This window comes from Mucilaginibacter sp. (assembly GCF_025362475.1).
Classification (GTDB): Bacteria; Bacteroidota; Bacteroidia; order Sphingobacteriales; family Sphingobacteriaceae; genus Mucilaginibacter.
This window is the reverse complement of sequence record NZ_JANYGH010000049.1, coordinates 1-83,758: the sequence shown is the minus strand read 5'-3', so window position 1 is coordinate 83,758 and position 83,758 is coordinate 1. Positions and strand designations below refer to the sequence as shown.

Genomic DNA, 83,758 nt, shown 5'->3' with positions numbered 1-83,758 from the left:
CCATATAAAATATTGCAAGCCAGCTGGTTAAGAATCGTGTTCGATTCCCCTACGGGCTACGAAGCCGCTTTACGAAAGTAGAGCGGCTTTTTGCTTGTATAATAAAACATTAGCGAATCAGCAGAGATAAATTATTACTTTATTTCCGTCCATTGTATTGAGTGTGGGCACTCAATACATCGTTCGGTCAAGCGAGAACCTATGGCCGGGCGGGAGCAAAAAAAAGATATAAGCCACTTAGGGTTATCCGCAACAAGATGAATATTGCACTTTATAGGAGATTTGCAAATATTGGCCAACTTGATTATTTAAGATGATTGTTTCTATTGATTTGATATTCACCATATTGGATCTATGTCTAAAATTTACTTGCTTTTTTTCGTGAGTTTTTTTCTGGAATTTTACCTAACATAATAATTTACAGATTGTATGTCCTATATCCTTTTTTTTTTGAAAAGAAGTATTCGGTTTATCTCAATTCTAGTACCGTTTACGGAGCAAAGCCCACCACAAACGTGGCACTTTAATTTTATTGTGATTTATATTAAAATGATGGGAATACAACCGCCACAGTCGGAATTAAATGACCGGGGCTTCCTGCAATCCTTACAGGATATTCAGTACTACCGAATAATAGCAAGCCATCCCGAAAAAACTGATTGTTCATTTTTAGGGTCAATAATATAATAGTACGTACCTGAAGATAATGCTGTTCCTTTATAGGTGCCATCCCACGGGATGGGATATCCTACGGATGAAAATACCTTTTCCCCCCAGCGGTTAAATATTATAACGGTGGCTTTAGGATAGTAGTCAAGGTATTTTACATCCCACGTATCATTAATTCCATCGCCATTTGGGGTAAATGTATTTGGGATGGATAGTAATGACAAGGATGGTTCGATGGTTAAAATGCCTGGAAGATAAGTAAAAGTATAATTGGGAGAAACTGCATCACTAGCCAGAATAGGATATTGAGCGATTGGTGACTGGGTGGTGGCGGTGGTGGTAATAGTAGGCTGCGAGCTAAGTTGTCCTGGCCCATCGTTGTTTACAAAGCCGAGATAAGTTACTGTTAAAGCCGGATTAACTGCACCATAAGGCTTTGTTTGATTATTCGCAGTAATTGTTAGGGGGGCCGGGCTTACCCTACTGATAGGGATTAATACATTTACGCTGGTTGTATTATTAGTGCTTACTGCAATATTGCCGCTGTAATTGCCTACCGGTGTAGTTGCTGCCAACCTTACATATACGGGCGCCGATGAAATACTTCCATTACCGTTTATAGTGGTTTGGGTATTAAAGGCTGTTCCATTGCTGCTTACCTCAAAACCGGTGGTCGGGGTTACTAAGATTCCGCCGGAGATATTTGTGCCGGAAACACCAAAGCTTTCGGCGGTTGATGGCGTGCCGTAGATGGTTGCTAAAGGAGTTAGATTGGCGGTTGTTGTTAAGGTGGCTGGTATAGGTTTTGGGCTTACTGTAATGGTAAATAAAATAGGCGTGCCATTACAATTGGTACTATTTAAAGGCGTTACCATAATTGTTGCAATTATTGGGTTGGCCGTATTATTTACACTGGCAAATGAAGGAATATTTCCCGTACCGTTTGAGGCCAGTCCTACACCGGGCGTATCATTAACCCAATTATATGTAGTTGCTGTTCCGCTAAAATTAACTGGGGAAGTTGGCGCGCCGCTTGTTAGGATTTGACTTATTACTGCGTTTACCGTCGGTATCGCTTTAATAATACCGCTTACAACAACTGGCTGGATTGTGGCGCCTGTTGATGTTAGGTGAACGTTGCTGGAGATGCTGCCGGCAGGGGCTATGGCTGATGATCTGACATAAATAATGGTATTGCTTACCGTGCCGCTGGTTTGTGTTAATGTAAGGCTGCTGCTATAACCGGTTGTTGCATTAAGCGATATTTCAAAGTTTAAAGGCGCAGTTGCTGTGATGTTCGCCGTTAACCGGCTACCCGAAACTGTAAATTGCTGAATGTTTGGAGAAACTAATCCCTCGCAACCAATAATATTGCCCGTTACTGTGCTTGCTGTTATGGATGGTGTTGATAATGGATTTACGGTGATGGTAAAGGTTGTTGGAGTGCCAACACAACCAAACCCAGCTGAAATAAATTTACCTATGGAAGCAGGTGCGTTACCCACAGGTATGGTATTTATTACTGCATTATCTTGAGTATTGATAACCGAAACTGTATTTGAAGTTTGATTGGCCGTATATAACCTACTGCCATCGGGAGTTAATGAAATACCTTCCGGTTGGTATCCTACAGGGATTGACGTTATTAAATCATAAGTGGCAGTATCATATACTAAAATCTCATTATTGCCGATATCAGATATATAGATTTTACTGCCATCGGGACTTATACATATTGCCTGTAAATTGGTGCCAACATGTATGGTTTTTATCAATGTGTTATTTACAGTATTTATCACCGATATATCTGTTGATCCGGCACTTATGACATATACTCTGCTGCCATCCGGGCTGATTACTAAATCCATGGGAATTACTCCCACAGGTATAGTAGCTATTAAAGCATTAGTGGCGGTATTTATTACATATACATTACTCGTAAGCGCACTTGCTGCATATAGATAGGTTCCGTCGGCACTAAGGCGGATCCCGTTAGGATTTGCACCCACTAAAAAAGTGTTAATTACTGTACCTGTGGCAATATTTATTTCGGATATGGTATTCCCACCTGGATTTGACACGTAAAGCTTGCTATCGTCAGGGCTTAATATAGCCTGGTAAGGACCCTGGCCAACATTTATAGTTGAAGTAACCGTATTGGAGCTTGCACTTATAACAGAAATATTATTAGAACCCAAATTTGTTACATATACCGTTTGTCCATCCTTGCTAATGGCTACACCTATGGGTTGTTTCCCGACTGGAATAGTTGAAACTATTTTGTAAGTAGTAGTATTAATAACAGATACTGTGTTATCGTTAAGATTGGTTATGTAAGCAAAACCTCTAGGTATAGGAGTAACAGTAATATTAGCTGTAACTGGCGTACTGCCAGTGTTTACCGCTGTAAAAGGACTAATATTGCCTGTTCCCGAAGCCGCTAAACCTATTCCCGGCGTATTATTGGTCCAAGTGAAGGTACTTCCTGTACCTGTAAAATCAACTGCTTTAGTTAATGCTCCGTTATTTACCGTTTGATTGGGCACGATGTTAACTGTTGGCAATGCGTTTACAACTCCGGCAACGGCCACGCTTTGATTTGCGGCTCCGGCCGAACTCAATATTACACTACCCGAAATGTCACCGGTATTATCTGCCGCAGCCGATCGTACATATATTGTTTTCTTTAAACTGCCACCCGATGGGGCAAGGGTTAAGCTACTGCTGTAGCCATTACCGGGCGAGAGCGAAACCTCGAATCCTTTAGGTGCAGCGACGGTAACAGCAGCGGCTAACTTACTGCATGTAGCGGTAAATTGTTGTATGTAGGGCAAGGCTGATGGCGAACCTGCGCAGGTTGAGATTTCCCCGCTTACAGGACCGGCTGTAATAAGCGGAACAGCCGCTGTTGGCTTCACGGTTATGGTAAAAGTAACCGGAGAACTGCTACAGCCAGGGCCGGCCGAAACGAAGTTTCCGTATGAAAGTGCGCCTGTCACAGTGGTAATGGAATTAGTTACACTATTATTGGCTGTATTGATAACGCTGATCACACCATTTTGATTTACGGCGTAAGCCTTGGTGCCATCCGGGCTTAGGTATATACTAAATGGCGATTGACCGCCCGGCAGATCGATGGTTGCAATTACTGTTTTTGTTTGATTATCAATCACGGACACAGAGCGCAAATCCTCATTCACCACATATACTTTTTTATCGTCGGATGATATGGTCATAGCTATCGGGCCTAAGCCAACACCAATAGTTTTGATGAGTTGGTTCGTTGCTGTGCTAATTACAGAAACGGAAGCGCCACCTCCAGTTATATATAATTGGCTGCCATCATGTGTAATTGCGAGTGAGGAGACACCTTGATCCAGTGGGATTTTGCCAATTGCCACGCCGGTATTAGCATTTATAACCGATATGAAGTTTGAGCCTTGATTTGCAACATATAACTTACTGCCGTCAGGACTCAGGACTATACCTAGTGGGCTTTCTCCAACGGCAATGGTTGCAGTAATATTATGTGTTGCTGTGTTGATTATATCAACTGTACCGTGACCAAGAATGTCAAAGGGGTGTTCATTTGTAACATATATATTATTTCCGTCGGGGCTTATGGTAATGCCGCGCGGGGCAGAATTGTTGCCGGTAGGTGTGTAACCCTCAATAGCGTATGTAGTTGCGTTGAGTGTTATGACAGCGTTATTAGATGGGTCTGTTACATATATAAATTTTCCGTCCGGGCTTATGGTTTCGCCAAATGCATGAAATGTGGTTGTTGTGTTATTTATGATTTGGTTGGTTGACAGATCAATTACAGTCAACTGCCCGATGGTACTAAAAATATAGGCAAATCCAGCAGTAGTTGGCGTAGCGGTAATTGTAGCAGTGACGGGAACATTTCCTGAATTTATTGCGGTAAACGCCTGTATGTTGCCACTGCCGCTTGCGGGCAGCCCGATAAATGGATTGTTGTTTACCCATGTATAATTACAGCCCGCCCCTGGAAAATTTGCAGCTGCTGTTATATCTCCATTGGTTACTGTTTGGTTTGATTGCGCAGATGTTTGCGAGAGGAAAGAGAAAAAAAATGTTGTAAGCGCCACAACATATATAAGCCTCGTCATTAAATAAGGTATAGGTTCAGATACATTTCAATTCTATAATATGTCAAATTTATAATTATTTACCACAATTAATAAACAAGATCAGGAAATGATTTTTTTGCTTCGATTGTCTAAAAAATAAATCCCCTACGGGCTACAAAGCCGTTTTACGAAAGTAGAGCGGCTTTTTGCTTGGTATACTTATTCGCAACAATACAGCAAACATAGGATTAAGCAGAATAAACATATATATCATCGCATAATTTTGTATATGTCAATATGTTGTAAATTTGGAACAGCCTTTGGGCTATTTGAATTACTTGAATCCTGATATATTCCATATTAACCTGTATCATGTGGCCGCCATGGCAACCCTGTTTTCGGGGTTTACACTCGCGCTGCTTTTAGCATTTGCAAAAAGGGAAGGCCAGGCAGCCAACCTGTTTTTAAGTGCCGCTTTAACTGTAATTGTATTGAAGACTGGCGGGCTTTCACCGATTTTTTTACCGGCGCTGGGGCCGCTATTGTATTTTTATGTGCGGCGGATGACGTCACCAAACCTACAATTTGGCCGAAAGGATGTTCTGCATTTTTGCCCTTTGCTGGTTGCGTATTGGATGCCGGGCTGGTTGGTGCTAATTTCGGTTGTCATTTATTTATACCTGTCGCACCGGATGATACAGCATTTTTACAACAGCTTGGAGCCGGTGCTAATGGATAGGCCGCGCTTTGCTTTCCGCCGGTTGGATAAGGCCTTGCGCCTGCTCGCCTTGCTTTGCATGTTATGGCTGTTTAATGATGTCTTGAGTTTTACCGTTGCTTTTGTGCTTATTGGCGTGGCTGCCGAAGTGATGCTAAAATTGGATAGCAGCACACAACTTGCTACGCCGATAACAGATAGATATGATGCAAAAGAAAAAAGCCGTAGGCTAAAGGAAGCCGTAGCCGCAAATGGTTTTTACGAGGATGCCGAACTGACGTTGACCTCCCTGGCAGTGAAGCTGAATATCCATCCGCACGATTTATCGCGAATTATTAATGTGGGGATGGAAAAGAACTTCAGCGACTTTATTAATGAGTTCAGGGTTCGTGAAACTGCCCGGAAGATGCAGGACCCGGCCTACGACCGGCTTACACTGCTGGGTATCGCCTATGAGTCGGGGTTTAATTCCAAAACAACTTTCAACCGGGTTTTTAAAGAGATGACCGGCAAAACCCCGGTGGAATATAAGAATAGCTTGAAAGAAGAGGTACCAATTGATAAGTTGGCACCCCGGTTACGAATACCGGCGGTAATATTGCGTTCAGGAAGCCCGCCAGGTTGGGCTCCTGTAAAATTAAACCGCAATTATATGATTAGAAATTATTTCAAAATTGCCTGGCGCAACCTTATTAATAACAAGGTATTGTCGCTCATTAATATAGGTGGCCTTGCAGTGGGCATGGCAGTAGTAACGCTGATTAGTTTGTGGATTTTGGATGAAGTATCATTTGATAGGTATCACAATAATTACCACCGTATAGCCCAGGTAATGCAAAATGTAACCATTAATGGCGAAGTGAAAACCTCATTTCATGAACCGTACCCTTTGGCAGCCGAGCTACGCAAAAATTATGGCGGCGATTTTAAATCTGTAGCAATGTCGACCTTGCCGAGAGATTATATACTGGCTTTAAACGATAAAAAACTGAACAAGCAAGGTACCTTTATGGAAGCTGGCGGACCGGACCTGTTTACATTAAATATGCTCAAGGGCAGGCGCGATGCTATAAAGGACCCATCATCTATACTAATATCCGCGTCGACAGCTAAGGCATTTTTCGGGAATGAGGATCCCATGGCTAAAGTATTAAAGCTGAATAATCTGGATAACCTGAAAGTAGCCGGCGTTTATGCAGATTTGCCTGAAAATACCACGCTTGCCGGTCTGGCTTTTATTGGTTGCTGGGACCGCCATGCAACAGATTACAGATTGAGCGGAATGAAGGAGCCATGGGACCCAGGCATTGTTAATTTATATGTTCAATTGGCTGACAATGCCGACCTCGGGAAAGTGTCGTTAAAAATAAGAGATGAAAAGCTGCGGCATTTAAAACCGCTTTCTGCTAAAACAAAACCGGCGCTGTTCCTGCAGCCAATGAGTAAATGGCATTTGTATAGAGAGTTTAAGGACGGAAAAAACATCGGCGGCGAAATACAATATGTGTGGCTTTTTGGCATTGTAGGTGTGTTTGTACTGCTGCTGGCCTGTATTAATTTTATGAACTTAAGTACAGCCAGATCTGAGAAACGCGCGCGCGAGGTAGGTATCCGCAAGGCAATAGGTTCATCCCGCAGCCAGTTGATTCAACAGTTTTACGGTGAATCGTTACTTTGTGTATTACTGGCATTATTAGCCGCCTTACTACTGGCACGATTAAGTCTCCCCGCGTTCAATCAACTGGCCGGTAAACAGATAGTTATTCCATGGAACAGCCCGGCGTTTTGGCTCGCCGGCATTGGCCTTAGTTTGGTCACCGCTATTATCACCGGCAGTTATCCGGCGCTCTACCTGTCGTCATTTAAGCCAGTAAAGGTATTGAAGGGGGCGTTCCGGGTTGGGCGGCTGGCTTCAGCCCCGCGTAAAGTACTGGTGGTACTTCAGTTTACAGTTTCTATTGTGCTCATCATCGGCACCATTGTAGTTATCCGGCAGATAATTTTTGCCAAAGACCGCCCTGTAGGCTACAGCCGGGACAGATTGGTGGCCATCCCCCTCCGAACTATTGAACTCCACCAACATTTTGATGCGATAAAACAGGCCCTTGCAAGTAACGGCACAATTACTGAAATGGCCGAAGCAGATGCTCCGCCTAACAACGTTGCTGGTACTACCAGCGGCGTGGGATGGCCTGGAGAAGATACTAATCTGGATATCAATTTTGGCCAGGAGGATATTTCATATGATTATGGCAAAACCATTGGTTGGGAATTTAGCGGAGGCCGTGATTTCTCGCGGTCATTCCTTTCCGATTCAGCAGCGGTAATCATCAACCAGGCGGCAGCTGATTTTATGTCCATGAAAAAACCGACTGAAAATTACATAACCTTTTATGGCCAACAGTTTAAGATCATAGGCGTAACTAAAGATATCATTAACCGTTCACCTTATGAACAGGTGCAACCTATGGTTTATTTTTTGGCGAAATGGGCAGGAGGTTGTTTACTGCTAAAGATAAACCCGAAAATGAGTGCAGGTAAAGCTATTAGCAACATCGCTTCGGTGTTAAAAATTGAGAATCCCCAACAGCCATTTGAATACCACTTCGTTGACCAGGAATACGCCAAAGAATTCGGTAATGAAGAACGCATAGGTAAGCTGGCTACTGTCTTCGCCGGCCTTGCTATATTTATCAGTTGTCTCGGGCTGTTTGGCATGGCATCATTCATGGCCGAACAGCGCGTTAAAGAAATAGGTGTTCGCAAGGTGCTTGGCGCTTCAGTGTTCGCCCTGTGGCAATTGTTATCGAAAGATTTTGCCATACTGGTGTTTATTTCAATAATTATAGCCTCGCCTGTGGCTTATTATTTTATGCACAACTGGCTGCATAACTATCAGTATCACACCGATGTAGCATGGTGGATATTTATCGTTACAGCTATTGGCGCTATACTAATCACATTAATAACGGTAAGCTTCCAGGCTATAAAAGCCGCATTGGCAAACCCGATAAAAAGTTTGAAGACAGAATAACAAGCTCTGTATGCCGCCTTTTTATTTACCAATTAAAGCAAGCCTTTTATTAAAATCATGACAAACATGATAGATTTTTGTTAAATAAAAACAAGCCTCTGCGATTGGAAGAGTGTTTTTAAAACACTATAAATTAATATTTTATATTTATCAACACGTGGCTAACAATCTTAAATCTGTTAAAAAGAGGTTCGAACCGGTTATTGGGCGATTTGAAGTGATTGGCCAGTTAAAAATTGTTCACTTGTAATTTACCCAACGTTAAGACAAGGCATTAAAAAAGGAAACGAAGATTTTGAGACCGAACAAGCGAACAATTAAAAAAAAAAGCATTTCAGCCCCAACTTAACTTATTAAAGAACTGCCCATCTTTTCTAATATTTTTCTATTTCGGATTAAATGAAATGCCCTTTTCCTCGCGAATAAGCTGAAAAAGGTGATCAGGGCGAACTATTACATAATCTTCAGTAAGCGAACTAGCCACGTTTTTAAAACTTGTTGGCGATATATTCGTCCAGGGCTGCGCCTGTATGATTATGAAACGTGGTGAGGTTTTGTTCCAGCCAGCGGCAGCTCTGGCGATATGATCTTTCATCGCCTGTTCAGTAGTACAATAGTTACAGGAAAGTGCCATTCCCGGTAAGCTGTCATTATAAATAGTAAGCCCGCCTCCTGTGTTCTGGGCTGTTACACCAAGCAACAATTTTGCCTGACTGGCATAGATCTTCCCAACATTTAAGTTAATACCGCCAACGATAGTGTTCCAGATGGTAATTACCCGTAAACCAGCACGATGATTATATTCCTCAGTTTTAGAAACGAACTGTTTTAGCAAATTTTCATCAGACCAGGTATTAGGATAAGTGTAACCATAGCCAGACGGTCCGGAAATCAGATTATCATTGCTGGTGGACGTTTGCCAATAATAGTTAAATGCACCAGGCATTGCATCCAGCATAGCAGGTGACACAGTCCATCCCATTGGAACAGCACCCCGGTCTGGATTATTCCAAAGTTTACGCATCAAATGCTCCGTAAATTGTAAATTGTCTCCGTCACTCAATATAAATGCAACATAGATCTTGTTTTTGAGTGCTGGTTTAGGGGGGATTGGTTTTATTTTTACAATTCTGGAAGTACCACTGTGTACCGTTAGGTTAGAACACCAATCACTTGCTACGGTTGCAATACCATACCTTGAAGCCCTCTCTACCCCTGGCCCTTCCTGTGGCCACCAGCCCATAAAGATTGACCCGGGAGACATTGAAGATAGAAATTTGTTTAGCAATTCACTTTCACCCGGAACTTCAGGATCGAGCCATATTACTGCAGAGCCCAATGCTACTGCATATTCACGAAGGGCCGCTTTATGCGCATTAGGATTTAATCCGATTAATAAACGGTGATCAAGATGGGGCCAATATATATCATATAGCGATTGATAAACTTCCAGCTTACTACTAAATTTCCCCTGCAAATCAAGTAAGACGGGCAAATTATAAGGGGGAGCAGTTAGTTTGGACAACAATAAAGGTGAGGCAATTAGTGCACCTTTGCTTTTTGCAAGTGCCGTGGCCAGGTTAATTGTATGTTCCTGGGCGGGATCATAAACGATCAAACCTGAAATTTCACTCCGGTATTTAATAATCAAGTCCCATTTGTCTGCAGGTTCAGACCAACTCAAACCCAATGACTGCAGCCATGTGTGCGGCCCTTCAGCGAAAGCATCACCTTCATATGAGAATATACGTGGTTTAGTTCTGTTTACGACACCCTTTAACGAAGCAAACAGGTACATTTCTGCTGAAGAGTAAGGAGAGTTTTGACGGAGTGTAATTAAATCCTGAACCCGCGCAGGCGCTGGGAAAGATGGAAGCAGCTGACCATGCGGCCATTTGATCTGGCCCATGCATGGCGTGACAAACAAATAGAACAAAAGAAAGCATACAGCTTTAATTCCAAGCATATTGGTCAGTTTTCTCATCTGCTAAATATAAAGTTAACATACATCAATTTTGCCTAAATCGGAATTTATTAAAAGTTGCAACTAATGTTTCCCTGGATATTTTTCATTAGGCCCGGAAAAAAACGTAGTCCAAGTTTGTAAGTGTAAGTTAGTTTTAATAGATCCGTGATAGGTGTAATTGAAAGCATAAAAAGACAGTTTACAATTTGCTGATACTATTTTCGGCAATGCTTATACAACAGCAGGTTATTGAAACGCCAAAATAATTCTTGCAACAAATATTAAATGTTGCAAGAATTATTTCCTGAATCTCTATTGTTGTTCTTGTGCTTGGCTATTGGCCTATTTTAGTTAACAATATCGCCACGGAATCTGGTTTTACCAGGAATGATGAGTGGCCGGTATTCAATTGATATACCGTTTTTACGTTGGATGCTGCAATCATTCTGGTCTGAAGAGCCGGAGAAACCACGTGATCCTGTAAAGTTTTGATATAAACCTTCTCAACAGAGCCGAAATTTGCGGCTGTGAGCGTTACCGGAGTATTGAATGGGATTAGAGGCTCAATGCGATAATTTTGTAATACAAGATTTTGAGCCTGAGTTGAACCATCCTGGATAAAAACGTTCACAATTTGGTTGTGTAGCACATCGAGAGTTCCATTAACAGTATCTATGTTAAGTATTGGTGTTCCATTAATTTTACCTCCAAGCGCTGACCCGGCATCAGTGCTGGCAAGGGCAAATAACGATTGACCAGAGGTTGGCAAATAAGCAGATAGATAAACTAACTTCTCGATTTTTGTTGGTATTTGTTCAGCAACAGACGAAATAACCATACCAGCCAGGCTGTGACCAACCAGGATAACTTTACCGTTAATTTGGGAGATAGCATTAAGTACGGTAGTGGTGTAAAGGTTTAATGTAATTGCTGATAGAGCAGTTTGATCACTCCCGTGGCCCGGTAGTTCTACAACGGTCACATGGTTGCCTTCATTGATCAGGGCGGTCTTTACCGCGTCCCATACGTAGGGAGCCTGCCACGCACCATGAACAAGGACATAGTTTTTGGAAATTGGTTTTACATCATTCTTTTTTGAGCAAGATGAAAACAAAAGCGTAGCCGTAGCTATAGAAAGTAAGATTAATAAGAGTTTTTTCATGATTTGAGATGCCTAATTGTTTAGGACGCCACAAACATCGGGTTTGCCATCCCGGATAATATTAACCGAGGTTAAAATCGGAAAATGATAAAGAAAATAACTTGTAATAGCGTTGAAGAATATAGAATTTGCTTTAATTTATTCAAGCATGTTCCCGTTTGATATCAAGTCTTTTCATTTTCGAATAAAGGGTGCCGGCCGGTACGCCGAGTATTTGGGCGGCCCCGCCCTCACCAGATAATTTACCGCCACAATATTTCAATATTTTTAAGATATGATCCCGTTCGTTTTCATCTATTGTCTTTAAAGAAACTTCATCTGCACCGGTAGTTTGCGCTATTTGCCTGCTTGAAGGAAGATGGACCTGTTTAATTGTATCTCCGGACGAAAGCAGTACACTTCGTTCAATCAGATGTTCCAACTCACGGATATTACCCGGCCAATTGTAGGAAACCATATCCTGTAAAGCGCGGTTACTGAGGGTCGTGATTTGCCTCCCCGCTTTTTTCGCAAACCGGCGAATAAAATAGCCTGCCAAAAGAGGAATATCCTCCCTGCGATCACGTAATGCAGGCAAGGAAATTGGAAATATATTTAATCGGTAATAAAGGTCGCTTCTAAATCTTCCCTCAGCAACTTCTTTTTCAAGGTCCCGGTTTGTGGCTGCTACGATCCTTACATCAACCTTTATCGTTTTTCTTCCCCCAACGCGCTCAATTTCTTTTTCCTGCCAAGCCCTAAGCAGCTTTACTTGCAAATCAAGCGGCATCTCGCCAATTTCATCTAAAAAAAGCGTGCTGTTATTGGCGAGCTCAAATTTCCCCAGGCGCTGTTCTGTAGCTCCTGTAAAACTACCGCGTTCGTGCCCAAATAGCTCACTTTCTATCAGGTTAGGCGGGAGGGCCGCGCAATTCACTTTAACCATCAGTTTGTTTTTTCTAGGGGAGTCGTTGTGAATAGCTCTGGCAATGAGTTCTTTACCAGTACCGGTTTCACCCAGTATCAATACTGTACTGTCTGACGGGGCAACCTGGGAAACTAATTTGAATATTTTTTTTATTAACGGACTTTCTCCGATGATGTCACCATAATTTTGAGTTGTTTCAATTTCTTCTTTAAGGTATATTTTTTCCTCCTCCAGTTGTTGTTTATACTGTTTGATTTCACCAAGCTGTTTATTTATTTTTTCATTTGCTGAAAGATTCGATACAGTTATGGCTATCTGAGAACAAATACTTGTAAGAAGGTTGAGCTGATCGGAAAGTTTAGTAAACGTATCTGAAAGATCAATAAACAGTATGCCAATCAATTCGTTTCCCAATCTTACCGGTAAGCTCATAATTTCTGTCAACCCAATTTCTTTCCAAAAATGAACATACTTCGGCGCATTTTTCATTTCGCTGAGTTTCAAGATATTGTGCATCATCGGCTTGTTGGCTCTGATCATTACATCCATCACATTATCATTGATAGCATATTTTCCACTAACCAGTGCATTGAAATTTGGGAAATTGGTCCACTCGGCGCTGGAATCATATAAGTATGGCGTATGGGTTACTTTATCATCGTTAATAATGTGCATACTATAACCCTTGATAATACCCCATTCTGTGAACTGAGCATTAATAATTGTAGAAACTTCCCGTGTGGTTTTCACCGAGGCAATAGCATTACTGAAAGCTAATAATCTTGATTTTTCGTCTTCCCGCCTTGAAATCTCACTATTAGCGATAATGTTGGAAATTGCAACTGATATTTGATGTGATAAACCCTTGATCAAATTTTGCTTGCCTGCATCCAATACAATATCATGATCGTAGAGAAGGATCCAGAATCCGAAAGCCCGATCACCTTTTGAAAATCGAATAACAACTGCATTCTTTAAACCAGATTCATAGTTAATTTTCAGGTACAAAGGCAAATCGCCATTGGCAGAGCTCATCAGCTCTTTAAGGTTGAAAAGCAGTGGTTCCGGGGTTTGTATGCATTTATCTAAAATATTATCCTGGATCGGATACCTCATTTGGCCAGCCTTAATATATTGGGGGTGAGAGGTAGATTTTGCTTCCGGGTCCCGGAGAAACCCGCTTACCGTAGAATCTTCGTTAATGGTTACCACTGCCGTATGAGAAAAATTTAACAGGTATTTTAAGCGTTGGCTTATCACTTTAAGTAATCCGTTATTGCTGCGCACTGAAGCAATATCAACACTTAACGACAAGAGTAAATCCCTTTCTTTTTCCTTTTTTAGGATTTCTTCGTTTGCCAGAATATTTGATACGGCTGTTGATAATTGATAGGAAACACCTTTAACAATATCTAAATCACGGTCTGGATAGTCGGTATTAGTTTCCAGATTTATATAGAGTACGCCAATGTTGCAATTATCGTCTCTTAATGCAATGCCTATTCGCTTTCTAATTCCCGAATTATATAGGTACTGCAGACAGGCAGGCTCCTTTGTAAGGTCGGCAACTTTATTCAAATTAAAGTGCACAATCCCATCCGCCTCCATAACTTTGTTGAAATACCCGTCGCTATATTCGAATCGAACAGGCCCATTGCTATATTGCGCTAAATTTTCTCTGGTAAAAGCTAAATCTGTTGATAGGAATATATCGTGAGTTTGATCATCATTGTTCAATACCATGATGACGATATTCTGAAATTTAAATAGTTTTTTAAGATTGATTTGTATAACCTGAAGAAGGCCCTTTTTATCCTTTATTGAAGTTATATCGTAGCTCAATTTCAATAGTAACTCCTGTTCATTTTGCCTGGCCTGAATCGTTTCATTGGCTATAATGTTACCTACAGCTATTGAAAACTGATTAGCGATATCCTTGACAATATTTATATAGCTATGGTCTACTTCATCATGCTCACCCAGGCATAATGCCCAAACGCCTATAAACTGGCCAGCTATTTCCAAACTTTGCATAACAACCTTTCGGATACCGCTTTCGTAGTTTATTTGCAAGTATTCCGGGATGGTCCCGCGTGCAATAAGTTGTTCCAGGTCAAAAATTTGAGGTTCTCTGGCCAGTATTACTTTATTAAAAATCTGGTCAGAAATAGTGTATTTAGCATAAGTAACATTCTTGTATTTGGGGTGAAACTTTGTTTTAGACTCCGTATCCTGCATGAACGTGCTCATCGTAAGTTCATCTTCATTCACAGTAGCCACCCAATGGTGGCGAAAGTTGAAAAGGCTTTTGAGTTTGTAATGTATAATTCTAAGCAGGTCTTTTTTCTCCCTGATCGTGGCAAAATCGATATTAAGGGACTGTACAATTTCTCTTTCGCGGTTACGCGCATCAATCTCCTCATAGGCTTTTACGGAAAGAACGGCGAATGTTAATTGGGCGGCGACCTGGTCGCAAAGCGGGGGCATTAAAAAATGTCCATCCCCTTCTTTTTTCAATAGGATGATCCAAACACCAATAACCGCAGTTCCTTCATATAAATGAAAGGTGCAGGCGTCAAAGTTTTCAGCAATCCCTGCGCCTGTGAGGTAAGGTTCAATGTTCCCGCTTAGAACAAGTTCATCGAAATCAATGATTTGTTGACGAGCCTCTACCTGGAGGTTATTAATCCTATGATCGAAAGGTATCTTGCCGGTGAAAATTTTCTCTGAGAAGTGATTGCTGTTTTCTGTATCGCCAAAGCCTTTTAAAAAATTGGTTATCTCCCTTCCATCATTCCCAAGTACAAAAACAGTGGCGTATTGATATCCAATGGCTTCCTTTAATGAGCTACTGATCAGGCTGTTTAACTGATCTCTGTTTCTTATCAATGCGATTTCCCGGCTTAACTCCAGGATAAGCTGCTGCTGATTGTCAAAATCCCCTAATGTCAGTGGTGTCGTCATAACTTAAAAACAGGAGTGAAAAACATAATTCCAACACTTATTCGTGATGGTGTATGTAAATTTCATGCCAGGTAATTAAACTATTTGTTATCAATGGATTAGGTAATTTGCTGTCGGAGTAAGCCGTGGCATATCCCCGTTCTGACCGATGGCCGCGATATATCACGGTCATCGGTCAGAACGGGGATTATCCTGCAATTGGCATTTCTATACGGTAAACGGGTATTGATTTAAGATTTTTTCTTATCCTGCTGAGTGAGGGTGGCTCGATCCCAATATAAGATGCCAGGTACTTGTCAGGAAACATTTGTAATAGATGCGGTTCATTCCTCAACAACTTATTGTACCGGTCGCTCGCCGAGAGGGTCAGCAGGTTGAAAACCCTGTCATAAGCTGCAATGAAGGCGTATTCATGGAGCTTTCGTAAACACTGCTCAAAAATAGGGTTAGGTTCAAATTTAGCATCAATTTCGCGGTGCCCGATCCTTATCGCCCGGATATCTGTCAGCGCCTCTATATACATCGTTGCCGGTGTTTGGGTAAGAAAGCTTTTGTAATCTACAATGAAGAGATTTTTGAAATCACTTTGCGCTTCATTAAAATGAAAGGACCAGGTAATGGTTTTCCCTGCAAAGTCGGTATAATAGGACCGTGCCTTACCGGATACGATAAAATAAACGTACTGCGTGCGCTTTCTCTCGTTAAATATCGTATTCCCTTTAGGAATAAGCACATCTTTGCAGCTATTTAGAATGATCTGAACCGCTGCCTCGTCCAGGTTGACCAACTTCCCTAAATAATTCAGCAGGGGCATGGCATTGATGGGATAGGTGTGTCTCATTGTTTTGGTTTTCTTATGTTTGATTTGTTCTGCTACAGCTATTCATTTTGCCAGGCTTATAAGAAAGGGTGGATAAATCCTCCGAAAAGCAATTAATGACAACCACCATGACTGCTGCAAAACGTATAAAACTTGTGATCAGGAAAATATATAATTCCATTATTAATCTATTTAAGGCACCATTTTGTGGCTTTTTTTAACCGTTGTTGTTGCAAGCATTACATGCTTTAAATCTCAAATACCAGAGGCAGCGTTATGGAATAGTTGCTTTGCTTCCTTATTACCGTTCCGGCGTGACAATTCAAAAAAGGCTTTCCCCAAATCAATACCAACCAGCAAGCCCTTGCATCCATCCGTCGTTTCAATGGCCAGGATGAATTTTGCGCCATTCCTGCATGGACCCATGATCGGACACACTTTGTTAATATTTATTTCTTCTAAAACATACGGTCTGTTTTCCTGAACGCCCCAGAGTTGGATTTCGCCATATAATTCGAAATCGTAGTAGTAGCCCTCTTCATGTAGTCCGATGACCATTTTGGCCAAATGGTTCAATGTTCTTTTCATAAGCCCTTAATAAATTAATTTATGAATTAATCAATGCACATATTCCCCTTAACCATTGTGCTGGCTTTTATATAAACTTCATGCCAATATTGCAACTGGCTATAAATCAATTAATTGGAAAAATTCAACTTCACTAAAACAGTTGATATCTCAAGGCTAAGAGGTTTGATCCTGATATTTCAACATGAGCCGTTTATGTGAAGAAAACAACGCCCAGCGTTCATTACAGGGCAAATAATAAGCTCTGGCACCGGGATGTTCTCCTGAAGCATCTGATTTCCGGTTGAAAATGATACTATTTATTAAGCTTGAAATATCAAGACAGAGGGCGCATCTATTGATATATCAATAACAAATGATCGTTGGGTAAATCGCTAATAGCTTATTCACAGGTATTTAAATAACTGGCACGACATTTACATTGCCCGATGGCGAATACGGTCATTATAAATTAAATAGCTATATGGTATATGTTAGAAAAGCAACCCCGGCGGATTCCGAGCAGATCAGGTCTATAGTGGAACAAAGCTGGGAGATTGCTTTCACGGACGCTGCGGCCCGGAAAAAGATTTACCGGATGATCCGGGAATTCTACCCGCAGGGAAAATTGAACCACGAAATCAACCATCATATTTCTGCTTTTTTGCTGGCAATAGATGGGGAGTTGGCCGTTGCTTTTGCTTCTTATAAATTTGATCCTGTGGAGGAAACCGCCTGCGAACTTATCTCGCTGTATTGTTTACCGCAAACACAAGGAAAAGGCATTGATGAGTTGCTGATTAATGAAATTATAAAAAATACCATCGCAGCGGGCGGCAATAAAATATTCGCCGTGCTTACCCATGACAACGGTCCGGCCGATTTGCTGAGGAGACTGAACTTCAAGCTTATTAAAACTGATGATCAGCAGCGGGAGCCGGGAATGTTTGTCATGGCAAAAAATCTTGAAATTCCATTCAATTAAATCACTGAGTATCTTTGCGTCAGCTAGTGCAATAGGATAGCTGAACATAAGGAATTAGACTATTTTTACACTGAATTTGACAATAAACACCTAATGGCCCCAAAAACTGGCACCATCGCAAAGCGCTTAATTATCACCACCCTGATGCTATTATTGCATTTTGCTGCCCCTGCCCAATATTATCCGGCGCCAAAACCTGTAAACCCTGAAAAAGAAAACCATCTATTAACGCTCCTGAAAAAAAGCAAAGCTGACATCCATAGGACGCACTTGTTGCTGAGCCTGGCCAATATTAACATTAACAAACCTTTAAGAGAAACAATAGATCTTGACCGCGCGATGAATTTTGCAGAAGCCGCACGTGAATTAAGCGCTAAATTGCGTGATACATCCGGTTACAATAATGCCCAGCTTTACCTGGCGGAAGTATTTACCCTCCGGAATGATATGAAATCTGCTGAAAATATCCTGCACTTGCTTAATGATACTTCAAAAATTGATTTGTTACTAAATTTGAGCTTTAAATATTGGTTGAGAGAAAAACCCAAAAAGGAAGACGATTGGAAAAAAGCTTTGCTTCTTGCCGAACAAGCAAGGCAATTAAGTATCCGGTATCATTTACCCGCAAAAGAAATTTTGGCGCTGAAAGATATAGCGATGGTTCATGCCGACCAGGGAAAGTCTTCGGCCGAGCCTGAATTACTGAAAGTGGTTGAGCGATATAAGGCCATAGGCTATCCGCATTTGCATTATACTTATTACCAGTTGGCAGAATTAAATTGGGTAAGGGGAAACCCGGAAAAAGCCCTGAATTACATCACCCAAACCATAAACACCATGAAAGCAACAGGGGACAATAGTGCTGCGGGTGACTTTTATGTAATGAGGGGGAACATCAGTATCAATGAGGAGGATTATCAAAAAGGTGCTTATTTCTACAATATTGCTGTAGATAGCTATAAAATTCATGCCGGGAGATCCAGTTTAGCCGACCGCCGGGTGTTTGGCCTGGTTCCCAGGGCCTTGCGTAAATTGAAAAGATACGCGGAGGCTTTACGTTATGTTAGAGCGGCGATGAAAGATTATCCGCCAATAACCACAACTGATGAAATCACCTATGATTCAATTATAGGGAATATCTACCGGGATATGAAAGTTTATGATAAAGCGGGCACCTATTTTTTGAGGACTTTACAATTGAGCAAAAAGCAAAATGGGATGGAAGATATGACCGCCTATAACGATATTGGGCAGCTTTATGTGGAATCCGGGCAATATGCAAAAGCAAAACCATATTTAGACATGGTGTGGAAAACCATTGGCAACCAGATGACTTCTGCAGCTAAGAGCCACCTGAATTATATGCTTTACCTGGCTGACAGTGCTGCCGGAGATTACCGCGCGGCGATGAATCATCTGGCAGATTATCGCGGCCTGGAGGAGTTTAATTTGAGACAGGCCCAAAACAAAGAAGTGAAGCGGTTGGAGGTGCAATATGACGTAAAGGAAAAGGAAAATGCACTAAAAATTAAAGACCAGCATATTGCTTTACTGAATCAAAATTACAAGCTTCAGGAAATTAAAGTTAAGCAGTCCAAACTGGAAAAGAATATCACCATTGGGGCCATACTTGTGTTGTTAATATTTACCGGCCTTCTGTATAAGCAGTACAGAAACAAACAGCACACCAACCGGGTCATTACTAAAAAAAGTGCAGAGATATTGCATAAAAACGAGGTTATCAGTCAAAAAAACAGGTATTTAGAACGTTTGCTGCACGAAAAAGAATGGCTTATCAAAGAAGTACATCACCGGGTAAAAAACAACCTGCAAACCATTATCAACCTGCTGGAATCGCAGGCCGCTTACCTTGAAAACGATGCCTTGAGGGCGATAGAAACAAGTCAGAACCGTATATACGCCATGTCTCTGATACATCAAAAACTGTATCAGGTAGAACATATTCAAACCATCAATATGGCCGGGTATATACCAGAACTCATCCTATACCTGAAGGATAGCTTTGACAATTCTGAGCGGATCGATTTTCATCTGGAAATTGATTCGCTCAACCTCGATGCATCAATTGCTATACCCATTGCGCTGATCATCAACGAGGCTTTAACTAATGCCATCAAATACGCATTTCCGGACGACCAACCTGGGGAGATTGCTATTTCCTTACACGAACAGGGTGAAACCTTAAAGCTGGTTCTGGCTGATAACGGCATCGGAATGGACAAGGGGGCCATCGAGGCAAACACAAGTTCCCTGGGATTGCAACTAATTAACGGACTGACCAAAGAAATCCACGGGGATATCAGCATTGAAAGCAGTCCTGGTGTTAAGATCACTATATGGTTTAAAAAATATCCGCTTGAGTACGCCAGCCTTTTACAAACTAATGGTGAAGCGTCAGCTTAATCGGTATCTTATCTATTGATTATGAACAAGATACTTATTGTCGAAGACCAATTTATAGAAGCTAACAGCCTGAGGATTTGTCTCAGTAAAGCAGGATATGCGGTTTGCCCGATAGCTGCTTCAGTAGACGAGGCCCTGAAAATTAAAACCAAAGAGCATCCTAACCTGGTTTTACTGGATATCCGTTTACAAGGTAAATTAAATGGCATAGACCTGGCCAAAATACTGAGATCAGAAAATATCGCCTTTATATTTCTTTCCGCCAATTCAAGCAAAGAAATTCTAAATGCGGCGAAGGCAACCCGGCCCTATGGGTTCCTGGTTAAGCCCTTCAGGAATAAAGATGTGCTCGTAGCTATTGAAGTGGCCTTGTATCTCCATCAGCAAAACCAGGAAGCGATTCTTTCAAAATCCGATGATGCAGACTTAAAGGAAATTATCGGCATAAGTCCCAAAATGAACGCGGTGCTGAATAATATCAAAATAGTAAGCAATTCCTCCATATCAGTTCTGATAACGGGAGAAAGCGGCACCGGCAAGGAACTGGTAGCACAAGCTATTCACCGTATTTCGGCACGCAGATCAAAACCGTTCATCGTAGTAAACTGTGCCACGCTTCCTGCCAATCTTGTTGAGTCAGAACTATTCGGCCACGAAAAAGGCGCATTCACAGGGGCCAATGAAAAAAGAACAGGGAAATTTGAACAAGCAAATGAGGGTACTGTTTTTTTAGATGAAATAGGAGAATTGCCCCAGGATATGCAGGTTAAGCTGCTTCGCGTATTGCAGGAACAGGAAATCGATGTTATCGGAGGAAAAAAAAGAAAAATAGATGTGCGTATTATCGCTGCCACTAATAGCAATCTGGAAGACGAAGTTGCCGCAGGCCGGTTCCGTTTGGACCTTTATTACCGGCTTTTTGTATTTCCTATTATGCTGCCTCCGTTGAGGGAACGCAAAGAAGACCTGGTATTACTGGCCAATCATTTTTTAGCGTTTTATTCGCAAAAAGAGAAGAAACCCGTTGTTAAACTCACTGACCAGGTAATACAGACCATGCTGAATTACCCGTGGCCTGGAAATATACGTGAACTTGAAAATTTAATGGCCAGAAGTGTCCTGTTAACAACCAACGGCATAATTACGGACCTCCACTTTCCGTCCTTTCAGAAAAACAGTTCCGGCATTTTGCCTGCGACAGAAACCCGGACAATTGAGGAAAATGAACGGGCGTATATCGTTAGTATTCTGATTAAATGTAACGGGAAGCTCCAGGGGGCCGGCGGGGCTGCTGAAATGATGGACATGAATGTATCAACCCTCAGATCAAGGATGAAAAAACTGGGCATAGAAAAGACCAAATACGCTTGAGCCAAACTCTGGTTAAAAGAAAGCCCGCCGGGAGTATTATCCGGCAGGGCTTCGGCATTAAACTAAATGAAAAATATTGATTATTTACTCTCTGTAATGATGATGTCGGCAAGTTTATCCGGCATAGAAATGAAAGGGGTATGGCTACTTTCCAGTGTGTATACTTTATCTATCTTGCTGTTTTTTACCATATACTGTTGTGCAGGATAGCTGATGGCATGGTCATTAGTGGTATGGATATACACCTTTTTGATGCTGCCAAAATTCTTTTCAGTCAGGTGTACTGGTGTAGCAAGAGGTACCAATGGTTCTGCTTTAACATTAGCTGCGATGTAGTCCTGAACTTGCTGAGGCGCATCTGCGGCAAAAATATCTGCTGCACCTTCTTTAGCAATTATGGCAGCGCCATGCTCTTTATCTATAGTGAGGTATTTGCTTATATGAGATCCGGCATCCAGTTTAGCAAGTCCTAAAAGACTGTCACCATCGTGTGGAAGGGCCGCCGCAAGAAAAATTAGTTTGTGTATTTGTGCGGGGATTTCTTCTGCAACCTGGCTGATCACTAATCCGGCAAAACTGTGTCCCACTAAAATCACATTCGTGCGGGTGCCGATTGCTTCTTTTACCTGGTCAACATAAGTTTTAAAGGTGATACCTGCGAATGATGTTTCGTCTTTTCCGTGGCCTGCAAGGTTAACAGCGATAACCTCATGACCCTGTGCTTTCAATAGCGGTACTACTGCATCCCATGAAGATACATCTGCCCATGCGCCATGGACTAAAATAATTGTTTCCATTTTTTTGTTTGATTGAGTTGGTGTTGCGGCAAATGAGGTGAAACCCAGTACACTCATTGCAATTGTTAATAATAAGTTCTTCATGTTTTTATTTCTTGAAATGTTTATTTGTTTTGACAGGACAAAGCTATCTGCAAGAGAGCGGGCAAATATTAACATGGGTTAAAATCGTACTGGCCTTATAAAATAAAACTTCATTCATTTTATAATTAAATGAAAACCCGGCCGGGTCTAAGTATGCCAAACTGTAGGGAATCAGGTCAGTTTATCCGCGTACTATTCCATGTTTCTAGGCAAATAAAATTCGTAATCACCGAAAAGAATGACGTATTACAGGATGAAGGCGAAGCCTATGCACGTAATCTGGATGCAGGGGGGTATACAGCCGCTAACAGGTATAATGGCATGCCCCGCGATTTTTTAATTATTGATGTGTTGCACCAAGTGGGGTGAGATTACGAAGAGGGAAGAAAACAATAAATGGAATTTTTGAAAGGCGCAAACGGACAGCAATCGGATGATTCCGCAAAACTTGCTCAGGCACTGCTTACGATTGTAAGTGAGGAAAACCACCTTTCAGTTTTCTGGCCGGAGCAGGTGCGGTTGGTACAACAGAACACGTTGTTTCTATCCTCAAAGAGTGGGTATTTCAGGCTGTTGAATTTATGATTGTAAAAATGCTGCACAAGTTAGACTTACCATAAATCAGGGGTCAATTCATTACTTAACTGTTTTTTTAATCCACCAGTTTATATCCTCTTCCCCTAACGTTAACAATTTCTACCCTGGCGTCATTCAATAAATATTTGCGTAATCGCGTAACATACACATCCATACTTCTTGAAGTAAAAATAGTGTCTTCCCCCCAGATCTTTAACAGGGCTGTTCTTTTATCAAGCAAATCATTTTTATTTTCAAGCAGTAGTTTGAGTAGTTCCGCCTCCCGTTGTGAAAGGTTTGTAACTACATCAGCTTTATAAATAAGTTTAAGGCGGGTATAATTAAAATGATAATCGCCTATAGTGGCATTGGATTCCTGGTCTGATATTATAATAACCTCTTTGGTTGCCTTGGCTGTTCTGCGAATAAGGCCTTTTATTCTAAGGATCAACTCCTCCATGCTAAACGGCTTTTTTATATAATCATCAGCACCAATTTCCAGGCCTTTAAGCACATCAGCGGTTTGTGTCCTGGCAGTAAGAAAAATAACCGGCACAAGTTCATCCACTTTTCTAATATCCGCAACTAACGATAAACCGTCTTTTCGAGGCATCATAATGTCAATTAAACAAATATCAGGCTTGTCATAATTAAATTTACTCCAGCCGTCTACTCCATTTGTTGCAATAGCAATTTCAAAACCGCGCTTTTCCAGCGTTTCTTTAACAACCATTGCCAATATTTCCTCATCCTCGACCAATAGTATTTTTATTTTTTCCATATCGATGGGAATTGAATTGTAAAGGTTGTACCAACCCCCGGTTTACTTTGAACAAAAATCTTCCCGTTTAGCAAGCCGGTGAGTTCTTTCACATAGCTTAACCCAAGTCCAAAACCTTTAACATCATGTAAATTACCGGTTGGAACCCGGTAAAATTTATCAAATATAAAAGGAAGATATTGAGCATCTATTCCTAAACCATTATCCTGTATCTTTAACTCCCATCCGTTAGTGATGCGGCTTATGGCTAATTTAATTTCAGGGTCGGTTATAGCCTTATATTTCAAGGCATTATCAATCAAATTTGAAACAATGGTATCAATAATATACCTGTCACTTATTACTGCAGCGTCCAACTCATAAGTAAAAGAAATGTTCAAATAGAACCTGTCTATGATCTCTTTTATATATGATTCGAGCTGGATTGGCTCTAAATTGGCAAGCTTTTTATTCCTCTCACACCGGGTAATATCCAGAATGCGGTCGATGTTATTTTCCAGTTTAATTAAAACTGACTGATTGATCTTCAAATAACGTAATGTTTTTTCCTTATCCTCAACCTCACCAAATTTATCCAATGCTTCATGGGTAGATTTTAAAATAGAAACGGGCGTGCGCAGCTCATGAGTCATGTTATTGATAAAGTTATTCTTAATATCATCTAATCTTACCTGCTGCCTTATTACATACCACATATACCAAAGGCAACCTGCCGTCAAAATAATAAGGAACAAGGAAACGGAAAGGGAAACAAGATCATGCTTGATGAAATAATACCTGCTTAATTTGAAATCAGCATAAACAAGAGAACTATTCTTTGAGAAGTCAGGGTAACCCACTACTACATGTGCATATAATTTATTGGTATTATTAATGGATTTAAGTGAGAGAAAAAACGGCAGATCGATCTTGTTTTTTTTTAGCTCGTTTGCAAAAAGGGGTTTTAAATCATTCAAGTCTACCGGTTTGGCCATTAACTGCGCCATCATCCGGGCCATCATTGTTTTGACCATTTCCATATTAGCACCTGTTAAGTGCACTTTACCTTGAGAGGGCTGAAAGGGTAAGTGATTTTTAACCGCGTTGTTAATTGGGACTGTCTTTTTTATGGGAGACAGGCTATCTGGGAACTGCTTTGCATCCATAGAAACTGAAACGGTGGAATCTCCTGGTTTAAAATTCAGATACCGGTTGTTTTGTTTAATCTGGTAGCTGTTGATACTTTTTTGCAAAGCATTTGAAGCAATTGTATAAAAATTATCTTCAGTTATTTTGAATGTATGCAACATCCAATAGACCTGAAAAATGATGATTCCGGCCCCCGTGCATATTGCTATTATAAAAATAAAACCTAATCGCTTGTTCATTGGGCACACTCTTCAGCAACCAAGGTACGTGAAATGTTTTTTATATATGTTTCGGTTAACAGTGTTTAACACTAATTAGTACTGCGTTAACAAAACTGTAAAAAGGACATCTGTAATTTTGAGAAAAATTATAAAAACATGAAAAGAATATATTTAATTGTAGCGGCGATGCTATTATTACGCTTAGCAACCTATGCGCAAACTGCATCCCAATCTTCCGGTACGGCTGCAGATACAAGCCATGTAATGTTACAGCCGAATGCGAACACTGCTTACTTCGATGAAGACAATCGGAAGATCGACGCTGCACAATTCACCACTAAACTACAGACTGGTCAATTTTCATTTGAGCCAAACGTAGTCAATGGTATATTAAAAAGCATGCAGCTGAAAAAGTCAGAGAAGGTTGTAAAGCCAGGAGGTACCGCACCTGCTTTTTCTGCAACTGATCTAAATGGCAAGGAATACACGTTAAGCGAACTTAAAGACAAAGTAGTAGTGTTAAACTTTTGGTTTACAAGCTGTGCGCCTTGCAGGATAGAAATCCCGGAGTTAAACAAGCTTGTTGAAAAATATAAGAAAGATGAAAATGTAGTTTTCATAGCTATAACCCGGGACCCTGCTGCAAGGGTAAAGGATTTTCTGGCTAAAACAAAATTCGACTTTAATGTAATAGCGGATCAGGCCGCACTGATTAAACAATATGGTATTTCGTTTTTCCCTACCAATATTGTTGTCAAAGATGGGCGTGTTGCATTTATATTAGCGTCATATAGCCCAAACAGCGTTGATCAGTTAAATGGAGTTATTGGGGCACTAAGAGGTCCAAAATAAATTTAACTTTCGCAAAGAACAGTCGATCATCAAACACCTGTGTACTATTCCACCCCTATTATTTGACTACAAGCTGTTATGATGAAGTATCACCTAAGGGTCTCGGCATCAAAATTCATTGTCGCCGCAAGCATCAAATCGGCTTCAAAAAATAATGAGCAATAAGGGATCAGTCGAAAAGTTGAGTGGTTAGAGCAATCTTGCAGGGTATTAAAAAATTGTTTTGCATTAGAATAACTTATTCAAATGCAAAACAATCTGATAGAGTTGGATATTTCTTAATCAAATCTTCTGATTTATTCTTTATTATAATCAATATCCGTAACGGGCGTCAGCCATACTGTACCAGTTTGATCTGTGGGAACAATAGCGATATGTGTCATTGCACTTTCATGCGAAGCGCCGTGCCAGTGCTCCACGTTCACAGGAATCTTAACCACGTCACCTGTGTTAATAATCTGAATGGGCTTCCCCTTTTCCTGGTAGTAACCAATACCGTCAGTAACTATTAAAATTTGACCGTAAGGGTGGCTATGCCAGTTTGTACGTGCTTTCGGTTCAAAAGTCACTTTGGCTATTGTACTGTTTAGGTGATCATCGGGTTTTACTACCATGTTTACCCAAACGCTGCCTGTGAAATATTCTTTAGGTGCAGGTTCACCTTTTGCTGTTATAGAAGTCATTTTGTTTTTTTTTATTGTCGTTTTTGATTTAAGCCATCATTTGCAGAACTGAACATAATAAACATATAGCTATCGGTATTCCTTCTCCTATCTTCATGAAGCTATCGTCTTTAATTATTGTTTGAGGTGTTATTTAGTTGGTTTACTGATACCCAAATTTTCGTTCTTGTGCAACTCAGGATCCTTAAAAATAGTAGTAATAAATGCAGCAATACTCTTTCTGGAAATGGCTGCGCCGATTTCCGGCTCGCCTTTGTGTGTAAGTGAATAGTCCACTTCATTGGCATTTGTAAACCAGTCTGGCCTTAAAATGGTATAAACCAGGCCGGATTTTTCGATAGCATCTGCCAATTTTAGGTACGGGCCTAATACCGGTTTCAATGGGGTATCATAAATACCGATGGAACTGATTGCAATTATTCTTTTGACACCATTTTCCTGCATGGCCTTTACAATATTCTTTGTCATTACCTCAAGATCACCGGCAAGGTTTACATATATTAGGTCCTGACCTGAAACAGCATTTTTTACATCATTATAATCCGTTGCATCGCCCTGGATGATAGTGCAATTGTTGATGTTGCGTTTTGAAAGCCGGTTCTTATCCCTTGCAAATAGGGTGAGCGCGACGTTTTCCAACTGTTTCGCTGCCTCGACTACATATTGCGCAAGACTTCCGCTGGCTCCCATAATAAGTATTTTTTTCATTGTTGCCCCTCTTCGTATAAACGAGTGCTGTTAATTTTCAGACATAGAAAGCAGGCCTTTATCCAGTCTTGCTCCAAATAAACAACTGGTACATTTTTATTAGGTGAACCTTGTTTTTGGGTATTTACCTACTATTCCTTAGCGCAATTTGCTGATAAAACCATCAGTGTCAGAATCAAAAACTTAATTGCGATAATGTTTTCATAGGCTTGCGTTACAGGGCCGTTTAGTTCCCAACCCTCTTTTGCAGATGTTCGGGATACCTGGCGCCTTCAATTTCAATTTTAGATGCAGCCTCTTCAATTTGGGCAAGATCATTCGCCGTCAACTCAACCTCAACCGCGCCTAAGTTCTCTTCCAAACGATGCAATTTGGTTGTGCCGGGGATAGGGACTATCCATGGTTTTTGTGATAATAACCACGCTAAAGCAATTTGTGCCGGTGTTGCTTCCTTTTCCTGGGCGATGCTTGCTAAAAGATCGACCATAGCCTGATTTGCCTTTCTGGCTTCGGTTGAAAAGCGGGGTACAATATTGCGGAAATCGGTACTGTCGAATTTTGTATTTTCATTAATTGCCCCGGTAAGGAAACCTTTTCCAAGCGGGCTGAACGGCACAAAGCCTATTCCTAATTCTTCAAGAACAGGAATAATTTCTTTTTCAGGCTCTCTCCACCAAAGCGAATATTCACTTTGTAAGGCCGCCACCGGCTGTACAGCGTGTGCTTTGCGAATGCTTTGTACGCCAGCTTCAGACATCCCGAAGTGTTTGACTTTTCCTTCTTGTATTAAGTCCTTAACGGTGCCGGCAACATCTTCCATAGGCACGTTTGGATCTACGCGGTGCTGGTAAAACAAGTCGATACGGTCGGTTCTTAAGCGCTTAAGCGACGCTTCAGCAACTTCCCTGATACGTTTTGGACTACTGTCTAAACCTGCTTTAGCGTCGCCGCCGGCAAATCCAAACTTAGTGGCAATTACTAATCGGTCGCGAAATGGTTCCAGCGCCTCGCCCAATAATTCTTCATTGGCAAAAGGGCCATAAGCTTCTGCGGTATCAAAAAAAGTGACGCCCAGCTCAACTGCTGCACGCAGTAGTTTAATGGCATCCGTTTTATCTGCGGCGGGCCCATAGCCAAAGCTTAAACCCATGCAACCTAAGCCAAGTGTAGATACTTCCAGGTTGCTTTTACCTAATTTTCTATATTTCATTGATTAAAATTTATTATTGGTAAGTGATTAATAAATACAAATGTCGGGCGTAATTGTGACGCGTTAGTTATACCAATTACTGGATTACCTACCATTATTACTGATTGGGATATCACACCATGCAAACAGGTTATCAATGAATTATCTTTGAGTATGTTAAAGGATGAATAAATGGAAAATGTAACCCGCATAGATACGGTAGGGCAGTATAATGCACTTAATAATAATGAAACCCTGCACCCACTGGTCAATATTGTTGATCTCTCTAAGGCCGACAAAAGATTGAACCGCAGGATAAATTATGGTTTTTATACTGTGTTTCTGAAAGAGATCAAATGTGGCGACCTGCATTATGGTTGTAACTATTATGATTACGAGGAAGGCACTTTAGTATTTGTTGGACCGGGACAAGTTATCGGCATAGAAAACAATGGCGAACTTTACCAGCCAAAAGGCAAGGCTTTGGTTTTTCATGCTGATTTGCTCAGAGGCACGTCGCTTGGCCGCCATATTGCCGATTATAATTTCTTTTCCTATGAGGTGCATGAGGCGCTGCACTTATCTGAAAGTGAGCGGAAGATCATTTACGACTGTTATGAAAAGATCATGTATGAATTAAAACGAGGGATAGACAAGCACAGCAAAACATTGATTGTAAGTAATATTGAGCTTTTGCTGAATTATTGCGTGCGTTTCTACGACCGGCAGTTCATCACCCGCGAAAATGTCAACAAAGGTATTCTCCAAAGGTTCGAGGAATTATTGAATGACTATTTCACGTCAGATAAGCCAAAAGAACTTGGCCTTCCATCTGTTAATTACTGCGCTGATCAGTTAAATTTATCTGCCAATTATTTTGGCGATCTTATAAAAAAAGAAACAGGCAAATCAGCCCAGGAATACATACAATTGAAAACAATGGATGTAGCAAAGGAGAAGATATTCGATACCTCTAAGTCTGTAAGTGAGATCGCCTACGAGTTAGGCTTTAAATATCCTCAGCATTTCACGCGGTCTTTTAAGCAACACACCGGTGCTACACCCAATGAGTACCGGATGCTGAATTAAGCGAACAGTTTAGTGTAATGCCAAAGAGGTTATTTCCCTAAACCGTCCGGTTGAAAATCCAGCGAAACAGAATTCATGCAGAATCTTTTATGCGTAGGTGCCGGGCCGTCATTAAATATATGGCCCAGATGCGAATCGCACCTGGCGCAGATCACTTCGGTGCGTTGCATTCCGTATGATTCATCTTCTTTGTAGATCACGCTGTTTTTTCTCACCGGTTCATAAAAACTGGGCCAGCCACAATTACTGGCAAACTTGGCATCCGAACGGAATAACTGGTTACCGCATACCGCGCAATAGTAAGTCCCTTTGGCGTTCTTGTTCCAGTACTGCCCGGTAAAAGGCTGTTCTGTAGCCTGTTCTCTGGCTGTGGCGTATAAAGCCTTTGGCAAAATCTTCTTCCATTCCGCATCTGATACATCCAGATGTTTGGTATCGGTGTTGGAATAATAGGGGTTGTTTTCGTGGCCTTTTGTTGTTTTGATATTTTGTGCACTTGCCGTAACAAACAAACCTGCTACCAATGCAAATGCAATGATCAGTGATCTCATTTCTTTAGTTTGTCTTTAAATACTTTTTTAAACTTTTCCAGTTCGGGCTGGATCACATATTTACAATAAGGCTGGTCCCCATTTTGCGCAAAATAGTTTTGATGGTAATCCTCTGCCTTGTAAAAAACCTTATAGGGAGTAACCTCTGTAACAATTTTATTTTTATAAGCCTTTTCTGCATTTAACTTGCCGATGTAATAATCAGCTTTTTGTTTTTGGACCTGGTTATGATAAAAAATTGCGGACCGGTACTGGGTACCTACATCATTGCCCTGCATGTTCAGTTGGGTAGGGTCATGGGCTACAAAAAAGGCTTCAAGCAACTCATCAAATGAAATTACCGAAGGGTCAAAAATGATATTGCAGGCTTCAGCATGTCCTGTTTTACCGGTGCAAACTTGTTTGTAAGTTGGGTTAGCCACTGTTCCGCCAGAAAAGCCGGATATGACCATTTTTACGCCTTTTAATTGTTTAAACTTTGCTTCGGTACACCAAAAGCAGCCGGTAGCAAAGGTGGCCGTATCTAATCCCTTCTTTGGAGGCATTGACAAATGGTTTCCAAAGGCGGTTAATCCGGAGATAAATAATAGCGTGGTTAACAGAAATATTTTTTTCATCATGAATACTTACGTCGTAATTGGCTCAAAGGTATTTATTTGAGTCGATTATGATAAAAGCTTGACAAAGCCCTCCTTATTTTTAGATCGATGAGGCCGGGAAACCAAATTGCAGCCTTATAAGTTATATGCGGGTGTTTATAACAGGGTCAGGTTAATACAACAATTTTGCCACCGGCAGTGTTGCTGTCCATTAAACTGTGTGCCGCAGCGATTTCCTCTAACCGAAAAGTGCGGCCGATGCTTAGATTAACTTTGCCATCTTCCACGTCATTAATGAATTTTTGAAAACTATGTTGATCTACCCTGATCTGCCCACTGTCGTAAACGGTCAGGCAAACTGTTGCCGGGATATATTCCATTGGCGCAAATTCGTGAAAGGACCATTGCTCGGACAACATGCCTGTCATACAAACAATTCCACCAGGTGCGGCACAGGCCAGTGAATCTTTCAGGGTGGATGTACCAATCAGTTCCAATATTTTATTTACACCGGTGAAACTGATGGCATTTATTTTATCTGCGATATAGCCGTCATCGATCACAACATGATCTGCGCCGTTTTTGATGAGCATCTCCCTTTTATCCGGGTTTCTTGTTGTTGCAATTACGGTCATCCCACTGTTTTTGGTCAGTTGGATGGCCAGCATACCGATAGAGGAAGTGCCGCCCCTGATTAAAATGGTTTCGCCCTGCTGGATCTTTAATGCCAAATGGAGCGAGCCATATACAGTTTGAAACATTTCCGGCATAGCGCCTAACTGTTCCCAGGAAAGTATGCTTTCAAAGGAGCTGAGCAATGATTTGGGTATCAAAGTGTATTCAGCGTAGCTGCCGTCAAAATCTCTGCCCATGCCACCCATAAAAGCGGCTACCTGTTGTCCGGGCTTAAACTCTCCTGAGGGATCGTTCTCTACTTCACCCACACACTCTATACCCAATACACGCGGAAGGCTCACGCCGGGCGAAAGTCCTTTACGGGTCATTAGTTCTGAACGATTGAGTCCAAAAGCTTTTACCTTAACCAAAACCCAGCCATCTGTTGGCGTTGGTATGGCTCTTTCTTCTATTAAAAAATTTTCGGGGCCTCCCGCATGTTTCAAAATCGCTGCTTTCATTAATGATTTAATTTATGAAAGCAAAGGTCAGCTACAGCTTAATAGATTGCCTATAAGGTATCTTAAGAAATACCCTTAAGATACTTTAAGACTTATCCTTTGTATGCGATGTTTTTACGGATGGTACTTAGAAATTCGGGGGTAATGCCGAGGTAAGAAGCAATCTGCGTATTAGGGAGCCGGGCAGCCAGCTTAGGGTATTGCTTTAGAAAGTATTCATAACGATCTTCGGCCGAAAAGCTGATATTTTGGAGCACCCTGTTTTGTAATTCGATGTATTTTTGCTCTATGATCACCCTGAAATTATGGTCGAATTTGTGGTAGGTCGTATATAGATGTAATACATCATCATGCCTGATTTGCAACACTGCGGTTGGTTCTACGGCTTCTATATAAAGTTGACTTGGCTTTTCCGAATAAAAGCTGCTCAGATCGGTAGCCCAGTCATTTTCAGCAATAAATTGTATGTTATGTTCTTTGCCATTGATATCAACAGCATACATTTTAAGGCAACCGGATACAACAAATGTAAAGTGACGGCAAACATCCCCGTGCTGCAATACAAATTGCCGCCGTTTAATACTTCTTTCAATAAAAAGCGCATTCAGCTCATCTCGTTCCTGAGCGTTGAGCGGAAAATAATTATCAAAATGTTGGCTTAGTTTCTCTATCGACACGTTTGCTTTTTTTATGCACAGAGTTCGAATTTAAACAAATTACTGCTATTGTACATTAAACTATTAATCCAAATCACCTATAAAAGAGATCGGAATTGTTTCTCCTGCAGGACAAAAGCGTAGTGCTGACCCTGGAGGAATTAACCCTTTTAATGGCAGATTTTATTGGGTTTAAAACATTTACCATTCTGCCAGGCGATTAAGAATTATAAGTGTTATAATAACAATAATTATTAAACTTTGTTAACTTTGGTACTGGCTAACCAATCCGTAATTCCCATTACTTAAATACTTTAGTATGATAACCAGGAAAATGACCCGCTTTCTTTTAATAGTTGTGTGTTTTGCTCAACCAATATTGGCATCTGCACAATCTTCTCTCCATGCATTCAAACTGCAGCAGGTTGCTTTATTGCCCGGAGTTTTTAAGGATGCGCAACAAACGGATAAAACTTACATGCTGGCTTTAGATCCCGACCGTTTATTGGCTCCATACCTTACAGAAGCTGGTTTAACACCCAAAAAGAAAAACTATGGTAACTGGGAAAACACGGGGTTAGATGGTCACATTGGCGGCCATTATTTATCGGCGCTGTCCAATATGTATGCTGCTACCAATGATGCGGAGATAAACAGGCGATTGGATTATATGCTGTTGGAATTAAAACGCTGCCAGGATAAAATAGGAAGCGGCTACCTGGGAGGTACGCCCGGAGGGACAGCGATGTGGAAGGATATCGCCGCCGGTAAAATTGAGGCCGATACCTTTGCGCTAAATAAAAAATGGGTTCCGCTTTATAATATTCATAAGCTTTTTGCAGGCTTACGGGATGCCTATTTAATTGCTGGAAAGCCCATGGCAAAGGAAATACTGGTGCGACTGACAGATTACATTGCCGGCGTTGCCAGTGGCTTAACTGATGAACAGATACAAACCATGCTGATTTCAGAACATGGGGGATTAAACGAGGTTTTTGCCGATGTATCCGTTATTACCGGCCAGGATAAGTATTTAATACTGGCCCGGAGGTTTTCTCATAAGGAGATTTTAAACCCCTTGATATTGGGCGAGGATCGATTGAATAACTTACATGCTAATATGCAGATACCCAAAGCGGTGGGCTTTCAAAGAATAGCAGAAGTTGGCGGTGATAAGGATTATGGGAAAGCAGCGCAGTTTTTTTGGGAAACGGTGGTCAATAACCGTACTGTAGTTATTGGAGGCAACAGCGTGAATGAGCATTTTAATCCAACCGGCAATTTCACCAAAATGATCACCGATGTTGCAGGCCCTGAAACCTGTAATTCTTATAATATGCTGAAATTGACCCGGCACCTGTTTGAAAATGCGGGAGAGGTAAAATATATGGATTATTATGAGCGGGTATTATATAATCATATTCTATCAAGTCAGCACCCTACACACGGGGGCTTTGTTTATTATACGTCAATGCGACCCCAGCATTACCGTGTTTACTCGCAGCCGCAGGAAACCATGTGGTGTTGTGTAGGCTCGGGCATGGAAAATCATGGTAAATATGGCGAGCTAATTTACAGCTATCAGCAAAAAAATGTTTATGTGAACCTATTTATTGCATCGCGGCTTAACTGGGCAGCACAGGGATTGGTTCTTTCTCAAACAACGAAGTTCCCGGATAATGAAACTACCCGCCTTTTGATTGAGTCCGTAAAACCCGGCTCTTTTAGTATTAAAGTTCGTTACCCTAACTGGGTAGCCGCGGGTAAGCTACAGATAAAAATAAACGGAGCTCGCGTAAATGTTGATGCCCGGGCTGGATCATATATAAACCTAACCCGAGTGTGGAAAAAAGGCGATGTAATTGACGTACGCCTGCCAATGGGTTTAAGTACAGAAAAATTGCCAGATAGCTCCAACTATGTTGCCTTTTTGCATGGCCCGATTGTATTAGCCGCAAAGACCGATACTGCCAACCTGGATAATTTAATTGCCGATGCGGATCAGTTTGGCGGTTACCGTGCCCGGGGTAAAATGTATCCCCTTGATTCGGCGCCTGTGTTAACCAGCAACACATCTGATTTGACAAAGTATCTAAAACCGGTAAAAGGAAAGGGTCAAACATTTACGGCTGCAGAATTGATCAGTCCGGCAAAGTTTAAAAACCTTGAACTTATTCCGTTTTACAAATTACACGATGCCCGCTACATGATCTATTGGCACAAAGGCCCGGTAACTAATGTAGTTAATTGATAATCTTATTTGTCTTAACATGTGTTAATCAAATAAAGGAATCATTCGTCATGTGAACCCATCAGATGATGGAAATACATAGCGCTTTACCAGGAGATCTTTTATGAAAATTTAAGGTGTTTTGTTATCTGATTGTGGCACTTAGGTCGTGTTTTTTTGTCTGCTAAACCCAAACTTTATAATCGTTGCTCAGGGTTATCAAATTACGCCGTTTAATTGTTTTTTTTTATCGAAATAATGAGGGCCGATTTTCCTAATTTTATGATCTCTAATATTTTAGACGTTTCTTTAAACTGTAAGGACCAATTATATAGCCATTTATAAATGGTCCGCCAAAAATAAAAATGATTCAATTGATCTTATTGAGTCATGCGTCTGATTAAATGTAATGGAGACGACGTATCCCCTTAAATAACGCCGCCGTACCTGGTATTGTAATTTAAAAACGCAAAGAGATGAAAACTCAAAATGGTTTGAGCTCGGGCTGGATTACTACCAATCTTAAATGTCACACGTTAAGGCGTTCCGTAATGCTACGCAGAGGCCCGTTAGCGGGGATATATTTTACTTTCCAACATAAACCCATAAAAACATTAGAAAAATGAAAAACAAAAAAAACTTCTTCGCCAGTGCTATTGCAATTGTTGGACTGGCAGTGTTTATCATCCATGGTTCGGCCCTTGCACAACAGTCGGGAATTAAGCGCACCGAGCTCCAGCGCCACGATCTCGGCACCCCCGGGCACGAGGCGGTCCAGGTACGCATTGACTTCGACCCCGGAGCTGCGTTTGGTAAACACACACATCCGGGCGAAGAGATCATCTATGTACTTGAAGGCTCGTTGCAGTATCAGGTGGAGGGCAAGCCGCCAGTAACGCTCAAGGCCGGCGGAGTTTTATTTATCCCGGCTGGAGTGATCCATGCGGCAAAGAACGTTGGCACAGGTAAGGCGAAAGAGCTTGGTACCTATGTAGTGGAAAAAGGAAAGCCACTTGTTACGCTGGTCAAATGATCGCCTGGTGAGGTGATTTTATCATTGCCGGGGCATGGTCATTGGGTTCATGAATCAAAAAACATACAGGGAGCATTCAACTCCTTTGAAACTAACTATTCACAAATCCCTAAAAAAATGTCTAAACAATTCACTTATATGCGAACTATGTTTTTGACTGCCGCCACGATATTTTTTGCGGCGATTTTCGTGGCTACGGCGCAGGTACATAAAGGGTCCGCAAAAAAAATGGAGCCATCGCTCGGTGGCGCAACGGGCTGGCTCAACACCCAGCCTTTAACGCTGGCAAATCTCCGCGGCAAAGTCGTTCTTATTGATTTCTGGACGTACACCTGCATTAATTGGCGACGCACACTTCCCTATATCCGCGAATGGGCATCAAAGTACAAAGATCAGGGGCTGGTTGTTATTGGGGTTCATACGCCGGAGTTTCCATTTGAAAAAAGATTGGAGAATATAAGCCGGTCCATTAAGGAAATGAATATAGCTTATCCTGTAGCGGTAGATAGCAATTTTGAAATTTGGAATTCTTTCCAAAATGAGTATTGGCCGGCGCTGTATCTGATTGATGCGAAGGGGCGGATCCGGTATCAAAAATTTGGTGAGGGTGATTATCATGAATCTGAATTGCAAATTCAGCACCTATTAAAAGAAGTTTCTGGTAAAACTGTTTCTAACAAAATAGTGGCACTTCAACCTCAGAGATTTGAAGCCGCCGCCGACTGGCGTAATCTTGAATCGGCCGAAAATTATGTCGGCTATAATCGTACGCATGGTTTTGCATCCCCCGTGGAGTTGGATACAGATAAGCAGGTACTTTATTTTGCACCAAAACAGCTGAAACTTAATCAATGGGGGCTTTCGGGAGAGTGGAGCATGAAAAAAGAGAGTCTTTTCTTACACAAAGCACGCGGCAAGATCATTTATAGTTTTCATGCCCGCGACCTTCACTTAATTATGGGGCCGGCAATGCCAGGAACTGCTATAAAATTTCGTGTGCTCATTGATGGGAATCCTCCCGGTTCCGCGCATGGATTGGATGTTGACAGCAGTGGTAATGGAACCGTAACTGAGCAGCGTATGTACCAGTTGATTCGTCAGCAGGGACCTATTATTGACCGGGAATTTCAAATTGAATTTTTAGATCCAGAGGTGGAAGTCTATGATTTCACATTCGGCTAAATCGGCCAAGTATGGGAGTGCAATCTTTACAACAGGTATGCGGGCTACTAAAATTTAATAAATAACATATTAAACTATCAATGTAACAATTATGAAAATCGACAAAATTCTATTCGTCGTCACTTCTCATGATGAGTTGGGCAACACCGGCAAAAAAACAGGTCTGTGGATTGAGGAATTTGCAGCACCTTATTACAAGTTTCATGACCTTGGAAAGAAAATTGTTATTGCATCGCCTAAAGGGGGGCAGGCCCCGATTGATCCCAAGAGCGATCTTCCTGAAAATAAGACGGCAGCCACAAGAAGATATTATAGCGATAAGGAGACACAGGACAAGCTAAGCAATACCGTATTATTGAGTACTGTTTCTGCAAGTGACTTTGATGCAATTTTCTATCCGGGAGGACATGGCCCGATGTGGGATCTTCCTGATGATAAGGCCTCCATAAAACTCATTGAATCTTTTTATAATAGCGGCAAACCCGTTACACTGGTTTGCCATGCACCGGTAGCTTTAAAAAATGTAAAGACTCCTGATGGCGAATGGCTCATCAAGGGGAAAAGAGTGTCTGCATTTACCAATACCGAAGAAGAGGCCGTCCAGCTGACAAAGGTGGTACCTTTTCTTCTGGAAGACATGCTGAAAGAGAGAGGTGCCAATTTTCAAAAAGGAGAGGACTGGTTGCCTTTTGTAACCCGCGAAGGTTTACTCATAACAGGGCAAAATCCTGCCTCATCTATTTTGGCAGCCGATACCTTACTTGATTATTCCGAAAGGTTATAAGAAAGAATGATGATATGAGAGGAGGCTAACAAATATCTGAGTAGTGACAGTGATTGATGTAGTGCAATGCCTCCGCTCATTAACAAGCTCAATGCAGGTGGGTTTTACTATTTATTTAAAGCCTCCATCAAAAAGTGGAGGCTTTAAATGGATTATAAATAAACCGGCGTTATGATGCTTACGCCAAGTTTTCCTGCAATTATAGATTTGGTTGCCATTCTATAAAACAGGGAATGATCAACAATTCCGGGGATTAACTTTAGTTGGATGTTCAATTTTTGGGGCTCCATAATAATGGCAAAATGCACATCTGCAAGTAAATTGCCATTTTCTGAGATAACTGCCCCATCCTTTTGAGTACTCATACGCAGTTTTACTTCAACGCCGGGGTATGATAATTTTAATTGATGAAGTACAACCTGTAAAGCCTGGGGTAATATTTCAATTACAACGGGGTAAGTATTATCAAGTTTATCGGCAAACTTTCCCTCATCGCCCATTAAAATAAATTCATCGGCCATTGAAGCCAGTACTTTTTCGGTGGTATGGATCCCCCCTCCGCTTTTTAAAGCATTAAGTTCGGTATCAAACTGGTCACATCCATCAAAATAAATATCTACATGCTTTAACAATGCTGGCGATTGTACCCTTAATTTATTTTCCAACAATAAGTTTGTTGTTTTAAAGGAGGATGACGTAAAAATGAGGGAGTCGGCCAGGTCTTTATCCTGGCATATCAAAGCTACTAAGTGCGAAACAGTAGTGCCGGCTCCCAGGCCAATCGTTTGTCCGGCTTGTATAAATTCCATCGCTGCTTTTGCAGCCTCTACTTTGTAATCGGTCATGTTTTAATATATGGCTTGTGAAATTAAACAAGCGCTTGCAATTTTTAAATAATGTAAGTTTTAAAACTATCAATAATGATCGGGTAAAATCAATTGTTGATAATGGTTTAAAAGTCTGAGTAAGTAGCCGGACGAAGAAAAATAATATCAGCATGCGAAACATTGTGCTGGTATTCTGCTTTTTTCACCAGGGCTTTCCATAATGGATCATTATTAAATGCATCCCAGTGCTCATCCCTATCTTCTTTACTGTTAAAGGTGGTCATATACATGAGGTTGGGCATGTGGCTGCCAGCAATAACCTCGGCATAAAAAACAGCATTAAATCCCAGGTTTTTAAAAATGCTGATCTCGTCGCCATTGTTAAACATCTTTACCTTATTAACATTGTATTTCTCGGTAGGGCTTTCATAACTGCGCAATTCATAAACCCGCTCGTTTTTACTGGCTGTAAGTTGGGGCACTGCAGTGCCGGGCATTCCCGGGAAAGCTTCCAAAACTATAGTTTCTATCCGGGTGTAGGGGATATCCTTATAATCCGCGTTAATATAATCTGAGCCATCTGCTAAAAATTTAGCATCTGCTTGTAATTCACGCTCGTTAGCTGAAAGTTTTTCCAGGGAGGTAAAAGGAGTAAAAACATAGATTAGTCTGCTCGTATCCTGCTGCGTAACGGGTTTAAATACGCCAACTGCTTTTACACCTGCCCTGTGCAATGCCGGCATAAGGGCGTTTTGTAAATAATGCTCAATTTTTTCTTCCTGCAACTGTGTTTTATAATGATATATTTTTATTTGGTAATAATTCCTGGTGGGAGACTTTGCAAATGCCGCAGCAGATGCAAAAAGCGAGAGTACAGATAAACAGGAACACAAAGCAAATCGGAACGATTGAAATTTCATAATCAAATTTTTTAGGCAATTAAACGGTTAATAATTATTAAACACTACGTCTGTAATAAGAGATGTATGCCGGTAAAAGTAAGTTTATTGAATAAAGGAACAAAAAGCAGCGCAGCTAACAAATCAATTAGCTGTTTTGCGGGAGGGGATTGTTAAAAGTGCATTTTAGTTTCCGAAAACTGGCATAAGCCTTCCAGCAATGAACTGAGCTCTGCTCCTTTAGGCGTAAGGGTATACTCGGTTCTTGGAGGATTTGCCGGAATATAGCTTTTATGTATAAGCTCATGTTGTTCCAAAAACTTTAACCTATCGGCAAGAATATGATCGCTGATGTGCTCTAAATCTTCCTTTAAAGTGGTAAAACGCGAGTTGCCCTCCTCTACACTGAAAAGCACCTCGGTCATCCATCTTTTGCTTAATAAATAGATAAGTTCATTTAAGGCACATTTCTCTTCCAGGAATGATTGATTATGAAAATTGGTTGAACTAAGTTTTCTTCCGGTCATGCTAACTTATTAATGAGGTACTAATTACTTGATAAGATATTGAAATAAAAAATCATTTATTGTTCCTTTGAGGCTCTTGAAACATAATACCTTATGTACGGGAATGTAAATGGTTTATTGTACGCAATAAACAAAAAAGGAATTTAATTAAAGAACAACTATGAAATACCGCAAATTAGAAAACACAGACCTATGGCTTTCTGAAGTAACTTTTGGCGCATGGGCGGCCGGGGGATGGATGTGGGGAGGTACCGAACGTCAAGAAGCCATTGATGCCATCAGGGCTTCTTATGCGCTTGGTGTTACATCTATTGATACTGCGCCTATTTATGGCCAGGGTGTAAGCGAAGATATCGTTGGCGAGGCGATAAAAGGTTTACCGCGCGATAAGTTCCAGCTATTAACAAAGTATGGCATGCGCTGGGACCTTAAAAGGGGCGATTTTGCTTTTAGCAGTAAAATGAATAATGGAGATGATATTGACATTTATAAATATGCCGGAAAAGAAAGCATCATTAAAGAATGTGAAGACAGCTTAAAAAGATTAGGTACCGATTACATAGATCTGTACCAGATACACTGGCCGGATACAACCACGCCTATTGCTGAAAGTATGGAAGCGGTTGAGCGGTTAATTGAACAGGGAAAAGTGCGTTATGCCGGGGTTTGCAATTATAATGCCGCCCAAATGGCCGAAGCTGAAAAATACGTTACCCTGGCATCTAACCAGGTTCCATATAGCATGGTAAAACGTGGTATTGAAGATGAGCTGGTGCCCTACTGCCTTCGCAATCAAAAATCTATTTTAGCTTATAGTCCGTTAGAGCGCGGCTTGCTTACCGGCAAAATAAAACCCGGATATCAGTTTGCCAGCGGAGATCACCGTAAAGATGTATCTTTTTTTAAGGATGAAAATATAAAAAGGACTGATGATTTCCTGAACATGATAAAGCCAATTGCTGCAGAAAGGCAAATTAAACTTAGCCAACTGGTTATTTTATGGACCTTACAACAGCCCGGAATTACCATTGCCCTGGTAGGGGCCAGAAATAGTGAGCAGGCTATTGAAAATGCCCGCGCCCTGGATATCGAACTAACAGAGGACGAACTGGCCATAATTTCCGGATATCTTAACCAACTGGAGCTGGTATCTTAACGATATAACTTAACAACTTAATTACCTATGAATGCAGGGATGCTGGTGTAAAATCCAGCGTCTCTTTTTTTACAGATTTACCAGTGCCATTTTGAAATGCTTTTTAGGCAGCTAATTTATTTATTAGTTAACCTCGTTTTTTTTCTGATAAAGAATTTGCCTAAGTTTACTTTATGTACTAAATGTTTAATAGAATGTTAAACAGGCGGAGCCATAATGTTTAACACCCGTTTAAAAATGGTCCACAATTCAGTTCCATATCTATAACAAGTCAATAATCATGATAAAGAGAATAACTTTTTTAACGCTATTATTAATAGCAGGTGTAAATGTATTTGGCCAAACCGGGCCGCGGGCAAATCACGTTGCTCTTTATGTAAAGGATTTAAGTAAAAGTGAGGTGTTTTACAGGGACGTTATGCAACTTAAAGTAATACCCGAACCTTTTCATGATGGTAAACATGTATGGTTCAGAACAGGCGAGCATAGCCAGTTACACATTATACAAGGAGCCACTACCGTTACCGATCATGATATAAATAGTCATTTTGCATACGCTGTAACTAATATTCCAGGCTTTGCAAAGCACCTCGATCAAATGAAAATCAAGTATGGGAATTGGAAAGGCGATTCACAATCTCCGCAAATAAGGCCCGACGGTATAAAGCAGATCTACCTGCAGGATCCTGATAATTATTGGATAGAAGTTAATGATGATAAATTTTAATTGTTTAGCTTGTGTCGATTTCAACCTGATAAACAATTAAATTTATGAAAAGACGCTCATTTTTAGCAACAACTATAATTACAACTTCTGGTGCCATGCTCCCATCAATTGCCATGTCGGCCGACAGCTTAAAGAAAAACAGTTCGGAGTTTTATGAACTAAGGACCTATAATTTGAGCAGCGAACGACAGCAGAAACTGGTAGAAGACTATTTTGAAAAAGCCGCAATTCCGGCATTGAACAGGATTGGTGTAACCAATATTGGTGTTTTTAAAGAGCTTAAACCCGCAGGGCAAACCAAAATATATGCACTTATTCCGTACAGTTCAATAGACGCCTTTATCACAATAAATCAAAAATTTGAAACTGATAAAGCGTACAAGGATGCAGGCGCTGCTTATTTAAATGCGCCGGCTACCGAGCCTGCTTATGACAGGATAGAAAGCTCGCTGTTAACGGCATTTGCCCACATGCCTAAAATGAATGTGCCTGCAAAAAAAGATCGCCTGTTTGAACTGCGCCGTTATGAACATGCAACAGAAAGCGCCGGAAAAAAAAAGCTGGAAATGTTTAATGACGCCGGGGAGATAGATATTTTTAAACGCCTGGGTTTTAACCCGGTATTTTTTGGCGAAACTATCATTGGTGATCACAGGCCCAACCTTATTTACATGGTTACGTTTGATGATATGGCAGCTCATGACCGTAACTGGAAAGCTTTTGGCGGCGATGCTGAATGGAAAAAAATCAGTTCGATACCTGATTATGCAGATGCAAAGCTGGTATCACATATTACATCTACATTTTTAAGTCCTTTAAATTGCTCACAAATTTGAGTGTTTCATTGTGGCTTTAAATTGCGTTGTATTACACTAATTGATTTATTAGTTAATGCATGCTTTTTACTGATGAAGCTAAAAGTTATTTTTACCCTTGAAAATTCAACCTGTCATGAAAAGAAAAACAACTATCGCCTTTTGCCTTAGCGTTATTGTAGCGGTGGGGCTGCAGTCGTTCAAAATTGAAAAAAAAGGCACCATAAAACATAAAGGTGATTTAGTAAATGCGGGTTTAACACTTCCGGATAACTTTAGCGCCAATATCATTGCCGATAATTTGGGCAGCGCAAGGCATCTTGTTGTAACTCCACAAGGGGATATTTATGTACATCTTGATAGACCCAAAGATGGGAAGGGTATAGTTGTGCTACACGATAATGGTGATAAGGCTGCTATAAAAACAAGCTTCGGCGCGTTTGGCGGAACCGGCATTCGTATTAAGAACGGGTATTTATATGCATCGTCTGATAGGGATGTTTACCGTTTTAAACTAAACAGTAACAACGAGGTTATAGATCCCGAACATCCCGAAAAAGTAGTTGGTAACCTGGTTACCAAAAGAGGGCACAGGCCCAAGGCGATTGCATTGGATGATAATGGAAATTTATATGTGAACATAGGTGCATATTCAAACATTTGCAGTGAGTTTGACCCGGAGAAAAAGGGCTGCCCCATTTTAGATTCGGCCGGAGGGATCTGGAGGTTTAAAACCGACAAATTAAACCAAAAACAAAGTGACGGGGTGCGTTTCGCGACCGGCTTACGTAATGTTGTAGGGCTGGACTGGAACCAGGAAGACAATCAGCTTTTTGTAATGCAACACGGCCGAGATGCCTTGCATGATCTTTTCCCTAAATATTATACCGTTCAACAATCGGCTCTTTTACCTGCCGAATGTATGTATGCGCTAAAAGAAGGGGATAATGCCGGATGGCCATACCTTTATTATGACGATGTAAAGCATAAAAAAATGATGGGCCCTGAGTACGGCGGCGATGGCGAAAAAGAGGCGGATGCTAAATACATAGATCCCGTAGCAGCTTACCCTGGCCATCTTGCGCCTGATGGATTGTTGTTTTATACAGGCAACCAGTTTCCAGAAAAATATAAAAATGGCGCTTTTATCGCATTCCATGGCTCATGGAACAGGGCGCCAGAACCTCAGGCTGGATATTTTGTTGTTTTTCAGCCATTTAAAAATGGTAAGCCCGATGGTAAATGGGAAGTTTTTGCTGATGGTTTTGCAGGTACACCTGAACAGGCAGCAGCCGGCAGAGCAGAACACCGCCCATGCGGCCTGGCTCAAGGCGCCGACGGATCATTATATGTAAGCGATGATTCAAAAGGAACAATTTATAAAATCACCTATAAAAAATAATTAATGAAGATCAAAGTAGTTGGCATATTATTGGCATTAATACCCCTATCCATAAACTGTTCGCTGGCACAGGTAAAAAAAGCACAGCATCGCCCGGTTTCGGGAACATCTGTTTTGCGCGGTAAAATTGTTTATACAAGTGTTTGCCTGCCCTGCCACATGGCCGACGGTGGCGGGGTGCAAAACTTAAATCCGCCCTTGGTTAAAACATCCTACGTACTTGGGGATAAAACAACCTTGATAAAAATTGTATTGAACGGGTTTAATGAAGATGTGGAAATAAACGGGAACACCTATTCAAATGCGATGACGCCTCATGATGATTTAAAAGATCAACAGATTGCCGATGTGCTTACTTATGTAAGGAGCAGTTTTGGTAATAAGGCGAGCGCTGTAAAGGCGACCGAAGTAGCAAAAGTACGGGCCACAAATAAAAAGGCATAAGGAATAAGGATACCCGGATTTGAACTAAGAAGCTTTCTGTCCGGTTATATCACAAATAAAATTGGATTTCCCTGCAACGAATTGGATTATGTATATGTCTTATATACAAACCAATTCAATGCATATGAAAAAGTATCTTTTATTATTTTTCCTTGCCGGCCAAACTGTTGCTGCTTTAGCACAGGATAGTGAAGGCAAAACACCATATCTTACCAAATCATTGGCAAATGATGCCATAAATAGTGTAGTTGTAAACACATCTGCAGGTGGTATATCTGTAAGCGGCAAAAGCGGTGAAACGCCGCGAGTAGAGGTTTACATCAGGGGGAATAACGGGCGTGAGCTTTCAAAGGAAGAGGTTAAAAAACGCTTGGATGAAGATTATGATCTGAGTATTGCTGTTACCGGCCATGAGGTACGGGCTATCGCGAAAAACAAACACGAAAATTTTAACTGGAAGCGGTCGATCAGCATTTCCTTTAAAATATATGTGCCGGCACAAACAGCTACAGATCTGAAAACCAGCGGCGGCGGTATTATGTTAGATAATTTGAAGGGGAATGAAAAGTTTACTACCAGTGGTGGCGGTTTACAAGTTGATAAGCTTTTCGGCACCATTCGCGGTAATACATCGGGTGGAGGCATAATGGTATCCAACTCTGGCGATGACATCAACCTGCAAACCAGCGGTGGCGGCATTATTGCAAAAAACTGTACCGGCAAAATAAAACTTGAAACCAGCGGTGGCGGATTACGCCTCGAAAATTTAAAAGGAACCATTAATGCGCAAACCAGCGGCGGCGGGGTTGAAGGCAATAATATAGAAGGCGAATTGATCACCAGTACATCTGGCGGAGGTATTGATCTTAAACAGATGAATTGTAGCCTGAGTGCATCCACAAGCGCGGGTAGCCTGCGCGCGCAAATTAACAAGGTAGGTAAATACTTGAAGCTGGATGTAAGCTCGGGCAATATCGATCTGGAGTTGCCGCTTAAACAAGGGCTTGATCTGGATATCCGGGCTGATGCCATCAACCAGCATCCCTCAAAAATAAGTGGCTTTAGTGGGCAATGGGATAAAGATCATATAAAGGGAAGCGTAAATGGCGGTGGCATACCCGTAAGCGCAGACGCCTCCAGTGGAAGCATTAATTTGAGATTTAATTAAGCCAACAAATTAAAATAACAGAAATGGAAGCCTGGGTCAAATGATCTGGGCTTCCTTTTTTTGTTGTAATTGGATATAGTTTTATTTTATATCGGATTGCCCTGCCCTGCACTTTTACCGGGCATCAATGCAAGGAGCCCCAGTATTGGTCCTATTGCCAGTAGCATATAAATGTAGCGGGCATTTGCTTCATTCAATAAAGCCGTAATTAATTGAATGCTGATAATGGTAATGGAAAAACCTATACAATTTACAATAGTTAGTGAAGTGCCTTTTGATTCCTGCGGCGCATTGAGGGCAATTAATGTTGAAAACATAGGAGAATCAGCAATAACGGCCATACTCCAGATGAACAAAAATATAATCAGCGTAATTGCCGAGTTGGTAAGCAACAACAGTGGAGAAATCAAACAGCAGGTACACGATAAAAATAATGCGACGGTTGCCGTTTTCTTTACCCCGAAGTATTGCGATAAAATCCCGCTAAAAGCGCAGGATACAGATCCGGCTGCGATGATCAGGAATGATAAAAACGGAATATTAAAATCAGCTAAAGGGTAATGGCTTTTATAGGTAGTTAATATTATTGGCACAAACATCCAAAAGGCATACAGCTCCCACATATGTCCGAAATATCCAAAAGCAGCTGCCCTGAATTTTCTGTCACTAAATCCTTTCAAAAAAACGCCCGGTTTTAATTTTTGACCGGGGCTGCGATATGGGCCGTCGGGTACCAATAAAAGCATAGCCAGGCCCCCAATTGCGGATAACAATGAGGTTGAAAATATGACATATTTATAGGGCAAAGTTGCTGTTATGCTTTTTAGCAAATGCGGAAAGGCTGTGCCGATAACTAAAGCACCTACTAAAAAGCCTAAGGATTTTCCAAGCCCCTGCTGATAATGGTCTGAAGCAATTTTCATCCCAACAGGATAGATGCCTGCCAGGAAAAACCCGGTCATAAACCTAAAAGTTAATAACATGGCTGGTGTTAAGCCTGTTGCACATATCCCTAAATTAATAGCCGCCGCTATGATGGCGCAGGCAAAGAAAACCTTAGAAGATGAAAAACGATCAGATATGCTTAGAATCGCGAATAGCAATGTTCCAATAATAAATCCTGATTGTACAGCGCTTGCTACATGGCCTAAATAGGCTGGTTCAAGTTGTAATTGTTTAGCAATGTCGCCCATGATGGCATTTCCTGCAAACCACAACGATGTGCAAAAAAACTGCGATATTACAATTACAGGAAGTACTCTCTTCATTTATATATGCTCAGGACTGCGGAAATAACCTGTGCAATATAACAGATAATATTATTAAGGCAGAAGAATGAATACCGCTTAAACATTTAATAAAGGGTATGTTAATTTTCGATGTTCAATATTTTGCGCCCTTTGATCAGGATCTTTAATCGTTGTCGTTTTAGGGAGATAGATAACCGGGTTTTATCCCCGTCGTGAATATGCGAACCATATGCAGCAATTATCTCCTTATAAGATAAGGTGCCGGTGATCTTATGATCTGCCGATATCACAGGAACGAGGTCCACTTTATGTTTTGCCATTAATTCTACCGCATGTCGTAGCGTTGTTTCGCTGTTTATAACCAATGCGGGTGAATTGATGATGTTACCGATAGTTAATTTATCGCCTTGTTCGTTGTTATAGATATCTGCCAGTTTAACGGTTCCCATAAAAGTTCCTTTATCATCTACAACAATAAAATCGTTAACGGCTGGTTTATTGGCTAATAGTCGTTCTTTCACCTCTCTGATTAAGTTTTCGGCACTTAATATAATGGCGTCCTTGTTCATAACCTCTGCAAGAGAAAGCTTACTAAGTACATCCGGCTCAAATGAAACCGGGGTGGCTACTCCTCTGCGTGCTATTTTTTCGGTCATGATGGTATTTTCCATTAAAAAGAACGATACCAGGTAGGATGCTGTACAAGCGCCAAGTAATGGAAGTAAGGCGTTTGATTGCATGGTTGATTCCAGTGCAAAAGTGATGCTGGTTAGATAGGCTCTTGATGCCCCGGCAAACATAGATGACATGCCCAGCAACGCTGCCATAGGGATGGTGATGCCTGCGTTAGGGAAAAACATTAAAATAACGGCGGCCAATATAGCCCCGGTAGCTCCGCCAATAGTTAACAAAGGAGCCAGTGTTCCGCCGGATGTTCCGCTGCCCAGGGCGATGGCCCATGAAAGAAATTTAAAAAAGCACAGCCGGATTATCAGTACCAGCGAGAGCGTGCCCGATAAAATGCTGATAATATTATCATAGCCTACACCTAATGTATGTGGTGCGAAATAGCCAATTAAGCCTACGGCTAAACCGCCTATAGCGGGCCACCACATCCAGTGTATAGGTAATTTCTCAAACCAATCTTCAATTAAATAAACAATTTTGGTTACTCCCAATGATAAAAATCCAATTACCAAACCAATGCCACTGTAAATAGCCAATGCGCCATTTGTGGGTGCAACTAAATTGGGCATAGGGAAAACCGGGCCGGATTCAAATAAAAAGTGATGCCCCGCAGCACCTGTTATGCAAGCCAATGCGACAGGTAAAATCGCTTTTGGCGAAAACTCAAACAGCAACAACTCAATGGCCAATAACACGGCTGCTATAGGTGTACCAAATATTGCCGACATACCCGCTGTTGCGCCTGCTGCCAATATAACTTTGCGTTCGTTAGCGGTGATTTTTAGTAACTGGCCCAGGGTAGAACCCAGCGCGCCACCTGTTGCAATTATAGGTCCTTCAGCGCCAAAGGGGCCACCAGTACCAATTGCTATTGCCGATGATATAGGCTTCAAAAAAGTGATAGAAGGCTTTATTTTGCTTTGATTTACCAGTATTTGCTCCATAGCCTCGGGTATACCATGCCCCCTGATGGCTTTTGAACCATATAGTGCCATTATACCTACGGCAATGCCCCCTATGGCGGGTACTAAAATAACCCATAACCCTAAATGATTGGCAGCCGGGCTATGAAAATGAATATCCAGTAATCCGTAAAATGAAATATTGGTTACTATGTTGATGAGGAAAACTAAACCTTTGGCTATGATACTTATGGCCATAGCCACAATAACCGATAAGATGGATATATAAAAAAGCCTTTTTTTGGCGGCGTGACTTATGTTTACTTTACTAATGTAATTTAAGGAGGGGGAGATTGGGATACCTGTTTCTTTTTGTTTCATGACCAACACCTGGAATGATAGTAGCTTTTGTAATTAATTGCTATTTTATTGCAAAGGTAATGAAAAAATGAGTTTTGTAAATTTATTTTTCAATTTTATATTGCATGTGCAATATTTTATTACAAGATTTGGGCTTTTATTAATCAAAAAATATGACGAGGGTAGCATCATGAGAAAATTCAGTTTTGTATTAATGGCTGTAGGAGTTATTATCATTATTATAGGTTTTTTAACCTTTACCAATTTAAATACAGTTAATGCCGTTGATTCGCACCGGTGGACAATTTACATCAATGGCATAAAATCGTTCCCATGGCCGGTATTTGCAGGATCGGTAATTGTGATATTGGGAGCTATTTTTAACATGGCTACATGGGAGCAACCAAAAGGCCGTTACTTTTAATAATTTAGCACACTTAATTAATTCCCGCTAACAGGCATTCATAAATGGCGAAAAGTAAAAACATCTGTGATTTAAAAAGCTGCTTTTTATGCATGCATTGTTTAAGTGATTGGATTCCGGTTATTGCGGCCCGCAGGGAAAACCATGTGGTAAAAAAAGGGGAGGTGATCTTTAAGGAAGGCGACCCTGTTACGGGAATCTACTTTGTTTATGAGGGCAAAATAAAGGTTCATAAAAAGTGGGATGCCGAAAAGGAGCTGATATTACGTTTTGCACAAAAAGGAGATATAGTTGGTCATCTTGGGCTGGGCGATACTGGTTTTTACCCTGTATCGGCAACAGCTATCGAAGCCGGGATGATCTGCTATATTGGTATGAATTTCCTGGAATCTACCCTGAACGTTAACAATAACTTTGTAATAAAGCTCATGCGATTTTTTGCCAATGAGCTGCAGGAATCAGAAAAGAGAATGCGGAATTTAGCCCACATGCCTGTTAAAGGCCGTGTTGCCCAAGCCCTCATCTCTCTGAAAAATAAATTTGGTTTAAATGGGGAAGGGTTTTTAAATATCGACCTCAGCAGGCAGGACCTGGCTGCTTTTACCGGCGCCGCGTATGAATCACTATTCCGCACTATTAACGATCTGATTGAAGAAAAGATCATAGAAGTTGCCGGGAAAAGCATCCTCATAAAAAACGAAAATATGTTGATTAAGCTTACCGAGGAAACAAGCATTTAGTTTCAACTATCGCTGGTACCTGCGCCATACCTTATACCATTTTTTATTATTTGGATATTTGCGATGGCTTGTCATGTTGTTAACAAGCAGGGCAACAAGTAATAACACTATCGCGCCAGATAATACCGGACTTAATACATACAGGTAGCCTAAAGCCTGGATTTTAGCCGAACCAATATTGGCAATCAAGGCCGTAGCCCCGCCGGGAGGATGCAATGTTTTGGTGATCTGCATTAATACGATTGAAACGGACACCGCCAGGGCCGATGACAGCCATATTTCATGAGGAATGAGCTTATGCATGGTAACACCAACAAGCGCGCATATTACGTGCCCGCCAATTAAATTACGCGGTTGCGCCAGCGGACTATTAATAATGCCATAAATTAATACCGACGATGCTCCAAATGAACCAATGAGGAATAAATTATCTGCAGCACTAAAATAAAAACTGCTAAAAAAACCTATGATCCCTATTCCTAAAAACGAACCTATAAAAGTCCACAGATGTTCTTTATAATCAACAAGCGTTTCTTTATAAACAATGAAACGGGCAGTCCTCACATGCCGATGTATTCTCCTAATCATAATTTATAGATTGGCGCAAAATAAGCACTTTAATTATAAACTATAAAACATCTTTTAAGCTACGATAGTCGTTAAGTGCTTAATCTAAGTTTTAATCATATTGAATATTAGTCACTTATGTATTTTAATTTACTTTCTCAAACCTTGCTGCCCAGCCACCGCCGGGTGCCAGCTTAACCGGTAATTTATCTTTCGATGTAACGTTCACCACTGTTCGTTTATAATCGGTAGCATCCTTATCGGCATTAACGCCATCTTCAAATATGGTTGCCTTATAGTCGCCATCACCTAAAAACGCGAGGTCAATACTCAGTTCCCTCGCATCCCAGTTGCTCATGGCTCCTGTATACCATGTAGTGCCTTTGCGGCGGGCAATAGCTACAAATTCGCCAACTTTACCATCAAGGGCTACGGTTTCATTAAATGTGGTGGGTACGGAGGTTATAAAATCGGTACTTTCCTGCTCTTTGGTGTATATGGTAGGGTTATCGGCCAGCATTTGCAGTGGCGCTTCAAATATGGTGTACATAGCCAATTGGTGGCAGCGTGTACCCTGGCTCATTGGATTGCCATTAACCGGGCGGAAATTAGCTTTACTTGAGTTTCTCATAGCGCCGGGCGTATAATCCATAGGCCCAGATAGCATGCGGATAAAGGGAATGCTTACATCATAACCCGGATGATTGGTTACGCCCCATTTTACGTTCTCCAGGCCTTTTACCCCCTCAAAATTGATGATGTTTGGAAATGTGCGCTGGATGCCGCTGGGTTTGTACATCCCGTGGTAATCAACCAGTAGATGGTGGTCGGCGGCTTTTTGTGCTATTTCATATAGTGATGAAACCATTTTCTGATCGTCGCGGTCAATAAAATCTATCTTGAACCCCTTCACTCCCATTTGCGAAAATTTGGCAAAGGCTGCATCCGTTTGGCGGGTAAGGGCATACCAGCTGGTCCACAAAATAAGGCCAACATTCTTTTGTTTAGCGTAATCTAACAGTTCCTGCAGGTTGATCTCCGGCGAAATCTGGTTAAGATCCACAATGTTCGACCATCCTTCGTCCAGCACCACATATTCTATTTTATTGGCTGATGCAAAATCAATATAATATTTATAGGTTGGATTATTAATACCAGCTTTAAAATCTACATGAGTAATGTTCCAGTCGTTCCACCAGTCCCAGGCTACTTTGCCCGGCTTAATCCATGATAAATCCGCTACGCGTGAGGGTGACGCCAGTTTCTGCACCATATCGCTATTGGCCAGTTGCCTGTCTTCGGTGCTGATAATCACTACACGCCATGGGAAACTGCGGCTGCCGGTAGTTTTGGCAATATAATCTGCACGACCATTAACCACATAATTCATATTGGCGTAGCCACCGGTTTGCTCAACGGTAGGGTATTTAGCAAATGCACCCTTTAGGCTTTTACTATTTACGCCATCGCTGGTTAAATACATGCCGGGATAGTTTTCCAGGTCGGCCTCCAAAATTGCAGCTTTGCGGGGGCTGCCAACATCAACCAAAATGGGTAAAAAGGCAAGTGTATCTTTCTTTACTGCGGATATATTGATGTTATCATACAGGGCCTCAAAGGAGGTGGTCCATTTATCTTTGTTCCTGAAATCGTTTACAAAGGGCAGGTAGGCTTTGTCATCATCCTTAAAGTTAAAGTTGGCTTCCTCGTTAACTATCGTGATATCTCCCTTTTTTTGGGTGATAAAGCGGTAAGCTACACCATCGTTATAAGCCCGGAATACCACGCTATAATCGCCTTTAAAACTGAGGGTAACCTGGTTATATTGATCGTGTACTTTGTCTTTTTTGTAGATGGGGGTATTAAAATACTCATTTACAGATGAAGTCTTTGCCGATTTAACTACCGTGCTTTTACCCAATATATCACCACCAGCCAAAGTCATTGATATGGTTGATGGTGTGATAACCTCCGCATCCTCATGCTTTACCCACCAGCTGATTGTAGTGCCGGTGTTGATGCCCAGGTCAATTTTTCCGTCGGGTGATTTTACATGATAGTTTTTGGCCGATTGTGCTAATAATACCGAGGCAGGAAAACACAGGCAAAGCGAGAGTAAAAACTTAATCTTCATCAGGAAAGGTGTTATGGTTTAAAACAGCGTGGTTTATTCTATCCGAAACTAAACAAAAAAACATTTATAGAATAATGCATTCCCTACAAATTGTGATGAGAAATAGGCAGGCTTTGTTAGCTCTACCACATCAAACTAAGTCCACCGTATACCTGGAAACCATTTCGGGACACGCTGTTCAGCTGGGTTTTATCAACCTCGCCAGTGCTGAGGTAAAGTACATCGGTGCCGTTACCGGTTTGCCATGTAAAATAGCCGCCGCCAAGGTTTATAGCAGCGGTGTTGGTGATATGGTAACTCAATTTGCCGCCCGCTTGTATGCCGTAACCATTAGCGTGGTGTTGGTAGCTAATGGGGTGCTGAAAACTGGTGATCAAATTCCAGTTGCCGTTGCTATTGTAGCCTACCTGTTGATAGGTGATGTCAGCTTTAAATTCAAGCCTTTTGATGATAGATACAAATGGTGTTAATTTAAGGAAGCCACCTTTCCAACGCGGCGAATAGGAACTATTAAGATTGGGAAACATATTGCCGCGATCAAGCAGGCGTAGAGACTCTTTACTTTCGGTGTAGCCTAAAATGGAGGTAAGGCTAAAGCGGCCCGAGTTAAAAATAATATAGCCAGCCCCCAGATTCCATAAACTGGTGTTGCCCCCGTTGGCATTAAAGGTTTCATTATAGGTGGGATTGCTGCGGTTATCTCCGCTATAGTCAGCATCGTTTACCGTGCCAGATGATATAAATTGCCGGGAGTAATCGGCATAGATAACCAATCGTTTGGAAAAATTCCAGCTTGCGGATGCCGCAATATTTTGTCCTCCAACTTTTGTCCATTTAAGTTCAGAAAGAACATTTGGATTTTGCCCGCTGATGTTGCCGGATATGGACCAGTGAAAGTTTTCCTGCTGGTAACCTGTTGATACATCCACCTGTAGTTTTTTTTGTATCATCTGGGCATGCAGGGGCTTAATGCAGCACATCAGTATTGAAACAAAAACTATAAGTTTCTTCATCGGGTAAAAATTAGCCTGCCTTGTAGTTGAAGGCAGGCTAAATATAATTGATAACTATTGATTTATCCCAAATGACTCCCAGTCCGAAGCGGTTGCACGCGTGCAGGTCATGGCCTGTGTGCCATTTTCGCTGGAGATAAATTTGCCATTATTGCCCCGCAGGGTTACTTTACCATCGGTAGTGGGCACCCAGTCAAACTTTTCCCAGTCGCCAATAGTGGCGCGGTTGCAGGTAATAGCCTGTACGCCGTTTTCTGATGATACATATTTACCCATACTTTGCAAGGCAACTTTGCCGCCACCGGCATCAACAACCGTAAATGTTTCCCATGCCGAAGCTGTAGGGCGGTTACAATTCATGGCTTGCGTGCCATTTTCGCCGCTTACATATTGGTTATTGAAACCTTTAAGGGTGATGTTTGAACCGATAGGAGGAGAAGTTGTACTGCCCGAAAGATCATAAACGCGTACATAATCAACCACCATGTTGCAAGGCAAAGCACCATCGTTAATGGTATTGCCCGGCAGATCGCCACCTATAGCCAGGTTAAGGATGATGAAAAATGGATTATGAAAAGCCCCTGTATTATTGATGTTGTTGGCAATATTACCGGTTACATAAAGTGTATTATCAACATACCATTTGATAGAATTGGTATCCCACTCCACCGCATAGGTATGGAAGCCCGTTGGTGTAGTAGTGGTGCTGCCACCGTATTGACTATGCCCATTAACATACCAATGCATCGTGCCTAAAATAGTATTCGAGGTATTTACCTGCTCCATAATGTCAATTTCGCCACATTGCGGCCAGCCTGCTGTGCCTATATTGGCACCCAGCATCCAGAAAGCTGGCCAGGTTCCCTGTACTGCAGGCAGCTTAATGCTGGCCTCGATACGCCCGTAAGTTGGCTGAAATTTACCGGCAGTAGTTAGTTTGGCCGATGTATAAGGCTGACCGCCCACTGTTTGCTTGCGGGCAGTAATGGTTAAATAACCACCCGATACAATAGCATTGGCTGATTGATAGTATTCCTTCTCGTTATTCACGTTTGGGTTGCCGTTGTCCAGGTTCCAGTTGGCGGTGTTTACACTGGTGCCATTAAACTCATCGCTCCATACCAGTGTTGCCGCCCTCGGCGTGGTGGCCTGGTTGGTTTGGGTGTTCGCGGTTGCGGGTGCTTGCTTGTTCGCGTCCTTTTTACAAGCAATGGCCAAAGTGGCAAGGGCCATTACCGTAAAGGCTCCTTTTGCATAATTTAAGAATTGATTCATAAGGTTGGTATTTTGTATTATAAAATTGGTGGATTGCGATTTTTGATGATTAATTCTACTCTTCCCAAAAAAAATGTCATTCCGAACGAGGTACGAGGAGGAATCTTCTGCGCCCTGCAAGACCCATCTGCAAAGTTTGTATGAAAATCGCATAAGATTTTTCGCTATCGCTCAAGAAACAGTTTCTCTTTCGCCCCACCGCTCTTTTCCCCTCTTGCTCTATCGAAATGACATTTTTTTTAATTACACAAGTTTAATTATTGATTTACCCCGAAAGCTTCCCAGCCAGATATGGTGGCGCGGTTACAGGTCATGGCCTGGGTGCCGTTCTCGCTCGAGATGTACTTGCCGTTGTTGCCTTTCAATGATATTTTACCATCGGCATTAACCACCCAGTCAAATTTCTCCCAATCGCCATAAGTAGCGCGGTTACAGGTTATGGCTTGTGTGCCGTTTTCTGATGATACATATTTGCCCATGCCTTGTAAGGCTATCTTGCCTGCGCCGGCATCAACCACAGTAAATTGCTCCCATGCAGAAGCGGTTGGGCGGTTGCAGTTCATGGCCACGGTACCGTTTTCGCTGCTTACATATTGGTTATTGATGCCTTTCAATGTAATAACAGAGCCAATAGGAGCACCGGATGACGATCCGCTTGATTGGGTACCACTCCATTTAAAGGTTGCCACGGCACCGGCTGCTAAAGAATAAGTGAATGATTCTGTACCCCATTTAACTTTAAAACTAACTGCAGATGAGCCATTATTAAGCGCGATTAGCACCTTGCTGCCATCGGAGTTTTTAAAGGCTACGTTTTGGATACTGCCAGAAAGGTTGGAAGAAATACGCATAGCCCCCGGTCTAACAAAACGGGCGGCATGACCAATAATATAATAACCAACATTGCGGGTAATAGAAGTTCCGCTTACGGTTATACCACCCAGGCAAGTGCTGCAACCGCCTGCGGTATGCGGGTTATTATTGGGGTCGGCAGCCAGGTTCCACTCCAATACGTTTCGGCTCCAGTTACGGGTACCGCCAATAATGAGGGTATTTACATGCCATGAAAGGTCGCCGCCAAAATTGCTTGGCGCGCCAACCCACTGCTCGGTGAAATAAACGTTTTTATTGGGGTAGGCATTATGAACAGTTGTTAACGCGTTGATGTCACCTGCATACAGGTGAAAAGCGGAACCATCAACATAAGAATTAGCGCCGGCATCGCCTAAAACAGTGGTGGCGTAGCTGGGCACATCGGCATTATGATCATAAGCGATGATCTTGGTGGCAAAACCGGCCGCCCGTATTTGCGGACCAAGATTGTTTTTAATAAAAGTAGCCTGCTCCGTTGCCTGCATCACCATACTTGGGTTGTTATAGGGGTTTAGCGGCTCGTTTTGCGGGGTAATGGCATCAATAGTAATACCCTGTGCCTGCATGGCCTGCAAGTATTTTACAAAATAGCGGGCGTAGGCATCATAATAAGCTGTATTTAAACTGCCGCCTGTATAGCCATTATTGCCTGTTGTGTTAACCTTCATCCAGGTTGGGGCCGTCCAGGGGGTGGCAATAATTTTAATGGATGGATTGATGGCGATAATCTTTTTCAGGATGGGCAGCATATCCTGGTTTTCCTGGCTGATGCTGAAATTGGTCATATTCACATCGCCTGCCACCTGGTTGTAAGTAAAATCGCTGGAACTCAAGTCTGACGCGCCAATGCTGATCCGTAGATAGCTGATACCGATCTGCCCGTTCGCGGTGCCGAAAAGTTCATTTAAAACAGCGGCCTGGTTGCCGCCAAGACCGTTTAGTAAACCGGCGCTACCGCCTGTTAAAGTAAAACCGAAACCATCAATACCCTGGTAAGTGGTATTCTCGTCAACTGTTACAGTTGTGGCATTTGTGCCCGCGTCTGCAGCAAAGTTAAAACTGGTTTGTGCCTGCAAAAGCTTCGATTGATCGGATGTGGTTACCCATGCATTCACCACTTCATTGGCGGCACGGGCTACTGTTCCGGTTTTTGTCTGGGCGTTTGCCGTTCCGGTATTAGCATCCTTTTTACAGGAAAATAACAGGACAGCAGGTAGCAGGGTGAGGACTGCCAGCCACTTGAATTTGTAATTGATCTTCATAAAATTATTATTTGGTTTAATTGATTGCACACAAAATTCCATGGCAAAAAGCTGGCTACGCATCTGCTAAATCGCTTTATTGATTTAACCAATGCTTAAAATACAGTAGTTTGAACGCAGGCAAAATAGCATAGCTCAAAATAGTTTTTCAGGAAGACAGGCTTATGTCTGGTTTATAATTGTAAAACAAATCTATGTTATTTTAAACGTAAATAACAATAGAAATGTTCGTAAATAACTGATTAATAGTATATTATGTATATTTTAATACGGTTGGAACGCAGGCATAAAACTGAAAAATATGCCATTAGATGATTTGTTAAAGGATTTTTAGGAGATGTATCTTTTTTGTGATACGCTTGTGTCGCAGTTAATTTTAAAGAAAAAAAATATGATCACGACCGATAGGACTGCAGTGTTTATAAGCAAGATAATTGAGATACCATCAAGTTAAGAGGTTTCGCGCAAAGACGCCATGTCAGGTCGCTTGTTTTTCTTAGAATCGATTTATCTTCATTGTTGTTTGTGTCCTCAAACAATGGAAAAAGACTAAAGCGATAACCTCAGGAAGTGCTACAATGGCACCGAAATTAGGGTAGCTCCTATGGAGCAAAAGAATATTTCTGACGTTTTTCTACAAATATGTAGCCTCTCCGGGGCATTTGAAATTGCTAAGAAATTGTAAATTGACGAAAAAATATCCCGTAGGGATAACCTGCTTGTAGAAAAAGATGGTTATAAGATATTTTGTCTCGGAGAGGCTACCCGACCGGGGGACATCATAAAATCAAGCCCTTAGATCATGGAAAATGTATTTTTCCACCATAATCAAGGTGCATTTTTAGCACTTTAAGCCCTAATCTTTGCTCAATCCACCGAATTATCAATCACCAATTTACTCCAGCCCTTCGCCCCGGCGTTTTTAATCTCCTTTTTTCGGGCCTCCATTGCCTTTTTAATCCGTGTGCTATAAGCCCAGCAGGTGCTTTGACGGATAGACAGGATTTCGGATAGTTTATGAGATGAGATCTTGCCTTTGGTAGAGTACATTAAAAAAATCATGTAAAAGGCTTTGTTGATAGGGATGCGGGTGTTTTGTAAAATGGTATAGGCTATCACCGATTCTTCATAACCACATTTTGAACACCTGCGACTATAAGGTAAATGCCCGCCGCCATAATGTAAACCACTACATTTTCGGCAGGCGTAAGCGTTCTCCCATTTCAGATCAGACAAGAATTTGAAACAGGTTTCCCTATCGGGATAAATCCTGCTGAACTCCTCAAAATCTACCTCGGCCGACATTACACGGTCGTGAGTTACCTTCTCGATGTTGTTATGCAGGGTAACATTATCTTTTTCGAGCAGCACATTCATGCGCGAAATTTCTTCTGCCTGGTGCTGCAGCAGGTCGTTCACTGATCGCAGCTCCTCGTTCTGCTCTGCAATCATGGATGATTTTTCAACCAGCTCTTTGGTGCGTTGCTGTACCTGCTCTTCCAGGCGTTTATTCAAAATGTCTTTTAATTCCTCATTCTGTTTCATTTGTTGAATGATATCCTGCTGGGCATCATCCTTTTCCTTCTTCAGGATCCTTACTTTATCGCCAATAGCAAAGGATATGAAAAGCATTTCGGTGATAAAGCAAACGCTCAGGCTATAGTAATCAAACTCGGTAACCGGCAAAAACCACATATTTAAGGCAATGCAGCTTTTAATAACAAAACCTATCAGCAAAAAGCAATAACCGATAACAAAAAAGCGGGCGGGTTTGTACCCGGTGGCCCAGGTATAGCAACCCGCATAAAAGGCCAGCAGCAGCGGTATAAACTCAATGATCTTATAGTTAAACCAACTGTTGTTTATGGTGATGCAAGCCAGAAAATACAAGCAGCGCAACACTGTTACCAAACTGGTAGCTTGATGTAAACGGGGCGCGTTTACCTTTAAATTGAGCAGGCTTTGGGTAAACAGGACTGCAAAAATACTGGCGGCAAACAAGGCTATGCCATAAGCATACTGATTCCAACCCGGGTTGTTGGGCCAGATGTATTGATAGGCTATGCCATCGGCGCACATTTCGTAAAGACCGATGCTGATGTTATAGGCGATGTAGTATAGGTACTGCACCTTGCGCATAGCTATAAACATCATGAGGTTGTACAGGCCGAAAACCAATATCATTCCATAAAACACCCCAAAAAAGAAATACTCATCAAGCGCGTAGCTGATAAACCAGCTCACCGTACGCAAAACCATAATCACGTTCACAGAATGGTGCGATCTGATGCGGATGTAATAGATGGCATCCGCGTCTTTAGGGGTATTTAAATTCAGACTGAAATTTTTATGGTGATAAAACCTATCCGAAAAGGGACGGCTGCTGCCCAAAAGTGTTGGGGTATATTTATTGGGAGCGATGGGCGAATAAACGGTAATGCTATCTATCGTCTGATCGAAAAACTCCAGCAGCCAGTTGTTTTTAGTGCCGGCGGTATGGCCTATTTTTATGCGGTACCAATAGGCGGAGTTAACGTTCCTGGTTACCGGGGTAGGTTCTGGATTTACCCGGAAATGTTTGTCAAAACCAGAGATATCGGCCTCGCTGAATTTTAACTGAGCTGTAGTATCTTCAAAATAATACACCTGCTTATATTCAAATATGTGTTGCTTAACTTTATCATTCAGCGGTACAGCAATTTGTGCAGATACGCTATTAACGAGACAAAGAAATAACAGTAAAGCCGGGGTAAAATATCTCGATAAAAGTTTATACATACGCAGGTAACGGGGTAATTTTCTTTCGTACCCGCAGCTTGGTTTTGCAGGTACGAAAGCTGGTTAGTTTGGTTAGCGTCAGGCCGGATACAATAATAGTATATTTCTTTTTATAATCCTATTAAAAGTATATAATACAGTTATTTAAAGATTTTTTTGAAGTAAATTAACTTTAATGAAACTTTTATAAAGTATTGAAAATTACCACACATAAGTGGCAACCGCGCCTGCTGCAAGCGTAGTAAGCGCCGATTTACCATCAATTTTAAAGCTGAAAGTTTGTTGTGTACTGCCGGGGTTTAAAACAATGAGCACCTTTGATCCATCTGTGTTTTTGAATGCTACGTTAGGTAATGCCGATAGGTAATCTGAGGCTATACGTACTGCGCCGGGCCTTACAAATTTTGATGCATGGGCTATTATATAATAGGATACATTGCGGGTAACACCCGATGATGCGTTAACGGTGATAGCGCCGCGGCAGGTACTGCAGCCACCGCCGGTATGAGGGCCGTAACTTGGGTCGGTGGCCAGGTTCCATTCCAATACATTGCGGCACCAGTTGCGGGTAGCCCCAATAATTAAGTTGGTAAAATGCCAGGAAAGGTCGCCTGCAAAACCTCCTTCTGATGGCGTGTACTGCTCGGTAAAATAAAGGTTCTTGTTGGGATAGGCATCATGCAGGGCCAAAAGCGAATTAATATTGCCCGCATACAAATGGAATGCAGAACCATCAATATAGGCGCTGGCAGCAGCATCCTTAAAAATATCCGTAGGGTAATCGGTATGGTCGGCATTATGATCATAGGCTATAATTTTGGTGCTTAGCCCTGCTGTTTTAAATTGCGGCCCCAGGTTGTTTTTTATAAAATCGGCCTGTTCGCTGGCTTGCATGGTCATCGCCGGATTATTATAGGCATTTAGCGGCTCATTTTGCGGGGTAATGGCATCAATGGTTATACCCTCGGCTTTCATGGCCTGTATGTATTTTACAAAGTAGCGGGCATAGGCATCATAATAAGCAGTGTTTAAATTCCCGCCTTTAAAACCGCCATCGCCAATTACGGCGCTTTTCATCCAGGTTGGGGCGGTCCATGGGGAGGCCAGTATTTTTATGTTTGGATTGATAGCGAGGATCTTTTTTAATACAGGGATCAGATCTGTTTTTTCCTGAACTATAGAGAAGCTTTTAAGGTCGACATCGGTTTGGCCGGGCGTAACTTCATCATAGGTATAATCAAATGCGCTCATGTCTGATGCGCCAATGCTGATCCTGAGGTAACTTACGCCGATGTGTGTGCCGTCTGTTGCAAACAGGTCTGTTAACAGGTCGTTTTTTTGTGCATCGTTCATCAGGTTAATAACCTGTGCGCTGCCCCCGGTAAGGCAATAGCCAAAGCCTTCAATGGTTTGGTAGGTTGTAGCGGCATCTATATTAATGACGGTACCAGCTGTGGTGCCGGTGCCAAAGTTTATAGCTACGTTTTGTTTAGTAAAAGCCTGAGATTGATCTGCGGTGGTAAGCCACATGGCAACGTCGCTGGTTAAAGGGGGTGTTGGCGTTACCGGTGTAACTGGTGAGGGCGTAGCAACAGTAGTTTTTTTGCTACAGGCTTCGGCACCTAAAATGGCAAGTGTAATAAGGGGTACCAGAAGGGCTTTACTGAAAATTTTTTTCATAGAAAGGCAGGTCTTTATTAAAGTTTTTTTGTTTTAAATTGATGTAAAATTGGTTTATTTAACTGCGGAACTCCACTAATATATAAATCAATAAACGGCATAACAAGTATATATTTGTGCTGTTATACCGTTGAGCCCGTTGTTTTTTAATTTCTGATACGCTTTAATACCAATAGAAACCGACGCCGGCTTAGTAGATAAAAATAAAAACCCATGAAGCACGAACAATACAATAGCAAGCCATTAAAAAGCATAATTTTTTTTATTGCTTTGAGCATAATGGCACATTTGCCCGGATATGCACAAGATGTGCGGGTTGCGGCTGCAGCCAACCTGCAATCGGTTATTGAAGCATTGCAAAAAGATTTCAGGCAAAAAACGGGAATTGTAATTGAACCTGTCATCGGTTCATCGGGCAAGTTGGTGGCGCAGATCAGTAATGGCGCTCCCTTTGATGTGTTTTTATCTGCCGACATGAGTTTCCCCGAAACTTTGTTTAAAAATGGCTTCGCTACAGATAAACCGGTTGTATACGCCCAAGGTAGTCTCATTATCTGTAGCTGGCAAAATATAGGCTTTAATAACTGGGAACGACTTTTATTAACCGCCAGGGTAAAAAAGATTGCAATAGCCAACCCGGCGATTGCGCCCTACGGCAAAGCAGCCGAAGAAGTATTAAAAAAGAAGGGCATTTTAGATGACGTAAAGTCTAAAACAGTTTATGGTGAAAGTATATCGCAGGTAAATACCTACATCACAACCGGGGTTGCCGATATTGGGTTTACCACACAATCATTTATTAAGGAAACAGAGCATAAAACCGCTTTATATTATAAGGTTATCAACCCTAAGGATTATACACCTATATTGCAGGGGATGGTGATATTGAAACACGGTGCCGGCAACACCGCAGCCGAAAAGTTTTACAGGTATATATTAAGCCCGGCAGCTAAAAGTATTTTTACAAGCTATGGTTACCATATGCAATAACCCCTATTTTTGTTGATGGACCTTTCCCCAATATGGCTTACTTTAAAATTGGCCGGTATTACAACAGCTTTGCTGCTGTTTATTGGCGTGCCGTTTGCCTGGTGGCTTTCGCGGGGAACATCTTTTTTTAAAATAATTATCGAAGCCATTATTACTATGCCATTGGTACTGCCGCCATCGGTATTGGGGTTTTATTTGCTCCTGGCTTTTAGTCCGCAGCACGGCTTGGGTAAATGGCTGCATGATAGTTTTGATGTACAGTTTGTATTCTCGTTCCAGGGCCTGATACTGGCTTCGGTAATTTACAGTATGCCCTTTATGGTTGGTCCGGTAAAATCTGCTTTGCAGCAATTACCCGCTGCTTTATCAGAGGCTTCGTATACTTTAGGTAAAACCCCGTGGCAAACATTTAAAAGCGTTTTATTGCCCAATATTAAGCCATCGTTATTAACAGCTATTGTACTCACGTTTGCCCACACCCTGGGCGAGTTTGGGGTGGTGCTGATGATAGGTGGCAACATACCCGGCGTTACCCGGGTAGCTTCCATAGCGGTATATGATTCGGTAGAGAAAATGGATTATGCGGCGGCCAATAATTATTCGCTCATTTTGTTTTCCATTACGTTTGTACTGGTAATAGCTGTTTTTGTGTTTAACAGGTATCGAGCCAAAAGCCCTTTAGGATGATCAGTATAGCTATCGAAAAAAAACTAAAAGCCTACCATGGCCAGCAGGTATTGCGGATTGATAAGCAATTCATAACAGGCAGTATCACCAAAATATATGGGCCTTCGGGCTCCGGTAAAACCACTTTCCTTAAATTGATTGCAGGTTTAATCAACCCCGAAAAAGGAACAATTATTGCCGATGGCGTTACCTGGTTTGATACAGCAGCAAAGGTTAATTTAGTTACTCAAAAAAGGAATGTGGGCTTTGTATTTCAGCAATATGCCCTGTTCCCCAATATGACTGTGAGGCAGCACCTGGAATATGCCACCACTGATGCACAATGGATAAAACGATTACTATTATTAGGCAAGCTGGAAACGTTACAAACGCATAAGCCAGAGTATTTATCTGGTGGGCAACAACAACGGCTGGCTATCCTGCGAGCCATGACTACCAAACCCAAACTGCTTTTAATGGATGAGCCCTTCTCCGCGCTCGACCCAAAAATGAAAACAGAACTGATAGCCGAGTTAAAAATAATTTTGCAGGAACTGGGCACAACAACCCTCATAGTAAGCCATAACCCATATGAATTGGATGGATGGGTTGATGACGAGATGGTTTTTGAGTAGAAGTTATACTTCTTCGGCAGGTTTTATTGCTTTATATTCCTTATACCAGTCAATATAACCTATAGTAGCCAATATCAGCAACACAATATATAATATGGCAGTTACATACAGGCTTTTATAAATGTATAGCGGCACATAGCAAATATCAACAAATACCCAAAGCGCCCAGTTTTGGAGTATCTTCCGGGTCATGAGCAATTGCGCCACAAAGCTTATTGCTGTACAAAAGCCATCGATATAAGGAACGGTACTCGAGGTGAATTTTTGAAGATATAAGCCCAATAATAATGATAAAGACAATGTAGCCAGGATCACCAATCCATATTCTTTTGGACTAAGGGTGCTCACCGGTTTCTCATGTCTCTCTTTTTTTCGCAACCAAAAATACCAGCCATAAATCCCTGTACCCAGGAAATAAATTTGCAGGTAAGCATCGCCAAACAGTCCATTCTCAAAAAAAACAATGAGGTAAGCCGTTACGCTGATGATGCCGGTTAACCAGTTCCAGATATTTTGCCGGGCAGCCAGGTAAACACAGGCAATGCCTGTAATAGCCCCTATCCACTCCAGGTAGCTGGTTTGCTTAATTCCCTGCAGAATTTGTTGGCTGATAGAGAGAAGATGCATTTAACTCAAATATATAAAAGGTAATTTAAGGGGCAAACAGGTGATTACCCCCGATGTGTTGGCTTAAAATGCCAGCGTTCCCTTCCCCTACAGCCCTTCCGCTTTCCAATTGTAAATGCGCATTGGCCATTTGATCAAAGGAGTACAGTAAGATATTGCAGTTAGGCAAGATGGCATATAACCGATGTAACACTTAAAGACAGTAAGCGTCTTAGTTATGAATTTCTGATTACATTAGTTGATATGATGTTAAAAAGGTACTGCTTTATTTTGTTGTTATTTCTTTGTTCAGGTGTTTATAGTCAGCCGGCATATACGGATAAGCCTGAATTTGTAATTACAGTTTTAAATGAAAAGTCGCAGCCGGCAGCGGGGGCTACGGTAAAATTGGTACAGGGTGATAAGCCTGTAAAGACTATCATGAGCAATATAATGGGAGAGGCTTCATTTAGCGACATTGCGGCTGGTGCATATACATTTTTAATTACCTATACGGGCTATAAACCCCAAAATACCCGTGTTTACCACTTTCCTGTTAACGTATCTGCCGATACCGTGATATTGCAGCCATCAAGTACAGCATTGCAGGAAGTGAGCATTGTTGCCAATACCCCCTTTGTTCAGCAAAAAGAAGGTAAAACTGTGTTGAATGTGGATGCTTCTGTTACTAGTATAGGCTCAACCGTACTGGAGGTTTTGGAGAAATCGCCGGGAGTAACTGTTGATCGTAACGGAGGCATAGCCTTGCAAGGTAAAGCCGGCGTTTTGGTTATGATAGATGATAAACCCACCTACCTATCCGGCGCCGACCTGAACAACTTGCTGAGCAGTATGAGCTCGGCACAGGTAGCGCAGATAGAACTTATCACCAACCCTACTGCCAGGTATGATGCAAGCGGCAATGCGGGGATTATCAACATTAAAACAAAGAAGAATAAACAAAAGGGCTTCAACGGCTCTTTTACAACTTCGGTTGGGCAAGGTGTTTATCCAAAAAACAGCAACAGCCTGGTTTTAAATTATCGCACAGGGAAGATCAATACCTTTTTTAATTACAACATGAATTTTGTGGAGTACCTGTTAGATCTGTATGCGTTAAGAAAGTATTACGATGCCAACAATATACTAACAGCAAAGCTTGATCAGTCTTCTTATTTATCAGGTACGTCTTTAAATAATACTATTAAAACCGGGCTTGATTATTATGTTAGCCCTAAAACAACTTTAGGTATTGTATTGAGTGGTACTCTTGTTGGCAGGCATGGCAATAACAGGGCGATAGCCAACTGGTTAAATACTGATAACGCAGTGGATTCTGCCATAGCAACCACCAACAAAAGCCATACCCATTTTAAAAACGGTTCTATAAATTTAAATGCCCGGCACACTATATCTCCATCGCAGGATCTTGGGGCTGATATTGATTGGCTGCATTATAATTTCCTTACTCAACAAAGTTTTAACAATACGCTGCTTGCTCCAGGCGGGTACCAGGATATATACCGCGGCAACGTGCCTACAATCATAAATATTGTTTCGGGAAAGGTTGATTATACATTGCGTACCGATAAAAGTGGCACGTTTCAATCCGGCTACAAATCATCGTATAGCAATACCGATAATACCGCGTTGTATGAAAATCTTGATGATTTGCAGTGGACGGAAGACTACAGTAAAAGCAACCACTTTTTATACAAAGAGAATGTCAATGCCGTTTACAGCACTTTCGAAAAGAAGTATTCAAAGTTAACTGTTCAGGCTGGTGTTAGGTACGAGTATACCAGCTATAAAGCCCATCAGCTGGGGAATGCGATTCAAAAGGATTCAGCCTTCTCCCGCAATTATGGCGGCTTTTTCCCCAGTGGCTACATTAGTTACCAGGCAGATTCATCCAACAGTTTTACACTAACGGCTGGCCGGCGTATTGACAGACCGGTATTTCAAAACCTGAACCCGTTTTATATTATCATCAACAAGTATACCTACCAAACAGGTAACCCATACCTTTTACCGCAGTACAGCTGGAACTTTGAGCTAAGCCACCAATATAAAAACCTGCTTACTACCAGCATATCTTACAGCAATATCAAAAATTACTTTTCGCAGCTGTTTCTTAACGATGAGGCCAAGGGAATACTTTTGTATACGCAAGGCAATGTTGGCAGTACCTATAATTTGGGCCTGTCATCCACACTGTCGGTATCGCCGTTTAACTGGTGGAATGTAACTATGGAGGCCCTGTATAATCACAAGCAATTGAAAGGCTTTAACGGCAATACTTATACCAGTAAAATAGATCAACTTAATCTTAATGCTAATAACCAGTTTACCATAGCCAAAATTTATACCGCCGAGATCTCTGGTTTTTATACCACAAAGGCCCGCAACGATGTGCAGGAATTATTATCCCCCACCGGGCAGTTATCCCTGGGCATATCAAGGCCCTTGTTAAAAAAGAAGGCCACTTTAAAGTTCAGCGCGCGGGATATTTTTTATACCAATGCGATGGAAGGGCTAACCCAGTTCCCTAACGCTACCGAATATTTTAAATTACGGAGGGATACAAGGGTGTTTACACTTGCCTTTACCTATCGTTTTGGCAAATCATACAAGGTGGCTAAGCGATCAGACGGCAGCGCCGCGGATGAGAAGGATAGGGTAGGCAATAGTTAATGAGACAAATGGCCAGTAAGAAAACAGCTTTAACGTAAAATACCGACCAACAAAAAACGCCCTGTCAGGATTATCCGGCAGGGCGTTTTTAAGTATCAGCGCGAGGGCTATTTTTTCTCGGGCATTAGTATTAGTTTAATCAGGTTTTTACCGCTAAGGTATTTGTTGGCGGCATCTTTGGTGCTTTGAACGGTTACCTGTTCAAGGTTACCTACATGTTTCAGGATCTCATCCGGGTTTTCGCCATTTTGTGATGATGAAGCAAGGTATCCGGCCCAAAAAATATTTTCTTTCATTTGCTCGCGGGTTGTGCGGGCTTCTTCGGCAACAAATTTCTGGATATCTGCAGGTTGGGCGCCGTTTAGTTTAATTTTGGCTATCTCATCTAAAGTAGATGCTATCATTTTGTCAACATTTTCAGGCGCGCATCCAAAATAAACTGTAATTGAATATCGGCCACCAGGAATTTTATGGTAACCCGCCCTTACACCAGGCGCATAAACGCCGCTTTCCTGTTCGCGTAAACGCTCAATCAGTTTAATGTTCAACACTTCTTCAAGCGCATCCATCTGGATGTTGTTAGCATCGTTGTAGTCATAATCGCCACTAAAAACCAATTGAACACTGCTTTTTTCGGCCACACCTTTATTTACTATTTTGGTGATCTCACCAGCAGGCGGTTGAATTTTAAGGTTCTTGTAAGTTTCTTTACTGTTGGTTGATGGCAGCCCCCCTAAATAATGCTCCAGGTAAGGTTTTACCATTTCCACATCAAAGTTACCCACTAATGTGAAAGTAAAGTTGCTGGCATCTGCAAACCTGTTTTTATAAAAAGCATATGCCTTATCAAGCGTAGCAGCGTTGAGTCTTTCGGGCTTAGTTACCATTCCCCTAAAATTATAGCTACTTAAAACGGCTGATACGGTATCCTGGAACACACTCGGCGGATCAAGACCTCTATTGGCCAGTACAGATTTGGTTTGGGAAATTGTTGATTGCCAAATATCGTTGTCCTTACGTGGTTGCGTAAAATACAGGTAGATGAGTTGTAACGCGGTTTCAAAATCGGCAGGTGATGAGCTCCCGGTAATACCTTGTGCAAACTCGCTGATGTAAGGACTGATATTTAAATTTTTGCCGGCGAGTTTTTTATCAAGCATACCCTGGTTAAACTGGGCAACCCCGCTGTTACTGATGATAGACGACGCAAGGTTGGCTGATGTAAAATCATCATCGCTGGCCAGTGACGAACCGCCAAATGCATAGCCGTTTATCAGGATTTGGTCGTTTTTATAGTCGGTTGGTTTAAGTACTACCTTAAGGCCGTTACCCAAAGTTAAGGTTGTTGTACCAATAGCCGAATCGGCCGCGGTATTAACCACTTTAGTGCCTTCCGGTAATTTGCTTAATAATGGATCCGACGATACATTATCAACATAAGCCGTAACATTTTGGCCTGCGCTGCTGATCCATTGCAATAAAGTGCTTTCTGATGGTAAGGTAGCTTTATCTTTTTCGGGAGCTTCAACAATCACTGCCCTGTTTTGATCGCCAATAAATTTGCCTGCAAGGGCGTTCATTTCGGCCAGGGTAATTTTACCAATGTTGTTTACGTAAAAATTGTATTCAAAATCAATACCCGGTATGGCCTCACCCTCTAAGAAATGTTGCTGGTACTCACGTACAAAGTTTGCAGATCTTGTTTTATCACGCTCTTTATAGGCATTGCCCATTTGTACCAAAGCATCTTGCTTGGCGCGCTCCAATTCGGTAAGTGTAAAACCAAATTTGCGAGCTCTTTCAGTTTCGGCTACTACAGCTTTAATTGCTCCTTCCAGTTCACCTGGTTTAGCTACAGCTATAGATGTAAATGCATCCTGCTCCCCTAAAAAGCCACCATAGCTTGAACGACCAAATAAAAACGGCGGATTTGGTTTTTGCAGCAATTCGCCCAGGCGGGAATTTAACATCTGGTTAAATAGTTGTACCCTAACACTCTGCATATAGTCGTTAGTGTTTTTAACCGTTGTGCCCGGATGTTTTACAACAATTTGAGCAAGTGTGTAAGGGAACTCTTTATCAGTAGCTATTTTAACAACGGTGCCTGGCGTAGCAGGTACTGTATATTTTACACGTGGTTTTTCGCCAGCTGGATTTTGTAAGCCCGAAAAGTTTTGTTTGATGAGGGCTTCAACCTGTTTGGGGTCAAAATCACCAACGGCTATTACCGCCTGCAAATCGGGGCGGTACCAGTCATGGTAAAAGCTCTTAATAGTTTCCGGTTTAAAGTTTTTAAGGATATCTTCTTTACCTATTGGCAGGCGTAAAGCATAACGCGAGTTATTAAGCAATACGGGAAGTACCTGTTGTTGCAGGCGTTCCTGTGCATTTTTTCCGCGTAAACGTTCTTCTTCTAAAACAACACCACGCTCTTTATCTATCTCCGTAGGATCAAAGCTCACGTAGCCTGCCCAGTTGGCCAGTATTTTAAAACCATTGTTGAAAATTGCAGCGGTATCTGTTGGTATAGGTAACTGGTAAACGGTTTCGTTAAATGAAGTATAGGCATTTAAATCGGCGCCAAATTTTACGCCTGATTTTTGCAGGTAATCAACCATTTGATTTTTTGGGAAATCGCGGGTGCCATTAAAAGCCATATGCTCTGTAAAATGCGCCAGCCCCTGCTGATCGTCGGTTTCCAACACCGATCCTACCTTGTTTACCAGGTAAAGTTCGGCTTTGTTTTTGGGTTCAACATTTTGCCTGATGTAATAAGTTAGTCCGTTTGGTAATTTGCCAATGATCACCTGTTTATCAACAGGTAATACATCGCCTTTTGCAAGTAGTTGTGCTGCAACGGGTTTGCTTTTTGGCGATGGAGCCGGCCTTTTTTTTACTTGTGCAAAAGTACCTCCCGAGGCTATAAGCAAAGCTATAGCTGCTACAGAAAGTTGTTTGTTTAAATTCATATATTGTGTAGGGAATATTTTATGCTAAGATGCTAAACGAAATTATTAGTTACAAATTGTTACCGGTTAATTTATTGTTTAGCAGGGGCTTCTATCGTTTGAAAGGCGTCTTTCATCATTTGCTCAAGTTCTGACCTGTGAACAGCAATTGTTTGTTGCCCAATAGCCATGCTTTTTTGCATTAAGAGGGGTGTTTTTGAGCTTATTTTTTTACCAATTGGTGAATTATAAAAGGTGGATAGTTGATTAAGTTCCACTTCAGAAAGCTCAGATGCATACAGTTTGGCAAAGCGATCTTTCAGCGTATCCCAGGTGTAATATTTGCTCATAAACACTTTCATTACTTTTAAAAATGTTGGTCGTTGTGCTTCTGGAATTTGCGCACTTGATGCGCTGATCATATTATCTATAATTCCTTCAAATTGCGTGTTTATACCGGTTGCAATTAAATATTGCTCTGCTGCTTTTAAATGCGATGGCGTAAATGAATCGGTAGTTGTTTGTGCCTTTAGGCTGGTAGTTGATAAAAAGATAATGCCAACAAGGGCAAAAAAGGTAAGGTTAAGTTTCATTTATTATATTTTGATAAATATTTTCCTAATATACAGTATCCACATCACCAGCCATAAAATAATAACCGTAAATATGGCGCTTGCCAGGGAAGCATTTACCGGCGAAAAATAAGGGGCAAAAAAAGTATGATAAATTGATCCTCCGCCAATTTTTATCATCCCCATATAATGAGGAATGAAACCTGATAGCACATAGGCGGTAATGGCATTTGCTCCAAAAACCACAAAGAAATATGTAAATTTTTTATATCCCTGTACATCAATAAGCCAGTAGCTTAAGGCAAGTGCTATTGTTGCAAGCCCGCCGGTGTAAAGCACAAATGAGCTTGTCCACAAGGCTTTATTAATGGGGAAAAATAAGTCCCAGACCAATCCTGCTATAACGGCTAATACGCCATAGGTAAACATCCAGCTCACTTTAACCTGGTCATCACGGTCTTTACGTTTGAGCCAGGTGCCAACTCTTATACCAAACAGGCCGGTAGCCATTGCCGGCAAAGTACCCAGCAAGCCCTCCGGATCCCAGGTATGCGATTCGCGCCAGAGGTGGTTTGTGGTAAATACCAATCTGTCTATCCATGCCCCCATATTGGTTTCGGGCTCCAGGTTGGCATAACCTACACCCGGTACAGGGATAAAGGTCATGATGATAAAGTATCCAACTAATGCGCCGGCAAAAATCCAATCGCGTGTTTTTTGGGATGTTTTTAAATAGAGTACCGTACAGATAAAATAAACCAGCGCTATACGGGGGAGTACCCCCGGCAGGCGTAAATGCGCGAAGCCGCCATCGGGATGAAATATCAATTGAGTGATCCAGGGAATAGCAATCAATATTGCCGTACGACGAAGGGCCGTTAAAATTAACTTGCCATGGGGCAGAGCCGCCTTTTTGCTCTCCATAGCGTACACCACCGATACCCCAACCATGAACAGGAAAAACGGAAACACCAGGTCGGTAGGTGTGCAGCCATTCCATTTGGAGTGCTCTAATGGTGCATAGATATGGCCCCAGTCGCCGGGGTCGTTAACCAGGATCATGGCAGCTATGGTGAGGCCTCTAAAAACATCTAAAGAGAGAAGCCTTGCGGGCTTTTCGGTAGTAATGGTTGCACTCATAGTCTGCGATTGTTATTTTATAAATATAGCGATGAGTTTTTAAACCCATCGCTATGCGCTATTAATATTACATTGCTTCCCCGTTGCCCAGGGATCTTCCATTATGAATTGTTAAAGTAAATCGGCTGTGATGACACAGCCGATGGGGTAATAGAATGTTTTTAAAATATATATCGCTTAAACGCTTCCATGGCTTCGTACTCAGCAAGCCCTAAACGGTCATAACGTTTTGCGGTATCACGTGTTCTGTCTTCAGCCCTCACCCAAAACTCGCGAGCATCATCACCGGGGAATACCGGACGATCCTTTTGCGACTGGTGTTTGAAGATGGCGTTCCGCTTGCGGATCACCTCCTCGGGTGATAAAGGCACCGACATTTCAATCTCGTGGGTCTCAAACTCGTGCCATGCCCCGCGGTACATCCACAGCCAGCAATCCTTTACCCAGTCCTCGGTCACTTTCAGGCGGTTAAGGGCGGCCAGGATAATGTTAAAACATACCAGGTGCGTACCATTCGGATCGGCAAAATCACCGGCAGCAAAGATCTGCTGCGGTTTTATCTTTTGAAGCAGGTCGATGGTTAACTGGATATCCTCCTCGCCTACGGTGTTCTTTTTGGTTTTGCCCGTTTCATAAAAAGGCAGGGCCATAAAATGGATATGGTCATCGCTTAAACCCGCGTAACGGGCGCCCGAGATGGCCTCTGTTTTGCGGATAAAGCCTTTCACATCCCGGATCTCGCGGGTATCGATCTGGTTAGGCTGTTTCTGCGGGAAAAAGGCGCGCATCTCTTCGTATAAGGAGGTTAGATGACCATTATCCTCGCCAATGCTATGCGTAAAGTCGATGGCGAATTCCATATAACGCAATACATCATCATCCCAAACGGCGGTATTGCCCGAGGTCTGGTAAGCCACATGCACATCATGCCCCTGGTCCACCAGGCGGATAAACGTACCCCCCATAGAGATCACGTCATCATCGGGATGCGGGGAAAAGATCACCGAGCGTTTCTTGGCCGGCAAAGCCCTTTCCGGGCGCTGGGAATCATCCGCATCTGGTTTACCACCCGGCCAGCCGGTAATGGTATGCTGGATCTGGTTAAAAATATCAATGTTGATGTTGTAAACAGGTCCCTGCTCCACGGCAAGCTGTGCCATGCCATGGTTATTGTAATCCTCTTCGGTGAGTTTCAATACCGGTTTGCCGATGGTATCGGCCAGCCAGATCACCGCTTTTTTCCTCAGGACTTTATCATCCCAGGAACAATCTTTCACCAGCCACGGGGTATCAAAACGAGTGAGCTCGGAAGCGGCCGCCTCGTCCAGTACAAACTCCACATGATCAGAGAGCTGCAGGTAGGTAGCCGGTACTTCGCCCGAGATCTCGCCTTCCACGGCTTTTTTGATGATGGGGGCTTTTTTGGCGCTCCAGGCCATCAGGATAATCTCGCGGGCTTTAAAAATGGTGCCGATGCCCATGGTGATGGCTTTGGTAGGCACATTGGCCTTGCCGCCAAAATCACGGGAAGCATCATTCCGGGTCAGGTCATCCAGGGTAACCAGGCGGGTACCCGAGTTGGGGGCAGAGCCCGGCTCGTTAAAACCGATGTGACCGGTACGGCCAATCCCCAGGATCTGGAGGTCCAGGCCACCCAATTCCTCAATCTGGTGCTCATAAGCGAGGCAGAAAGCGGCCACGGCATCTTTATTCAGGGTACCATCGGGAATATGTACATTGGCGGGCTCAATATCCACATGGCTAAATAAATTCTCGTACATGAAAGTAACATAGCTTTGAGCGGCATTGGGCTTCATGGGATAGTATTCATCCAGGTTAAAGGTGATGACATTCTTGAATGATAAACCTTCCTGCTGGTGCAGGCGCACCAGTTCGGCATACACGCGCACGGGGGTAACCCCGGTAGCCAAACCCAGCACCGCTTTTTCGCCTTTGCTTTGCTTGTCGCGGATAAGCTTTGCTATCCTTGATGCTACCGCAATTGATGCTTCCTGCTGGGTGCCATAAACGGTTACCGGCAGCTTCTCGTACCGGGTTTCTTCCAATAAATTTAATCGAGCCATAATTTTTTAAAGAACCTTTGTTATATATATGTTGAATTAAAAAGATCACAATACAAAAAACCCCCGCCGAAGCGAGGATTCTATCAAACCAATTAACAAAACCGTTTTAACCTCACCGACATAAGGCTAAAATTAATTCCATTTAATAACAAGTTGTGCATTACTGGTACAAACATAATAAAACTAATTTTCAAATAAAAGAACTTTTTAAATTATTTTAATAAGTTATTTTAATGTTTCCAAAAGGTTAATTGCAAATAAAAAAAGAGCTCCTGATGGGCAGGAACTCTAATTTAACCAATTATAAAACATAAATATGAGAAGAGAAGATGCAGGGGATGGAATCGAACCATCCCGCTTTGCTGCCAAATCAGCGCCCTGCGTTATAGCTGTTAAATGAACCCCATTTGCAAACTATCTGCCACAAATATATAATTAATTCTATAATGTCTATGTATTTAGTAGAATAAATATAAATTTATTTTTATTGTATCAATCGCCGGTTACTCAAAAAATCATCATCTGCACTTATGGTACGTTCGTCGATACAAAACTACTCTCTGTCGATACACGTTTTATTAGCTACAATTTAAGCTGAAAACTTGCCGTTAAGCTGGTAATTAATTAAAAGTTTAACATTCAACCTGCTTAACGCTTGCCCAACTAAAAATTAATTTTTATGATCATACTACTTTGTGGACTATCCGGCGCCGGAAAAACAACCCTTGCTATAAAGGTTAAAGAATGGCTTGGCCGGGCCCAAATTTTAACAGAGGTAATTGATGCCGACGAATACAGACAGGAACTTTTTCCTGATCTGAAATATTCAAAAGACGATCGCTTTGAAAACATCAGGCGGCTGGGTTTTATAGCAAGTAAATTCAGCGTGCTAGGTATTGTTCCCATCATTAGCGCCATAACGCCTTATGAAGCTATGCGCCAGGGTTTGGTTAATGCTTATGACGATGTTAAAGTAGTGCATGTAGATTGCCCGATGAGCGTTTTAAAGCTTCGCGATACCAAAGGGCTATACCATAGGGCGCAACTGCCCCAGAACGATCCTCAGCGGGTTTGTAATTTAACAGGGGTAAATGATCCTTTCGAGGTGCCGCAGGCCCCCGACCTATATATCAATACCCATACTTATGGTATTGCCAGATGCACAGACAGACTCTTCGCCTTCATAGAATATCAACACTTTTTATCGCGCCAAAAATCCATATTTTTTGTTAAACAGCCCCCGGTTAAATCACAATTAAACTAACACTCATGCAACATCAAACATTAATAATAGCCGGTATGCACCGCTCCGGTACCTCGTTAATAACTAACTGGCTCAACCGCTGCGGCCTGGAAATAGGCGAACGCCTTTTGGGGAGCGGTACCGGCAATGTAGATGGGCATTTTGAGGATATAGAGTTTTTAAGGCTTCATAAAGATATATTAGACAACAACAGCCTCGATGTATCTGGCCTGGTTGATGCTAAAAAGATCGAACTTTCGGCATATCAGTTGGGCAAACTGGAAACTATTATTAAAATAAAACAACAACTGTATGAGCAATGGGGCTGGAAAGACCCGCGTACCTGCCTGTTCCTTGATACTTATAACAAACTACTGCCCGAGGCCAAATATCTGGTTATTATGCGCGATTATAACGCGGTGATCAATTCGTTGCTTAAACGGGATTTTGCTGTTATTGATAAAAAATACCTGGCCCGCAATTATTTTTCAAGGCAAGTGTGGGTATACCTGAGGCGTAAACGTAGGGTAGCAAAATTTTATGCAGAACATGCCGAAACCTATTTAAGGGTGTGGATAAATTATAATGAAGAAATATTAAGAACGCTTAAAAAACTGTCTGTTGATGATTACCTTGTGGTTAACTACGAGTTGTTACTGGAAAAGGATGAGCAGATCATTAATTTTTTGAAAGAAAAATGGCAGTTTAACTTGAGCTATTTTGATTTTAACCAGGTATATAAAGGCGATTTAATGAGCCGCGCAAATGATGTAGATCCCTTTATCAATACCAAAACTTTACTGATAAAGGCCCAATACCTGCAGCTGCGTTTAAATCATTTTGTAAAGCTGGGATAGGGGGTATTGATGTGCAGATGTGCAGATTTCAGATGTGCAGATTTTTGTCAGAACCGGAATTTATCGAATTAATGAATTGGCAAAATTTTTAAATTTAAAGAATTCTACAAATTCGATAAATTCCGGTTCTGACATTTATCTACCTAAAAAATCATTTGCACATCTGAAATCTGCATATCCGCACATCTTTTTTTATCTTTACCCATCCAAAAGTTTTTTAGCATATAATGAGTGAAGATCTGAATCAAAACGAGATACCAGCCGATAATAACGAAACATTACATAACGTTACCTCACTCGACGGTTTATACGAAAACTGGTTTCTTGATTATGCCTCCTACGTAATTCTTGATCGTGCGGTACCGCACATCAACGATGGTTTAAAGCCTGTACAACGCCGTATCCTGCATTCCCTAAAGGAAATGGACGATGGGCGTTTTAATAAGGCAGCCAACGTAATTGGTAATACCATGAAATACCACCCGCATGGTGATGCATCCATTGGGGATGCCATGGTACAGATAGGCCAGAAGAACCTGCTGATTGATTGCCAGGGAAACTGGGGCGACCCTGTAACCGGCGACTCGGCAGCGGCACCCCGTTATATCGAGGCCCGTTTATCCAAATTTGCTTTGGATGTTGTTTTTAATGCCGATACCACTGTTTGGCAGGCCAGCTATGATGGCCGTAACAAAGAGCCTATAACACTGCCTGTAAAATTCCCTTTACTACTGGCCCAGGGGGCCGAGGGTATTGCCGTAGGTTTGGCTACTAAAATATTACCGCATAACTTTATTGAGCTGATTGATGCATCAATAGCTGTATTAAAAGGCGAGCGACCTAATTTATTACCCGATTTCCCTACCGGGGGTATGGCCGATGCTTCTGCTTATAATGAGGGACAGCGCGGTGGTAAGGTAAGGGTAAGGGCTAAAATTATGGAGCGTGATAAAAAAACGCTGGCCATTACCGAAATACCTTTTACTACCACAACCGGAGGCTTGATTGATAGTGTGATATCGGCCAATGATAAGGGTAAGATCAAGATTAAAAAAATTGAAGATAATACGGCGCAAAATGTGGAGATCATTATCCACCTGGCGCCGGGCATCTCTCCGGATGTAACTATCGATGCGCTTTATGCCTTCACCGATTGCGAGGTTTCCATATCACCCAATACCTGCGTAATTCAGTCTGATAAGCCGCGCTTTATGAGCGTGAATGATATGCTTACCGAGAGTACATTTTTTACCAAAGAATTGCTTAAGCAGGAGCTGGATATCAGGCTTAAAGAATTGATGGAGAAGATATTTTTTAGTTCGTTACTTAAAATATTTATCCAGGAAGGGATGTATAAAAATCCCGAGTATGAAACCTCCGGTAATTTTGAAACGGTACTGGAAGTACTTAACCGTTTGTTTGAACCCTTCTTTCCGCTGTTTTACAGGGTAATTTTGCCCGAAGATTATAAGAAGCTGATTGATAAGCCGATGAGCAGCATCACCCGTTTTGATGTTAAAAAAGCGGATGAGCAGATGAAGACGCTTGAAAACGAAATTAAAGAAGTAAAACATCACCTTAAACACCTTACCGATTACACCATTGCCTGGTTTAATAAACTGAAGGAAAAGTATGGTAAGGATCGTCATCGTAAAACCGAATTGCGCACCTTTGATAAGGTAGAAGCTGCCCAGGTAGCATTGGCCAACATCAAATTGTACGTGAACAAGGTGGATGGCTTTGTTGGCTCGGGCCTTAAAAAGGATGAGCAGGTGGAGTATGTTGGCGATTGCTCTGATATTGATGAAATCATCGTTTTCCGATCAGACGGTAGGTGCGTGATCACCAAAGTACAGGATAAGGTTTTTGTGGGTAAGGATATTATCCACGTAGCCGTATTTAAAAAGAACGACGAGCGCACCGTTTATAACATGATCTACAAGGATGGCGAAAGCGGTATCGCCTATATCAAACGATTCTCGGTAGTGGGAGTAACCCGCGATAAGGAGTATGACCTTACCAAAGGCACCAAGGGAACCAAGGTGTTGTATTTTACAGCTAACTCCAACGGTGAGGCCGAAATTGTAAACGTGCAGCTTAAGCCACACTCTAAATTGAAGAAGCTTCAGTTTGATGAGGATTTCGCCATGATAGCCATTAAAGGCCGTGGATCGATGGGTAATATCATCACCAAGTACCCGGTTAAAAAGATAATGCTGAAAAGCAAGGGCGTATCTACCCTGGCCGGAAGAAAGATCTGGTATGACGACATCCTGAAAAGACTGAATGCCGATAGCCGTGGTAAATACCTGGGCGAATTTGATGGCGACGACCGTATCCTGAACGTACTGAGTAACGGTGTTTATGAACTCACCAATTTCGACCTGAATAATCATTTTGATGATAAAATGATCCTGATTGAAAAGTATGATCCTAAAAAGGTTTATTCGGTTATCCACCTGGATGGAAAATCGAAAAACTATATGGTAAAGCGTTTCATTTTCGAGAATATCGCTATCGGTAAACAGATCAGCATCATCAGTGATGAACCAGGATCAAAACTGGTATATATTGCTAAAGCAAACCAGCTGGTTCAAATAGTGCAGCTGAGAGGCAAAGAACAAACTCCCGAAACAATTGAAGTAAATCTTGCCGATTTAATAGATGTAAAAGGCATGAAGGCTATGGGTAATCGCCTGTCGCAATTACCTATAAAATCTGTTGAGCTTATTGTTACCGAGGATGTTGTTGAGGAGCCTGAGGAAGAAGTAACGGAGGCAGAATCAGACGAAGCTGTGGATACTGAGGAGGAAACAACAACTGCAGCTGATGAAATTGAACCTGCCGATTCGCAGGAAGCTGAATCAGTGAAACCCAAAGATGAACCGGTAGAACCGCCCGCTAAGCCGGCGCAATCCCCACCAAAGAAAGTGGATTTCGAGATCACCAATCCCGACGATATTGATATTGACGATAAAGGTCAGATAGGGTTATTTTAATATTCAAAGCCACCAGGAACGCTAAGCCCTGGTGGCTTTTTGCTTATACATCAATCAATAAAAATGAAACGAATTATTATTGCCTGCCTTATGCTGATGGCAGCTTTTACATCATTAAACGCCCAAACAGCTAAACATACCTTTGCCCTGGGCGACACTGCCTTTATGCTGGATGGAAAACCCCTGCAGCTTATTTCGGGCGAGATGCATTGCTACCGTGTGCCCCGCGAATACTGGCGCTCACGCATGAAGATGGCTAAAGCGATGGGCTTAAATACCATTGGCACCTACGTTTTTTGGAACGCGCATGAGCCTGTACAGGGTACCTATGATTTTACGGGTAATAATGATATAGCCGAGTTTGTTAAAATAGCTAAAGAAGAAGGCCTTTGGGTAGTGATGCGCCCAAGCCCGTACGCCTGCGCCGAGTGGGAATTTGGCGGCTACCCCTGGTGGTTGCTCAAGGATAAGGATTTGAAGGTGCGCGGTAAGGACCCTAAGTTTTTGCAGGCCTACAAAAACTATGTGATGCAGGTAGGTAAGCAGCTTAGTCCGTACCTGGTAACCAATGGCGGTAATATTTTAATGGTGCAGATAGAGAACGAATATGGTTCATACAGCAACGATAAAGAATACCTGGATATTAACCGCAAAATATTCCGCGAGGCGGGGTTTGATGGTGTATTGTTTACCTGCGATGGTCCTTCGCAATTGCCTGCCGGTTATTTGCCAGGTTACTTACCTGCGGTAAATGGGCTGGATAACCCTAAAGAGGTAAAAGCGCTCATTAATAAATACCATGATGGTAAAGGCCCATATTACATTGCCGAGTGGTACCCGGGTTGGTTTGATAGTTGGGGCACGCCGCATGCTACCACAAAGGCCGACGAGGATGCTAAAAAGCTGGATGAAGTTTTGGCTGCAGGAATCTCTATCAACATGTACATGTTTCATGGCGGCACTACAAGGGCTTTTATGAATGGGGCAAACATGAGCAAAAAGGATCCATACTCGCCGCAAACATCAAGCTATGATTATGACGCACCACTGGATGAATCAGGTAACCCTACGGCAAAGTTCTTCAAGTTTAGGGAGGTGATACAAAAGCATTTACCCGCAGGTGTAACATTGCCACCTGTGCCTGCGAGTAGTAAAACTATCGCTATCCCAAACATAGCCCTATGGGATAGAACGCCGTTATTCGCCAATTTAGGTAAGCCTGTGATAAACGAAAAGCCACTTTGTTTTGAGGATTTAAACCAAGGTTATGGTTTTGTTTTATACCGAACGACGCTTAAAAGTGCTGCGGAAGGTTTGCTAAAGGTTAAAGAAATGCGCGATTATGCAATTGTTTATTTAAACAACAAACGTATTGGGGTTTTAGACAGGCATCTTCGTTTAGATTCATTACAACTAAATGCTGCTAAGAAAGGTGATGTGCTTGATATACTGGTTGAAAACAATGGCCGCATCAATTACGGCCCTTACTTAACTGATAACCGCCAGGGAATAACAGAAAAGGTAACGCTGAACGGTGAGGAATTGTTAGGTTGGAAAATGTATAAGTTTCCGTTTGAGTCAACTGCCGGGTTTAAATACGCTACCAATAAAGATATTTATGAACTGGAACCTGCTTTATATAAGGGCAGGTTCATGCTAACCAAAACCGGTGATACCTATTTAGACCTGAGCAAATTTGGCAAAGGCTTCGTATTTTTAAACGGGCGTAATATTGGTAAATACTGGAATGTTGGTCCGCAGCAAACCTTGTACATACCAGCCGGCTGGTTAAAAAAAGGATTGAATGAGATAGTGGTTTTTGATGAATTGAAAAACGGCCATACCCAAATTGCCGCGCTAGATCATCCTATATTAAACCAGGTTGTAAAAGATTGATTTTTGAAATAATAAAATACCATCAAAAGCAGTATTTTATTATTTTTGGATTACATATATAATCCTATATCTTTTTACAATATGAATATGCTTTTCGGCGGCGGCGGTTTGTATTATATTCCACTTATTTTGGAGGCTATTTGCGCTATCCATTGCCTGCGCAGGGGTACACAGCAAAAGTGGCTGTGGATCATCATATTTTTGCCGGTTATTGGCAGCCTTATTTATATTTATTCCGAAATATTAACCAATCGCTCTGCTTTGCGGGTACCGAAGCTTAATGTAGGCGCTGTACTCAATCCGGGAGCTAAACTCAAAAAGCTGGAAGACGACCTTCGCTTTACAGATACCTTTGCCAACAAAGTAAAACTGGCTGATGCCTACCTTGAGTCTGGTTTTACCGATAAAGCTGTCGACCTGTATGAAACGAGCCTTACAGGGGCATTTGCCGAGAACGAACACGTAATGACCCAGCTTATTGTGGCTTACTCCAACCAGGGCAGATATGAAGAGGTTATCCCTATTGCCAAAAAACTGTATAAGCTGCCCCAGTTCCCCCGTTCAAAAGCGCATATAGGTTATGCTATAGCTTTGGAAAATACCGGGCAGGTTGATTTAGCCGAGGCTGAGTTTAAAGCCATGAAGGGGCGCTATTCGTACTTTGGGCCACGTTATGAGTATGGTATGTTTTTGGTGAGGCAAGGCCGCGATGATGATGCTCACCAGGTTTTTACCGATATCCTGAACGAAGTACCGCAGCTTAGCGCCATGGAACGTAAAGCAAGCAAGGTTTGGTTTGCCAAAACCAAAGATGAGGTAAAGAAATTATCGGCACAGAAAACAGTTTAGAGAGATTTCTTTTATGCCCCATGTCATGCTGAGTGGTAAAATCTGGTGGCCTCTGAAGGGGAAGTGACAGAACAAAAATGCCTGTCATCCTGAGCCTGTCGAAGGATAGCGGGTAAAGGCCTCTCCGCGCGAGTCTTCGACAGGCTCAGACTGACAGGTCCACACGCCTCAAAATCCAATACGTCATGCTGAACTTGTTTCAGCACCCCACATGCTAAGTGTACTTCATGCCGTCCACCCGTCCTGTGGGATCCTGAAACAAGTTCAGGACGACTTCAGTTTTATAACTTGTCATACAAGGCGGGAAGCAATCGTAGAATGTCAGACTTACGAAGTTTTTAAAACTTCGTAAGTCTCTAAGGACTCGTTGTTATAGGGTGTCCGTCCGTCCGTAGGTGTCCGTTACCTGTCCGCCCGTTACAGGCTTATAAAAAATGGCGCTTCAAACACATGGCCTGCATGTAACTTTTGGATCAATTCTTTTTTGCTGATATCTTTTTGTTCACCTTGTGTATCGGCACAGCCCAGCCATGGTTCAATGCACACAAAATCGGCGCCGGGTTTGGCCCAGATGCCCAGGTAAGCAAAATGCGGGAACTCAACCGATAGGGTTTGATCGTGTTTGTTGCTTTTAATGGTTACCATTCTTGACGATAGCTTTTTTAGTACCAGTGCGTCGGCATCAAAAAGGTGACGGGTTAAATGCAGTTTATTGCCCGGAGTAGGCACGGGGTGACTTTCGCCGGTGAAAAAACCATCGCCCGATAAAAGCTCCGTTTCCAGGTGTTCGTCCGTTTCAAACTCTATGTAGTAATCCTCATAATTTTCGCCCTTGTTAAAGGGGATATTAAAGGCCGGATGCGCGCCTACCGAAAAATAGATGGTTTTTTTATCAAGGTTGATCACCTTGTAGGTAATCCTGAGGGAGTTATCAATAAGGGTGTATAATACCTGGTAGTCGAACTTGTAGGGGTAAACCTGCAATGTTTTATCGCAGTAAGGCAGCGAAAAACTGGCCGAAACATCATCTGCATTCAGTAAAACAAATTCCGACTGCCGTGCAAAGCCGTGCCTGCTCATGGGATATTTTTGCCCATCAACCACCAGCTCGTTATCAATTAAACCACCCACAACCGGGAATAAATTTGGCGCATGCCATGGCCAGATGGATTCATCGGCCTGCCACATATGTTCAGTTCCGGTTGCCTTGTCAATTAATGAGCTTAGCTGTGCGCCTTTAGCATCAATTTGGGCTATCAGGTATTCATTTTCAATGGTAGTCATAGAAATTATGGTTATGCTGAACCGAATTTATGGAATTATGTGAATTTCACGAATTTTTATCTCAAAAGCACATATTCCCTAAGTTAAAGCGGCTGTCTAAAAATGATTTATTAAATGTTTTTAGACCTCTAATGAAGCACATCCCCACGCGTCATTGCTAGGAACGAAGATAACCGACCGTAGGGAGCTCATTAATACCTATAAAAATCAAATCAAAAACATTAATAATCCCCGCCTTACAGAGTAGCTATGCAAATCGGATCTGCAGAGTTCGGGATTGCTTCGTACCTCGCAATTGTAAGGGTTTAGTAATTCGGTAACAGAATTAGGTATTTTTATTTGTTGTTTAGGGTGACCATATCGATAGGTTTTTTACCATTGATGCCCTGATGTGGCCGTTCCCAGTTATAATAAACAAGATATTT

At 41.9% G+C, this 83,758-nt stretch carries 62 protein-coding genes; 28 read left to right on the top strand and 34 right to left on the bottom strand.

The window, feature by feature from the left end:
* Positions 1-623: 623 nt before the first annotated feature.
* Entirely contained in the window at positions 624-4,802 is a 4,179-nt protein-coding gene (locus Q0R88_RS16285) for a beta-propeller fold lactonase family protein (protein WP_295718013.1), read from the bottom strand.
* Positions 4,803-5,101: 299 nt separating this feature from the next.
* Here Q0R88_RS16285 and Q0R88_RS16280 point away from each other — a divergent pair, with 299 nt between their 5' ends.
* The gene (locus Q0R88_RS16280; protein WP_295718012.1) at positions 5,102-8,515 is read left to right on the top strand and encodes an FtsX-like permease family protein; all 3,414 of its coding nucleotides are present in this window, start codon (positions 5,102-5,104) and stop codon (positions 8,513-8,515) included.
* A gap of 385 nt (positions 8,516-8,900) precedes the next feature.
* Here Q0R88_RS16280 and Q0R88_RS16275 read toward each other — a convergent pair whose 3' ends face one another.
* The 5 genes from Q0R88_RS16275 to Q0R88_RS16255 form a co-directional block, all read right to left on the bottom strand.
* Positions 8,901-10,499 carry a GxGYxYP domain-containing protein gene (locus tag Q0R88_RS16275; RefSeq protein WP_295718011.1) on the bottom strand — a complete coding sequence of 533 codons (1,599 nt, stop codon included), beginning with the start codon at positions 10,497-10,499 and terminating at the stop codon, positions 8,901-8,903.
* Between the two features lie 316 nt (positions 10,500-10,815).
* Entirely contained in the window at positions 10,816-11,643 is an 828-nt protein-coding gene (locus Q0R88_RS16270; RefSeq protein WP_295718009.1) for an alpha/beta fold hydrolase, read from the bottom strand.
* Between the two features lie 142 nt (positions 11,644-11,785).
* A complete protein-coding gene (locus Q0R88_RS16265) occupies positions 11,786-15,514 on the bottom strand; it encodes a sigma 54-interacting transcriptional regulator (protein WP_295718007.1) in 3,729 nt (1,242 codons plus the stop codon).
* 187 nt (positions 15,515-15,701) lie between these two features.
* Entirely contained in the window at positions 15,702-16,355 is a 654-nt protein-coding gene (locus Q0R88_RS16260) for a Crp/Fnr family transcriptional regulator (RefSeq protein WP_295718006.1), read from the bottom strand.
* A 234-nt stretch (positions 16,356-16,589) separates the two neighbouring features.
* On the bottom strand, positions 16,590-16,922 hold the full coding sequence (locus Q0R88_RS16255; RefSeq protein WP_295718004.1) for a hypothetical protein: 333 nt from the start codon (positions 16,920-16,922) through the stop codon (positions 16,590-16,592).
* Positions 16,923-17,343: 421 nt separating this feature from the next.
* Between Q0R88_RS16255 and Q0R88_RS16250 the strand changes: the two genes are divergently transcribed.
* From Q0R88_RS16250 to Q0R88_RS16240, 3 genes are all read left to right on the top strand, one after another.
* Positions 17,344-17,886 (top strand): GNAT family N-acetyltransferase, encoded by a 543-nt coding sequence (locus tag Q0R88_RS16250; protein ID WP_295718002.1) that lies wholly within the window; start codon positions 17,344-17,346, stop codon positions 17,884-17,886.
* Positions 17,887-17,979: 93 nt separating this feature from the next.
* Positions 17,980-20,310, top strand: a complete 2,331-nt coding sequence (locus Q0R88_RS16245) for a histidine kinase dimerization/phosphoacceptor domain -containing protein (RefSeq protein ID WP_295718000.1) — start codon at positions 17,980-17,982, stop codon at positions 20,308-20,310.
* Positions 20,311-20,331: 21 nt separating this feature from the next.
* On the top strand, positions 20,332-21,681 hold the full coding sequence (locus tag Q0R88_RS16240) for a sigma-54 dependent transcriptional regulator (RefSeq protein ID WP_295717998.1): 1,350 nt from the start codon (positions 20,332-20,334) through the stop codon (positions 21,679-21,681).
* 80 nt (positions 21,682-21,761) lie between these two features.
* Here the strand turns inward: Q0R88_RS16240 and Q0R88_RS16235 are convergent, their stop codons facing one another.
* Positions 21,762-22,562 (bottom strand): alpha/beta fold hydrolase, encoded by an 801-nt coding sequence (locus Q0R88_RS16235; RefSeq protein ID WP_295717996.1) that lies wholly within the window; start codon positions 22,560-22,562, stop codon positions 21,762-21,764.
* A 129-nt stretch (positions 22,563-22,691) separates the two neighbouring features.
* Here Q0R88_RS16235 and Q0R88_RS16230 point away from each other — a divergent pair, with 129 nt between their 5' ends.
* On the top strand, positions 22,692-22,931 hold the full coding sequence (locus tag Q0R88_RS16230) for a hypothetical protein (RefSeq protein WP_295717994.1): 240 nt from the start codon (positions 22,692-22,694) through the stop codon (positions 22,929-22,931).
* A 283-nt stretch (positions 22,932-23,214) separates the two neighbouring features.
* Here Q0R88_RS16230 and Q0R88_RS16225 read toward each other — a convergent pair whose 3' ends face one another.
* Both Q0R88_RS16225 and Q0R88_RS16220 read right to left on the bottom strand, forming a co-directional pair.
* A complete protein-coding gene (locus Q0R88_RS16225) occupies positions 23,215-23,919 on the bottom strand; it encodes a response regulator transcription factor (RefSeq protein ID WP_295717992.1) in 705 nt (234 codons plus the stop codon).
* A complete protein-coding gene (locus Q0R88_RS16220) occupies positions 23,907-25,208 on the bottom strand; it encodes a HAMP domain-containing sensor histidine kinase (protein WP_295717990.1) in 1,302 nt (433 codons plus the stop codon). Before Q0R88_RS16220 ends, Q0R88_RS16225 begins: the two co-directional genes overlap by 13 nt.
* Positions 25,209-25,424: 216 nt before the next feature.
* On the opposite strand from Q0R88_RS16220, the gene Q0R88_RS16215 reads away from it, so the two are divergent.
* Positions 25,425-26,120 carry a TlpA disulfide reductase family protein gene (locus Q0R88_RS16215; RefSeq protein ID WP_295717988.1) on the top strand — a complete coding sequence of 232 codons (696 nt, stop codon included), beginning with the start codon at positions 25,425-25,427 and terminating at the stop codon, positions 26,118-26,120.
* Positions 26,121-26,416: 296 nt separating this feature from the next.
* Here Q0R88_RS16215 and Q0R88_RS16210 read toward each other — a convergent pair whose 3' ends face one another.
* From Q0R88_RS16210 to Q0R88_RS16200, 3 genes are all read right to left on the bottom strand, one after another.
* Positions 26,417-26,803, bottom strand: a complete 387-nt coding sequence (locus Q0R88_RS16210) for a cupin domain-containing protein (protein ID WP_295717985.1) — start codon at positions 26,801-26,803, stop codon at positions 26,417-26,419.
* A gap of 129 nt (positions 26,804-26,932) precedes the next feature.
* Positions 26,933-27,511: an NAD(P)H-binding protein gene (locus Q0R88_RS16205; protein WP_295717983.1), complete on the bottom strand. Its 579-nt coding sequence runs from the start codon at positions 27,509-27,511 to the stop codon at positions 26,933-26,935.
* 226 nt (positions 27,512-27,737) lie between these two features.
* Positions 27,738-28,721 carry an aldo/keto reductase gene (locus tag Q0R88_RS16200; RefSeq protein ID WP_295717981.1) on the bottom strand — a complete coding sequence of 328 codons (984 nt, stop codon included), beginning with the start codon at positions 28,719-28,721 and terminating at the stop codon, positions 27,738-27,740.
* 171 nt (positions 28,722-28,892) lie between these two features.
* On the opposite strand from Q0R88_RS16200, the gene Q0R88_RS16195 reads away from it, so the two are divergent.
* A complete protein-coding gene (locus Q0R88_RS16195) occupies positions 28,893-29,789 on the top strand; it encodes a helix-turn-helix domain-containing protein (protein ID WP_295717979.1) in 897 nt (298 codons plus the stop codon).
* A 29-nt stretch (positions 29,790-29,818) separates the two neighbouring features.
* Here the strand turns inward: Q0R88_RS16195 and msrB are convergent, their stop codons facing one another.
* The 4 genes from msrB to Q0R88_RS16175 all read right to left on the bottom strand — a co-directional run bounded on the left by msrB (position 29,819) and on the right by Q0R88_RS16175 (position 32,752).
* Positions 29,819-30,340 carry a peptide-methionine (R)-S-oxide reductase MsrB gene (gene msrB / locus Q0R88_RS16190; protein ID WP_295717977.1) on the bottom strand — a complete coding sequence of 174 codons (522 nt, stop codon included), beginning with the start codon at positions 30,338-30,340 and terminating at the stop codon, positions 29,819-29,821.
* Positions 30,337-30,957, bottom strand: coding sequence for a peptide-methionine (S)-S-oxide reductase MsrA (gene msrA / locus Q0R88_RS16185; RefSeq protein ID WP_295717975.1), 621 nt, complete (start codon positions 30,955-30,957; stop codon positions 30,337-30,339). Before msrA ends, msrB begins: the two co-directional genes overlap by 4 nt.
* Before the next feature lie 149 nt (positions 30,958-31,106).
* Positions 31,107-32,075 carry a zinc-binding alcohol dehydrogenase family protein gene (locus tag Q0R88_RS16180; protein ID WP_295717971.1) on the bottom strand — a complete coding sequence of 323 codons (969 nt, stop codon included), beginning with the start codon at positions 32,073-32,075 and terminating at the stop codon, positions 31,107-31,109.
* A 92-nt stretch (positions 32,076-32,167) separates the two neighbouring features.
* A complete protein-coding gene (locus Q0R88_RS16175; RefSeq protein WP_295717969.1) occupies positions 32,168-32,752 on the bottom strand; it encodes a Crp/Fnr family transcriptional regulator in 585 nt (194 codons plus the stop codon).
* 298 nt (positions 32,753-33,050) lie between these two features.
* On the opposite strand from Q0R88_RS16175, the gene Q0R88_RS16170 reads away from it, so the two are divergent.
* The 4 genes from Q0R88_RS16170 to Q0R88_RS16155 all read left to right on the top strand — a co-directional run bounded on the left by Q0R88_RS16170 (position 33,051) and on the right by Q0R88_RS16155 (position 37,960).
* Positions 33,051-34,982: a glycoside hydrolase family 127 protein gene (locus Q0R88_RS16170; RefSeq protein ID WP_295717968.1), complete on the top strand. Its 1,932-nt coding sequence runs from the start codon at positions 33,051-33,053 to the stop codon at positions 34,980-34,982.
* A 601-nt stretch (positions 34,983-35,583) separates the two neighbouring features.
* The gene (locus tag Q0R88_RS16165; protein WP_295717965.1) at positions 35,584-35,994 is read left to right on the top strand and encodes a cupin domain-containing protein; all 411 of its coding nucleotides are present in this window, start codon (positions 35,584-35,586) and stop codon (positions 35,992-35,994) included.
* A 117-nt stretch (positions 35,995-36,111) separates the two neighbouring features.
* Positions 36,112-37,176, top strand: a complete 1,065-nt coding sequence (locus Q0R88_RS16160) for a thioredoxin family protein (RefSeq protein ID WP_295717963.1) — start codon at positions 36,112-36,114, stop codon at positions 37,174-37,176.
* A 91-nt stretch (positions 37,177-37,267) separates the two neighbouring features.
* Positions 37,268-37,960: a type 1 glutamine amidotransferase domain-containing protein gene (locus Q0R88_RS16155; protein ID WP_295717962.1), complete on the top strand. Its 693-nt coding sequence runs from the start codon at positions 37,268-37,270 to the stop codon at positions 37,958-37,960.
* Positions 37,961-38,112: 152 nt separating this feature from the next.
* Here the strand turns inward: Q0R88_RS16155 and rpiA are convergent, their stop codons facing one another.
* The 3 genes from rpiA to Q0R88_RS16140 form a co-directional block, all read right to left on the bottom strand.
* On the bottom strand, positions 38,113-38,805 hold the full coding sequence (gene rpiA / locus Q0R88_RS16150; RefSeq protein ID WP_295717960.1) for a ribose 5-phosphate isomerase A: 693 nt from the start codon (positions 38,803-38,805) through the stop codon (positions 38,113-38,115).
* A gap of 107 nt (positions 38,806-38,912) precedes the next feature.
* Positions 38,913-39,707: an NIPSNAP family protein gene (locus tag Q0R88_RS16145; protein WP_295717958.1), complete on the bottom strand. Its 795-nt coding sequence runs from the start codon at positions 39,705-39,707 to the stop codon at positions 38,913-38,915.
* A gap of 152 nt (positions 39,708-39,859) precedes the next feature.
* A complete protein-coding gene (locus tag Q0R88_RS16140) occupies positions 39,860-40,213 on the bottom strand; it encodes a helix-turn-helix domain-containing protein (protein ID WP_295717956.1) in 354 nt (117 codons plus the stop codon).
* 160 nt (positions 40,214-40,373) lie between these two features.
* Here Q0R88_RS16140 and Q0R88_RS16135 point away from each other — a divergent pair, with 160 nt between their 5' ends.
* The 6 genes from Q0R88_RS16135 (at position 40,374) to Q0R88_RS16110 (ending at position 45,925) form a co-directional block, all read left to right on the top strand.
* A complete protein-coding gene (locus tag Q0R88_RS16135; RefSeq protein WP_295717954.1) occupies positions 40,374-41,369 on the top strand; it encodes an aldo/keto reductase in 996 nt (331 codons plus the stop codon).
* Between the two features lie 280 nt (positions 41,370-41,649).
* Positions 41,650-42,096 (top strand): VOC family protein, encoded by a 447-nt coding sequence (locus tag Q0R88_RS16130; RefSeq protein ID WP_295717952.1) that lies wholly within the window; start codon positions 41,650-41,652, stop codon positions 42,094-42,096.
* Between the two features lie 44 nt (positions 42,097-42,140).
* A complete protein-coding gene (locus tag Q0R88_RS16125) occupies positions 42,141-42,932 on the top strand; it encodes an NIPSNAP family protein (RefSeq protein WP_295717950.1) in 792 nt (263 codons plus the stop codon).
* 115 nt (positions 42,933-43,047) lie between these two features.
* A complete protein-coding gene (locus Q0R88_RS16120; protein WP_295717947.1) occupies positions 43,048-44,313 on the top strand; it encodes a PQQ-dependent sugar dehydrogenase in 1,266 nt (421 codons plus the stop codon).
* A gap of 3 nt (positions 44,314-44,316) precedes the next feature.
* On the top strand, positions 44,317-44,757 hold the full coding sequence (locus tag Q0R88_RS16115) for a cytochrome c (RefSeq protein WP_295717944.1): 441 nt from the start codon (positions 44,317-44,319) through the stop codon (positions 44,755-44,757).
* A gap of 124 nt (positions 44,758-44,881) precedes the next feature.
* On the top strand, positions 44,882-45,925 hold the full coding sequence (locus Q0R88_RS16110; RefSeq protein WP_295717942.1) for a DUF4097 family beta strand repeat-containing protein: 1,044 nt from the start codon (positions 44,882-44,884) through the stop codon (positions 45,923-45,925).
* Between the two features lie 86 nt (positions 45,926-46,011).
* Here the strand turns inward: Q0R88_RS16110 and Q0R88_RS16105 are convergent, their stop codons facing one another.
* Both Q0R88_RS16105 and Q0R88_RS16100 read right to left on the bottom strand, forming a co-directional pair.
* Positions 46,012-47,193, bottom strand: a complete 1,182-nt coding sequence (locus tag Q0R88_RS16105; RefSeq protein WP_295717939.1) for an MFS transporter — start codon at positions 47,191-47,193, stop codon at positions 46,012-46,014.
* Between the two features lie 101 nt (positions 47,194-47,294).
* Positions 47,295-49,145: a chloride channel protein gene (locus Q0R88_RS16100; protein ID WP_295717938.1), complete on the bottom strand. Its 1,851-nt coding sequence runs from the start codon at positions 49,143-49,145 to the stop codon at positions 47,295-47,297.
* Positions 49,146-49,314: 169 nt separating this feature from the next.
* Here Q0R88_RS16100 and Q0R88_RS16095 point away from each other — a divergent pair, with 169 nt between their 5' ends.
* Positions 49,315-49,548 carry a hypothetical protein gene (locus tag Q0R88_RS16095; protein WP_295717935.1) on the top strand — a complete coding sequence of 78 codons (234 nt, stop codon included), beginning with the start codon at positions 49,315-49,317 and terminating at the stop codon, positions 49,546-49,548.
* 92 nt (positions 49,549-49,640) lie between these two features.
* A complete protein-coding gene (locus Q0R88_RS16090) occupies positions 49,641-50,288 on the top strand; it encodes a Crp/Fnr family transcriptional regulator (RefSeq protein ID WP_295717934.1) in 648 nt (215 codons plus the stop codon).
* A gap of 6 nt (positions 50,289-50,294) precedes the next feature.
* Here the strand turns inward: Q0R88_RS16090 and Q0R88_RS16085 are convergent, their stop codons facing one another.
* The 7 genes from Q0R88_RS16085 to Q0R88_RS16055 form a co-directional block, all read right to left on the bottom strand.
* Positions 50,295-50,876 carry an HPP family protein gene (locus Q0R88_RS16085; RefSeq protein ID WP_295717931.1) on the bottom strand — a complete coding sequence of 194 codons (582 nt, stop codon included), beginning with the start codon at positions 50,874-50,876 and terminating at the stop codon, positions 50,295-50,297.
* A gap of 124 nt (positions 50,877-51,000) precedes the next feature.
* Complete coding sequence (locus tag Q0R88_RS16080; protein WP_295717930.1) at positions 51,001-52,989, bottom strand: glycoside hydrolase family 97 protein; 1,989 nt, start codon at positions 52,987-52,989, stop codon at positions 51,001-51,003.
* A gap of 122 nt (positions 52,990-53,111) precedes the next feature.
* On the bottom strand, positions 53,112-54,002 hold the full coding sequence (locus Q0R88_RS16075) for a hypothetical protein (RefSeq protein ID WP_295717927.1): 891 nt from the start codon (positions 54,000-54,002) through the stop codon (positions 53,112-53,114).
* 54 nt (positions 54,003-54,056) lie between these two features.
* Positions 54,057-55,277: a family 16 glycosylhydrolase gene (locus Q0R88_RS16070; RefSeq protein WP_295717925.1), complete on the bottom strand. Its 1,221-nt coding sequence runs from the start codon at positions 55,275-55,277 to the stop codon at positions 54,057-54,059.
* A 257-nt stretch (positions 55,278-55,534) separates the two neighbouring features.
* Positions 55,535-57,412, bottom strand: coding sequence for a glycoside hydrolase family 30 beta sandwich domain-containing protein (locus Q0R88_RS16065; RefSeq protein WP_295717924.1), 1,878 nt, complete (start codon positions 57,410-57,412; stop codon positions 55,535-55,537).
* An 867-nt stretch (positions 57,413-58,279) separates the two neighbouring features.
* Positions 58,280-60,190, bottom strand: a complete 1,911-nt coding sequence (locus Q0R88_RS16060; RefSeq protein WP_295717922.1) for a 7TM diverse intracellular signaling domain-containing protein — start codon at positions 60,188-60,190, stop codon at positions 58,280-58,282.
* 201 nt (positions 60,191-60,391) lie between these two features.
* Positions 60,392-61,870: a glycoside hydrolase family 30 beta sandwich domain-containing protein gene (locus Q0R88_RS16055; protein ID WP_295717920.1), complete on the bottom strand. Its 1,479-nt coding sequence runs from the start codon at positions 61,868-61,870 to the stop codon at positions 60,392-60,394.
* A gap of 213 nt (positions 61,871-62,083) precedes the next feature.
* Here Q0R88_RS16055 and modA point away from each other — a divergent pair, with 213 nt between their 5' ends.
* Genes modA through Q0R88_RS16040 form a run of 3 tightly spaced genes read left to right on the top strand, consistent with a single transcriptional unit; the run spans position 62,084 to position 64,161 of the window.
* Positions 62,084-62,860 (top strand): molybdate ABC transporter substrate-binding protein, encoded by a 777-nt coding sequence (gene modA, locus Q0R88_RS16050; protein WP_295717918.1) that lies wholly within the window; start codon positions 62,084-62,086, stop codon positions 62,858-62,860.
* Between the two features lie 15 nt (positions 62,861-62,875).
* Positions 62,876-63,547 carry a molybdate ABC transporter permease subunit gene (gene modB, locus Q0R88_RS16045; protein WP_295717916.1) on the top strand — a complete coding sequence of 224 codons (672 nt, stop codon included), beginning with the start codon at positions 62,876-62,878 and terminating at the stop codon, positions 63,545-63,547.
* Positions 63,544-64,161 (top strand): ATP-binding cassette domain-containing protein, encoded by a 618-nt coding sequence (locus Q0R88_RS16040; protein WP_295717914.1) that lies wholly within the window; start codon positions 63,544-63,546, stop codon positions 64,159-64,161. Before modB ends, Q0R88_RS16040 begins: the two co-directional genes overlap by 4 nt.
* 3 nt (positions 64,162-64,164) lie before the next feature.
* On the opposite strand, the gene pnuC is transcribed toward Q0R88_RS16040, so the two are convergent.
* Positions 64,165-64,788 carry a nicotinamide riboside transporter PnuC gene (gene pnuC, locus Q0R88_RS16035; protein WP_295717912.1) on the bottom strand — a complete coding sequence of 208 codons (624 nt, stop codon included), beginning with the start codon at positions 64,786-64,788 and terminating at the stop codon, positions 64,165-64,167.
* 243 nt (positions 64,789-65,031) lie between these two features.
* Here pnuC and Q0R88_RS16030 point away from each other — a divergent pair, with 243 nt between their 5' ends.
* The gene (locus tag Q0R88_RS16030) at positions 65,032-67,461 is read left to right on the top strand and encodes a TonB-dependent receptor (protein ID WP_295717911.1); all 2,430 of its coding nucleotides are present in this window, start codon (positions 65,032-65,034) and stop codon (positions 67,459-67,461) included.
* Between the two features lie 107 nt (positions 67,462-67,568).
* Here the strand turns inward: Q0R88_RS16030 and Q0R88_RS16025 are convergent, their stop codons facing one another.
* The 4 genes from Q0R88_RS16025 to nagB form a co-directional block, all read right to left on the bottom strand.
* Entirely contained in the window at positions 67,569-70,430 is a 2,862-nt protein-coding gene (locus Q0R88_RS16025; RefSeq protein ID WP_295717909.1) for a M16 family metallopeptidase, read from the bottom strand.
* 71 nt (positions 70,431-70,501) lie between these two features.
* The gene (locus Q0R88_RS16020) at positions 70,502-71,002 is read right to left on the bottom strand and encodes a DUF2059 domain-containing protein (protein ID WP_295717908.1); all 501 of its coding nucleotides are present in this window, start codon (positions 71,000-71,002) and stop codon (positions 70,502-70,504) included.
* A gap of 3 nt (positions 71,003-71,005) precedes the next feature.
* The gene (locus Q0R88_RS16015; RefSeq protein ID WP_295717907.1) at positions 71,006-72,121 is read right to left on the bottom strand and encodes a DUF5009 domain-containing protein; all 1,116 of its coding nucleotides are present in this window, start codon (positions 72,119-72,121) and stop codon (positions 71,006-71,008) included.
* Between the two features lie 161 nt (positions 72,122-72,282).
* The gene (gene nagB, locus Q0R88_RS16010) at positions 72,283-74,205 is read right to left on the bottom strand and encodes a glucosamine-6-phosphate deaminase (RefSeq protein ID WP_295717905.1); all 1,923 of its coding nucleotides are present in this window, start codon (positions 74,203-74,205) and stop codon (positions 72,283-72,285) included.
* 679 nt (positions 74,206-74,884) lie between these two features.
* Here nagB and Q0R88_RS16005 point away from each other — a divergent pair.
* The 5 genes from Q0R88_RS16005 (at position 74,885) to Q0R88_RS15985 (ending at position 82,049) form a co-directional block, all read left to right on the top strand.
* Positions 74,885-75,469, top strand: coding sequence for an adenylyl-sulfate kinase (locus tag Q0R88_RS16005; RefSeq protein ID WP_295717903.1), 585 nt, complete (start codon positions 74,885-74,887; stop codon positions 75,467-75,469).
* 5 nt (positions 75,470-75,474) lie between these two features.
* Positions 75,475-76,305 carry a sulfotransferase gene (locus Q0R88_RS16000; RefSeq protein ID WP_295717899.1) on the top strand — a complete coding sequence of 277 codons (831 nt, stop codon included), beginning with the start codon at positions 75,475-75,477 and terminating at the stop codon, positions 76,303-76,305.
* A gap of 227 nt (positions 76,306-76,532) precedes the next feature.
* Positions 76,533-79,304 carry a DNA gyrase/topoisomerase IV subunit A gene (locus Q0R88_RS15995; protein ID WP_295717896.1) on the top strand — a complete coding sequence of 924 codons (2,772 nt, stop codon included), beginning with the start codon at positions 76,533-76,535 and terminating at the stop codon, positions 79,302-79,304.
* Positions 79,305-79,367: 63 nt separating this feature from the next.
* Entirely contained in the window at positions 79,368-81,200 is a 1,833-nt protein-coding gene (locus Q0R88_RS15990) for a glycoside hydrolase family 35 protein (RefSeq protein WP_295717894.1), read from the top strand.
* 81 nt (positions 81,201-81,281) lie between these two features.
* The gene (locus tag Q0R88_RS15985) at positions 81,282-82,049 is read left to right on the top strand and encodes a PLDc N-terminal domain-containing protein (protein ID WP_295717891.1); all 768 of its coding nucleotides are present in this window, start codon (positions 81,282-81,284) and stop codon (positions 82,047-82,049) included.
* Positions 82,050-82,466: 417 nt separating this feature from the next.
* Here the strand turns inward: Q0R88_RS15985 and Q0R88_RS15980 are convergent, their stop codons facing one another.
* The gene (locus Q0R88_RS15980) at positions 82,467-83,333 is read right to left on the bottom strand and encodes an aldose 1-epimerase family protein (RefSeq protein WP_295717890.1); all 867 of its coding nucleotides are present in this window, start codon (positions 83,331-83,333) and stop codon (positions 82,467-82,469) included.
* Positions 83,334-83,758: the final 425 nt, after the last annotated feature.

What these genes read in the sequence shown, in the direction of transcription:
- Q0R88_RS15985 (WP_295717891.1), top strand. Translation starts at nt 81,282, where the DNA reads ATGAATATGCTTTTCGGCGGCGGCGGTTTGTATTATATTCCACTTATT.
- Q0R88_RS16135 (WP_295717954.1), top strand. Translation starts at nt 40,374, where the DNA reads ATGAAATACCGCAAATTAGAAAACACAGACCTATGGCTTTCTGAAGTA.
- modB (WP_295717916.1), top strand. Translation starts at nt 62,876, where the DNA reads ATGGACCTTTCCCCAATATGGCTTACTTTAAAATTGGCCGGTATTACA.
- Q0R88_RS16000 (WP_295717899.1), top strand. Translation starts at nt 75,475, where the DNA reads ATGCAACATCAAACATTAATAATAGCCGGTATGCACCGCTCCGGTACC.
- rpiA (WP_295717960.1), bottom strand. Translation starts at nt 38,805, where the DNA reads ATGACCGATTACAAAGTAGAGGCTGCAAAAGCAGCGATGGAATTTATA.
- Q0R88_RS16030 (WP_295717911.1), top strand. Translation starts at nt 65,032, where the DNA reads ATGATGTTAAAAAGGTACTGCTTTATTTTGTTGTTATTTCTTTGTTCA.
- Q0R88_RS16125 (WP_295717950.1), top strand. Translation starts at nt 42,141, where the DNA reads ATGAAAAGACGCTCATTTTTAGCAACAACTATAATTACAACTTCTGGT.
- Q0R88_RS16235 (WP_295717996.1), bottom strand. Translation starts at nt 22,562, where the DNA reads ATGAAGAACTTATTATTAACAATTGCAATGAGTGTACTGGGTTTCACC.
- Q0R88_RS16040 (WP_295717914.1), top strand. Translation starts at nt 63,544, where the DNA reads ATGATCAGTATAGCTATCGAAAAAAAACTAAAAGCCTACCATGGCCAG.
- Q0R88_RS16055 (WP_295717920.1), bottom strand. Translation starts at nt 61,870, where the DNA reads ATGAAAAAAATTTTCAGTAAAGCCCTTCTGGTACCCCTTATTACACTT.
- Q0R88_RS16170 (WP_295717968.1), top strand. Translation starts at nt 33,051, where the DNA reads ATGATAACCAGGAAAATGACCCGCTTTCTTTTAATAGTTGTGTGTTTT.
- Q0R88_RS16265 (WP_295718007.1), bottom strand. Translation starts at nt 15,514, where the DNA reads ATGACGACACCACTGACATTAGGGGATTTTGACAATCAGCAGCAGCTT.
- Q0R88_RS16140 (WP_295717956.1), bottom strand. Translation starts at nt 40,213, where the DNA reads ATGACCGGAAGAAAACTTAGTTCAACCAATTTTCATAATCAATCATTC.
- Q0R88_RS16210 (WP_295717985.1), bottom strand. Translation starts at nt 26,803, where the DNA reads ATGACTTCTATAACAGCAAAAGGTGAACCTGCACCTAAAGAATATTTC.
- Q0R88_RS16015 (WP_295717907.1), bottom strand. Translation starts at nt 72,121, where the DNA reads ATGAGTGCAACCATTACTACCGAAAAGCCCGCAAGGCTTCTCTCTTTA.
- Q0R88_RS16195 (WP_295717979.1), top strand. Translation starts at nt 28,893, where the DNA reads ATGGAAAATGTAACCCGCATAGATACGGTAGGGCAGTATAATGCACTT.
- Q0R88_RS16230 (WP_295717994.1), top strand. Translation starts at nt 22,692, where the DNA reads ATGAAAACCCGGCCGGGTCTAAGTATGCCAAACTGTAGGGAATCAGGT.
- Q0R88_RS16005 (WP_295717903.1), top strand. Translation starts at nt 74,885, where the DNA reads ATGATCATACTACTTTGTGGACTATCCGGCGCCGGAAAAACAACCCTT.
- Q0R88_RS16205 (WP_295717983.1), bottom strand. Translation starts at nt 27,511, where the DNA reads ATGAAAAAAATACTTATTATGGGAGCCAGCGGAAGTCTTGCGCAATAT.
- Q0R88_RS16275 (WP_295718011.1), bottom strand. Translation starts at nt 10,499, where the DNA reads ATGAGAAAACTGACCAATATGCTTGGAATTAAAGCTGTATGCTTTCTT.
- modA (WP_295717918.1), top strand. Translation starts at nt 62,084, where the DNA reads ATGAAGCACGAACAATACAATAGCAAGCCATTAAAAAGCATAATTTTT.
- Q0R88_RS16165 (WP_295717965.1), top strand. Translation starts at nt 35,584, where the DNA reads ATGAAAAACAAAAAAAACTTCTTCGCCAGTGCTATTGCAATTGTTGGA.
- Q0R88_RS16065 (WP_295717924.1), bottom strand. Translation starts at nt 57,412, where the DNA reads ATGAAGATCAATTACAAATTCAAGTGGCTGGCAGTCCTCACCCTGCTA.
- Q0R88_RS16110 (WP_295717942.1), top strand. Translation starts at nt 44,882, where the DNA reads ATGAAAAAGTATCTTTTATTATTTTTCCTTGCCGGCCAAACTGTTGCT.
- Q0R88_RS16145 (WP_295717958.1), bottom strand. Translation starts at nt 39,707, where the DNA reads ATGAAATTTCAATCGTTCCGATTTGCTTTGTGTTCCTGTTTATCTGTA.
- Q0R88_RS16155 (WP_295717962.1), top strand. Translation starts at nt 37,268, where the DNA reads ATGAAAATCGACAAAATTCTATTCGTCGTCACTTCTCATGATGAGTTG.
- Q0R88_RS16105 (WP_295717939.1), bottom strand. Translation starts at nt 47,193, where the DNA reads ATGAAGAGAGTACTTCCTGTAATTGTAATATCGCAGTTTTTTTGCACA.
- Q0R88_RS16080 (WP_295717930.1), bottom strand. Translation starts at nt 52,989, where the DNA reads ATGAAGATTAAGTTTTTACTCTCGCTTTGCCTGTGTTTTCCTGCCTCG.
- pnuC (WP_295717912.1), bottom strand. Translation starts at nt 64,788, where the DNA reads ATGCATCTTCTCTCTATCAGCCAACAAATTCTGCAGGGAATTAAGCAA.
- Q0R88_RS15995 (WP_295717896.1), top strand. Translation starts at nt 76,533, where the DNA reads ATGAGTGAAGATCTGAATCAAAACGAGATACCAGCCGATAATAACGAA.
- Q0R88_RS16070 (WP_295717925.1), bottom strand. Translation starts at nt 55,277, where the DNA reads ATGAATCAATTCTTAAATTATGCAAAAGGAGCCTTTACGGTAATGGCC.
- Q0R88_RS16085 (WP_295717931.1), bottom strand. Translation starts at nt 50,876, where the DNA reads ATGATTAGGAGAATACATCGGCATGTGAGGACTGCCCGTTTCATTGTT.
- msrB (WP_295717977.1), bottom strand. Translation starts at nt 30,340, where the DNA reads ATGAGATCACTGATCATTGCATTTGCATTGGTAGCAGGTTTGTTTGTT.
- Q0R88_RS16160 (WP_295717963.1), top strand. Translation starts at nt 36,112, where the DNA reads ATGTCTAAACAATTCACTTATATGCGAACTATGTTTTTGACTGCCGCC.
- Q0R88_RS16120 (WP_295717947.1), top strand. Translation starts at nt 43,048, where the DNA reads ATGAAAAGAAAAACAACTATCGCCTTTTGCCTTAGCGTTATTGTAGCG.
- Q0R88_RS16100 (WP_295717938.1), bottom strand. Translation starts at nt 49,145, where the DNA reads ATGAAACAAAAAGAAACAGGTATCCCAATCTCCCCCTCCTTAAATTAC.
- Q0R88_RS16270 (WP_295718009.1), bottom strand. Translation starts at nt 11,643, where the DNA reads ATGAAAAAACTCTTATTAATCTTACTTTCTATAGCTACGGCTACGCTT.
- Q0R88_RS16115 (WP_295717944.1), top strand. Translation starts at nt 44,317, where the DNA reads ATGAAGATCAAAGTAGTTGGCATATTATTGGCATTAATACCCCTATCC.
- Q0R88_RS16260 (WP_295718006.1), bottom strand. Translation starts at nt 16,355, where the DNA reads ATGAGACACACCTATCCCATCAATGCCATGCCCCTGCTGAATTATTTA.
- Q0R88_RS16200 (WP_295717981.1), bottom strand. Translation starts at nt 28,721, where the DNA reads ATGAAATATAGAAAATTAGGTAAAAGCAACCTGGAAGTATCTACACTT.
- Q0R88_RS16025 (WP_295717909.1), bottom strand. Translation starts at nt 70,430, where the DNA reads ATGAATTTAAACAAACAACTTTCTGTAGCAGCTATAGCTTTGCTTATA.
- Q0R88_RS16225 (WP_295717992.1), bottom strand. Translation starts at nt 23,919, where the DNA reads ATGGAAAAAATAAAAATACTATTGGTCGAGGATGAGGAAATATTGGCA.
- Q0R88_RS16130 (WP_295717952.1), top strand. Translation starts at nt 41,650, where the DNA reads ATGATAAAGAGAATAACTTTTTTAACGCTATTATTAATAGCAGGTGTA.
- Q0R88_RS16060 (WP_295717922.1), bottom strand. Translation starts at nt 60,190, where the DNA reads ATGTATAAACTTTTATCGAGATATTTTACCCCGGCTTTACTGTTATTT.
- Q0R88_RS16220 (WP_295717990.1), bottom strand. Translation starts at nt 25,208, where the DNA reads ATGTTGCATACATTCAAAATAACTGAAGATAATTTTTATACAATTGCT.
- Q0R88_RS16095 (WP_295717935.1), top strand. Translation starts at nt 49,315, where the DNA reads ATGAGAAAATTCAGTTTTGTATTAATGGCTGTAGGAGTTATTATCATT.
- Q0R88_RS16020 (WP_295717908.1), bottom strand. Translation starts at nt 71,002, where the DNA reads ATGAAACTTAACCTTACCTTTTTTGCCCTTGTTGGCATTATCTTTTTA.
- Q0R88_RS15990 (WP_295717894.1), top strand. Translation starts at nt 79,368, where the DNA reads ATGAAACGAATTATTATTGCCTGCCTTATGCTGATGGCAGCTTTTACA.
- Q0R88_RS16075 (WP_295717927.1), bottom strand. Translation starts at nt 54,002, where the DNA reads ATGAAGAAACTTATAGTTTTTGTTTCAATACTGATGTGCTGCATTAAG.
- Q0R88_RS16090 (WP_295717934.1), top strand. Translation starts at nt 49,641, where the DNA reads ATGCATTGTTTAAGTGATTGGATTCCGGTTATTGCGGCCCGCAGGGAA.
- Q0R88_RS16240 (WP_295717998.1), top strand. Translation starts at nt 20,332, where the DNA reads ATGAACAAGATACTTATTGTCGAAGACCAATTTATAGAAGCTAACAGC.
- nagB (WP_295717905.1), bottom strand. Translation starts at nt 74,205, where the DNA reads ATGGCTCGATTAAATTTATTGGAAGAAACCCGGTACGAGAAGCTGCCG.
- Q0R88_RS16180 (WP_295717971.1), bottom strand. Translation starts at nt 32,075, where the DNA reads ATGAAAGCAGCGATTTTGAAACATGCGGGAGGCCCCGAAAATTTTTTA.
- Q0R88_RS15980 (WP_295717890.1), bottom strand. Translation starts at nt 83,333, where the DNA reads ATGACTACCATTGAAAATGAATACCTGATAGCCCAAATTGATGCTAAA.
- Q0R88_RS16215 (WP_295717988.1), top strand. Translation starts at nt 25,425, where the DNA reads ATGAAAAGAATATATTTAATTGTAGCGGCGATGCTATTATTACGCTTA.
- Q0R88_RS16255 (WP_295718004.1), bottom strand. Translation starts at nt 16,922, where the DNA reads ATGAAAAGAACATTGAACCATTTGGCCAAAATGGTCATCGGACTACAT.
- Q0R88_RS16285 (WP_295718013.1), bottom strand. Translation starts at nt 4,802, where the DNA reads ATGACGAGGCTTATATATGTTGTGGCGCTTACAACATTTTTTTTCTCT.
- msrA (WP_295717975.1), bottom strand. Translation starts at nt 30,957, where the DNA reads ATGAAAAAAATATTTCTGTTAACCACGCTATTATTTATCTCCGGATTA.
- Q0R88_RS16245 (WP_295718000.1), top strand. Translation starts at nt 17,980, where the DNA reads ATGGCCCCAAAAACTGGCACCATCGCAAAGCGCTTAATTATCACCACC.